The organism is Arthrobacter sp. ISL-28, assembly GCF_018613875.1.
In the GTDB taxonomy this organism is placed as follows: domain Bacteria; phylum Actinomycetota; class Actinomycetes; order Actinomycetales; family Micrococcaceae; genus Arthrobacter.
On the sequence record NZ_JAGGPJ010000019.1, the window covers coordinates 1 to 90,226 of the forward strand.

Annotated in this window: 77 protein-coding genes, 2 tRNA genes and 2 pseudogenes; 36 read left to right on the plus strand and 45 right to left on the minus strand. The window is 63.8% G+C overall.

Annotation, left to right across the window (positions count from 1 at the left end):
* The first annotated feature begins 266 nt into the window (after positions 1 to 266).
* From J7E80_RS14940 to J7E80_RS14950, 3 genes and pseudogenes are all read left to right on the plus strand, one after another.
* Positions 267 to 1,465 (plus strand): annotated as a pseudogene (locus tag J7E80_RS14940) (aldehyde dehydrogenase family protein).
* A 12-nt stretch (positions 1,466 to 1,477) separates the two neighbouring features.
* The gene (locus J7E80_RS14945) at positions 1,478 to 2,200 is read left to right on the plus strand and encodes a GntR family transcriptional regulator (RefSeq protein WP_251036924.1); all 723 of its coding nucleotides are present in this window, start codon (positions 1,478 to 1,480) and stop codon (positions 2,198 to 2,200) included.
* Positions 2,201 to 2,298: 98 nt separating this feature from the next.
* A complete protein-coding gene (locus J7E80_RS14950) occupies positions 2,299 to 2,949 on the plus strand; it encodes a GntR family transcriptional regulator (RefSeq protein ID WP_215052879.1) in 651 nt (216 codons plus the stop codon).
* Positions 2,950 to 3,073: 124 nt separating this feature from the next.
* Here J7E80_RS14950 and J7E80_RS14955 read toward each other — a convergent pair whose 3' ends face one another.
* The gene (locus tag J7E80_RS14955; RefSeq protein WP_215052896.1) at positions 3,074 to 3,274 is read right to left on the minus strand and encodes a hypothetical protein; all 201 of its coding nucleotides are present in this window, start codon (positions 3,272 to 3,274) and stop codon (positions 3,074 to 3,076) included.
* Between the two features lie 165 nt (positions 3,275 to 3,439).
* Between J7E80_RS14955 and J7E80_RS14960 the strand changes: the two genes are divergently transcribed.
* The 4 genes from J7E80_RS14960 (at position 3,440) to J7E80_RS14975 (ending at position 7,243) form a co-directional block, all read left to right on the plus strand.
* A complete protein-coding gene (locus tag J7E80_RS14960; protein WP_215052898.1) occupies positions 3,440 to 3,949 on the plus strand; it encodes a universal stress protein in 510 nt (169 codons plus the stop codon).
* A gap of 276 nt (positions 3,950 to 4,225) precedes the next feature.
* On the plus strand, positions 4,226 to 4,570 hold the full coding sequence (locus tag J7E80_RS14965; protein ID WP_215052900.1) for a metal-sensitive transcriptional regulator: 345 nt from the start codon (positions 4,226 to 4,228) through the stop codon (positions 4,568 to 4,570).
* A 60-nt stretch (positions 4,571 to 4,630) separates the two neighbouring features.
* Positions 4,631 to 4,861: a heavy-metal-associated domain-containing protein gene (locus tag J7E80_RS14970; RefSeq protein WP_215052902.1), complete on the plus strand. Its 231-nt coding sequence runs from the start codon at positions 4,631 to 4,633 to the stop codon at positions 4,859 to 4,861.
* A gap of 42 nt (positions 4,862 to 4,903) precedes the next feature.
* The gene (locus tag J7E80_RS14975) at positions 4,904 to 7,243 is read left to right on the plus strand and encodes a cation-translocating P-type ATPase (protein ID WP_215052904.1); all 2,340 of its coding nucleotides are present in this window, start codon (positions 4,904 to 4,906) and stop codon (positions 7,241 to 7,243) included.
* A gap of 14 nt (positions 7,244 to 7,257) precedes the next feature.
* Here J7E80_RS14975 and J7E80_RS14980 read toward each other — a convergent pair whose 3' ends face one another.
* Positions 7,258 to 7,530 (minus strand): DUF2277 domain-containing protein, encoded by a 273-nt coding sequence (locus tag J7E80_RS14980; RefSeq protein WP_215052905.1) that lies wholly within the window; start codon positions 7,528 to 7,530, stop codon positions 7,258 to 7,260.
* Between the two features lie 212 nt (positions 7,531 to 7,742).
* On the opposite strand from J7E80_RS14980, the gene J7E80_RS14985 reads away from it, so the two are divergent.
* Positions 7,743 to 8,006 (plus strand): hypothetical protein, encoded by a 264-nt coding sequence (locus J7E80_RS14985; protein ID WP_215052907.1) that lies wholly within the window; start codon positions 7,743 to 7,745, stop codon positions 8,004 to 8,006.
* Between the two features lie 139 nt (positions 8,007 to 8,145).
* On the opposite strand, the gene J7E80_RS14990 is transcribed toward J7E80_RS14985, so the two are convergent.
* Positions 8,146 to 9,207: a DMT family transporter gene (locus J7E80_RS14990; RefSeq protein WP_215053030.1), complete on the minus strand. Its 1,062-nt coding sequence runs from the start codon at positions 9,205 to 9,207 to the stop codon at positions 8,146 to 8,148.
* A 97-nt stretch (positions 9,208 to 9,304) separates the two neighbouring features.
* Between J7E80_RS14990 and J7E80_RS14995 the strand changes: the two genes are divergently transcribed.
* Positions 9,305 to 9,850 (plus strand): ABATE domain-containing protein, encoded by a 546-nt coding sequence (locus J7E80_RS14995; protein WP_215052909.1) that lies wholly within the window; start codon positions 9,305 to 9,307, stop codon positions 9,848 to 9,850.
* Positions 9,851 to 9,868: 18 nt separating this feature from the next.
* Here J7E80_RS14995 and J7E80_RS15000 read toward each other — a convergent pair whose 3' ends face one another.
* The 3 genes from J7E80_RS15000 to J7E80_RS15010 all read right to left on the minus strand — a co-directional run bounded on the left by J7E80_RS15000 (position 9,869) and on the right by J7E80_RS15010 (position 12,366).
* Positions 9,869 to 10,255, minus strand: a complete 387-nt coding sequence (locus J7E80_RS15000) for a hypothetical protein (protein ID WP_311380848.1) — start codon at positions 10,253 to 10,255, stop codon at positions 9,869 to 9,871.
* An 81-nt stretch (positions 10,256 to 10,336) separates the two neighbouring features.
* Positions 10,337 to 10,933, minus strand: a complete 597-nt coding sequence (locus J7E80_RS15005) for a hypothetical protein (RefSeq protein WP_215052914.1) — start codon at positions 10,931 to 10,933, stop codon at positions 10,337 to 10,339.
* An 80-nt stretch (positions 10,934 to 11,013) separates the two neighbouring features.
* Positions 11,014 to 12,366 (minus strand): MATE family efflux transporter, encoded by a 1,353-nt coding sequence (locus J7E80_RS15010; protein ID WP_215052916.1) that lies wholly within the window; start codon positions 12,364 to 12,366, stop codon positions 11,014 to 11,016.
* A gap of 65 nt (positions 12,367 to 12,431) precedes the next feature.
* Between J7E80_RS15010 and J7E80_RS15015 the strand changes: the two are divergent.
* The 3 genes and pseudogenes from J7E80_RS15015 to J7E80_RS15025 all read left to right on the plus strand — a co-directional run bounded on the left by J7E80_RS15015 (position 12,432) and on the right by J7E80_RS15025 (position 14,703).
* A pseudogene (locus J7E80_RS15015) lies at positions 12,432 to 13,015 on the plus strand (antibiotic biosynthesis monooxygenase).
* 135 nt (positions 13,016 to 13,150) lie between these two features.
* Positions 13,151 to 13,585 (plus strand): DoxX family protein, encoded by a 435-nt coding sequence (locus J7E80_RS15020; RefSeq protein ID WP_215052918.1) that lies wholly within the window; start codon positions 13,151 to 13,153, stop codon positions 13,583 to 13,585.
* Positions 13,586 to 13,731: 146 nt separating this feature from the next.
* Positions 13,732 to 14,703 (plus strand): acyl-CoA thioesterase, encoded by a 972-nt coding sequence (locus J7E80_RS15025; protein ID WP_215052920.1) that lies wholly within the window; start codon positions 13,732 to 13,734, stop codon positions 14,701 to 14,703.
* Positions 14,704 to 14,718: 15 nt separating this feature from the next.
* On the opposite strand, the gene dnaB is transcribed toward J7E80_RS15025, so the two are convergent.
* Entirely contained in the window at positions 14,719 to 16,098 is a 1,380-nt protein-coding gene (dnaB, locus tag J7E80_RS15030) for a replicative DNA helicase (protein WP_215052922.1), read from the minus strand.
* A 711-nt stretch (positions 16,099 to 16,809) separates the two neighbouring features.
* Here dnaB and J7E80_RS15035 point away from each other — a divergent pair.
* A complete protein-coding gene (locus tag J7E80_RS15035; RefSeq protein ID WP_215052924.1) occupies positions 16,810 to 17,277 on the plus strand; it encodes a hypothetical protein in 468 nt (155 codons plus the stop codon).
* A gap of 4 nt (positions 17,278 to 17,281) precedes the next feature.
* On the plus strand, positions 17,282 to 17,857 hold the full coding sequence (locus tag J7E80_RS15040) for a hypothetical protein (protein WP_215052926.1): 576 nt from the start codon (positions 17,282 to 17,284) through the stop codon (positions 17,855 to 17,857).
* Between the two features lie 25 nt (positions 17,858 to 17,882).
* Here the strand turns inward: J7E80_RS15040 and J7E80_RS15045 are convergent, their stop codons facing one another.
* The 17 genes from J7E80_RS15045 to J7E80_RS15125 form a co-directional block, all read right to left on the minus strand.
* Positions 17,883 to 18,233 (minus strand): zf-TFIIB domain-containing protein, encoded by a 351-nt coding sequence (locus tag J7E80_RS15045; protein ID WP_311380849.1) that lies wholly within the window; start codon positions 18,231 to 18,233, stop codon positions 17,883 to 17,885.
* 60 nt (positions 18,234 to 18,293) lie between these two features.
* Entirely contained in the window at positions 18,294 to 18,920 is a 627-nt protein-coding gene (locus tag J7E80_RS15050; RefSeq protein ID WP_215052930.1) for an FMN reductase, read from the minus strand.
* An 87-nt stretch (positions 18,921 to 19,007) separates the two neighbouring features.
* Positions 19,008 to 19,868, minus strand: coding sequence for a PhzF family phenazine biosynthesis protein (locus tag J7E80_RS15055; RefSeq protein ID WP_215052932.1), 861 nt, complete (start codon positions 19,866 to 19,868; stop codon positions 19,008 to 19,010).
* Between the two features lie 131 nt (positions 19,869 to 19,999).
* Positions 20,000 to 20,452, minus strand: coding sequence for a 50S ribosomal protein L9 (gene rplI / locus J7E80_RS15060; protein WP_215052934.1), 453 nt, complete (start codon positions 20,450 to 20,452; stop codon positions 20,000 to 20,002).
* 17 nt (positions 20,453 to 20,469) lie between these two features.
* Positions 20,470 to 20,709, minus strand: a complete 240-nt coding sequence (gene rpsR / locus J7E80_RS15065; protein WP_003800144.1) for a 30S ribosomal protein S18 — start codon at positions 20,707 to 20,709, stop codon at positions 20,470 to 20,472.
* A gap of 128 nt (positions 20,710 to 20,837) precedes the next feature.
* Entirely contained in the window at positions 20,838 to 21,410 is a 573-nt protein-coding gene (locus tag J7E80_RS15070; protein WP_215052936.1) for a single-stranded DNA-binding protein, read from the minus strand.
* A gap of 55 nt (positions 21,411 to 21,465) precedes the next feature.
* Positions 21,466 to 21,771 carry a 30S ribosomal protein S6 gene (gene rpsF, locus J7E80_RS15075; RefSeq protein WP_205654719.1) on the minus strand — a complete coding sequence of 102 codons (306 nt, stop codon included), beginning with the start codon at positions 21,769 to 21,771 and terminating at the stop codon, positions 21,466 to 21,468.
* Positions 21,772 to 22,054: 283 nt separating this feature from the next.
* On the minus strand, positions 22,055 to 24,547 hold the full coding sequence (locus tag J7E80_RS15080; RefSeq protein ID WP_215052938.1) for a hypothetical protein: 2,493 nt from the start codon (positions 24,545 to 24,547) through the stop codon (positions 22,055 to 22,057).
* A gap of 243 nt (positions 24,548 to 24,790) precedes the next feature.
* Entirely contained in the window at positions 24,791 to 26,212 is a 1,422-nt protein-coding gene (locus J7E80_RS15085; RefSeq protein WP_215052940.1) for an amino acid permease, read from the minus strand.
* A 245-nt stretch (positions 26,213 to 26,457) separates the two neighbouring features.
* Positions 26,458 to 27,822 (minus strand): M18 family aminopeptidase, encoded by a 1,365-nt coding sequence (locus tag J7E80_RS15090; RefSeq protein WP_215052942.1) that lies wholly within the window; start codon positions 27,820 to 27,822, stop codon positions 26,458 to 26,460.
* Positions 27,823 to 27,843: 21 nt separating this feature from the next.
* Positions 27,844 to 28,767 carry an intradiol ring-cleavage dioxygenase gene (locus tag J7E80_RS15095; RefSeq protein ID WP_215052944.1) on the minus strand — a complete coding sequence of 308 codons (924 nt, stop codon included), beginning with the start codon at positions 28,765 to 28,767 and terminating at the stop codon, positions 27,844 to 27,846.
* A gap of 118 nt (positions 28,768 to 28,885) precedes the next feature.
* Complete coding sequence (locus tag J7E80_RS15100; protein ID WP_215052946.1) at positions 28,886 to 29,590, minus strand: response regulator transcription factor; 705 nt, start codon at positions 29,588 to 29,590, stop codon at positions 28,886 to 28,888.
* Positions 29,587 to 30,930, minus strand: a complete 1,344-nt coding sequence (locus J7E80_RS15105; RefSeq protein ID WP_215052949.1) for a sensor histidine kinase — start codon at positions 30,928 to 30,930, stop codon at positions 29,587 to 29,589. The genes J7E80_RS15100 and J7E80_RS15105 overlap by 4 nt, the downstream gene beginning before the upstream one ends.
* 19 nt (positions 30,931 to 30,949) lie before the next feature.
* Entirely contained in the window at positions 30,950 to 31,807 is an 858-nt protein-coding gene (locus tag J7E80_RS15110) for an ABC transporter permease (RefSeq protein ID WP_215052951.1), read from the minus strand.
* 4 nt (positions 31,808 to 31,811) lie between these two features.
* Positions 31,812 to 32,756 (minus strand): ABC transporter ATP-binding protein, encoded by a 945-nt coding sequence (locus J7E80_RS15115; protein ID WP_215052953.1) that lies wholly within the window; start codon positions 32,754 to 32,756, stop codon positions 31,812 to 31,814.
* Positions 32,757 to 32,897: 141 nt separating this feature from the next.
* Entirely contained in the window at positions 32,898 to 34,400 is a 1,503-nt protein-coding gene (locus J7E80_RS15120) for a bifunctional phosphatase PAP2/diacylglycerol kinase family protein (protein WP_215052955.1), read from the minus strand.
* Between the two features lie 35 nt (positions 34,401 to 34,435).
* Positions 34,436 to 35,632: an MFS transporter gene (locus tag J7E80_RS15125; protein WP_215052956.1), complete on the minus strand. Its 1,197-nt coding sequence runs from the start codon at positions 35,630 to 35,632 to the stop codon at positions 34,436 to 34,438.
* Between the two features lie 114 nt (positions 35,633 to 35,746).
* On the opposite strand from J7E80_RS15125, the gene J7E80_RS15130 reads away from it, so the two are divergent.
* Positions 35,747 to 36,091 (plus strand): toxin-antitoxin system YwqK family antitoxin, encoded by a 345-nt coding sequence (locus J7E80_RS15130; protein WP_215052958.1) that lies wholly within the window; start codon positions 35,747 to 35,749, stop codon positions 36,089 to 36,091.
* A gap of 135 nt (positions 36,092 to 36,226) precedes the next feature.
* On the opposite strand, the gene J7E80_RS15135 is transcribed toward J7E80_RS15130, so the two are convergent.
* The 11 genes from J7E80_RS15135 to J7E80_RS15180 form a co-directional block, all read right to left on the minus strand.
* Positions 36,227 to 37,909: an ABC-F family ATP-binding cassette domain-containing protein gene (locus J7E80_RS15135; protein ID WP_215052965.1), complete on the minus strand. Its 1,683-nt coding sequence runs from the start codon at positions 37,907 to 37,909 to the stop codon at positions 36,227 to 36,229.
* Positions 37,910 to 38,139: 230 nt separating this feature from the next.
* On the minus strand, positions 38,140 to 39,579 hold the full coding sequence (locus J7E80_RS15140) for an amidase (RefSeq protein ID WP_215052967.1): 1,440 nt from the start codon (positions 39,577 to 39,579) through the stop codon (positions 38,140 to 38,142).
* On the minus strand, positions 39,576 to 40,850 hold the full coding sequence (locus tag J7E80_RS15145) for a M20 family metallo-hydrolase (RefSeq protein ID WP_215052969.1): 1,275 nt from the start codon (positions 40,848 to 40,850) through the stop codon (positions 39,576 to 39,578). Before J7E80_RS15145 ends, J7E80_RS15140 begins: the two co-directional genes overlap by 4 nt.
* Positions 40,851 to 40,895: 45 nt before the next feature.
* Complete coding sequence (locus tag J7E80_RS15150; RefSeq protein WP_251036926.1) at positions 40,896 to 42,275, minus strand: MFS transporter; 1,380 nt, start codon at positions 42,273 to 42,275, stop codon at positions 40,896 to 40,898.
* A gap of 337 nt (positions 42,276 to 42,612) precedes the next feature.
* The gene (locus J7E80_RS15155; RefSeq protein ID WP_215052971.1) at positions 42,613 to 43,533 is read right to left on the minus strand and encodes a LysR family transcriptional regulator; all 921 of its coding nucleotides are present in this window, start codon (positions 43,531 to 43,533) and stop codon (positions 42,613 to 42,615) included.
* A 138-nt stretch (positions 43,534 to 43,671) separates the two neighbouring features.
* Complete coding sequence (locus tag J7E80_RS15160) at positions 43,672 to 45,675, minus strand: penicillin-binding transpeptidase domain-containing protein (protein ID WP_215052973.1); 2,004 nt, start codon at positions 45,673 to 45,675, stop codon at positions 43,672 to 43,674.
* Positions 45,676 to 45,818: 143 nt separating this feature from the next.
* Positions 45,819 to 47,258, minus strand: a complete 1,440-nt coding sequence (locus J7E80_RS15165; protein ID WP_215053034.1) for an NAD(P)/FAD-dependent oxidoreductase — start codon at positions 47,256 to 47,258, stop codon at positions 45,819 to 45,821.
* On the minus strand, positions 47,251 to 48,720 hold the full coding sequence (locus tag J7E80_RS15170; protein ID WP_215052975.1) for a glycosyltransferase family 87 protein: 1,470 nt from the start codon (positions 48,718 to 48,720) through the stop codon (positions 47,251 to 47,253). The genes J7E80_RS15165 and J7E80_RS15170 overlap by 8 nt, the downstream gene beginning before the upstream one ends.
* A gap of 10 nt (positions 48,721 to 48,730) precedes the next feature.
* Positions 48,731 to 48,865, minus strand: coding sequence for a hypothetical protein (locus J7E80_RS24325; RefSeq protein ID WP_285291858.1), 135 nt, complete (start codon positions 48,863 to 48,865; stop codon positions 48,731 to 48,733).
* Between the two features lie 602 nt (positions 48,866 to 49,467).
* A complete protein-coding gene (locus J7E80_RS15175; RefSeq protein ID WP_215052977.1) occupies positions 49,468 to 50,049 on the minus strand; it encodes a histidine phosphatase family protein in 582 nt (193 codons plus the stop codon).
* Positions 50,050 to 51,570, minus strand: a complete 1,521-nt coding sequence (locus tag J7E80_RS15180; protein ID WP_215052979.1) for a CCA tRNA nucleotidyltransferase — start codon at positions 51,568 to 51,570, stop codon at positions 50,050 to 50,052.
* Positions 51,571 to 51,766: 196 nt separating this feature from the next.
* Here J7E80_RS15180 and J7E80_RS15185 point away from each other — a divergent pair, with 196 nt between their 5' ends.
* From J7E80_RS15185 to J7E80_RS15210, 6 genes are all read left to right on the plus strand, one after another.
* Positions 51,767 to 52,267: an NUDIX hydrolase gene (locus J7E80_RS15185; protein ID WP_215053035.1), complete on the plus strand. Its 501-nt coding sequence runs from the start codon at positions 51,767 to 51,769 to the stop codon at positions 52,265 to 52,267.
* 72 nt (positions 52,268 to 52,339) lie between these two features.
* Positions 52,340 to 54,454, plus strand: a complete 2,115-nt coding sequence (gene murJ / locus J7E80_RS15190; protein WP_215052981.1) for a murein biosynthesis integral membrane protein MurJ — start codon at positions 52,340 to 52,342, stop codon at positions 54,452 to 54,454.
* 173 nt (positions 54,455 to 54,627) lie between these two features.
* Positions 54,628 to 56,292 carry an ABC transporter substrate-binding protein gene (locus J7E80_RS15195; protein WP_215052983.1) on the plus strand — a complete coding sequence of 555 codons (1,665 nt, stop codon included), beginning with the start codon at positions 54,628 to 54,630 and terminating at the stop codon, positions 56,290 to 56,292.
* 310 nt (positions 56,293 to 56,602) lie between these two features.
* Positions 56,603 to 57,559, plus strand: coding sequence for a thioredoxin-disulfide reductase (gene trxB / locus J7E80_RS15200; protein ID WP_215052985.1), 957 nt, complete (start codon positions 56,603 to 56,605; stop codon positions 57,557 to 57,559).
* A 38-nt stretch (positions 57,560 to 57,597) separates the two neighbouring features.
* The gene (trxA, locus tag J7E80_RS15205) at positions 57,598 to 57,924 is read left to right on the plus strand and encodes a thioredoxin (RefSeq protein WP_003800194.1); all 327 of its coding nucleotides are present in this window, start codon (positions 57,598 to 57,600) and stop codon (positions 57,922 to 57,924) included.
* A 4,182-nt stretch (positions 57,925 to 62,106) separates the two neighbouring features.
* A complete protein-coding gene (locus J7E80_RS15210; protein ID WP_215052987.1) occupies positions 62,107 to 62,259 on the plus strand; it encodes a hypothetical protein in 153 nt (50 codons plus the stop codon).
* A 3,077-nt stretch (positions 62,260 to 65,336) separates the two neighbouring features.
* On the opposite strand, the gene J7E80_RS15215 is transcribed toward J7E80_RS15210, so the two are convergent.
* The 8 genes from J7E80_RS15215 to rpmH form a co-directional block, all read right to left on the minus strand.
* Positions 65,337 to 66,593: a ParB/RepB/Spo0J family partition protein gene (locus tag J7E80_RS15215; protein ID WP_215052989.1), complete on the minus strand. Its 1,257-nt coding sequence runs from the start codon at positions 66,591 to 66,593 to the stop codon at positions 65,337 to 65,339.
* Between the two features lie 67 nt (positions 66,594 to 66,660).
* Positions 66,661 to 67,716, minus strand: a complete 1,056-nt coding sequence (locus J7E80_RS15220; protein ID WP_311380850.1) for a ParA family protein — start codon at positions 67,714 to 67,716, stop codon at positions 66,661 to 66,663.
* Positions 67,717 to 67,802: 86 nt separating this feature from the next.
* Complete coding sequence (gene rsmG, locus J7E80_RS15225; RefSeq protein WP_215052991.1) at positions 67,803 to 68,453, minus strand: 16S rRNA (guanine(527)-N(7))-methyltransferase RsmG; 651 nt, start codon at positions 68,451 to 68,453, stop codon at positions 67,803 to 67,805.
* A gap of 19 nt (positions 68,454 to 68,472) precedes the next feature.
* Positions 68,473 to 69,039 (minus strand): R3H domain-containing nucleic acid-binding protein, encoded by a 567-nt coding sequence (locus J7E80_RS15230; RefSeq protein WP_215052993.1) that lies wholly within the window; start codon positions 69,037 to 69,039, stop codon positions 68,473 to 68,475.
* Positions 69,039 to 70,013: a membrane protein insertase YidC gene (yidC, locus tag J7E80_RS15235; protein ID WP_215052995.1), complete on the minus strand. Its 975-nt coding sequence runs from the start codon at positions 70,011 to 70,013 to the stop codon at positions 69,039 to 69,041. The genes J7E80_RS15230 and yidC overlap by 1 nt, the downstream gene beginning before the upstream one ends.
* A gap of 16 nt (positions 70,014 to 70,029) precedes the next feature.
* Complete coding sequence (yidD, locus tag J7E80_RS15240; RefSeq protein WP_215052997.1) at positions 70,030 to 70,425, minus strand: membrane protein insertion efficiency factor YidD; 396 nt, start codon at positions 70,423 to 70,425, stop codon at positions 70,030 to 70,032.
* The gene (gene rnpA / locus J7E80_RS15245) at positions 70,418 to 70,828 is read right to left on the minus strand and encodes a ribonuclease P protein component (RefSeq protein WP_215052999.1); all 411 of its coding nucleotides are present in this window, start codon (positions 70,826 to 70,828) and stop codon (positions 70,418 to 70,420) included. Before rnpA ends, yidD begins: the two co-directional genes overlap by 8 nt.
* 40 nt (positions 70,829 to 70,868) lie before the next feature.
* The gene (gene rpmH, locus J7E80_RS15250; protein ID WP_011776797.1) at positions 70,869 to 71,006 is read right to left on the minus strand and encodes a 50S ribosomal protein L34; all 138 of its coding nucleotides are present in this window, start codon (positions 71,004 to 71,006) and stop codon (positions 70,869 to 70,871) included.
* A 469-nt stretch (positions 71,007 to 71,475) separates the two neighbouring features.
* On the opposite strand from rpmH, the gene dnaA reads away from it, so the two are divergent.
* From dnaA to J7E80_RS15310, 12 genes are all read left to right on the plus strand, one after another.
* Positions 71,476 to 72,897 (plus strand): chromosomal replication initiator protein DnaA, encoded by a 1,422-nt coding sequence (gene dnaA, locus J7E80_RS15255; protein ID WP_215053001.1) that lies wholly within the window; start codon positions 71,476 to 71,478, stop codon positions 72,895 to 72,897.
* A 528-nt stretch (positions 72,898 to 73,425) separates the two neighbouring features.
* Positions 73,426 to 74,550, plus strand: a complete 1,125-nt coding sequence (gene dnaN, locus J7E80_RS15260; RefSeq protein ID WP_215053003.1) for a DNA polymerase III subunit beta — start codon at positions 73,426 to 73,428, stop codon at positions 74,548 to 74,550.
* Positions 74,551 to 74,598: 48 nt separating this feature from the next.
* Positions 74,599 to 75,483: a phosphogluconate dehydrogenase (NAD(+)-dependent, decarboxylating) gene (gene gnd / locus J7E80_RS15265; RefSeq protein ID WP_215053005.1), complete on the plus strand. Its 885-nt coding sequence runs from the start codon at positions 74,599 to 74,601 to the stop codon at positions 75,481 to 75,483.
* 58 nt (positions 75,484 to 75,541) lie between these two features.
* A complete protein-coding gene (gene recF / locus J7E80_RS15270) occupies positions 75,542 to 76,744 on the plus strand; it encodes a DNA replication/repair protein RecF (RefSeq protein WP_215053007.1) in 1,203 nt (400 codons plus the stop codon).
* Positions 76,731 to 77,291 (plus strand): DUF721 domain-containing protein, encoded by a 561-nt coding sequence (locus tag J7E80_RS15275; RefSeq protein ID WP_215053009.1) that lies wholly within the window; start codon positions 76,731 to 76,733, stop codon positions 77,289 to 77,291. The genes recF and J7E80_RS15275 overlap by 14 nt, the downstream gene beginning before the upstream one ends.
* Before the next feature lie 406 nt (positions 77,292 to 77,697).
* Positions 77,698 to 79,794 (plus strand): DNA topoisomerase (ATP-hydrolyzing) subunit B, encoded by a 2,097-nt coding sequence (gyrB, locus tag J7E80_RS15280; protein ID WP_311380851.1) that lies wholly within the window; start codon positions 77,698 to 77,700, stop codon positions 79,792 to 79,794.
* Between the two features lie 58 nt (positions 79,795 to 79,852).
* Entirely contained in the window at positions 79,853 to 82,531 is a 2,679-nt protein-coding gene (gene gyrA / locus J7E80_RS15285) for a DNA gyrase subunit A (RefSeq protein WP_215053011.1), read from the plus strand.
* Positions 82,528 to 83,157, plus strand: a complete 630-nt coding sequence (locus J7E80_RS15290) for a DUF3566 domain-containing protein (RefSeq protein WP_215053013.1) — start codon at positions 82,528 to 82,530, stop codon at positions 83,155 to 83,157. Before gyrA ends, J7E80_RS15290 begins: the two co-directional genes overlap by 4 nt.
* 99 nt (positions 83,158 to 83,256) lie before the next feature.
* Positions 83,257 to 83,330 (plus strand) — tRNA-Ile (locus tag J7E80_RS15295).
* A 59-nt stretch (positions 83,331 to 83,389) separates the two neighbouring features.
* The gene (locus tag J7E80_RS15300; protein ID WP_215053015.1) at positions 83,390 to 83,506 is read left to right on the plus strand and encodes a DLW-39 family protein; all 117 of its coding nucleotides are present in this window, start codon (positions 83,390 to 83,392) and stop codon (positions 83,504 to 83,506) included.
* Positions 83,507 to 83,578: 72 nt separating this feature from the next.
* A tRNA-Ala gene (locus J7E80_RS15305) sits at positions 83,579 to 83,654 on the plus strand.
* Between the two features lie 120 nt (positions 83,655 to 83,774).
* Positions 83,775 to 84,698 (plus strand): DMT family transporter, encoded by a 924-nt coding sequence (locus J7E80_RS15310; RefSeq protein WP_215053017.1) that lies wholly within the window; start codon positions 83,775 to 83,777, stop codon positions 84,696 to 84,698.
* A 2-nt stretch (positions 84,699 to 84,700) separates the two neighbouring features.
* Here J7E80_RS15310 and J7E80_RS15315 read toward each other — a convergent pair whose 3' ends face one another.
* Both J7E80_RS15315 and J7E80_RS15320 read right to left on the minus strand, forming a co-directional pair.
* The gene (locus J7E80_RS15315; RefSeq protein ID WP_215053018.1) at positions 84,701 to 85,576 is read right to left on the minus strand and encodes a glycosyltransferase family 2 protein; all 876 of its coding nucleotides are present in this window, start codon (positions 85,574 to 85,576) and stop codon (positions 84,701 to 84,703) included.
* A 161-nt stretch (positions 85,577 to 85,737) separates the two neighbouring features.
* Complete coding sequence (locus J7E80_RS15320) at positions 85,738 to 86,670, minus strand: hypothetical protein (protein ID WP_215053020.1); 933 nt, start codon at positions 86,668 to 86,670, stop codon at positions 85,738 to 85,740.
* Positions 86,671 to 86,826: 156 nt separating this feature from the next.
* Between J7E80_RS15320 and J7E80_RS15325 the strand changes: the two genes are divergently transcribed.
* The 3 genes from J7E80_RS15325 to J7E80_RS15335 all read left to right on the plus strand — a co-directional run bounded on the left by J7E80_RS15325 (position 86,827) and on the right by J7E80_RS15335 (position 89,677).
* On the plus strand, positions 86,827 to 87,372 hold the full coding sequence (locus tag J7E80_RS15325; RefSeq protein WP_215053022.1) for a peptidylprolyl isomerase: 546 nt from the start codon (positions 86,827 to 86,829) through the stop codon (positions 87,370 to 87,372).
* Between the two features lie 6 nt (positions 87,373 to 87,378).
* Positions 87,379 to 88,257 carry a rhomboid family intramembrane serine protease gene (locus J7E80_RS15330; RefSeq protein WP_215053024.1) on the plus strand — a complete coding sequence of 293 codons (879 nt, stop codon included), beginning with the start codon at positions 87,379 to 87,381 and terminating at the stop codon, positions 88,255 to 88,257.
* A 952-nt stretch (positions 88,258 to 89,209) separates the two neighbouring features.
* Positions 89,210 to 89,677, plus strand: coding sequence for a carboxymuconolactone decarboxylase family protein (locus J7E80_RS15335; RefSeq protein ID WP_215053026.1), 468 nt, complete (start codon positions 89,210 to 89,212; stop codon positions 89,675 to 89,677).
* The last annotated feature ends 549 nt before the right edge of the window (positions 89,678 to 90,226 follow it).

The following is a 90,226-nucleotide window of genomic DNA, read 5'->3' on the forward strand; positions in this document are numbered from 1 at the left end:
CTCCTTGGCCGGTTCAGCGAAGGCAGCAGGATCTACTGCGCCACCGGCTTCTCCGGCGGCGGCTTCAAAAATGCCACAGGCTACGGTCAGATCGCCGCGCACGAAGCCCTCGGCAAACAGACCATAGAGGGCCTGGACTTCGTACGCCCGGAACGGTTTAAGACGAACTAGATGTCAGAAGAAAGTATGAAGCCATGGCCGCTCAGTCCTCTCCTCAAGCAAGCTACTCCGGCAAAGTTCCCTTCAAACCACTCTGAAAGCGTGCCATGAGTCTCTCATTTGATCCGACCACTCTTCATACTGACTTGTTCATCGACGGTGCCTGGCGGAAGGCCGCCGATGGTGCCACGTTCTCGGTGGAGAACCCGGCCACCCATGAGATCATCGCCCACGTCGCCGACGGCGGGCCCGAAGACGCCGCGCTGGCCATCGAGGCCGCCGGCCGCGCCCAGGCGGAGTGGGGCAAGTCCACACCCGCCAGCGGGCGGACATCCTGCGGCGCGCCTTCGAACTGGTCATCGCCAACACCGACCGGCTCGCCGCCATCATGACCGCCGAGATGGGCAAGCCCCTGGCCGAGGCAAAGGGCGAAGTGGCCTACGGCGCCGAAATGCTCCGCTGGTTCTCCGAAGAGGCCGTCCGCATCGGCGGCGACCACACCACCTCCGTGGACGGCAACACCCGGATCATGATCACCAAGGAACCGGTCGGTCCCTGCGTGCTGGTCACCCCGTGGAACTTCCCGCTGGCCATGGGCGCCCGCAAGATCGCCCCCGCCGTCGCGGCAGGCTGCACCATGGTCTTCAAGCCCGCCGAGCTGACACCGCTGACCTCCCTCGCCCTGGTGCAGATCTTCAGCGAGGCCGGCCTTCCCGACGGCGTCCTGAACGTCGTCACCACCGCCAGCGCCGCGCCCGTGGTGGAGAACTGGACCAGCAGCGGCATCGCCCGGAAAATCAGCTTCACCGGCTCCACCGAGGTCGGCAAGATCCTGCTGCGCCAGGCCGCCGACAACGTCATGCGCTCCTCGATGGAACTGGGCGGAAACGCCCCGTTCATCGTCCTGGCCGACGCCAACATCGAAAAAGCCGTCGATGGCGCCATGAAAGCCAAAATGCGGAACATGGGAGAGGCCTGCACCGCCGCGAACCGCTTCTTCGTGCACCGGTCAGTGGTGCAGGAATTCAGCGAGAAATTCGCCAAAAAGATTTCCGAACTGCAGGTAGGCTACGGCGCACTGGCGGGGATCGACGTCATGGTCGGCTACGTATTCACGGAGAGCATGGACAAAGCCATGCGGGTCTCCGCGGAACTGGAGGTCGGGATGCTCGGGCTGAACACCGGACTGGTTTCCAACCCGGCGGCACCCTTTGGCGGCGTCAAGCAGTCCGGGCTGGGACGCGAAGGCGGCAAGGCAGGCATCGAAGAATTTCTTGAGTACAAGTACACCGCAATAGCAATCTAGAAAATATGCAGCATGCCGAAGCGTGAGATGAGTGCGATGTCAATGGCGGCACCAGAAGGACTCTTTGTACTGGAGGGAAGGCCCACACCTCAGCTGATCGCCGATCACCTGCGGGAACAAATCGCCCAAGGGTCCATCCGGCCCGGGCAACAGATCAACGAATCACTCCTGGCGCGCCAATTCAACACATCCAGAGGTCCTCTTCGGGAAGCACTGCAGCGCTTGTGCCAGGAAGGGATCCTCATCAGCCGGCGCAACTACGGAGTGTTCGTGATGGAGCTTGAAAAACTTGACCTTAAAGAGATCTACGAGGTTCGTGAGTCCTTCGAATCCGCCGCCGCCAGCAGGCTGCTGGACGGCAGCCCGAAGCAGATCAAAGACACCTGCCACATGCTGAAGGAAATTGTGGGCGAAATGGCGAAGCAAGTGGCAGCGTCCGACTGGCAGACCATTGCACGGCTTGATATGCAGTTCCACTCAGCCCTCGTGGCCGGTATGGGAAATTCTCGTTTTATCCGTATCTACAAGACACTGGCCGCCGAATCAAGAATGTGTATCCTCGACCTGGAAGTCTCCTACCCAAGGGTGGACGATCTGGTAGAGGAACACCAAAACATCCTCGATCTGTTGGAAGCAGGCGACAGGAATGGACTCCTCAACGCCATCAAGCGGCACGCGCAAAAAGCCGTGGAGGACCTCACCGCAGCACAGCAGGACAAGCAAATCCGTGCCTGAAGACTTCTCCTAGCCGCAGCCCCAACATGCCAGGAGACCAGGCCCCCGTAACACATCCGGCGCCTGTATAATCGACAATCGACAGAGGAGGCGGCGCTATGGACCGCAAGTTCAAGTGGCAAGAACAGCGGTCGACGACGCCGGACGGCGTCTACCGCGTGCTGCGTACAGCCATCCTGGACGGAACTGTGCCTCCGGGCGGACAGCTGCGCGAGACGCACATTGCTGCGGATCTCGGGATCAGTCGGTCCCCGCTACGTGAGGCGCTGACCAAGCTTGAGGAGGAGGGGCTGGTCGTGAAGATCCCCTTCCGGGGATCGTTCGTTGTGGAGGTGAGTGCTCGCGACATCGCCGAGATCGCAGCGATCCGCGTACTTGTGGAGCCTTACGCTGCTGAGCTCTCGGCCGCAACGTTGCGGGGACCTGAGCGGCTTCGGCTGAAGCAAACCATCGAGGAACTTTACAGGGCCACGGACACCAAAGATATCCCGGCCAGCATTGACGCTCACCTTCGCTTCCACCGGCTCTTCTACGAATTTTCGGGCAACGCCGCCCTGCAAAGTCTTTGGAACGGTTGGGAGAACAAGCTGCGTCTCTACCTCGCGGTTGACCATCCTACTTACAGCGATCTGCATGACATTGCCGTTGAGCACGAGCGATTGGCTGCGCTTGCTTTGGAGGGTGACATCGAAGGTTTCCGCCAGGAGATGGTCAGTCAATTCCAGAATGCGCTCCGAGCCCAACTCTAAATCAGACCTGTGCACGGCCGGTGAGCATGGGCTACGGTCCCCGCACCTAGCCGGGCGATGGACGCATAGTCATGTCCGCCCCTCGGAGGGTCCGGGGAACGTGTTTGCAGGGCGGAGTACGCCGTCAGTCCACGAATTCCGACTGTGTCTCGATAAAATCCCAGTCGGCGTCTGCCAGGACGATTTGCGGGGTGTCCGGATGCGGCCCCCCGGCTTCGGCGATTCCCTGCATGACAAAGAGCGGAAGTTCCTCAGCCCGGAGATTTTCCCGGAGCCACTCCTTGCTCTTCAGGTCCAGATCAAGCCACCACATGTAAATTTGCATGTCCCGCCGCCTCTCTACGACTCAACGCTATGCGTGCAGCACCTCGGATACAAGGGAAAATCACGGCGTTCGTTTCCGGCCCATGAGGCTGGCCAAACTGCCGTCAGCCGGTAAACGCCCAGCTGAAAGGCTGGTCAATGCCCGTACGGGGGTACAGAATGAAGCATGCCTTCAGAGCACTCCAGCGGCCCGGCTCCCCTGCTTGTCGGCGTAGTTCCCGGCCAGCATCCCGAAGTCATGGAGACGGCCGCCACCCTGGCCCAGCAGCTCGCGGTCCCGCTCGTCTGTGCATTCGTTGATGAGGCCAGCTATCTCGTGGAATGGGACCCGGAGCGTTCGGCCCACCGCCTCTCGCTGCATCCGGACAAGGACGATGATGACATCCGGTCCGTGACGGAAGACCTGAAATCCAGCATCGCCGCCGCACTCCGGGCCGGGCCGCCCATTGAGTGGACGCTGCGTACGCTGGCCGGCGACCCTGCCCGGGCACTCGGAAGACTCGCCGCCGAGGTGGACGCCCCCATGATCATCGTGGGGACGCCCGAGCGTGGGTTTACGCACCGGCTTACGGAAATGCTGAACGGGTCCGTTGCCGCCTGGCTCACCCACCACCAGAGCCGCCCCGTGCTGGTGGTGCCATACAGGATGCCTGCCCACCAGGACCAGCCGGACTAGGGCAGGTGCAGCGTGAGAACCCGCCGAATCCGGGCTTCCGAAAGTAAAGCGAAAGTAGTTATTCGAGGTGGTGGCGAACTCCATTACCGGCACGTAAGCTATTTATCGCGGGCTGATCCAGAGCCCGCCCCAAAGACGGCTCCGGAGTGCGTATCCCCCAATAACGCACTCCGGAGCTTTTTTGTGTCCACATGACTTTTCACCGGGCCAGCACGGACCGGTTGCCTGGGAAGACGAGTCGTTGACTGATACCCCCCAGGGGTATATGTTGAATGTATGGACACTCCTGAAGCCCCTCCCCAGGCAGTGAATGACGACTCACCGCCCCAGCACGGCTACACCGCCGACAAAGACGCCTACCTCCGGCGGCTGCGCCGGATTGAGGGCCAGGTGCGGGGAATCGCGCGCATGGTGGAGGAAGACAAGTACTGCATCGACATCCTGACCCAGGTCTCGGCCGTCACCAAGGCCCTGCACGCCGTCAGCCTTGGCCTCGTGGAGGAACACATCGGCCACTGTGTGATCGGAGCAGCCGCCGAGCCGGACCCGGATCTCCGTGCAGAAGCCATCGACATCAAAGTGAAGGAAGCCGCAGACGCCATCGGTCGCCTGCTGCGGTAACGGCACAACCACCAATCACAACAGCTGACCTACCCGTCAGCGAGACAAGAGGAGCCAGCAATGAGCACCATCTCCACCACCGTCCACGTTTCCGGCATGACCTGCGGGCATTGCGTCTCGGCTGTCAGCGAAGAGCTGGAATCGCTCGCCGGCGTCGAGGAGATTGACATCGACCTCAATGCAGGCGGCGTCTCCACGGTCACCATTACCTCCACCCAGGAGCTCTCGCCGTCCGAAATCGGCGAAGCCGTGGCCGAGGCCGGCTACCTGGTCGTCGCCAACGAGGCTTAAGCCCCACTTTTATCACCGACGCACAACCGATCTGGAGCCGAGATGAGCACCGAACAACTGCCCCGCCACTCCGAGAACAGGGTGATCGAACTCGAAATCGAGGGCATGACGTGCGCATCCTGCGTCAACCGGGTGGAAAAGAAGCTCGGCAAGCTCGACGGCGTGCAGGCCTTGGTCAATCTCCCCTTGGAATCTGCCCACGTCACAGTTCCCGCCGGCATCACGGACCAGCAGATTACAGACCAGGTCGCGTCGGCAGGCTACAAGGCCAGAATCAAACCGCCGCAGCATGAGCCAGCCCGGGCCCCGGCTCGGGAAACGGAAGAACACGGCGGATCGGCAGAGCACGCCGATCACGTGGCGCACGGCGGCACCGCCCAGGCACTCAAGCCCCGCCTGATCGTCGCCGCGATGCTGACCCTCCCGGTCTTCCTCATCTCGATGCTCCCGGCCTTCCAGTTCCCGAACTGGGGCTGGGTTGCCGCTGCCGTGGCGTTGCCGGTGGTCAGTTGGGCCGCGTGGCCGTTCCACCGCGCGGCCGCCATCAATGCGCGGCACTTGGCATCCACCATGGACACGCTCGTGTCCCTGGGCGTCATCGCCGCCTATGCCTTCTCCGTCGGCCAACTCCTCGCAGATCCGAGGTTGACTCAACACCCCGGCATGGAGCAGATGGAGGGTTCCGGGGGGCTGTACTTCGAGGTCGCCGCCGTCGTCACGACCTTCCTGTTGCTGGGCCGATTCCTCGAAGCGAACGCCAAGGCCAAGGCCGGGGATGCCCTCAAGGCGCTGCTCAATCTCGGGGCCAAGGACGCTACGGTGCTGGTCAACGGCGCCGAAGTGAAGATCCCGGCCGATCAGCTGGCAGTGGGCGACGTCATCGTGGTGCGCCCCGGCGAGAAAATCGCCACGGACGGCATCGTAACCAGCGGCAGTTCCGCCGTCGACGCCTCCCTGGTGACCGGAGAATCGGTCCCCGTTGAAGTGGGCCCCGGCAGCCCCGTCACCGGCGCCACCATTAATGCCTCCGGGCGGCTGCTGGTCCGTGCCATCCGCGTGGGCGCGGAAACAACGCTGGCCCAGATGGGCCGGCTGGTGGCCCAGGCCCAGACCGGCAAGGCACCGATCGCGCGGCTCGCGGACCGCATCAGCGCAGTTTTCGTGCCCATCGTCCTGGCTGTCGCCGTCCTCACGTTCGCCGCCTGGCTGCTGATTGCCGGCCCGGGCGTCACCGGATCCGAGCTGCGTTCCGCATTCACGGCGGCGGTAGCCGTCCTCGTGATCGCATGCCCCTGCGCCCTGGGACTGGCCACTCCGGTCGGGCTGCTGGCCGGCACGGGCCGCGGCGCCCAGCTGGGCATCCTCATCCGGGGCCCGCAGGTGCTGGAGGACACCCGCACCGTGGACACGATTCTGCTGGACAAAACCGGCACCGTCACGAGCGGGCAGCTCGCTGTCGAGAGCACTGCCGCCTTCCCGCCGTTCAGCGAGGCGGATGTCCTGCGGCTCGCCGGTGCGGTGGAAGCCGCCTCAGAGCACCCGATCGCCCACGCCATCGCCGCTGCCGCCCGGGCGGGGCACCCGGCCATGAGCCCCCGGACGGACGACGGCGGCGGCCTCCCCGCCGTCGTCGACTTCCGGTCCGCACCCGGCGGCGGAGTGGTGGGCACCGTGGAGGGGCGTCCTGTGATCGCCGGCCGGACCAGCTGGCTCGAGGACAACGGCGTTGCCCTGGAACCCGTACACCACAGCGCCCTGCGCTCCGCGGAGGACTCGGGGAGCACGGCCATCTGGGTCGGTGTGGACGGCGAGGCCGCGGGCATCATTTGCCTCCGGGACACGGTCAAGCCAGGCTCTGCGGAAGCGATCAGCCGGCTGAAGCGGCTGGGTTTGCGGCCCATCCTGCTGACCGGTGACAACGGTGCGGTGGCCGCGCAGGTGGCTGCCGCCGTCGGAATCCCCGCGGAGGATGTGTTCGCGGGCGTGCTGCCCGAGGGCAAGGTGGATGCAGTCCGCCGGCTGCAGGCCGGGGGCGGCACGGTGGCCATGGCTGGCGACGGCGTGAACGATGCCCCGGCTCTGGCACAGGCCGATCTGGGCATCGCGATGGGCTCCGGCACAGACGTTGCCATCGAGGCGGCGGACCTGACCGTCATGGGGAACGACCTCGGTCAGGTGGCAACCGCGATCGAGCTGTCCCGCCGCACGCTGGCCACCATCAAGAGCAACCTTTTCTGGGCGTTCTTCTACAATGCCGTGGGCATCCCGGTGGCCGCGCTCGGCCTGCTCAATCCGATGATCGCGGGCGTAGCCATGGCGGCGAGCTCCGTGCTGGTGGTCACCAATTCGCTGAGGCTGCGCGGCTTCGGCAGCTCAAAGTAGTCAGTGCCGGCGAATCAGGCCGTGCCGAAACGGATTGCCGCCCTGGCCTTAGCCTTCGCAGCTTCCTCGGCCCGGTCCTTCGCTGGTCCGTGCGCCACCAGGGAGTCGAGCAGGTGTTGGGTGGCGTGCGCCACCTCGTGCACGGCACGTTCGAAGGCCTCCTCGTTGGCCTTGGAGGGCTTGGTGCTGCCGCTGATCTTGCGCACGTACTGCAGCGCAGCGGCGTGGACCTCCTCCGACGTGGCATGCGGTTCGTAGTTGTGAAGGGTATGGATATTCCGGCACATATCCCCATGCTAGGCTCTGGACCGCCTGGGATCGACCCTCCGGACATGCTTCAGGAGGGGCGCCGCGCCCATGGGGAGGACTGCATGGGGAGCGGTGCCCATCGACACTGTTTTGTGTTCGAGGATAGCTTTGAGGCAATGGATCTTCCGGACGAGCCGGAGGCCGCTGGGGAGCCGACTGGATCGGGTCCGTTGATTGAAGGAGATAAAGAATGGCCATTTGGGGTGCAGACATTGCCCAGCTGAAGAACCTGGGCACCAAGCTTCAGGCGGGTTCGTCTGAAATCGAAAAGCAGAAGTCCATGCTGACCAAGATCCTGCAGGGCACCGACTGGAAGGGTCCGGACGCGGACAAGTTCCGCAGCGAATGGAACGGCCAGCACGCCGCCGCCCTTGCCAAGGTTGCACAGGCGCTCGAAGAGGCAGGCAAGCAGGCTTCCCGCAACGCCACCCAGCAGGAAGAAGCTTCCCGCTAGGGCATGGTTCGTAGAGAGGGCCGGACGCAGTTGCGTCCGGCCCTCTCGGCGTTTAGGGATCCTTTCTAGGAATTCCGGCGTTCAAACAATCCACGCGTGGAGAGTCCCGGCGCGTCCGGCGCCGTGCTTCTCCCGAGCCTTAGGGGACGGGCTCTACGTCGTTAGCGTGGTCGAGCGGTGCGGCCGCCCGGGTCTTCGCTTCCCTCGGCCAGCGGAATCCCCGCAGTTCGTCCAGCCGGACCAGCACCACGCCGCCCACGATGAGCGCCCCGCCGAGCAGCTGGATGAGGCCGGGCAGTTCACCCAGCAGTAGCCACGCCCAGATCACGGCGAACAACACTTCGGTCAGCGACACGAAGGAGGCCACCTTGGAGCCCAGGGCGCGCGCCGCCCTGATGCCCGCAACGTAGGCCAGAACGGTGGCAAGCACCACGAGCCCGCCCAGCGAAACCCACCACGGCGTGGTCCATGGTCCCAGTCTGGTGTCGGCCGTGCTGAAGGCCATGGGCAGGAGTCCCATGGCGGCGGCAAGCCACATTACGGCAGCGCCCACGAGGAGGCCGCCGGAGGCGAGGACCATCGGCGGAAGGGTGTCGTTTTCCTTGGCCGTGATGACGAAGTACGTGGCCAGGCAGACGGCGGCCGCCAGCCCCCAGAGCACGCCCACGAAGTCGATCTTCACGGCACCGGTCAGGTCCAGCACCAGCACGAGGCCGCCGAGCGACAGCAGTGTTCCCGCGACGGTGAGGGGCTGTGGGCGTTTCCTGCTGGCCGCCCAGAGCCACAGCACGATGAGCACCGGGGCGAGGTACTCCAGCAGCAGCGCCACACCCACGGACAGCCGGGAAACGGCGTTGAAGTAGAACAGCTGGCAGGCCGCCACGCCGATCAGGCCGAACAGCACGATGGTCAGCCAGTTCTCCCGCAACTGGTGCCAGCGCCCGCGGAGCGCCGGAAGGGCAGGGACTGCCAGGATCAGTGCGGCAGCAGTCAGCCGGGCAGTGACAGCGGCGCCCGGGGTCCAGCCCGTTTCCAGAAGCGCCTTGGCGAAGGAACCCGAAAGGCCGAAAACAGCGGAGGAAAAGAGTGCGATGCCCAGACCCGAAGCGATGAAGCCACGGGCAGGGGCAGCTGCGTGCGTCGACGCGGACGCGGTGGCGGCTGCCGCCCGGGAAGTGGAGGGCCGCGCCTGGTGGGTCATCTTGGTGCGGTTGCTGGGTGCAGGCACGACTGCCTCCTGTCAGGAGTAAAGTGGGGTATTGGTCATGACACTACGCCCGGGACTGTAAGGAGTCAAGATGGTTTTTGCCCCTGACACGGAGGTCGCGCTGCGCACTGCGGTAAACCTCATCAACAGTGCCGCCAACGGGGAGGAGAAGCTGGCCACTCCAGAGGACCTGGACCGGTTCCTCGAGCAGGAAGGCTTCAGCGGATCACGGACGAGGGACGCCGACGAGCTGGCCAGCGTGCATGCCCTGCGCACGGAGCTTGCCAGGCTATGGACTGCCGATGAGGACGCGGCCGTTGAAGGCGTCAACCGCCTGCTGCGCGAGGCCCAAGCCCTCCCCCAGCTCCTCAAGCATGACCACTGGGACTGGCATCTTCACGCCACCACCCGCGAGGCCCCGCTGGCACATCGAATGGGCACGGAGGCAGCCATGGCGCTGGCAGACGTGATCCGCAGCAAGGAAATGGACCGCATGCTCGTGTGCGCAGCAGACGACTGCGACGCCGTGCTGCTGGATCTCAGCAGAAACCGCTCCAAGAGGTACTGCGACACCGGAAACTGCGCCAACCGCGCGCATGTGGCGGCCTATCGCGCACGCCGTGCTAGCGGGGAGTAGGCCTTACACGGCCGGCTGTTAGGGGGCTTCGCCGTCAGGGTTTGACACGTCGGGGTTTGACCCGTCCACGGAGCCGGGGGCTGTTGGCGGGGTCTGCTCGCTGCGGCCGCCGTGGCCATGCGAAGGCCTCTTGGCTGAGCTGAGGTTGACGCCGGATCCCTTGCCCAGGTGCGCAGCATTGTCCTTGTAGCTCATGGATAACATGGCCGCGACGACGAGCGTGACGATGAAGGCGATGCCTGCAGCGGTAAAGGCGAGGTCAAACCGCGGCGTTCGGGCGCTCCCGCCGGACGCGAAGACCAGAACCGAGAAGAACGCGAGCACGGCCCAGAACGCGGAGAACATCAGCGGTCCCTTAACCGAGGTCCGCAGATTGCGCGGTTCTCCTGGTTTCTGGTTTGCCACGGCGTGTCCTCCCATGCGGGCGGCAACGATCAGCCGACCCGATTTGATGTGATTGTTCTACAAGGAGTAGAACCCTGTCTTCTAGTTTACGGCCTTCGCGGTGGCCGTCTGCGCATCATGCCTGAGCGAGAGGCCGGCGAGGATCCAGAGCACGCCGGAGACGATGGCACCCCCGCCGGCGACCCCGAGCAGGGCATGCGGGCCCAGCGGCACGAAGAAGGGCAGGGCGGCAGCCGTCCCGAGTCCGATGACGCCTGAGGCGAGCCAGTCCCGGGCGAGGACATGGCCGCCCCTGAAACGCAGTCCGAAGTACAGCTCAGCGGCGCCAAGGAGCCCGATTCCGAGCGCGGCAATGACGGCAAACACGAGGCTGCCGTGCAGGACCATCAGGGTGACGCCCGCGCCGGTCAGGATGGATGCTGCAGCAGCCATACTCCTGCCGGGAGATACTTCGCGGCCAAGACCCGCCAGGGGCATGCCCCAGAAAAGCACCGTGCCGGTGGCCAGAAGGTACAGACCGCCGGCAATGCCCATCCCCTCCTCCGACGGAGCCGCCCAGAATACGGTCACGGCGCCGAACACCAGCGCGGCCAGCGCGCGGAGCAGGACAGGTTTCCACAGCTCCGCGTGGGGGGCACTGGCGGACGCCGGTTCGGCAGGGTTCACAGGGGAAGTCACCGCTCCAGTTTAGTGCGGCCGCGCGTGACGGCGAATCCGCCGCCCAAGGGGTCCCTGTCGCGGGCTGACGGGGACCGGGTTCAGGAGCCGAGCACCATCCAGCGGTCCGTCCTTGCCCGGAGGCCGAGGGTTACCGCGCGGGCCAGCATGTAGCCCAGCGAAAAGGCGGCCCAGACCCACACGAGCGCCGCCCCTCCATCGGCGCCGACAAGCGGGACAGCCAGCAGCAACGGCAGGTAGACGGCAAGACAGATGACGCCGGCAATCGCCAGGTATTTCGCGTCGCCGGCGCCGATCAGCACACCGTCCAGGACGAACACGTAACCCGCGATCGGCTGTCCGGCGGCCAGCATCCACAGGGCGAACGTCAGCACAGACTGGACACCGGCGTCGGAGGTGAAGAGCGCTCCGGTATAGGGAGCCGCTGCCGCGAGGAGCACTCCAGTCACGACGCCCAAGCCTGTTCCCCAGCGGATCATGGTGCTGGTCAGAGACCGCGCCTTCGCGGAATTGGAAGCACCCAGTTCCTTGCCGATAAGGGCCTGCGCCGCGATCGCCAAGGCATCCAGCGCGAAGGCGAGGAAAGTGAACATGCTCATTGCCAGCTGGTGGGCCGCAAGGTTTACGGCACCCTGGCCCGTGACCACCAGCACGGTGGCCAGGATGGCGACCCGCAGGCTGAGCGTCCGCAGCATCAGCCACGAGCCAACCCTGGTCATGGCCCGGATACCGGACCAGTCGGGCAGAAGGGAAACGCCGTGCCGCCGGGCGTTGCGCTGCACCATCACCAGGTACACCGCGGCCATGGCCCACTGCGCGATGCTGGTGCCCACTGCAGATCCGGTCACGGACCATCCCAGCCCGTAAACCAGCACAAGGTTCAGCACGATGTTTACCGTGAAGCCGGCGGTCGCCACCACGAGCGGAGTGCGCGTGTCCTGAAGCCCCCGCAACACGCCTGTTCCGGCAAAGATCAGCAGCATGGCCACCAGCCCCGGCATGGACCACCGGAGGTAGTCCACCGCGAACTGCCGGAGGTCGCCGCCGGCGCCCATGAGGCCGACCAGGGGTTCGGCCGCAACAAAGCCAGCCGCGGCCAGCACGATCCCGAGAAGCAGGGCGAGCCACACGCCGTCGCGTCCGGCGGCAAGGGCCCTGGCAAACTGGCCGTCACCCACCGCCCGAGCCACCGCAGGGGTGGTGGAGTAGGCAAGGAAGACCATCAGGCCAACCGCCGTGTGCAGCACCGCGGATGCCAGTCCGACGCCGGCCAGCTGCGCCACGCCGAGGTGTCCCACGATGGCAGAATCCGCCAGCAGGAAGAGCGGCTCGGCGATCAGCGCGCCGAACGCGGGCACGGCGAGGCGCAGGATTTCGCGGGCATGGCCGGCAGGTTTAACGGCCGGAACTGCGGCGGCAGGTGAATCAGGCACGGATTTAGCCTAGCCGCCTCCCGGCCGTGCGGTCCCATACTGGGGCGGGCGGGGCTGCCGGTAGGATTCCTGCAGTGTCCCTGACTGACTCCCTCCCCCAGCCCGTAACCGTCTCCGTTGCCCGCACCGTGCTCCCCGGCCGCACCCGCCAGGCCAGCGCCTGGGCCCACGCCGGCCAGGAACTAGCCCGGGAATGGCCCGGCTACCTCGGATCCGGATGGGTCCGCTCGTCCGCCGATTCGGATGAATGGCACATGCTGTACCGCTTTGCCGATGCCGGCCTCCTCAACGACTGGGAACAGTCCGAGGAGCGGCAGTGGTGGATCGACAGCGCCTCGGGCCTCGTGGAGGTCACGCGGGTAGAGCGCCGCACCGGGATTGAGGGCTGGTTCGCCCAGCCGGGCGATGTCCGCCTCGCGGTCCCGGAAACCGTGGTGCCTCCGCGGTGGAAGCAGATGGTCAGCATCTTCCTGCCGTTTTTCCCCTCAGCCTGCTGGCCAACTTCCTGCTGCACCCGCTCACCCAGGACTGGCCGCTTGTCCTCCAGGTGCTGCTGGCCACCTGCCTCCTGACGCCGCTCATGACGTACATCTTCCTTCCCGCCACCACCCGCTTGCTGGGTCCCTGGCTCAGGAAAAAGCGCGGCTAGGGCCTTCGGAGCGTGCAAACCGTCACAATTAGTTGACTGTTCAACCAAATCGGGAGACAGTGGAAGGGAACCAACAGCGGCGGCCCCGGTCGTCCCGCCCATAAATCCCACGCAACCACGAACGGTGAAATTTCCATGAACCAGTCCGCCCTGACCACCACCGCACTGACCATCCTGCGCGTCATCGTGGGATTCCTCTTCGCAGCCCACGGCTGGCAGAAGTTCAACCAGTTCACCATCGCCGGCACCCAGGCAGCCTTCTCCAAGATGGGTGTTCCTGCCGCCGAGGCCGCGGCGCCCATCGTGGCCACGCTTGAACTGGTGGGTGGCATCGCGCTGATCCTCGGTGTGCTGGCCCGCGTATTCGCAGTCCTTCTCGCCCTCAACATGCTTGGCGCCCTCTTCCTCGTTCACGCCCCCGCCGGCGTCTTCGCCGAAACCGGCGGCTTTGAGCTGGTGCTCCTGCTCGCCGCTGCAGCCCTGGCCGTGGCGCTCACCGGAGCGGGCCGCCTCTCCGTGGACGGTGCCCTCTTCGGCCGCAGCGGCACGAAACTGCGCGTCCTCGCCTAGCCTTCCCGGCAAACACCAGCCCAATGAACGACGGCGGCTGCGCACCTCGGTGCGCAGCCGCCGCATTCGTTGGGCTTATGCCGGACGGGGCAGCATTTGTGTCAGGCCGACCTCCTGGTAGCCCAGCGCATCAGTAAACTCACAGCATGAGCGAGATTGCCGCCAATTCAGTGACCCTCCGCTTCCTCGCGGCCCCCACCGACGTCGGCCACAGCGGCTCCGTAGACGCCGGAACCGTTCTGGAGTGGGTGGACAAGGCCGCCTATGCCGCCGCCGTCGGCTGGGCGAAGTCCTATTGCGTCACGGCTTATGTGGGCAACATCCACTTTGCTGACCCGGTGAACAGCGGGGACATGGTGGAAGTCACGGCCACCATCGTTTACACGGGCCGCTCCTCGATGCACATCCGCACCGTGGTGTCCTCGGGCGATCCCAAGGGTGGTCCTGCCACCATGCGGAGCCAGTGCATGGTGATCTTCGTGGCCGTGGGTGAGGACGGCAGACCTATCCCGGTCCAGCAGTTCGAGCCAGCCACCGCAGAAGAGCTGGAACAGCGCGACCATGCCCTGGCCCGGATCAAGATCCGGGAACAGATTGTGGAAGCCATGAACGCACAGGAATATACAGACGCGGGTACGGCGGAGCGTGTTGTCCTGCGGTTCATGGCCGCGCCCACGGACGTGAACTGGGGCGGGAAAGTCCACGGCGGCATCGTCATGAAGTGGATCGACGAGGCGGCGTACGTCTGTTCCTCGCGGTACTGCGGAAAGGACACAGTGGCCGTATTCTCGGGCGGCGTGCGGTTCTACCGGCCGCTGCTGATCGGCCATGTGGTGGAGGTGGAGGCCAGGCTGGTCTACACCGGCACCAAAGGCATGCACATCGCGGTCCATGTCCGCTCGGGCGACCCCAAGAGCCGCGAGCTTAACCTGACCACCTACTGCCTTACGGTGATGGTGGCCCGGGATGCCGAGGGCAACTCGGTTCCGATTCCCCAATGGGTCCCCGTGTCGGACGAGGACAAACGGCTCCATGCGCATGCCCGCCACCTCTTGGAGATCCGTGCAGCCGCCCCGGGGAACCGGCTGCCGAACCACCTGCTGCGGCAAGGGGCGTAGTCAATACTGCCGGGCTTAGAACCCGCCGCCGGCGTCTGCTGCCATGTTGGCGAAGCGGGAATAGTGGCCCTGAAAGGCAACCACAATGTCCTTGGTGGGGCCGTTACGGTGCTTGGCGATAAGGATGTCCGCCTCCCCGGCACGCGGCGACTCCTTGTCGTAAACGTCCTCGCGGTGCAGCAGGATGACCATGTCGGCGTCCTGCTCGATGGATCCGGATTCACGGAGGTCCGAAACCATGGGGCGCTTGTCCTGGCGCTGCTCGGACCCACGGTTGAGCTGGGACAGGGCAATGACCGGCACCTGGAGCTCCTTGGCCAGTAGCTTGAGGGCACGGGAGAACTCGGAGACTTCCTGCTGGCGCGACTCCACCTTCTTGCCGGAACTCATGAGCTGCAGGTAGTCGAGGATCACGAGCTTGAGGTCATGCTGCTGTTTCAGGCGGCGGCATTTGGCACGGATTTCCATCAGCGACATGTTCGGGCTGTCGTCGATGAACAGCGGGGCATCATTCATCCGGCCCATGGTGGTGGCAATCTTGGACCACTGCTCGTCCTTGATCGTGCCTTTGCGGAGGTCCTGAAGGCCGATCGTGGCCTCGGCTGACAAGAGACGCATGGCGATCTCGTTCCGGCCCATTTCGAGCGAGAACATGACAGTGGCCAGGTTGTTCTTGATGGCGGCGGAGCGGGCGAAGTCGAGGGCAAAGGTGGACTTACCCACGGCGGGGCGCGCGGCAATGACGATCATCTGGCCGGGGTGGAGGCCGTGGGTCAGCTCGTCCAGCTCGTAGAACCCGGTGGGAACGCCCACCATACCTTCACCGCGGTGGCCGGACGCCTCGATCTCGTCGACGGTGGACTCCATGACGTCCTTGAGGACGACGTAATCCTCTGCGGTCCGACGCTCAGCGACGGCGTAGACCTCTGCCTGGGCCTGGTTGACGAGGTCTTCGACTTCGCCGTCCTGGCCGTAGCCCAGCTGGACAATCTTTGTGCCGGCGTTGACCAGCCGCCTCAGGACGGCGCGTTCGGCTACGATTTCGGCGTAGTAGCCCGCGTTGGCCGCCGTGGGGACGGTCTGGATGAGCTCGTGCAGGTAGGCCGGGCCGCCGATCCTGTTGATTTCGCCGCGCTTGGTCAGCTCGTCGGAAACCGTCACCGCATCCGCGGGTTCACCGCGGCCGTAGAGGTCGATGACCGCCTCGTAGATGGTCTCGTGGGCCGGACGGTAGAAGTCCTGGCCCCGAAGGATTTCCACGACGTCCGCGATGGCGTCCTTGGAAAGCATCATGCCGCCCAGGACGGACTGTTCGGCCGGAATGTCCTGCGGAGGTTTGCGGCTGGCTTCGGATCCGCGGGTGCCCTCGATTGAGTCCAGGTGCGTAACTGACAAGGTGCCGTCCTCCATAGTGTCCGCAGGCCCCTGAACGGAGTCTGCGGCAAATCTGCCGTGTGCCGCCCGAGTGTGCATTCCACGGGAACCGTTGCGCCGACTACTGGAACTTCTACCAGCCGGCCCTGACAATTTCCGCCGGATGCCGTAAACCCCGGGGCCGACACTTTATCCACAGCTTTTCCACAGGGCAGCACAGATCAGCCGAAGCCCGGAAATCGTGGGCCCCGACCCGGGTGGCTGTCGTGGATCGCATGTCCTGATTCGGTGTCTCCGCTACGTTAGCGCCCGCCGGGCAACGCACAAAGCCCGACGTTTTGCACCTCTGTGGATAACCTGTGCACAATCCATCCCTGCTTGTGCACAGTCTGTGGGGGAAGGTGTGGATATTAAATTTCTTTCTGCCAGAAGTAGCCTCTGACCTGCGGAAACGCTGATTTATGCCTGTGGACTGAAAATAGTTTTCTTGAACCTTCATCCACAGGCAGAAGTGGGCGACTGGGGATACTGGCCGGTAGCTAACCTGTCAAATGCCCCAAATATGCATGGAATGTGATCAACCTCGCGCGCCAGGCCGCGTGCCGCCGGACGGCTGCTCCGTCTTCTGTGGTGCAGGAGCGGTACAAGGGCCAGCACAGGGACGTTCACGGCGCCCATATGCACAACTTTGCATATGCTGTGGATAACGCGTATCTGGCCTAAGCTCTATTTATGGGCGACGTTCTGATACTCATACTGCCTGTCCTCCTGCTCGCGGCAGTCCTTTGGGCCCTCTCCACGGCACTGAAGCCCCGCAACACCGGCATGTCGGAGGCAGAACGGTACCAAAAGGATCTTGCACGGCGCTCACAGGCCCATTACGCTGCCCAGGTCCAGGCCGCCACCGCTGCACGTGCACGCATTGACGCGGCCACCCGCCCCAGCCAGAACGAACAGCAGCAGACCCAGCAGCAGGACCATGCCCGGGCAGCCCTCCTGGCCCAGCCAGGGTCAGGCCCGCCCGCGGGTCACCACGGCTACCCGGGCGCGGTGTTGCCCGGGGGCCAGCTGGACCCGCAGCTGGCCTTCCAGCTTCAGTCAATGGTGCGCAGCGGGCATAAGATTCAGGCCATCAAGCTCCTGCGCCAGGCAACCCATTCCGACCTTTTGACCGCCAAGCAATATGTAGATCGGCTGTAGAACCATGGAATCGCTCGTGATCCCCCTCCTGATCCTCGTTGCCGTCGCCGTCGCCCTGGCCCTGGCCGCACGCGCCTGGACCCGCCGGCAGCAGGCTCCACGCGGCCCGGCCCAGCCCCCGCCGGAATCCGCGGAACTGGCGAGGGAGGCTGCCGCCAAGCTTTCTGAGGACGAACACCGGAGGCTTTATGCGCTGATCGCGCAGGGCCAGGCAATGGCCGCCATCAAGCTTTACTACGAGGTGTCCGGCCTCGGCCTTCGGGCCTCACGGGACGCAGTGGCCGCTCTGGCTGCCCATCCGCAGCCGTTCCGGTCCCCGCCCGAGGAACCCAGCGAGCCGGACCCCGACGACGAAACCCCGCAGCGGTTCCCCTACCGGTACCGCGCCATAGCGAGCAAGGGCGATGTCACGCGGGAAGTCAGCAGCAACATGCTGAACGACGAGATTTACGGACGTATCCGGACTCTGGCGAAGAGCGGCAACATCGAGGCCGCCGCCACCGCCCTCACCAGGCACTCGGACATCACTATGAAGCAGGCCCGTGAATTCATCGCGCTGCTCGACGACTCGGGCGCCTGAACCCGCACAGAGGCCGGGGTCCCGGTCAGAAGTCGAACAGGTCACCCAGCCAGCCTTCCTTTTTCTTGGGCCGCCGGTTGCGGTCGTAGTCCCGGTCATAGCCCTTGCCGTAGCTGCGGTCGTCATAGCGGGGCCCATCGTAGCCGGGCTGTTCCCTCCGCGGCTGGTGGTTCTGGTACAGGGGCGGCGGGATCATGCCGGGAGCAGGCGGGGCGGGCGGCGGAGGCACTGCGGGTACGGCTCCCCCCAGTGAGTCGGCCACGCGGTCGAGAATCTTATCCAGCTCGCCGCGGTCAAGCCACACACCGCGGCACTGGGGACAGTAGTCAATCTCCACCCCGCTGCGTTCGCTCATGATCAGGTCAACGGAATCCACAGGACATTTCATGTCGGGCACAACGTGCGGGTGCGGCGATTAGTTCGCCGGCCCGTTCCGCTACTGCCCCGCGGAGATCCCGGCCAGCAGCTGTTCGAAGGGCAGGGATTCCAGGGGCGCCTGCTTCGTGCCGGGCTGCACGCCTTCGAGTAGGCGGGCGAATTCGCCCGCTGCCCGGTCGATCCGAGCCGAAAGGGGAGTGCCGCCGTCGTCCGTGTTTCCCCAGTCCTGCGGGCCGGCGAAGACGGCCGTCGGAGCCACGCGGGTCCGCAGGTAACTGAACAGGGGCCGCATGGCGTATTCAAGCACCATCTGGTGGCGGTCGGTTCCGCCGGTGGCACCCAGCAGCGCAGCCTTGCCGTCCAGCGACTTGGGGTCCAGCACGTCAATGAAGGACTTGAAGAGCCCGCTGTACGAGGCGCTGAAGACCGGGGTGACGGCGATGATGCCGTCCGATGCCTCCACGCCGGCGATGACCTCGGCGAGGCGCGGGGCCGCATATCCGGTGACGAAATTGTTGGCGATCTCCACGGCCAGCTCGCGGAGTTCCACCACATCCAGGGTCACGTCGTACCCGGATGCCGCCAGTTGCTGCTGGGCGGCGCTGGCCAGCTGGTCGGCCAGCAGCCGGCTCGACGACGGCACGCCCAGGCCGGCGGACAGAACGGTTATGCGGCGGGTTTCCATGGTGGTCTCCTCAGGGTCGACTGCCTTCGATAGTACATGCGTTTGCATCTACTCCCTCAACCGGGCCGTCCCGGCATTTATTCCAGGTCAGAGGTCCACGTTGCCGCGGATGCCGGTCACGGCGCTTCCGCCCACCCAGACATCGTCACCCTCGGAGTCAATATGGACGCGGCCGTTCCGTCCCAGCACGGTGCCCTGTGAGGCAAGGTACGACGCCGATGCCCGTCCGGTGCGGATCAGCCATTGCGCCGCGCCCGCATTGAAACTTCCCGTAACGGGATCCTCCGCCGCGGCGTCGCCGGGAATGAACGTGCGGACCTCGAAGTCGGCGGCGGCTCCTTCAGGGTACGGTCCTATGACACCCACAGTGAGTCCCGCCATGGCGGCATAGTCGGGCCTGACGGCCAGGACCTGTTCGGCGGACCCCAGCAGCACGCCGATCCACTGGGGGCCGTTGACGAGCCAGGAGGCATCCAGCAGCGCCTCGCGCGGCAGTCCGAGGCCTGCCGCGATCCTCAGCAGATCCGGCTCATCCACCGGCCCTGAGCGCGTCAGGGGCGGAGCAGCGAAAGCCAGCCTGACGCCGTCGTGCTTGACCCGCACCAGGCCGGCACCGCATTCCTGCACGAGCACACCTTCCTGCCGGGGATGGCCGCCCGCCTGCAGCCAGGCGTGGGCGGAACCGAGCGTAGGGTGGCCTGCGAACGGGAGTTCCTCGCTGCCGGTAAAGATGCGGACTCGGTAATCCGCCCCGGGCTGCGTAGGCGGCAGCAGGAACGTGGTTTCCGAAAGGTTGGTCCAGTTAGCGAACCGCTGCATCTGTTCCCCGGTGAGGCCTTCGGCATCGACCACGACGGCGAGCGGATTTCCGCGGTACGGCTCGCGGGTGAAGACATCCACCTGGGTAAAGGGACGGCGGCGGGCTGCTGGAGGGGATTCCTGGGTCACTGCTGCAGGCTACCAGCGCACGACGGCGGCGGTTAACGCGGAAGCCCCCGCTGCCGGGTTCCCGGAGGAATCCGACAGCGGGGGCAGTCAGCAGTTCAGGACTGCGCAGTGATCCGGCAGGCCGGAAACGACTACTTGCCTGCGACTACGTCGAGTTCGATCACAGCGGCAACGTCGTCGTGCAGACGAACGTTGGCCTGGTAGGAACCAACCGACTTGATGTGCGTCGGCAGTTCAACCTTGCGCTTGTCGATGCGGCCAAGGCCAGCGGCCTCAACAGCGTCAGCAACGTCGGACTGCTTGACCGTGCCGAAGAGACGGCCGCTTTCGCCGGCCTTCACGACCAGCTTGACCGGCTTGGCGGACAGAGCGGAGGCCTGCTTCTGAGCATCTTCCAGGGAAGCGTGCTCGCGGGCGACGCGGGCAGCCTTGATGGACTCAACCTGCTTCTCGCCACCCTTGGACCATGCCAGAGCGAAGCCGCGGGGCAGCAGGTAGTTACGTGCGTAACCGTCCTTGACCTCGATGACGTCGCCTGCAGCACCGAGACCGGTTACTTCGTGGGTCAGAATGAGCTTTGCCATGTTAGTTAATCCCTTCCTTAGCCGCGGCCAGCGCCGGAGTAAGGCAGCAGAGCAACTTCGCGGGCGTTCTTGATTGCCTGGGCGATCTTGCGCTGTTCCTGCACCGTGACGCCAGTGACGCGACGGGCGCGGATCTTTCCGCGGTCGGAGATGAACTTGCGCAGCAATGCTACGTCCTTGTAGTCGATGACGGTGATGTCAGCGGCCTTCAAGGGGTTGGACTTTGGTTTGGGCTTACGGAGTTCAGCCTTAGCCATCGTGGAGCTCCTATTCTATGGAGCCCGTGGATATTGATCCACGGGATGGTGGTGGTCCGACGGCGGCGGTCACCTCGGTGCCTGAGGCACCTGGGCGGTTCCGGCGTCGGACCTTTAATGTTGTTGTTTTAGAAGGGAGGTTCGGAATCCGGGCCGTTGCCCCAGCCGCCGGCATTGCTGACCCCGGGCGTTGCCCAAGGATCTTCCTGCGCTGCGGGCTGGTTGCCGCCCCATGTTCCGCCGGTGTTGCCGCCCTGGTTTGCACCCTGGCCGCCACCGAAGCCACCGCCGCTGTTGCCGCCGCCGAAGCCGCCCTGGCCACCCGGGGCGCCGGAGCGCTGGGTGCGGTTGACCTTGGCATTGGCGTAGCGCAGGCTCGGGCCGATTTCATCGACTTCGAGCTCGATAACGGTGCGCTTTTCGCCTTCTTTTGTTTCGTAGGAACGGCTCTTCAGCCGGCCGGAAACGATCACCCGCATGCCCTTCGTCAGGGATTCGGCGACGTTTTCAGCTGCTTCCCGCCACACCGACGCGCGGAGGAACAGGGTTTCCCCGTCCTTCCACTCATTGGACTGGCGGTCAAAAGTGCGGGGCGTAGAAGCGATGGTGAAGTTCGCTACTGCCGAACCTGACGGTGTGAACCTCAGTTCGGGGTCACTGGTGAGATTACCGATGACCGTAATAGTGGTTTCGCCTGCCATCTACTGCCTCCTTGTTCGTTCCTGCGGGGTAAAGAATAAAAGCCGGGAGCTGAAATTACTCAGCAACGACCTTCTGCTCTTCGGGGCGGGTGATCTTGGTGCGCATGATGGTCTCGTTGAGACCCAGCTGGCGGTCAAGTTCCTTGGCGGTTTCCGGCTTGGCGGTGAAGTTCACCACGGCATAGATACCTTCGGACTTCTTCTTGATGTCGTAAGCGAGGCGACGGCGGCCCCAGATGTCAACCTTTTCGATGGTTCCACCATCGTTGGTGATGACATTCAGGAACTTCTGAAGCGACGGCTCTACGGTACGCTCTTCGACCTCGGGGTCGATGATTACCATCAATTCGTAAGGACGCATATGTGAACCCACCTCCTTTGGGCTAAGCGGTTACGGCATTTCCGTAACAGGAGGTTCATTTGCGGTGCCGTGCGTGCCCGGCTCCAAAACGGAGGCAGGGCGCAGCACAGACTTCAATATCCTAGTGCATCGGGGAGGATTTCCGCGATTCGTGCGCTGACTCGAGGCTAGCGCGGTACTGACCCGGGCGGCAGCAGCGGACGCTCCCATGTGGAAAACCGGTCCCGCCGAAGACCGGAGCGCAGGGAACCCGGACGCACAATGGCGGCTGCCGGCCGGGTTGTTAGTACTGGGAGAGCTTTACCTGGACCTTGTCCGAAACCATCGAGACACTGCCCCGGATGTAGAAATCGACCTGGTCGGTCTCCTTCTCCCACTCGGGATTGGCCTTGCTGAAGGATGCATTCCGCTCGAACGTCACCGAAGCTTCACCGGGCGTATCGCCGCTCAGCCGCCAGGCGCCGTCTATGGACCGCTGCATTGTGTAGTCCGGTTGGGAGGTAATGGACCATTTCACGTTCCGGACGTCGCCGAAGGCAAACCGTGAAAACGGGCAGCCCTGCGGATCCATTTCGGTGGATTTCGCGCAGGCGGCCAGTGCGGCGTCCACCTGGCGGGAAGTCTCGGCACGCAGTTGCTCCGACGCCGTCACCGTGAGCTTCGCGTTCTCCGCGGCCTCGGGTGCGGACCCGATGGCTACCAGCACTTCCTGTTGTTCGGCCGCAAGATACTTTTCGTCATCGGGAAGGCTGAAGGAGTAGGAGCCCGGGAAGGCCGGAGCGCTGAAGTAGGTGGCGAAGGCGTTCCCGTCCTCCTGCCCTGTCTGCACGGCCACACCGTTGATCGAGAGGGACGGCACGGGGGCATCGGCGGAAATGGCAACGCGCTGCAGCGGGACGAAGCCGAGCTTCCAGTGGTCATCAAGGAATTCCGGCCGGTTCTTGTGGAGGCTGAACGCCTGCTCGTGCTTTCGCCCGTCCTGCCTGAGTTCGACGTGCACCACCGCTGACTCACCGGAAACCTTGCTGGAAAGCACGGAGAAGCCCTCGATTCGCTTCTCGGCGGCGCCAAAGACCTGGTTGGTCAGCAGGACCCTGTCCCCATTGGGAATGTCGGGATCCAGAATGGCCAGGGCCTTCTCGGCATCGCCGTCCACCAGTGCCTGGACGTATTCCCGCACCAGTTTGTCGGGGCCAGCTTTGACCGCATTGACTGCCACCACCGAACCAACGGCGAGCACAATGACGGCGCCGACCGCCGACAGTGCCACCAGCACGCGCTTCTTCCCTGCGGCCGAGCCGCCAGCCCATCCGTTAAACGGGGGATCCAGTTCCTGGCTGCCACTGGCCGGAGTGCCGTCGTCCCCCGGGGTGCCGGGATACTCCGTGCCTACTGGTGCGGGCCCGGGTGGAAACACGCGGGCGAACCGCTGCAGCCTGTCCGGAACAAAAGGCAGCAGGTAAGGGGCGAGGAAGCGGGCGGATACTTCCACCAGCAGCCCCCAGGCCAGGAAGACCGCCGGCGACCACCACGTCGGGGCAAGAACGTATTGCCCCGCAGCGACTCCCGGGACGTCAAAGCGCGCCTGCACCGTCAGAAGCGGCAGCAGCAGCAGTCCCAGAGCAAGGAAGGCCGCGGGCATAGGAAGCCAGGAGAGGGCGTCGGTGCTGGCCACCCGTCCCCGGCGAATGAGAACAGCAATGCCTGTGATAGGGGTGCAGACCAGGGCCAGCGCCAGGGCGGCCCACGCTGCGCCTACGGCACCGCTTCCGGCGACATTAGCGCCGAATCCGTACACCGTGTAATCCTCGCTCCGGCTTTCCTGTCCGCCGATGAGCCGGGATGTTTCCATGAGTACACGCAGGCCTCCGAGGTGCCCCTCCACAAGGCTGTAACCCACGGCGTTGCCGATCCATAAGGGACCGGACAGCAGGGCAGTCCAGCCCCCGGAGACGGTGGCCGTGATCCATGCGGCGGGAACCGCGACAGCAGCAAACACGGACGCGTGGACCGCGAGGGCGGCAAGGGGCAGGTTCAGTGCCCCAAGAAGGCGCGCCGGACGTGCGGACGGCGGGCGGCGGGCAGAGACGCTGTGCCGGGACACCGCGGACAGCCCGGCGGCGAGGATGAATGCCACTGCAACGGACCACGGATTTTCGGCGGAAATGGGTTCAACGCTGAAGCCGTCGGAGGAGGTGGTGGGATACCGGACCGCGGCTGCTGCCGCCACACCGTTCACCAGCAGGGAATAAACCACACCGGTAACAGCAGACTGGAGCAGGAGCTGTGGCCTGGAGCCGGCGGAAATTCTCTGTTCTGCCAGGCGACTGCCGAAGCAAACAGACAACACGCCAACCAGCAGCACTGTCAGGGGAACCGCATAGGCAAGGCCTTCCCCGCGGATCGTTCCGAAGAAGGGGACCACGCCCTGGACAGCGGTATCGATGGCACCCAAATGCGCCATGGCAACCAGTTGGGCCGTGAGCTGGCCGAGCTGAGACCAGGCATCGGGGGTTTCCTCTGCGGGCAGGGCTCCGTCAAGCGCCGGGACGAAGGTGCCCTGACCGGCGGCAATGCCGGCAAGCGTGAGCAACAGCAGGGCAAGGCTGAAGACCAACACCGCCAGGTAGGACGCCCCGGCGACGACTGCCCCCGCCCACAGCCGGCGGATGTCGAGCGAGGTGGAACGTGGTGCGTGCGGTTCGGGAGTTGTTCCCGGCTGGTGCAGCGGCAGTTCCGGCACGGCGGGCGCGGATACAGGCGGTTGATTCGACATTTTCCCCAATTTTCTGTCGGACTCTACGTGTCGCTGTGAATCTAGAGGGAAAACGGCCACGCTTCCAGTCACATGACGGGCAGTTGTGGATAACTACGCCGGGCATTCATCGGAGGTTCGCTGGCCTGGCGTCCTATCCGGGATGGCGGAGGAAGCGGGAAGCACAAAACCGTCCGCCCGGCGGGCCTATGCGGCCCTCCAGGCGGACGGTTTCACGTTCAGGGTTACACCATTCTGCGCAAATTACGACGTCGACTCGGCCCCCACGCTGGCGGCCTCGGCTTCAGGAGCGGTGGCGATGCTTCGTCCGGCACCGGCGTCGCCCCTGCGGTAGCGCCACACACCGATGCCCACCACGGCAGCAGCCAGGGCGCCGGACAGCATGAGCGACTCCCGCGTGGATTCAAGAATGACCATGCCGATGATGAGTGCGACGATGCTGCCGATCGCCAGCCAGGTCAGGTAGGGGAAGAGCCACATTTTCAGTGCGAGGTCCTTGGCGTCCGCACCCATCCTCTTGCGGAGGATCAGCTGGGAAGCGGAGATGACCAGCCAGACGAACAGGGCGATGGCGCCGGAGGTGTTCACCAGGAACAGAAACACGGTGTCGGGAGCGATGTAGTTCAGTCCGACGGTGATGAAGCCCACCACTGTCGAGGCAAGCACGGCTGCAGCCGGGACGCCGCGTTTGGAGATCTTCGTCCAGGACTTGGGGGCGTCGCCGCGGCGTGAAAGCGAGAACAGCATGCGGCTGGCAGTGTAGAGGCCGGAGTTGAGGCAGGACAGCACGGAGGTGAGAACCACGACGTCCATGATGGTGCCGGCGCCCGGGATCCCGAACAGTTCAATGACGGCCACGTAGGGGCTCTTGGCGACGTTCGCGGAGTTCCAGGGCAGCAGGGTGACCACGATGGCGATGGAGCCGATGTAGAAGACCAGGATGCGCCAGACGGTGGACTTGACGGCCTTCTTGACGGCGTCCACCGGGTTCTCGGATTCGCCGGCCGCGATCGTGGCGATCTCGGCGCCGAAGAAGGCGAAGACCACCACGAGGATGCCGGCGAGCACCGCCCCCGGCCCGTTCGGCAGGAAGCCTCCGTTGTCAACCAGGTTGCTGAGTCCGGGGGCGGGAACGCCGGGGACAAGGCCCAGGATGGCTGCGACGCCGAAGACCAGGAAGAGGACAATGGCGGCGACCTTGATGGAGGCGAACCAGAACTCGAACTCACCGTAGGACTTCACCGATCCGAGGTTGGTGAGCGTGAGCAGCACCATGAGGACCAGGGCCCACACCCACTGGTCAATGCCGGGCACCCAGCGATGCATGATGGCGGCGCCGGCAGTAGCCTCGATTCCCAGAACGATGATCCAGAACCACGCATAAAGCCAGCCGATGCTGAAGCCAGCCCAGCGTCCGAGTGCCTTGTCAGCGTAGGTGGAGAAGGATCCGGTCTCGGGATTGGCCGCGGCCATCTCGCCGAGCATCCGCATGACCAGGATGACCACGATCCCCGCTGCCATATACGCCAGCAGGATTCCGGGGCCTGCCTGCTGGATGGCGGCCCCCGAGCCGACGAACAGTCCTGCTCCGATGACGCCTGCGATGGCGATCATGGACAGGTGCCGGGGTTTCAGGGATTTCGAGAGTTGCTGGTCAGCGTGCATGGATGCGCCGTCCTCTTGTTGATTTCAGTCTTTTGGTGTGGGGCCGGAGCCGGCAGAGGCGTGTGCCGCGTCCCACATGATGCGTTTCACACTAGGTGAGCAGCAGAGCTCCAAGTCTTAGGCAGTCGCACAGTTTACGCAGGCGGAAACCGGGCACCTCCCCAAGATGAAGCACTAGGGAGCAACACCTGTTTTCTAGAATGCACTTTTGTAACGGGGCGGAAATGTGTGCCGGACGGGCCGAGCTACGCCGCGACCCCGTAGAAGCGCTCTGTCACCTTAGCAAGACTGTAGGGATCCTCTACGCCGCACAGTTCCCTGGCGGAGTGCATGGACAGGAGGGGCACGCCCACGTCGACCGTCCTGATGCCCAGCCGGGTGGCCGTCAGCGGCCCGATCGTGGAACCGCACGGCAGCACGTTGTTGGACACAAACTCCTGGTACGGAACGTCGGCATCACCGCACAGCCGCGCCCAGAGCGCAGCACCGGCCGCGTCAGTGGCATAGCGCTGATTGGCGTTGATCTTCAGCAACGGCCCTCCATTGAGGACCGGGCGGTTGACGGGATCGTGCCGCTCCGCGTAGTTCGGGTGGACGGCGTGGCCGGCGTCGGCAGAAACACAGACCGACGCCGCAAACGCCTGCCGCCGCTGGCTCACCGAGGCGCCGAGGCCGTCCGAAATGCGGGCCAGGATGTCCTCAAGGACGGGCCCGGAGGCACCGGAGCGTGAGGCAGACCCGATTTCCTCATGGTCGAAGGCAGCCAGCACGGCGATCGGGGCCTGGCCGCTGGAGTGACCGGTCCTGCTGGTTGGACCTGTCGAAGGCGCCGCGGCCTGGGCAGGCCCACCTGCATCAGCAGCATGCGCGATGAGAGCCACCAGCCCGGCATGCGTCGCCGAAAGGTTATCCAGGCGCCCGGAGGCAAAAAACTCGCTCTTCGCCCCGAAAACCGCAGGTGGCTGCGTGTCCGCAATCACGACGTCGTACCCGCCGATCTGCGCAGGGTCAACAGTGGCGTTGCCGCTGACGCGCTCGGCCAGCAGTCCCAGCAGATCCTCGCCGGCCGGGTCGCCGAGCCCGAAGACCGGGTTCATGTGCTGCTGCTTGTCCAGGGTAAGGCCCTCATTGGCCGTCCGGTCCAGATGGATGGCCAGCTGCGGAAAGCGCAGGAGCGGTCCTGTGGCGGTGAGGTGATGGCTGCCGTCGAGCAGAACGAGGCGCCCGGCAAGCTGCAGTTCACGGTCCAGCCATGAGTTCAGCAGGGGCCCGCCGTAAATTTCCACGCCGGCCTGCAGCCAGCCGAACTTGCCGGTGGTGGGCTTCGGCTTGAGCTTGAATGACGGTGAATCGGTGTGTGTGCCCAGAATGTTGAACCCCGTGGTGGGGCCCGCGCCTTCCGGGGTTACCCACGCGATCAGCGCGCCGTCCCGGATGACGTAGAACTTGCCGGCCGCCTCGTTCCATGGCTCGAGTTCGTCGAGCCCGGTGAAGCCGGCCTCGTCCAGCCTCCGCGCCGCTTCGTGGACCGCGTGAAAGCTCGACGGCGACGCGCTGACATAGTCGCCCAGGTCCCGGATGTGGTCTGCGGCAGAGGAGTGGAGTGGCATGGCTCCGAGTCTATCGCTGCCCTAGACGGTGACGTTCAGTCCCGCGATGTAGCCGCCCGATACTGATCCGGACATGGTGGCAAGCTGGTAGATCCCGCCGTCGTCACCGAAGACGTTGTCCGACTGCAGCGTGGTGTTGGGAAAATTCCGGGCGCTGGTTTCATATCCCTCGGAAGCGTAGACCTCCCGGCAGGCGGCGTCGGTCAGGGCGATCTGCGAGACCGCCAAGACCTGCCCGGCCGCCGTGGCGTTGCTCATGGATTCGAAGACTTCGAAGTGGATGTGCGGCCAGCGCCCGTTGTAGGCACCAGGGTAGATGGTCTTGAAGGTGACCTGCCCGTTGGCGTCTGCTTCCTGGACGCCGCGGAGGTAATTCTCGTTTTCCAGCCCGGAATCGTAGAGGGAGTACCTGCCCTCCCTGTCGCAGTGCCAGGCGTAGACGGCGGCGCCGGCCAGGGGCACACAGTCGTTGGCGTTGTCGAGCAAGGTCAGGGTGACGGTCAGGGGCACGCCGTCGACCTTGGTGCTGGACGTGCCGAAGCTGGACGTGATGTCCTGCCGCACCACACCGGACGCTTCAAGGGCATTCGGCCCATTGGAGCCGTCCCCGGGGAACGGTCCGGCCGTTTCCTGGGGGATCTCCACACCGCACTCGGCGATCGCGCGGGTCACGGTGGGCGACGCGGAGCCGGAGGGGGTCGCGGACGCCGGGGGCGCCGTCGTCGTTGCCGTTGATCCTGCGGGGCCGGGGGACGTCGTGGGGGAAGTCCCGGAGCCTCCGGGGGTGCAGGCCGCAAGGGCTGCAGCCGCCGTTCCGGCACCGAAGAGCATGCCCAGGGAACGGCGGCTCATCAGCGTGGAGAGGTCGAACTCGAGACCGCGGTCATGGTTGGGATGTGGTTCGTGCGGGGGCTGTTGCCCGGCTGCGGTGCCTGATGTGCTCATGGCTCCATGAAACGCCAGGCAGCTATGGCCCGCATAGGGCCATCCTGTGGAGAAGCTGTGGGCCGGCGGAGAAGCTGTGCGCCGGTGGAAGTGGAACCCCCAGGCAGCTCCGAAGTCCTCAGTAGTCCGGATTGCTGGGCGTCACGAGCCCCGTTTCGTAGGCGTAGACCACGGCCTGCACCCGGTCCCGAAGGTGAAGTTTCGTGAGAATCCGCCGAACGTGGGTTTTCACGGTGGCTTCCGAGAGGAAGTACCTGTGCGCGATCTCAGCGTTCGACAGACCCTCGGCCATGGCCTCCAGCATTTCGGTTTCCCGCGGAGTGAGATTCTCCAGCAGCGGATCCCGGTGGGCCGGCGCAGCAGCGGACGCGGCAGCCCCGCCGTCGCCGCCGCGTACGTAGGTCTCCAGGAGCCGCTGGGTGACGCGCGGCGCTACGACGGCGTCGCCGCTGGCCACCACACGTACTGCCTGGACCAGTTCGGCGGGGGCAACGTCCTTGAGCAGGAAGGCTGATGCTCCGGCCTGGAGCCCGGCGAAGGCGTACTCGTCGATGTCAAAGGTGGTGAGGATGATGATCCTGGCGCCCGAGCCGGAGCCGGTGATGGCACGGGTGGCTTCGATGCCGTCCAGGACGGGCATCCGCACGTCCATGAGCACCACGTCCGGCGTGAGTTCGCGCGCCTGCCGAACGGCCTCGGCCCCGTCGGAGGCCTCGCCCACCACGTTGAGATCGTCTTCGCCCTCGAGGATGAGCCGGAAGCCCATCCTCAGCAGCGGCTGGTCATCCACCAGCAGAACCCGGATGCGTCCGGCGTCGTTCATTCTTCCCCCTTGGTGCCGTTCAGCGTGAGGACGGCGCGCACGCGCCAGCCTCCTGCACTGGTCCTCCCGGCCTCCACCGTACCCCCGTAGATCCCGGCACGCTCCTTCATCCCGGTCAGGCCCTGCCCGCTGCCGTGGTTGCCGGAGCCAGCCGCTCCGGAGCCCGGCGTGCCGGAACCGGCGATGCCTGCGCCGGTGACAGAGGCGCCGGAGGTGGCCTTGCCGTCGTCGACTACTTCGATGGTGACCGTGGAATCCTCCCGTAGCACCGCCACATCCACCCGGCTCAGCGCCCGGCCGTAGCGCAGCACATTGGTCAGCGACTCCTGAACAATCCGGTAGACCGTCAGCTGGAGGGCGGCGTCCGCGGGCAGCGCAGGCCCGGTCTGCGAGTAGTGCAGGGGAAGCCCGGCCGTCCGGAAGCCGTCCAGGAGCTTCGCGAGGTTGTCGCCGGCAGCAAGGGGTTCCCGCGGCGCCTGCCCGGCACCGGCTTCGTCGCGCAGAACACCGAGGACACGCCGCATGTCCGCCAGGGCGGTACGCCCGGTCCGCGACATCTCGGCCAGCACCTCCGCCGCGCGCTCCGGGTTTTTCCGGACCACGACGCCGGCCCCATCCGACAGCGTGACCATCACCGTCAGCGAGTGGGCCACGACGTCGTGCATTTCCCGAGCAATCCGGTTGCGTTCGTTGACGGACCCCAGCCGGGCAGCCTGGGCGGCCCATGCGGCGACCTCCTGCTCGTGTTCACGGCGCTGGCGTACGGAGATTCCGATGCCCGTGGCCAGAACGTTGGAAAGCGCGATGCTGGTTCCTGCGGCGATGCTGGAGATCAGCTGGAACTCTTCCGGTGACGCCGCGGAGGCAGGCAGTTCGCGTTCCAGCGGACCCACGGCGGCGAAGAAGTAGAGCAAGGCCAGCGGAGCGGTGGCCAGAGCGAGGGTGATCAGGGCGAAGCGCCTGGTATGGACCACAGCCACCGCGTAGAGGGAGAACCAGAGCCCGGCGGAAACGTTGGACCCCCACGGATGCAGCAGCGTGACGGCCACTTCCACCGCTGCGATGAACGCCACGAGGGCAACTGGATAGCGGCGGCGGAGAAACAAGGACACCGCGACGGCGGCGAGCAGCCCGGCGGCCAGCCAGACTCCCGCACGCACCGCGTCGACCATGGTGGGGGTCACCAGCAGCATGTAGCAGGCGGCCACCAGGGCATCCGTTGTTCGCGGGTGGCTGTGCAGGTAGCGGCGGAAGCGGCCTCGGCGCCTGGCGGCAAGCTCGGCGAAGGACGCGCCGGCCTGGTTGGCCGGCGCGTCCTTCAGGGAAAGAGCTTCAGTCATGGATCGAGCCTGGGAGGATCTAGACGTCCCGCATCTTCAACAGGATCATGGCGAGGACCAGGGGCACCACTACCCAGGCTCCGAGCACGAGACCCGCCTGCCAGGCTTCGAGGGTGTCCGGGACATGCTCCACAGCAGTCAGCGGGTTGATGGTGTTGCCGGGCAGGTATTTGCGTGCCTCCACGAAGAAGTCGCCGGGGATCAGCTGGAAGGCGATGGGTGCCACGAAGAACAGACCCACGAGGCTCATGATGCCTCCGGCCGAGTTCCTCACCATGGTCCCCAAGGCCATGCCGATGGCGGCCACGGACGCCACATAGACACTGTTTACGAGCAGCAGCTTGACGGACTGCGAACTGCCCAGATCAAGGTTGGGTCCGTAGTTATCCAGGATGGGAACCGACACCAGGCCAGCGATGTACGTGGACACGGCGGTCAGGACGAAGGCGCTGACCATCATCACCACGAGTTTCGCGAGGAAGGCTGGGATCCTCTTGGGCACGGCGGCAAAAGTGGAGCGGGCCATTCCCGTGGTGAATTCGGAGCTCATCAGCAGCACGCCGAGTGAGCCGAGGATCAGCTGCGCGAAGGCGATGCCGGACGTGGGAACGGTAACGGCCAGGTCCCCGCCCTGGGCTGCCATGGCTTCCGCCGCCGAGGGGTCGGAGGCGGCCGCATCAGCGAACTGGCCGGTTCCCCACGCGGAGAGGGCGCCAAATCCCACCATGACCACAGCGGTGCAGGCGAGCAGGATCAGCGTGGACAGGAGCGTCCGGAACTTAATGAATTCGGAGTTCAGAACACGGAAGAAGCTGGGCCCGGGTCCCGGGCTGGCGGCGCGGCTGGTGCGGGATCGGGCAGTGGTTGATGTGCTCATGGCTCTAGTTGCCTCCGGGCTGGGCGGGAACAGGGGCTCCCGTGGTGATCATCGAGTGGTATTCGACCTCATCCTTGGTCAGCTCCATGTACGCCTCTTCCAGGCTGGCCTGCAGGGGGGTGAGTTCGTAGATCATGACGCGGCAGTCAAGTGCTGCGCGTGCGATCTGGCGCGGGTCCAGGCCCTTGACCTCGAGCAGCTCATGGTCCTGCACCTCAACGGAGACCCCGTTTCCGGCGAGAACATTCATGAGCTGGTCCGGCTGGTCGGTGCGGACCCTGGTCCGGCTCTGGCCCTTGCCGGTGATGATGTCCTTGATCGGGGCATCGGCGATGATCCTGCCGCGGCCGATCACGATCAGGTGGTCTGCGGTCACGGCCATTTCGCTCATCAGGTGGCTGGAGAGGAACACCGTGCGGCCTTCGGAGGCCAGGAACCTGACGAGGTTGCGGACCCACACCACGCCCTCCGGGTCAAGGCCATTGACGGGCTCGTCCAGGATGATCGTCTGCGGATCGCCCAGGAGCGCGGCCGCGATGCCCAGACGCTGCCCCATGCCCAGGGAGAAACCCTTCACCTTTTTGCGGGCCACGTCCCCCAGGCCTGTCATTTCGATGACTTCGTGAACGCGTTTCTTGGGAATGCTGTGCGTGGCGGCCATGGCGAGGAGGTGGTTGTAGGCCGAGCGGCCCGTGTGCACGGCCTTCGCGTCCAGCAGCGCGCCGATTTCCCGCAGCGGCGCGGAATGCCGGGCAAACGGCTCGCCGTTGACGGTGACCGTTCCCGCCGTCGGCGTGTCCAGTCCCATAATCATGCGCATGGTGGTTGATTTGCCGGCCCCGTTCGGGCCCAGAAAGCCGGTAACCCGTCCGGCGTGGACGGTGAAGTTGACGCCGCCGACGGCGGTTTTGTCGCCGTAGACCTTCGTCAGGCCTTGTGCCTCAATCATGGAAGCGGTCCTTTGCGTAGCTGCGGAGTGCTGATTGGTGTGCACGGTCCACGCTACCGAGCCGGATCGCTGAATTCGCCTGTCTCAGGGATGATTCAGGGGCGAATCAGGGTAAGCCGGAGTAGTCCGGATGGATGAGCCTCAATCCTCTTTGCCCGGAGAATAGTAGGTCAGTGCACCCCGCTTCAAGGTGAATTCCACGGCCCTGACGCCCGGCATAGTTTCGCCATCCACGGCGAGCACCATGGGCCCGGTGCCGGCTTCGACCCGGACACTGGTGGCCTCGGTGAGGTGGGTGATCCTGGACGTGGCCACGGTGCCGGTGAGCACGGACCACAACAGGCGGAGGCGGGCGAATGATTCGTCGGCCGTGATCATCCTGACGTCGAGCACGCCGTCATCGAGCACGGGACGGAGCAGTGGGGCATGGTCCCGCGGATAGTAGCGGCCGCGCCCGAGATACATGATCCATAACCTGTGCCGTACGCCGTCCACTATGAGGGTGGTGGGCTTTTCGATGGCGAAGGTCCGGAACATCGCCACCACACCGGCCAGCGGCTTGCCCAGTGCCGGCTGCAGCTGTTCGCGCCGGCGGACCAGATTTGGGTACAGGCCGATGCTGGCGGTGTTGAGCATGACGAGCTCCACTTTTTCAGGATCGTCAGCGAGTCCCCGTTCGACGGTCACGATGCCGACGTCGGCCCGGGCGGCCTCGCCCTCGCCGGCCGCCGCCACCGCTTCCTTGAGCGAGGGGGTGCCGGCGTCGCGGGCAAAGTGGTTCAGGGTTCCACCGGCGAGTACCAGCAGGGGGAGGTCGTGTTCGACGGCGGCGGCCGCCGCGGTGCCCACGGTTCCGTCCCCTCCCCACACGCCCAAGGCCCGCGTGCCGGGCAAGGTTGCGGCCGCCTCCACTCGTTCAGCGATGTCCTGGTCCGGCTCGATGGTCAGTATATGCGCCAGCGGGAATACTTCGTGCAGCGCCGCAGCGGTTTCCTCGGTAAAGGAACCGCCCAGTGTATTCACCGCAATGCTGAGACCTTGGCCCTGGGGCAGTTTCTCGCCTTTGACCCGGCTCCTGGTGGTGGGTGGAAACGGTGGGCGCACGGGCCACCACTTCCTCGTGATAAGCGCAGCGCTCGCTCCGATGGCGGAGCCGAAGAGAACGTCGGACGGCCAATGTGCCCCCGTATGCACTCTTGAGTATGCGACGCCGGCGGCAACGGGCGCCACTGCCATGCCCAGCACCGGCTGGACGAATCCGGTGCCGAGCGCGAACGCGACTGCCGATGCCGAATGGCCCGACGGCATGGAGGAGCTGGTGGGCTGGGGATGCACGAAGCGGAAGACGGGAAGGTGCTCGGGCAGCGGACGGGTACGGGGCAGCAGGGTCTTGAACACGAGGTTGGTGATGGCCGATGCCACGCCTTGGGCGAGAAGCCCGTGAACGGCGGCGCGCCGGGTGCGGCCGGGAACAAGGGCGGCCGCTGCGGCCACGCCGAACCAGAGCTTGCCTTTGTTCGCCGAAGCGGAGAGCCGGCGGAAGAACGTGTCGTGATGGCCGCCGGGAAAGGCCGAGACCGCCCGCACCAATGCACGGTCCAGACCGGCCACCCAGCCAGGCCCCCTCCGCAGCATTCTTCGCATTTCCCCACCCTACCGCCGTGGGGACGGAGGATGATTCATTCCCGGGAGGATAGTGGCTTCGCGACTCCGGCGAGAACCAGAGCGACCAGGATCGGAGCGCCGATCGCAAGGAGGGCAAGGTGGATTCCGGTGAGATCGCCCAGATAACCGAGCAGCGGAGGCCCGGCGAGGAAGGCAACGTAGCCGATGGTGGAGACCACTGAAACCCGCGCCGCTGCATGCTTGGGATCGTCCGCCGCGGCAGACATTCCCATAGGGAATGCCAGGGCGGCCCCCACCCCCCAGAGAGCTGCTCCCACGGCGGCAAGCCAGACGTTGCCGGCGAACACGAACAGACCAAGGCCGGCGGCGGCTGCTGCCATGCTCGCCCGGAGCACAGCCACACGTCCGTGCCGGTCAATGACACTTCCTCCAAAAAAGCGCGTGGCCGTCATGGCCAGGACAAACAGGGCGAAGAGCAGCGCCCCGGTGGACTCTGTCGTGCCGAGACCGTCCACGGCGGCCTTGGCGATCCAGTCGTTGCCCGCCCCTTCGGTGAGCGTGGCGCCGAGAACCACGACGCCGATCAGCAGCGTGCGCGGGTCACGCCAGGCGGACGGCCCACGGGCAGGTTTGGGTTCACCGGCAGCTGGCTGTTCAGGCGCCACATGCGGAAGAAAGTAGCGCGGCGTGACGAACGTCAAGAGAGCAACGGCGGCAGCGATGACCAGGAGGTGCTGAGGCAGGCCGACTCCCAGACCGGAAAGTCCGGCCCCGATGAGCGCACCCACAAAGGCACCGCCGCTGAAGGCCGCATGGAACTTGGGCATGATCGTCCGGCGGAGGCGATGCTCGACGTCGGCCCCTTCAACGTTCTGGGACACATCCCACAGCCCGATGCCGATGCCGAAAAAGAAGAGGGCCACCGCGGTGCCTGGGACCGACTCCGCTAGAAGCGAGACCGCGATGGCCACGCCCGCCACCGCAGCCAGAAAGCCGCTCGCCCGAACGCTGTTCGCGGTGCCGATCCTGCCGATGACGTGCCCCGCGGTAGGCAGCGCGATCAGTGAGCCGACGGCGGTGCACAGCAGGAGCGTGCCCATCTGGCCGGACGAGATATGCAGGATCTCCGTGACGGCCGGAATGCGGGCCGCCCAGCTGGCGAAAACCAGGCCGTTGGCGCCGAAAATAACGAACGTGGCAACGGCTGCGGCGGAGACCTGCCGCTCGGCAAGCTGCTGGGTGGAAGTCATTCGACAACTCTAGCCAAGGCCTGCGGATTGAGCCCGCCGAAACCCCGCCCCGTCGAGCCCGGTGGTTGAGCCTGTCGAAACCCGGGCCGCTACGGCGCTCGGTAGGCTGGCCCCATGGCTGAAGAACGGTTCAAGGACGGCACACTTTCGGGCACCGGTGAGTATCTCGACGGCGAACGACACGGCCGCTGGGTCTTCTACTACCGGAACGGCCAAGTGAAGGCGGACGCGGGATATTCGCGCGGGCAGCTCGACGGCGACTGCGTCTGGTACCGGGAGAGCGGCGGCCTCCTGCAAAAAGGTTCATTCCGCAATGGCGTCCAGGACGGATTTTGGCAACGCTGGCACAGCACTGGTGAGCTGATGGACGAGGGGAGCTATGACGCCGGCCGGAAAGTCGGCGAATGGGTCGCCTATGCGGCCGACGGCACGGAGACGAAGCGGAAGACGTTCAAGTAGCCTGACCCTCCCGCACACCTCACCGGAAATCCCGCAACGCTCCCTCACATCTCACCGGAAATCCCGCAACCCTCCCGCAGGACGTGCGGGAGCGTCCGGCAAAAGGCGGCAGGAACCGCAGGAGGGTGCCTGCACCTACCGCACGCGCTCCACCCTCTTCTCGTCCCACACGGGCTCCGGGGATTCATAGACCCGGCCGTCCGAGCCGAACACCAGGAAGCGGTCGAAGGTCCGGGCGAACCAGCGGTCGTGTGTCACCGCGAGGACCGTGCCCTCGAAGTGGTCGATGGCCCGCTCGAGCGCTTCGGCTGAGTGCAGGTCCAGGTTGTCCGTGGGCTCGTCGAGCAGCAGCAGCGTCGCGCCGGAGAGCTGCAGGAGCAGAATCTGGAACCGCGCCTGCTGACCGCCCGAGAGCGACTCATATTTCTGCTCGGACTGGCCTGCGAGCCCGTAACCGTCCAGGGCTCCGGCGGCGGCCTCACGGGCGAGCCCGGAGCGGTGTTCGTCGCCGCGGTGCAGGATTTCCAGCAGCGTCTTGCCCAGTAGATCGGGGCGGACATGGGTCTGAGCGAAGAATCCCGGACGGATTCGGGCGCCGAGTTTCACGGTCCCTTCGTGGGGCACTTCGGCGATCTCGACGTCGGACACCGGCAGGTGTTCCCGCTCCGGATCGGTGCCGCCGGTGGCGAGCAGGCGCAGGAAGTGGGACTTGCCGGAACCGTTGGAGCCCAGCACGCCCACACGGTCACCAAACCAGATTTCCGTGGAGAACGGCTTCATGAGGCCGGTCAGCTCGAGCTTTTCGGCGACGACGGCGCGCTTGGCCGTGCGGCCGCCCTTGAGCCGCATCTTCACGTTCTGCTCGATGGGCAGCGCCTCGGGCGGCCCGATCTCCAGGAACTTCGCGAGGCGCGTCTGGGCCGCGTGGTAGCGGTTGGCCATGTCCGAGCGGAACGCGGCCTTGTTCTTGTACATGTTGACAAGTTCCTTGAGCTTGACGTGCTCCTCGTCCCAGCGTTTGCGCAGTTCCTCGAAGCGGGCGTTGCGGTCGGCTCTCGCTTCGACATAGGAGCCGAAGCCGCCGCCGTGCACCCAGGCCCCGGCGCCGTTGATACCCGGTTCCAGGGTTACGATGCGGCCGGCGGCGTTGTTCAGCAGCTCGCGGTCGTGGCTGATGAAGAACACCGTCTTCTTCGACTCATTGAGTTTGCCTTCGAGCCAGCGCTTGCCCGGGACGTCGAGGTAGTTGTCGGGTTCGTCCAGGAGCAGCAGCTCGTCCGGGCCGGCAAACAGCGCCTCCAGCACCAGCCGCTTCTGCTCTCCGCCGGAAAGGCTCGACGCCCGGCGGTGCTGGGCGCGGTCGAACGGGAGTCCCAGCGCGGCCATGCAGACTTCGTCCCAGACGGTCTCGACGTCGTAGCCGCCGGCGTCTCCCCAGTCCACGATGGCCTGGGCGTACCGCATCTGGGTGGGTTCGTCGTCCTGCTCCATCATCACGAGCTCGGCGTCATCCACGGCGCGGGCAGCGGCCGCCAGCGCCGCGGGGGCGGCAGAGACCAGAAGGTCCTTGACGGTGGAATCGTCCCGGACCTGGCCGACGAACTGGCGCATGATGCCCATGTTCCCGGACCGTCCGATCACGCCTTCATCCGGTGTGAGGTCGCCGGCGATGATGCGGAACAGCGTGGTCTTGCCGGTGCCGTTGGGGCCGATCAGTGCCGTCTTGGTGCCGTCCGGGACCTTGAAGGTCACCCCGTTCAGCAGCTGGGTGCCGTCGGAGAGGAAGTAGTCGATGCCGGAAACGTCAATATGGGCCACGCCGTCCATCTTCCCACGGCACGATTCAACGGTCTCCCACATCCCGGTGCCACATGCAGAACGCTCCCTCACATCCTGCCGGTAAATGCCGAACCCTCCCGCAGTGCGAGCGAGAGGGTTCGGGAAAAAGCCGCAGAACCTGCAGGAGCGCCGGGAGAAAACCCGCAGAAGGTGCGAGAGCGCCTGGAAGAAATCCGCAAAACCTGCAGGAGCGTTCCGATCAGCCAGGATCAGGCCAGTGCCAGGATCTCCGGATGCCGCGCCGACCAGGGCTGCACGGCCTCCAAGGCAGCCCCGACTCGGAAAACCGTGGGGTCGTCAAAAGGGTGGCCCACGATCTGTACGCCGGTGGGAATGCCGCAATCGGCCATGCCGCTGGGGACGGCGAGGACCGGGCAACGGTTGGCGATGTTGAACGGGGCCGTCATGTGCCCCTGCCAGTAGTGCTCAAGGTGCTCCGTCCCGGCGTCGATCCCGTCGAGGTACATCCCGTCCGCGTCCAGTGCCGCTACCGCCGAAACCGGGCAGAGTAGGGCATCGAAGCCCACCATGGCGGCGGCAAGCTCGGCCTGGAGGCGGGTCTCCGCCTGGATGCCGTCCAGGTACCGGCTCTGTTCGGCGGCCCGACGGGCGTCAGCCATGAAGCGGCGCGTATACGGGGCCAGAAGATCGGCGGAACCAGCTGTCTCATCCTCCATGGCAGGGCCCAGAAGATGGCCGAAGTGCGTGAAGATGGTGCGGCTGATGGATTCTGTGGTCCAGGGCAGCTCGACTTCTTCCACCACGGCTCCGGCGTCCCGCAAAGCTGCAGCTGCGGCGCGTGTGTTGGCTTCGACGTCCGGCGCCACGGAGTAGTTGCCAAGGCGGATGCAGAGGGCGATCCTCATCCCCGCAACGGAGGCCCCGGAATGTGTGCTTTCGGACAACACGGCCCCCGGGATATCCGCGAGGGAGGTATGGTCTCCCGGGTGCCGGCCCGCCATGACCTCCGCCAGCAAGGCCGTGTCCGCTACGGTCCGCGCCATCGGTCCGTCACCCCGGTAGTGGTCGGCGGACAGCGGTGCCAGTCCGGGGATCCTCCCGTAGGGCGCCTTGAAACCGACGGTTCCCGTGAAGGATGCCGGCAGCCGGGTTGAACCGGCGATATCGGAGGCGGTGGCGAGCGGCGCCAGCCCGGCTGCCAATGCCGCCCCGGAACCGCCGGAGGAGCCACCCGGCGAGAATTTCGGGTTCCAGGGGTTCCGTGTGACTCCCCAGAGCGGGCTGTGCGTTACCGTCGCACAGCTGAATTCCGGGGTGGTGGTGCGGGCGTGGACGATGCCCCCCGCCCCCAGGATCCGGTCAATCACGGGATGGTTCGCCGGTGCCACCTCATCCTTCTGGGCTACGAGCCCTTGGGACAGCGTGCGCCCCTTGAGGCCATGCTTTTCCTTGGCAGCCACCGGTAAACCGAGCAGCGGGGTGAGGTCCCTGCCCCGGGCGTACTTAGCGGCAGCCTGCCGGGCGGCGGACCGTGCCTCGTCAAAGAGGGTCTCCGTCAGAGCGTTGATCCCACCGTTAACAGCCTCGGTTCGGGCAATGACGGCATCCATGAGTTCCACGGGCGAGAGCTCCCGGGTCCGGAACAGCCTCAGCGCGGTGACGGCATTAAGGTAGTGCAGCTCTGTCATGCCAGGGCCGCCCTGGCAGGGGTGGGGATCTCGGCCATATCGGCCAGGGCCCCGCCAACTAGCTCCCGCGCCACGCCGGTGAGCATGTCCACACCGGCAATCATGTCGGCGTCGGTAGTGAATTCGCGTTCGCAGTGCGAAACGCCGTCCACGCTGGGGATGAACAGCATGACCGAGGGGGCCATCGTGTTCATTGCCACGGAGTCGTGCCCGGCCATGGTCTGGATCCTCCGGGCCGAGAGCCCGAGGTTGGCGGCCACCTTATCGGCCAGCTCAAGGCCAGCCTCGGGGAAGCGGCGGATAGGACGGATATCGAAGTCCCGGACGTTGACCTTGATATCGTGCTCACGCGCCAGCTCATCGATCTGGTGCAGCAGCGTCGCCCGGGCCGCCTTGACGATTTCCGGATCACCGGAGCGAAGGTCCGCCACCAGGTGCACCCTGCGTGCCACGACGATCGGGGAGTTCGGCTCCAGGGTCAGCTGGCCGACGGACGAGACAAGGGCCTCGTCCTGAAAGTCCCCCGTGACGTCGTGCACCATGAGGATGATCTTGGAGGCGGCCACCAGGGCGTCGTGCCGGTCCGCCATGGCAGTGGCACCAGTGTGGGACTGTTCGCCCAACACCTCGATATCGAGCTTTTGCGTGTACCAGCTGCTGTCCACGAGGCCGATGTTGATGCCCTCCCGCTCAAGGATCCGGCCCTGCTCGATGTGGATTTCGGCGTAGCCGGCCACGTCCGGCCCCTCGGCAGTGCCGAGGTAACCGATGCCGTCCAGCGCTTCACGGACGGAGATCCCCTGAAGATCGCGGACCCCGAGCATGTCCTCCCGCTGCAGGAGCCCGGCGAAGACCGAACTTCCCATGATGCTCGGGGCGAACCGCCCGCCCTCCTCGTTGAACCAGTTCACCACCGCGAGGTTGAACCGGGGCACGCCGCCGCCCCCGGCAATCTCAGCGTCCAGCCTGCGTGCCGCATGCAGCGCCGCAATCACGCCATAAGCTCCGTCGAAGCGACCGCCGAGGGGCTGGCTGTCAAGATGGGAGCCGATCAGCACATACGGCGCCCCGGGCGCCCACTCCAGCAGCCCGAACATGTTGCCGATGCCGTCCACCCGAAGTTCCCACCCGGCGTCGTTCACCCACGCGGCGAACCAGTCGCGTGTGCGTGCGTCCTCGGCCGTGGCCGCCTGGCGGTCCACGCCGTTGTTCGAGGTTGCGCCGATAGTGGCTACATGATGGAAGTCGGAAAGGAAAGCTGCTGAATTCATGGGAAGTCCTTTGTGTATTGCGGTAAAGAGTGTCGGGCGGCGGGTTCAGCCCATGCGGCCGCGGGTCTCGGGCACCCTGGTGAACAGCACCAGGAGAAGCACGACGGCGGCAGCGGCGGCCATGTAGAAGCCCGGCGCATGCGGCACTCCGGTCCCGCCCACGAGGGCGGTGCCGATGAACGGTGCCGTGCCGCCGAAGAGGGCGTAGGCGCCGTTGTAGCTGATCGCCGCGGAGGTAAACCGGGTCCGGGTGGTGAAGATCTCGACGAAGAACGTGTAGCAGCCGCCACCGTAGATGCACAGCGCCACCACGAACAGGGATTGTCCCAGCAGGGCCAGGGGAAGACTGCCACTGGTGACGAGCATGAAGCTCGGCGCGGACAGCAGCGCCAGGGCGAGGGAACCGGCGATGAGCATCGGCTTTCGGCCGAAGCGGTCACCAAGGCGGCCTCCAACCGGAAGGAGGACCGCATACAGCGCCAGGGCGGCGGCGTTGACCAGCAGTGACTGCTCACGGCTGAGGTGGCCCGATGTCTGGACGTAGGAGACGAAATACGCGGACAGGAAGTAGAAACCCATGGCGGTGAGGCCCATGACGAAGATGACCTGCACCATGCGCAGACGGTTCTCACGGAAGGCCTCACGGACGGGGCTGAACTCCTTGGTGCGGCCCGCCTTGGCCTCGTTGAACGCGTCGCTTTCGACGGTACGGCTGCGGATCCAGACGCCGAAGAGAGCCAACGGCAGCGCCAGCAGGAACGGCAGGCGCCATCCCCACGCCATGAAGGCTTCGTTGGGCATCGATTGGCTGAGGATCAGGATCAGGGAACCGGCCACCACCGATGGCAGGGCGGTGGCGGCGATGGTGATGTTCAGCCAGAACCCGCGCCTGCTGACCGGGGCGTGTTCAAAGACGAACGACGGCGCACCGACGGATTCACCGCCGGCCGAGAAGCCCTGGATGAGGCGGCAGAGCACCAGCAGGGCCGGTGCCCAGGCGCCGATCTGGCCGTAGGTGGGGAGCAGCCCCATAAGGGCAGTCGCGCCGCCGATCGCGACCAGGGTGATGGTCAGGACGCGGCGGCGGCCGATCCGGTCGCCGAGGGCACCGAAGAACAGTCCGCCGACGGGGCGGACTACGAAGGCAACGCCGAACGTGGCGAAGGTTGCCAGCATGGCGGCGACCGGGTTGCTGCCGGGGAAGAAGAGCTGCGAGAAGATCACCGCGGTAAGGCCGTAGAGGGTGAAGTCGTAGAACTCGATGAACTGGCCGATGCTTCCACCGGCGAGGACCCGCTTCTGCATCTTGGTGATGCCCGGGCGCCCGGAGCGGGACGTTTCGGTTTCCAAGATTGGAGGCGTCCCTGTGTTCAGGCCTGTCCCCGCTGTCTGCTGTGTCTGGGCATTAATGTCGTTGATGGTCATGAAAGCCACGCTAAGGATGCCGTGTTTCCAGCTGCCGATGCCGCGTTACGGCCTGGGGAAGAAATTTTTGCGGACATTGCCGCAGCATTTCTGCGCTGCGGCTGTCCGGACATGCTCCGGACATATTGTGCGTGAATCTGAACCACTGAATCTCCTTTGATCAACATGGTTAACTCGCTTTAGTCGTCGAGCTGGGCCATCGGCTCTTGCCACTCGCGGAATCCAACACCACCCGCGCTGCATCAACTGTCTGTGATTGCTGCCACATCCGTCCAATTGATTGTTTTGGACGAATCGATCGATTTCATCAATGCCGAATCGGGCGGTCAATGCACCGTCAGTTCCTGCCGGCGGCTCCATAAAGACGGATGCAGGTTTCTTCGAAGGCGAGAGCTCGGCGCGTAGGCTGCACGCCCTCCGGGCGGACCAGCATGACTTCGATCGGCGGGAAGCTATCCGTCAGGGTCAACGCCACCACCTTGCCTCCGGAATAAGTCATGTCACTGTGCAGACGCTGGTTGAGCATCGCGTAGCCATGGCCCTTCGCGACAAACGACCGGACTGTCTCATACCCCGCGAAGCGGTGCCGGACGTTGGGCACCACACCCGCCAACGCATAGAGCTGCTCGTAGTACTCCCGGCTGTGCGGCAGATCCAGCACCACGGCGGGTTCACCCTCGAGGTCCTTGAGCGCAATGCTCCGGTCCGGACGGGCTGCCGCGGGATGGTCAGCGGCGACCAGCACGTGAGGAGGAACGCGCTCCAGCACCTTGTAGGTGAAACCACGCCCCAGGCCGAGTCCGTACATGAGCGCAACGTCGCATTGCCCGTCCAGCAGGGCGGTCTGAAGACTGGCCAGATCAGCCTCCAGGAAGGACACCTCGACCCCGGGGTGCTGCACCTCGAAGGTCTGAAGGATCGCCGGAAGCCTGAACGGGGCCAGGGGTGCAAACACGCCCACTTTCAGCTCGCCCACGAGGCTGGCGGCAAGGCCGCGGGCGGATTCATACAGTGAATCGGCGTGCTCCAGCAAGACTTTGATGTCCTGGGCAAGCTGCCTTCCGGAAGACGTCAGCCGCAGCCCGCGGGTTCTGAGACGCACGAACAGCTGGGTGGACAGGCTGGCCTCCAACTGGCCCATTGCGGTGGACAGCGTGGACTGCGTCACAAGCAGCCGTTCGGCAGCCGCCGTCATGTTCTCGAGTTCCGCAACCACAGCGAAATACCGCAGCTGGGTCAGGGTAAATGGCTTGGCCATCGGTCAATGTTCACATTCTGCGGCGCGCGCCGCCTCGGAAGAGTCGTCCTCCAATAGTCCTCCGGAATAGAGAAAGCGGCTTCCTCACTGCCTGGGGAGCCGCTTTCTCATGCTGATGCTGCTGCAGGAGCGTTCCAGCTAGCCGGCAGCCACCAGGAACTTCTTCAGGAGCGGCCCGGACGTGGTGGCACCCAGCCCGCCCTCCTCAACAAAGACCGCCACGGCCAGATCACCGTGGGCAGCGATGATCCAGGCGTGGGTCTTGGGCGGGTTCTCATCACCGAACTCGGCCGTGCCGGTCTTGGCCCCCACGGGTTCGCCCGGCACGTCGGCAAGGAACCCTGCATGCCCGGACGTCACCACAGCGCGCATCATGTCGGCGAGGGAGGCTGCTTCAGCCTTTGTCACCGGCTTTTCGGCTGTTTGGGCGGGGGCTTCGGCGGTAACGGTCGACGACGGCGCGGCACCTTCGGCGGGCTGCGTGCCCGCCGCTTCGCTGGCGCCGGGTGACGCAGCCTGGGCGGCGTCCGGGTTGAGGACCAGCACCGGCGACACCGGCGCACCCTTCGCCACGGAAGCGGCCATGATGGCGGCGGACAGCGGCGACATCAGCACCGTGCCCTGGCCGATCATGGCCGCGGCGTGCTCGGTGCCTTTGGCTTCGCCAGGAACGGAACCAAGAAAAGCGTCTGCCCCCAGCTTCGGGGCCTCCACTGCCACACCCAGCGACGTGGCCGCTGACTCAAGCTGAGCCTGCGACACCTTGTCCCGCACCGAAATGAAGGCCGTGTTGCAGGAATGGGCGAAGGCGTCGCGCAGCGTGACCGAACCCAGCGATTCTTCGGGGTAGCCTTCGGCGTTCTTGAACTTGCGCCCGTCCACGGTGAGCGTAGGGGTGCATTCCACCTTCGAATCAGGCGTGAATCCGCTGCGCAGCATGGCCAGCGAGTCCACCACTTTGAAGGTGGAACCAGGCGCGTACTGACCCAGCATGGCAGTGTTGTAGCCGTTGCTACCGGGACCTGATGCCGCGGCGAGGACGGCTCCCGTGGAAGGCCGGAGGGCCACGATGGCGGAGGCAGGCTTGACGCCGACGAGGGTGTCCTCGGCGAGCTGCTGCAGCTTGGGGTCGAGGGTGGTCTTCAGTGGGGTGCCCGGCGCGGCAGGGATCTCGAACACCGTGCGCCGTGGATCAGTCGGGGCTGCCTGGATTTCCTCCCTCGTCAGGTCCGCGCGCTGGACGCGGATCACGGTGCCCGCTGTGCCGCGGAGCTGCGCGTCATACTGCTGCTGCAATCCGCCGGTTCCGATGACATCGCCGGCGGTCAGGGCGCCGTCGGACTTTTCGATCTGTTCCGCACTGGCCTCACCCACGGTTCCCAGTACAGCGCGGGCAAAGCTGCGCGTGGGGGCCAGGGGCAGCTTGTCGGCGATGGCGCGGCCGCCCGGGATGGCTTCGATCTGGGCATCGGTGACAGAGCGGCTGCTGGTGTCACGAAGCGTGATTGCGGGAACGAAGGCTTCCGGACCCGACGCCTTTACCTGCTGGACGTAGGCCGCGGGGTCGATGCCCACCAGTTTTGCCAGCTTGGTCGCTGCATCAGCGGGATCCGCACCGCCCAGCTGCGGCTTGTCGATGCCCACGTTGACCACAGGCCGGTAGGTGACGAGCTGGACATCCTGGGCGCCGAGGATGTCTGCGCGCTGAGGGGTTTGCGTGGATTTGCTGAGAATTTCCCCTTCGGCGAGGTCGGGCACGAGCAATCCGGGAGACCAGACCGTCAGCCACTTGTCACCGGATTTCCGGAGCTCAGCGGAAACGGTGTACTTCCATTCCGCGGAGTCAATCTTCCAGCTGTAGTTCAGCGGGAAGCGGGCCGTGTCCGCCTCGAGCTTGAGATCACCCGCTTCAACGGACGGCTTGACCGGGTCCAGTGCCTTAAAAACCTGGTTCAGCTGATCGTTGGCAACGTCGGAGGCCCGGCCGTCAAACGCGACGGGGCGTAGATCCAGGCCCGCCACTGCCGACGCCAGCTGCTTGGCGGCTGCCTGGGCACCGCTGCGGCCGTCATCGCAGGCCACCAGAGATGTACCAAGAATGAGTCCAATGAGAGCAAGTGCAATTTTTTTAGAGTTCCCCACCGCGCTATTATGCCCTTTTTGCCAGGCGGTCGTGTGCCAGGCCGAGTCCGGGTACCTCGGCCATTTTGGAAGCGACACGCCACTCGGCGGGGATCTCAAATGTCCGTGGCCGGGAACCGGGAGCCAGGGAGCTTACGGCCGGCTCAAATACCAAGCGCCGGAACGTCGAGACCGAATATGTCCTTGAGTGCATACTTGGCCGCATGAAAGCCGGGCATCCCTGTAACGCCGGGGCCCGGGGGCGTGGAGGAGGAACACAGGTAGACGCCGCGGGCAGGGGTCCGCCACGGAACCGGGGACACTACCGGGCGCTGCAGCAGGCCCCTGACATCCAGCAGTCCCGCGCTGAAATCGCCGCCGACATAGTTCTCGTTGTAGGCGGCCAGCTCGGTGGCCGTGGTGACCTTGTATTTGAGAAGCACGTCCTGGAATCCCGGGGCGAAGCGTTCCAGCTGAGCGATGACGGTCTCGCCCATGTCCACCGTGGACCCTGCAGGTACATGGCAATAGCTCCACAGGATGTGCCGGCCGCTGGGAGCACGGCTGGGATCAAACGGGGACGGCTGCGACACGAGGACGTAGGGCCGCTCGGGGTGCCTCCCGGCGCTGACATCGTTTTCGGCCTGGGCCATCTCGGCCCTGGTGCCACCAACGTGCACGGTGCCGGCATCCGCCAATCCGGGGCCTGCCCACGGCACCGGACCGGACAGTATGAAGTCCACCTTGCAGGCGCCATTGCCGAAGCGGAACGCCTCCAACGCACGGCGGTAGGAGGCGGGGAGCCGGTTTCCAGCAATCCGGGAAAGCGCGGGCGGCGCCACATCCAGCAGGACGGCCCTGGCTGGCTCAAGCTCCGCCAGCGACGACACCGCGTATCCCGCCTGGATAACGCCTCCGTGCGCCTCAATATCTTTAACCATGGCGGTGGCAATCGCCGAAGATCCGCCCACCGGAATGGGCCAGCCGTCCACGTGCGCCAGCGTATTCAGCAGCAGGCCCGCCCCCGCGGCGGCAGGGGACGGGAGGCGCGACACCGCATGGGCCGCGACCCCGCTGACCAGGGCAGGTCCCCGATCCCCCCTGAACCGGAGGTTCCACAGCGGCGATCCCTGTTCCAGCGTTCGAAGACCCAGGATCGCGGCGGAAATCGGATGCGCCGGGATACGCAGCAGCTGATCGGACGTCGTCTCCAGAATGCCGCCGAGGCGCCGGACGAGCGGAGCCATGAGCCTCCGGTAGGCGTGGCCGTCACGTCCAAGTTCATCGGCAGTGCGGTCCAGGGAGCGGTAGGCCAGCGCAACTCGCCCACGATCCAGCGGCGAACCAAACTGGACCTTCGGCAGGACCAGGTCGATGCGTGCGGCAAGCTCGAACGCCCTGAAAAACGGCGACGCAAGCGCCATGGGATGCACGGCCGAACAGACATCGTGCCAGTGATCCTCCTCGATGACCTGCAAGGTCCGGGTGCCGCCGCCGATCTCTTCCGCCGCCTCGTACACATGCACTTTCAGGCCAGCACGGGCCATGACCACGGCCGCTGCGAGCCCGTTTGGTCCGGAGCCGACGACGGCGACATCAGGCATCGCGGGCAGCCGTCCGCCAAGGAAGGACTGACGCTGAGGGACGCAGGGGATTGAGCCGAAGCCAGTCAGCGGAGCCATCGAAGGGCCCGCCTTGGGGGTCATCCAGAAAATGCCGGCGAACCGGGTCATAGTGCGGATCCCAGATGTCGAAAACGATCCGGCCCATAAGATATGTCGTTGCGAGCATATGTGCTGTCACTGCCAGCACGTAGTAGGGCATATCAATGTTGTGCTGTGAAACGCCGCCACTGGTCACTTGGCCAAGATACATCCAGATGGCAGCCCAGTGCAGTCCTTCGATTCCCTGCCAGACCAGGAAATCCCGCCACCGCGGACGCGCCAGTGCCAGCAGGGGAATCAGCCAGATCACGAACTGGGGGGAGTAGACCTTGTTGGTCAAAATGAAGGCTGCAACGATCAGGAACGCCAGCTGGGCGAGACGCGGCCGCCGCGGTGCTGTCAGCGCCAGCACCGCAATGAGGACGCAGGCCACCAGGAAGACGTACAGCGCAAGGGTGTTGATGGCCTCGGGCGTGAGGATGATCCAGCCGATCCGCTCTGCCACCAGGTTGTAGGCGAACCAAGGCGAACTGAAGCCGGCCGGGCGGTCCTGGGTGAACTCGAAGAAATATTTCCAGCCGGCCAGGTCCTTGGCTGCAAAGGGCACGTTGACCAGCAACCATGCCGCTGCGGCAGCACTGGCAGGGACCACGAAGGCCTGGATCTTGCCGGTGCGCAGGGCCAGCAGGAGGATCGCACCGAAGATCAGGACGGGGTAGAGCTTCGTGGCAGTTCCCAGCCCTATCAGGACCCCGGCCATGACCAGCCGCTCCTTCGAAAAAAAGTACATGCCAAGCGCCAGCAGGGCCACGGCCCACATATCCCAGTTGATCATGCCGGCCAGGACGATCCCCGGGGCCAGCGCCACCATGGCGGCATCCCAAGGGCGTCGCCGGGCCATCCGGGCCGTCGCGAGCACGGTGACGATCCAGACAGCAGCGACCAGCGTTGCGTTGACGTCGAAGTAACCCAGGACCCGCGAATCCGTAACGCCTCTCCCTGGGACGAGCAGCGCCGTTACTCCCGCGATGAGGCCCATCAGGACGGGGTACTCGAACAGCACGCCCTCCGTGAAGAAGGGGAAGGCGCCATTACCCAGTCCGCGGTTGCGGAACAGCTCCGGAAAATCTGAATAGCAGGTGGAGTAAAACTGGGACGGCGTTTGCCAGCCGTTGACACGGCAGTAGTTCTTGATGAGAATTCCGGCCAGCGCTGCGATCACAGTGAGGATAATCAGGACACGCTCCACTGTGAAGAACCCGGGGGAGACGATCCCCGGGGCCGAGCGCCGGCCCAAGGGGCCGCCTACCAGTTCCGTAAAGTTGCTCAGAAGCCGGTCGCTGCGGCTAGGCACCACCAAGCTTGCACGCTTTCGGTGGGGCGGCGGCTGTATCTCCTGCATGGCTCCGAGCTTACCGGGGCATCTGCTGGCGCATCAGGACATCGACGTCTTCCCGGTTCCGGTCGAGCAGCCGGCCGTCGAACTGCGGCTGCCGGTCCACCTCAGGTTTACGGCTGGAAAGAAGCTCTTTAAGCTTGCGAAGCATGGCATTCACCTCCTTAGGAGTAATTACGGGAACGGGCAACATCAGGCAGGCAAGATGCAATTCCGGGCATGACAAATAAGCCCAGGTGAATTCATCAAGGAGCGGCACAAATAGACAGGGAAATGCGCGGCGCGAATAAGGAAACATCGCATTCGCGATGAAAGGCCTGAACCGACAGCGCTGCAGACCCCAACAGGAAGCGGGTTCTGAATTATGGGGGTGCTGCGCAACCGCGTGATTCCGCAAGGTCAGACCGCCGTGGTCAGGAAATCCTCGAAAGAGGCAGGATTATTGTCCTGCTATCCCTGCCCCGGTAGAAGCACCGGGAGCAGCAGAGTCAGGAGCCGGCGAGTCCGGAATGAGGGCGCGGGACAGCTGCGAAGGCCGGGAACGCGGTGATGATCAACGTCCATCTGCTAGTCAAAGTAATCATTTTCCCAACCTCCTTTTCCGCTCTGCCGTTGCATCGGCTGACTGGCCGGCCAACGTGCGCCATGACCCCGGCAAATCGCTCTGGGGTCAGAAATAAAAGTACACCAGGAATGATGCGGCTGACTACTTAATTCTCAAACAAGTTTTGGGAGTCGCTAATAAGAACATTCTTAGAGTCCCCAGCGGACAATGGCGGGAGTCCTTTTATCCCAGCCCAGGGTGCAGACTTTTGCAGTACCCAGGATGAAATGCCGGCCTTCTTCCGGAGCGAGTTCCAGCCACCGGGCTGTGAGGATCCGGGAGAAATGTCCGTGCGCCACGATCAGGACGTTGTCCAGGCCGGACTCCAGGACTCGGGCGACGATCTTATCCGCGCGGGCCGCGACATCCTGCAGCGTCTCACCGTTGGGAACCCCGTGGGTCCAGATCAGGTAATCCGGGTTGTCCTTGCGGATCAGGTCCGAGCTGACGCCTTCGTAGTCACCGTAATCCCATTCGATCGCGAGCGGCTCGTGGACGGCGTCCGGAAATCCGGCGAGTTCGGCGGTCCGGCGGGCGCGGCGGAGCGGTGAGGTGAGTACGAGGTCAAAATCCACGCCGTCCAGGACCTTGCGGGCCTCCACAGCCTGCTGCTCGCCTTCCACCGTCAGCGGCAGGTCGGTCAGCCCCGTGTACTGGCCGCTCTTGGACCACTCGGTCTCACCGTGCCGCAGGATCCAGAGCTGGGGACGGGCGATGTTGGCGGGGTGCACTTAGGGCTCCTCAGTAGGGGAAGGTTCAACGTCGGCGGGGGTCTTTACGGAGGCGGATGCCGTGGGCTGCGGTGCTTCAGACGAGGATTCGGGCTGCTGCGCCCACCAGGCGCGCAGCTTTGCCTCGGCGTCGGACGTCTCAAGCGGGCCGTTTTCCATCCGTTCCTCCAGCAGGAACTTGTACGCCCTGCCCACCACGGGCCCTGGCCTGAGCCCGAGCAGGGCCATGATCTGGGCCCCGTTGAGGTCCGGGCGCACGGCGTCCAGGGATTCCTGCTCGCGGAGGGCGGCGATTCTGTCCTCGAGGTCGTCGTAGGCGAACGCGAGCCGCTCGGCCTTGCGCTGGTTGCGGGTAGTGACGTCTGAGCGGGTGAGGCGGTGGAGGCGCTCGAGCAGCGGGCCGGCGTCGGTGATGTAGCGCCGGACGGCGGAGTCGGTCCACCCCGCGTCGCCGTAACCGTAGAAGCGCATGTGGAGCTCCACGAGGCGGGCCACGGCTTTGATGGTGTCGTTGTCGAAGCGGAGCGTCTTCATCCGCTTCGCGGTGAGTTTGGCGCCCACCATGTCATGGTGGCGGAAGCTGACCCCGCCGCCCGGTTCGAAGCGGCGCGTAGCCGGCTTCCCGACGTCGTGCATCAGCGCCGCGAACCGCAGGACGAAATCGGGTCCCGGCACCGGGCCATCGCCGTCGGTCTCAAGGCTGGCAGCCTGCTCCAGGACCTGGAGCGAGTGCTGGTACACGTCCTTATGGCGGTGGTGTTCATCGGCTTCAAGGCGGAGGGCGGACACTTCGGGCAGCACGAATTCGGCCAGGCCGGTGTCCACCAGCAGGTCAATGCCGACGCGCGAGTGCCGGCCGCAGATGAGCTTGACCAGTTCATCGCGCACGCGCTCGGAAGAGATGATGGTGATCCGCTCGGCCATCTGGGTCATCGCGAGCCGGACGTCGTCACGGACGGACACGCCCAGCTGGGACGCAAAGCGGGCCGCACGCATCATGCGCAGCGGATCGTCCGAAAAGGACGCCTCGGGGGCGCCCGGGGTGGCCAGAACCGAGGCGTGGAGGTCCCGGACGCCGCCGAACGGGTCGATCAGCTCCATCGACGGCAGCCGGAGCGCCATCGCGTTAATGGTGAAGTCCCGCCGGAGCAGGTCATCCGTGAGCGACGATCCGAACGCCACCACCGGCTTGCGGGATTCCGGATCGTAGGCCTCGGCGCGGTACGTGGTGATCTCGATCTGGAAGCCGGCCTTGCGCATGCCGATCGTTCCGAAGGCGCGCCCGATCTCCCAGAAGTTGTCAGCCCACTTCTTAATCAGCGTCACGGTCTGGTCGGGCGTGGCGTCGGTGGTGAAGTCGAGGTCGGGGGACGTTCGGCCAAGAAACAGGTCCCGGACCGGCCCGCCCACAAGGGACAGCTCGTGACCGGCGTCCACGAAGCGCTGGCCGAGCTCCAGGACCACCGGGTCCACCTGGAAGTCGACGGTGTGGAGATCAGTCTTTTGATGTGCGTGCGCCATAGTTACTTAAGCTTGTCAGAAAACCATCCCCGACCGCACCAAATCACGGTCTTTGCGGGGATAGGGCTGGAAAGAGCGTCATATGCAGTCCATCTTCAAGCCATGTTCCGGTCATCACCACAGGGCAAGAGTCGTTAGAGTGGAGTGCATGGCCCATCCCGTACCGAGCGCCCCCGGCAGGAGGACGAACCCACCGTTGCCGTCGGCAATCGGTGCCCATGTCGCGCCTGCCCCGCACTCGGCTCCGGCCTCCCTCCCCACGGTCGAGGAAATCTCCGCCGGCGGCGTCGTGGTGGACACCTCCGACGACGAACTGAAGGTCGCGATCATCGCCCGCCTTAACAGGGGCGGACGTCTGGAATGGTGCCTGCCGAAGGGCCATCCGGAAGGTCGGGAAAACAACGAGGAAGCCGCCGTCCGTGAGATCGCCGAGGAGACCGGCATCGACGGCAAAATCCTGGCCCCGCTGGGCAGCATCGATTACTGGTTCACGGTCAGCGGGCACCGGGTGCACAAAACGGTTCACCACTACCTCCTCCGGGCTACCGGCGGCGAGCTGACGATCGAAAACGATCCCGACAAGGAAGCAGTGGATGTTGCCTGGGTACCGATCCATGAGCTTGCCCGGAAACTCTCCTTTCCCAACGAACGCCGCATTGCGGACCTGGCCCGCGAAGTCCTGCCAGAGCACCTCTAGCGCACCCCGGTCCCATTCCCTGTCTCCCTGGGTTACCGCTTTAATGCACGCGCGGGTGAGACGATGAAGACAATGTCAGCAGCCAATCCACCATCCGAACAGCCCGGCGAGACACCCCCGGGTGCGGTGCCGGCCGGCGACGCTGCGTCCAGCGCCGCCCAGCCCGGCGAGGCACGCTCCAGCGCCATCATGGCCGCAGGGACGCTGGTTTCCCGCATCCTGGGCTTCGGCAAGACCTGGATGCTGGGCGCCGCCCTCGGGCTGGGTTCCACGGTCACCGACACGTTCATCAACGCCAACAACCTGCCAAACCTGATCTTCCTGCTCGTGGCCGGCGGCGTCTTCAACGCTGTGCTCGTGCCGCAGATCATCAAAGCAAGCAAGGGCCCGGACAGGGGAGCGGACTACATCAGCCGCCTCCTCACGCTGGCGGTGCTGGTACTGCTGTCCCTGACCCTGCTGGTGACGCTGCTGGCGCCCGCTGTCATCGAGCTGACCACCCAGGGGTACTCGCCGCAGCAGAAGTCCCTGGCCGTCTCCTTCGCATTCTGGTGCCTGCCGCAGATCTTCTTCTATGGCCTGTATGCCCTCCTGACCCAGGTCCTTAATGCCAACGGCGCCTTTGGTCCGGCCATGTGGGCGCCCATCCTGAACAACATCGTGGCCATCGCCGGCCTGGGCATGTTCATCTTGATTTTCGGTGCCAACGCGGCCAACCCGCATTCCCTCGACAACTGGGGACCCACCCAGACGTTCTTTGTCGCCGGGTTCTCCACGATCGGCGTCACCTCCCAAACCGCCATCCTGCTCATCCCCGTGTTCCGGCTGAAGCTGGGCCTCCGTCCGCGCTTCGGCTGGCGTGGAGTGGGACTCGGCCAGGCAGCAAAGCTGAGCGTCTGGACGCTCCTGACTGCCGCCGTCGGGCAGCTCGCCTTCCTGTACGTGATGCGCATCGCGACCATCCCGGGTGCCGAGCGGCTCCGCCTGGAGAAGGCAGGGAACCCGGCCGCCGCGATGCTCCCCGGCAACGCCGTTCTGGAGGTGGCCAGCCAGCTGTATCTGCTGCCCCACTCCATCATTGCCCTCTCGCTGGCCACGGTGCTCTTCAACCGGATGACCCACGCCTCCCAGGAGGGGAACCGCGACGAACTGCGCAACGCCCTCTCCCAGGGCCTGCGCACGATGGCTGTGGCGACCGTCTTCGGAGCCCTGGCCCTCTTCGCCCTGGCCGGCCCGCTGGGCATGTTCTTCTCGGGCGGGCTCCGCACGGACGGGGTCATGCTGGCACAGACCCTCACGATCCTGGCTCTCAGCACGCCGTTCATGAGTGCGAACTTCATGATGTCCCGCGTTTTCTACGCCAATGAGGACGCCCGGACCCCGTTCTACATCCAGCTGGTCCTGGCGCTGGTCAATGTCGTCGCGGCGTTCTTCATCCAGTTCCTCCCGTTCGACCAGATCATCTTTGCCATCGCCATTCTTTACACCGGCGGGAACATCCTCTCCGTGATCGTGAGCGCGTTCTTCCTGCGCCGGCTTCTGGGGCATCTGGACGGGCCGCGGATCGCCAACTCCTACATCCGCATGGGCTACGCCGCCCTCGGTTCGGCCGTCGCCGGGGTGGGCGCGCTCTGGCTGCTGGGCAGCTACAGTCCGGTGGGCTTCGCCTGGAGCAGCCGCCTGGCCGCACTGGTGACCATCATCGTCGTCGGGCCTGTCATGCTGGCGGTCTATCTGCTCCTGCTGAAGCTGTTCCGCGTCTCTGAGTTGCGCGACCTGCTGCGTCCGCTGCTGGGGCGGCTTGGCCGCGGCCCTGCTGCCCCGGCCGGACCACCCACCGAAGGCGCTGCCGGAACAGCCGCCGGCACCGCTTCAGCGGCCGGCGCCTCCGGTGCTTCCGCCGCCCCGGGACGGCCGACGGCGGAACGCGCCACGATCTCGGTGGACACCGGACTGATTCCACGGATCTCGGGCGAATTCGACTCCGCCTCCTTCCGCGTCGGACCGGCGCCCATGCCGGAACAGGACGCCCACCGCACCTCCGGCTACCTCCCCGGGGAAGACGTGCCCAGCACGGCCCGCGGCAACAGGCTGCGCGCCGAGATCCCCATCCCGGGCCGCAGAGCGTTCCAGGGAAAACCCGGCCAGAACCCCTATTTCAAGTCCCGGCGCAAGAAGAAAAAATGACCGTCTGTCCGTAGTGTCCAGGCCCGTGTCACACGGCCGTTGCACCGCATCGGCTAGGATCGAAAAAGAACAAGGGTAGTTGCAGGTCAGGGTCAGCCGGCTTGCGGGAGGTCTTCCCGCGGTGACGAAATCACCATGGCCCGCGCAATTCCCGGACAGCCTAGGAGGAACACGTGTCCCACCCGATCGATGTCGGATCAGTACTTGGCGGCCGCTATAAGGTCACGGCCACAGTACTGAGTTCGCATGACCAGGATCTGGTGCTCGACGGTGTTGACCAGGTGCTCAACCGTCCGGTCAGCATCCTGGTGGCCGGTCCGCACAACGCGGACCAGGTGGCTCAGAGTGCCCGTGAAGTGGCCACCGGGGAGCGCCCGGGCAACGTGCAGATCCTCGATCTTGGCGTCAGCGACTCCACCACATACCTGATCACCAACCACACAACCGCCGTTGACCTGCTGGACCTTGTGGTTGCCTCCAACCCCCCCTATGTCGAACCGTTCTTTACGGACACGCTGGGCAGTGAGATCTTCGGCCAGGCACGCTCCCTTGAACCGGAAATTTACGACGACGAGGAAGAGGTTGACGCCGGCTACATTAGTTACGCCGATGCCCACCCGCGGCAGGCAGACTCGTATCCCGCGTCCATGCAGGGCCGCAACTCCGGTGAGCACGGCTCCCGTCCAAGCGCGTCGCAGCAGCCTGCCGGCGCCAACTCACCGGGCGTCCCTGGGCGCAAGGCTCCCATTGTTCCGCCCCTTCCGCCTGGCCGCCCCGGCTCTGTTCCGCCGGGCGCCGGCGCGGCAGCCGGTGCCGCTGCCGGGGGCGCGGCCGCCACCCGTGGCCGCCAGCAGACGGAAGCTCCCGAGACGACTGCACCCCAGCCGGTCCAGCGTGAGAACGTGGAGCAAGCTCTGCTCCAGCGCGAAGGCAACCGTTCCGCCAATCCGTCAGTCGGCTCGCAAGAGAGCGCCCCTGCCGGTGCTGGCGTCGACGACGACCAGCCCAGGGTGTCGCTATGGTCCGAGGACGACTACGACTATCCAGTTGCGGACGAGTACGCCGACGACCAAAACGCCCAGCACGAAAACAGCGGGCACTCGGACCGGAGGGCCGGCAACTTCCCTGCGGTCGCCAGGACCACCAGTCCGGCTGCAGCAGGCGACTACCACGACGAAGATCACAACCCCCAGAGTGAACCGCGCTCCATGCGGTGGCTGGTTGGCGGCCTGCTGGCGGCCGTCCTCATTGTCGGGCTCATCTTCGCTGTCACCAACCTCGGGAGCCTGTTCAAGACCACGCCCCAGGCACAGTCGACACCACCGGCATCGTCAGCTGCTCCGCAGACGGCCACTCCTTCGCCCACCCAAAGCACGGCCCCGGCGGTGGGCCCGCCCGCGGTGGAGAGTGTCACGCGTCAGGGCACCTTTGATTTCGCCTCCACCTACGACAACGATCTCAGCAAGACGTTCGACGGCAACGCTGCCAGCTACTGGTCCGACATGGAGTTCGCAACGGACAACTGGGGTGGTCTGGCTCCCGACGGCGTTCCCCTTGTGGTCAAGCTGAAGGGCCCGTCCAAGGTCTCCTCGATCACCCTCAACCAGCTGGGCGGGTCGGGTGGAAGCATCAGCGTCTTCACCAACGACCGACCGTCGATGGACGGGGCCAAGCAGGTGGGCACCAACAGCTTCACCTCGCCTGACCTCACCATGCCGCTCGCTGAGCCGGTGACGGCCCAGTACGTGATCGTGTCCATCAAGAACCTGCCCAAGCTCGCTGCCCCGAAGACCCGCTACGGCTTCGGCCTCCGCCTTGCGGAGATCCGCATCCAGTAGCGAGTCCAGTCCTGAAGGAGACGGGTGCCTGGCCCTGCCCTGTTCGTCAGTTCTTCAGGCATTGGTGCCTGCGTTTGGGCACGCAGCCCGGCTGGTGCCTGATAAGGCGTACCACAAGGTAACGCGCGCGCCCTGAGACAGGTCAAGACGGTAACCTTGGGGAGCGTCTTGTGATGATCTGTCCGTGCAGGCCCCGAAGCGGCTGCGTCCAGCGTCCAACACGTCTGGAATATTCGGCATCACCAAACAGTTGTGCCATGTGGCCGGCCGCGAGGCTGGCCCGTCGATTAAGGAAGAGGTTCACCGTTCAGTGAGCAACGCAGAAAACAGCGCGTCAGAAGTACGTGATGTCATTATCGTCGGCTCCGGTCCGGCAGGTTACACAGCGGCTGTCTACACGGCGCGTGCCAACCTAAAGCCACTGCTTCTTGCGGGTTCCGTCACTGCCGGCGGTGAACTGATGAACACCACGGACGTCGAGAACTACCCTGGATTCCCAGAAGGCATTATGGGTCCGGACCTGATGGAGAACTTCGAAAAGCAGGCCGTCCGCTTCGGAACTGAAATCCAGTTTGAGGACGTTACCGCGCTGGGGCTCGACGGCGACATCAAGACCGTGACCATCGCAACAGGGGAGACCTTCCGCGCCCGGTCCATCATTCTTTCCACCGGCTCCGCCTACCGCGAGCTCGGCCTCGCGAACGAGAAGCGTCTTTCGGGTCACGGTGTCAGCTGGTGTGCAACCTGCGATGGTTTCTTTTTCAAGGACCAGGACATTGCCGTCATTGGCGGTGGCGACTCCGCCATGGAAGAGGCGCTCTTCCTGACCAAGTTCGCGCGCTCCGTCACTGTGGTTCACCGCCGCGATAGCTTGAAGGCCTCGAAGATCATGGGCGACCGGGCGCAGGCACACGAGAAGATCAGCTTCATCTGGAACACTGCCGTGGACGACGTACTCGGGGACGACAAAGTCACCGGCCTCAAGCTCAAGAATCTGCTGGACGGAACTGAGTCCGAGCTGGCGGTAACCGGCGTCTTCGTCGCGATCGGCAACGATCCCCGGACCGAACTGGTCAAGGACACGCTGGAGATGACAGCCGCCGGAACCATCGCTGTGGAGGGCCGCAGCTCGCGGACCAGCATTAGCGGAGTCTTCGCGGCCGGCGACGTCGTGGATCCCACGTACCGCCAGGCCATCACGGCGTCCGGTTCCGGCTGTGTCGCCGCGCTTGACGTCGAGCACTACCTCGCTGACCTTCACGCCTGACCGGCGCTGAGCATCATTCGAAGAGAGAGACAAGGGTTATGAGCAACGCAAAAGATGTAACAGACGCAAGCTTCAGCACGGACGTACTCGCTGCTGACAAGCCGGTGATCGTGGATTTCTGGGCCGAATGGTGCGGCCCCTGCCGGAAGCTCGGCCCCATCCTGGACGAGATCTCGGTGGAGTACGGTGAGAAGGTGAACGTCGTCAAGGTAAACGTCGACGACAACCCCGCCATCGCGGCCGAGTACGGCATCACCTCCATCCCGGCCGTCTACTTGTTCCAGGGCGGCGAAGTGAAAAGCACTGTCATCGGGGCCAAGCCCAAGCAGTTCTTCGAGAAGGAATTTGCGGACGTTCTGTCCTAACAAGAGCGCGTCACCTGCCGCCGTATGGCGGCAGGCTCGTGGCTACCACTCCAGGGGAGTGGTAGCCACTCTTGTTTTCCGGTGGTCTTCGCCGCCGACTAGCTGAGCGGGCTACCCGAGCTGGCTGCCTCGATGGGCTGCTGTCGGGCATTGGTCGGGGGGATTGAAGAGGAGAGCTTCTGTTGGCTCTGCACCTCAAGCGTTGGTTTCAAGGTCTGCGGGAGCGTGATATCAACCAACACGCGGCTCATTCGGATGTGTCTTTCGCCCAGATGCCCTGCTCTCCAGCGGCGAGTCCGAGGGGGAGTCAGGCCAAATCTGCTTATGAGTTTTCCACGCCGCTCCCGATGCGGCGACCCGCTGCAGAAATATCCTGGGACGGGCCAGGCGGAGCGGGCTCGGTGTCCCTTGCAGAATTAACAGGCCCGCTCCCAGATTAACGGGCCTGCTCCCAGACAGGGCCTGCCGACGACTGTCCAAGACGTGGTCGGCGAATGCTTGAGGTGGCCCGCACCGATTGCCCTCATGCAAGGTGTTTCACGTGAAACATCCCTTCCTTCTGTTTGACCATTTCCCTCTAAACCGACCGCTAATCCGTGGATTCGCCGTGGTTGACTCTGTGGCGCCACTGTCCCATCCTGGCTTCGTGAAAGCTTGGAACCCATCTGGGTTCACCGAGGGTCCGGAAGAGCAAGGGCGGTTCTCCAAAGCCGCCAGTCACCGGCATTGGAAAACTTCGAGTAGCCACAAAGTGGCCATAGTCCCACTCGGCGGCAGTCGGGGCCAGTCAACGCATCACGCGACGACGCCTCGGGTCCGACATGCAGAGCCTTGCCCTCGCCGAATCAGCGTACCCGAGCTCAACCGGCATAACGAGATGTCGACCGCCCACCACTGAAAAATCGTGGACCGACGATCGTTTAGCAGGTCCACCCAACACAACGACCAGGCAATCTGCCAAGCCAACGTCGGGTTTTAGCGTCAGGAGAGGCTCTGCCTCAATCAAGATTCCAGATGGCGCTGGCAGCGTTGCCGGTCATGTTTCACGTGAAACAACGCGCCTAGCTCGTTTAGCAGGTGGCGGCACACCCGCCACTTCAGCAAGAAACTCTGCCCTCGACCAAGACAAATCCATGAGGATAGGAGCGTTGGATCCGCTCCCTCGCCGAGATGGGCGAGTTTGACGTGAGCATCCTCAACCAGATCCCGGAACTATTCGGGGTGCCAGGCCACTCAGCCAAACGAATCCCTTCAAATGCAGAATTTGAGAAGATGCCCAGGAAAAATGGTGACAACCCATGTCCTGTGATAGGTGTTGGACCTGTTTTAGTGCCAATGATGACGGCAACGGCAATTCCCAAACCGTATTCATAACCGATATCAGTTTCTTAAATACACTCCAGCCCGCAGCTCCAGGACGTGGTTACGCCGAGCACGGCGGAATCGGCATACTGGATCTGCGAGTGGATAGAGCGTCAGTTATCCGCACAAGGCCACAGTGCGCCTTCGGTCGCGTGATGGTGACCAGAGGAGTCTGAGTTAGCTGTGCCAACAGAGCGAAACGGGTCCTCTCCGACCCCCAGCCCAGTTTCCTGCAGACGGGTTCCTGCAGACGGGTTCCTGCAGACGGGCTCCTGCAGACGGGCAAGAATCGAATCCTCGGCCATAAACGCATCCGAAATGTCCGCCAACATTCCTGTTCCGGCAAGTCCACCAATGTTCCATTCCGGCAAATTCTGCATTCCGGGCAGTCACTCGCGCGTGAATAGGCAGAGGAGCAGCCTAGAACAACTGGCATAGAGTAAGCGGGGAGCGGAGGAGTAAAGGAAGGCAGAACCGCCCTGCCTCGGTGGCCACTGAGCCTGTTTCACCTAAATCGTAGGCGTCCTGCTTCCGAACACCTTTTGTACCCTTCATGCGGAAAACCATTACGTGGCAAAGAGCGGCCAGGACTAAGAGCCCTTCGTACCGGGCTCCTCAATGCGCCTGTGCTCCGCAGCGTGGTGGCTACATGCCCACCTCCACTTGAATTGCGTGCGGGTCATTCACATACTCGTGATGCCTGACTGACTGAACATGATGACTCCTGGGCCCACACGAACAGGCGCCGCATGCCGCGTGCGATGATGCCGTTTGTCGGAGCAGCGGAAAGAGCCCGGTCGTTTCACGTGAAACACACATCCATCGACATCGTCGATAGAGGAAACGTTCGCCGTTGCTACCCAATGACGTGCGGCGTATGCGTGCCTATTTGTTCTAAACGGGCATACATCTGTCATCGGTGGACGCAGGCATCTTGCCGGATATTGCCGCACACGAATCCTCGAGGGGCGACCCAGGTGAGAAAGTACGGGGGGTCGTTTCACGTGAAACAAATGATCTACGTCAAAGCTAGCCGGACGCACCAATCTTTCCCACCGTGCGAGCTGGTCATAACGGCGTCATCACCACGGGGACGCCGCCGTCTCGCCCGCGCTGCTGACCACGCAACTGTTTCACGTGAAACACTCCAGCGAACTACCACGCCCACAGGCTGACAGGGGAAGCCGGCCCACGGTCTTGTCTGTGATGGGGTGTCATCTGGCCACACCGCCCGAGTTTGGGGGCCATCGGGTTATTGGAAGCATGCTGACCTCTGTTGTCCGACTGAGTCTGCGATACCAAAATGAAGGTATGCTGGGGCGCCTGTACCGAGCAGCGCTCCATCAGGCTCCGCAGCCGGGCGCGGACGACAATAGCCACGAATACGTCCAGACGATCCTTCATACCCTGCAACAGCCGCACATATTGTGGGGGAGCTGCCTAATCGAGGGCTTTCTGCTGCATCAGGCCACCGCTGTCTAATCGCTTGGCCTGAATAGGTCGCGGCTATCGGCGGGCCATCAGGTGGCCCATGTCATCAGGCAGTCCCATAAATCCCGTCCCTCTAAATCGCCCTTTCGAGGATGGCGTCAGTTACCGCCAACATCATTCACAGAATGAGGCTCAAGGGCTATCGATTTGCTGTTTGGCCGAACTCGGGCGTGGAGGGCTGGCGGCCTGATGAAGACAAGATCTTACACACTCGGGCCCATCACCCCCGAGCGGTGCAAGAGGCTCTTCCAGCGAAACGCCCTTCTGGGAGACACTCAGGGAAATGTAGCTGGGGCCCGGGGTCCCGAAGAACCTACCTCCAAGGCAGATGGTCCGAGGTCGTTCGTGGAATCCATGGGATTCCACAACGCGGGTGGCAGTGCGCTGGAGACATCCAGTTGATCACCGCCGGCGTCCACCGACGCTAACAGGACCACGGGCAACTCCTGAGCTAGGACAGTTGGAAGAATCTGGGTGTAGCAGTCAATCACCAGCCCAGGTCGAGATCAGGCCAAACATCAGGTCGGCGGCTGCACACAGACGGCGCAGAGTCATGGAGCCCAGCCAGCTCGGGATGCAGTTCCATCCCCTACGAGGGGGTGACTCGACCTGAGACGCAGCATCGAAACAGCGAAACGGAAAGACGGAACCCGCGGAACGCATCGCTAGAGACGGAAAGAATGGGGCCGAGGTGGGGGTTCGAGGCGATTGCCAAACCCACAAGCATGAGATTATTCACATGGTTATCCACAGCACAAGCCACAGGCTTTTCCACAGTCTTTTCCACAGACCAGATGTGATAGGGTGCGTCTTCGACAGGGCGTCTACCGAAGCTTGTAGGGTCCATCTGAAGTGGGTGTCGCTATCGGACCAACCGAGGCCCAGATTCCGGGCAGGCGCGTGTCCTCGAATGTGGGCGTGTTTCAAGCAGAAATTAAACCCTTTCCGCTCAACCTACGGCTGCCCGTCGATGTTTTTCTCCCCATTTTCGAGATGAGATGCTCGTCACAATCGTTTCACGTGAAACGAACGCGTCGTTGGTCCGGCTCGCGGTTCAAATGGGGAGTCGCCCAGGGATCAACATGCAACCGGATCCCACCCCGATTGATGCCGGTTGAGCCGGTTGTCCCCACACTTATCCCCAAACTTATCCACAGGATTTTCCACCGCGTTATCCACGCCTATATCCACAATCGGTCGCTGCCTTCCACATGCACTCGTTGCCCGAGACACGTGCATCCAGCGCAGACCAAGCTCGAATGCACGGTCGAAGGGAAGCAAGAAGTAGAACCCTTCTCCATGGAGAGCCCTCGGAAAAGTGACCCAGCCATGGAAGATATCTGCCAGGTCCTTGCCGTTCCGGTGGTTGGGGAGCGTCCCAGGATCTGGGGCAGCTCGGCTGTCTTGATGGCATCAGCCTTGCTCCGCCACGGTGCTTTCAACAGCTCGATCGTCAACGAGTGGTGGGCCACCACTGCGTGAGGTGTGAGCCATAAGGCATTCAACACCAGGTCCGTAGTATGAACGCTCACCACCAAGTGCCTGCAATCCCCTGAGGAGCCGATTCTCACAGGCCGCGGGTACGTAGGGCGCACTCAGCCACACAAATAGGGCGCAGTATCCTGGTCTTCAGATCGGACAGACGCCATGAATAAGGAAGACATTCCCCTGCCCTCGATCGTCCAGCTCTGGGGCAACCAGCAGAACTCCCGTTGCGTCAGAACGGGCATCGCATCACAACGCCCCTTCGGAGTGAGCGCTACTCCCGTTGCCGTGATAGACAGCTATCACGACGTCCGGCAGGGAAGACCCGATGTCGCGGTAACCAGCCCAGACAGTACCTAAGCGCCGTGAACGATCACGCCGTTCGGAAGATCAGCTCCGCCACACGCCGGCGCCGCTCCCCTCCGCATTCTCGGGAGGCTACCTCGTTCTGGGGAGGCTGCTGCGCTCTGGGGAAGCTTCTTCCCTCCTACTACGGGAGGGCACCGAATCTCCTCCTCCTTCAATAGCGCAGACTATTCATCTCACCATCCCACATCCTGTTTCACGTGAAACAGACCACGACTTGGTTTCACGTGAAACGGCAATGCAGCCAAGGTTGTGGTCGTCGGCAGCCCCTGAGCAGCGATTAGAAAGGTCCTGCAGACATAGTGTTCATCGGTCCTAAAGTTCACGGGTCGGATAGTTCAAGCGACTCCGCAGGCACCCACCCTCGGACGTAGCATACGGCCGAGCTACAAGTGGGCCCACACTATTTTCTCTATAACTCGTGACATTTATGCGCCACACCTACCTTCTGCGCCACACCAGGCCGTACCAGGCTTCAGCGGCCGCACTCTCCTCGAATGCTTTCTGCCCACCCACGTTCCCTGTTCCAAGATTCTCAATGCGGTCGGGGGAGCAAGAAGAACGGGAAGAAGCGAGGGAAGTCACGGCAGCCTCAACCTCGGATCTGTCGGCGGAAGATGTTGCGGATCGCACTCGGGTAGCTAGGTCCTACGCTTGAGAGTTTGGAATTTGAGGGTTTCCATTTGAGCCCCTGCGTGACGGCGGCCCGAGATCATTTGGTGGACATACGACGCCAGCGCACTAGCTGCGTCCGCATCGGCGCACGGTGATTACACCCCTGCTGCTGCTAGGCGTGAGGCCTATCCTACCCAATGCCAATTAAGCAGCGTCGTTACATATGAACGACCCATTCCCCAAGCGATGAACGTTCAGAATTGCCAGAACGCAGACGCAGAGTGAACACGCTCAAGACTTCAGAAAACGTACCAACCGCGCACGTTTCACGTGAAACACCCTCCCACGGGGTTCCGGTGCATTACCCCTCAGAGATTTCAGCAGTTGCGGTGCCTAAGCTTGGCTGGCGCTTCAGTGGTTCAGCGCTCCTTAAAATGCCAGCGTCAGAAACTTTGCAAACGCCCCGAGGAGCAGTCCACCATCGTGAGCAGTCCACCATCGTGTCCGGGAGCTTTGGCGGACATGGATAACGGTGCACTCTGCGTGGCGGCGTGGGGACTTGTCCGGTCGGACCTTGCCGCACGCCCCAGCGGAGGCCGGGGATAAGGGCGTCAAGGGGACAGGTGATCCTTTCACATCACAAAGCACTTCAGACAGCGCCAGGACTGATCTCTTCCGTCAAATCGCTCGAGTTTGATCCGTGGCGCGACGAGAATATTGCAGTGGCCCGGCGAGAAGCAACAACATGATAGTCCCGGCCGAGAACAACAACTTGCCATGATAAACGGGCAATCCACACTACCTGCAGCCATCTTGGCCGGTTTCACGTGAAACCATGCACCTGCGCGAGGATTTGAAACCTATCTCCAGGACAAAGCACCAACGAATCGAGCGCAGATCGGGCACTGCGAAGGAATGGTTTGCACGATTAGATCGCTCGCATCTGGGTCGACGAGCAGAGACAGCACGATAGTCCAGACCGAGAACTCCACACTTGCACTCAGAAGCGGGCGAGCAACACCACCTGCGGGGGACTCTGCCCTGTTTCACGTGAAACCGTGCCCCTGCATGAGGATCCGAAACCTACCTCCAGGACAAAAGACCCTGCGCAGGAGTGTTTGGACCCCTGAAAAGCCGTGGTTTCCGCTCACAAAGGGGGTTTCAATCAGCGACCACGCCGTTAGCGCAAGAACTTGTTACGGGGAACCACATGTCCCTTTGCTGCAAAAGGACGTAAGCCTACATTCACGCCCACCTCTTAGCCTGAAACCTGTGGAAAGCACCGATCTGGACCTAGAATGAGCGGGCAGGCTTGCCCAGATCAGAGAGCGCGCCTACACGTCCATGCAGCTGCCTTGAGCGCTACTTCACTCTCTTCTGTCTGTTAGAGGCCGAGAAGGCCCACTCAGAGCTGCAGAAGAACGATTAACGCAGCATCCCTGGAGTACCTGCTAGCGCCGGATGGCTGCCAGGGAGGAGTTGGAATATCTACATAGCGATGCATTTCGCTCAAAAAGACCAGCGAACAACTACGATAAAAGGCCATCGCGTCACTAGAAGGCCATCACGGAACTGAATTCGAACCAAATGGGCATTACATGGTGCCCATCGCTATAGGCCGCTACACCCGCATTCTAGTGCCCGGAACATCGCCTGTTTCAGTTGTCGCGCTGCAAGCTGACCCGATCCGCACATACCGAGGGAGTCCAGAGCAGACGTGAAAAATCGTCCACGCACATCCAGCGCGGGCGGATCTCCCTTGTCTTCCATGCCGGCTGGGGCCCCTCCTTCATGCCGTCTAGCTTTTGGAAATCCACCTATTCAGCTCCCATGCCTCGCTTCTTACCGCAGAAACAACCCAAGTAGCAGAAACCCAGCGATCCAGCACCAGCTCCCGAACCCGAGAAGATCAACCCCTAGGGAACCGGCAGTCCACGCCAGGAACTCCACCTACCGAGCCAACACGGCGCGAATCACGCCACACAGAACCGATCACAGGGTAGAACGCCGCATAAGCCGGCGCACAAAAAAGGGGTCCGTTTCACATGAAACGAACCCCTCCATTGTTCAGCGTCTAACTTTCGGATCAGCGTCTAACTTTCGGATCCAGGCGCCAAAACATCCATAATCCGGTTGAGGTCTTCGACGCTCGCGAACTCGATGCTGACGCGGCCCTTACGCGCTCCCAGCGAAATCTTCACGTTGGTGTCCAGACGATCCGAAAGGGATGAGGCCAAGTAGTCCAGGCGCTCATGCCGCGCGCCGGGACGCGGGATGTTGTTTTTAGCGGGGGTTGCCGGATCCCGGTGAAGTGTGACTGCTTCCTCGGTGGCGCGCACCGACATACCCTCGGCCACAATGCGCTGGGCGAGACGTTCCATGGCCGCGGCATCCGGCAGGGAAAGAAGTGCTCGGGCATGGCCGGCGGAAAGAACGTTGGCAGCCACCCGACGCTGAACTAGAGGAGGAAGCTTGAGCAGGCGAAGTGTATTCGACACCTGCGGGCGGGAGCGTCCGATGCGGTCCGCCAGCTGTTCATGGGTGGTGCCGAAATCCTCGAGCAGCTGCTGGTAGGCTGCGGCCTCTTCCAGCGGATTCAGCTGACTACGGTGCAGGTTCTCCAACAGCGCATCGCGCAGAAGATCATCATCCGTGGTGTCCCGAACGATTGCCGGGATAGTAGCCAGTCCGGCAGCCTGAACTGCCCTCCAACGACGCTCGCCCATGACGAGCTCGTAGGGTTCTCCACCTTTTTCGGTTGAAGTGCGGACCACAATTGGCTGGAGGACGCCTATTTCCCGAACGGAGTGAACAAGCTCCGCCATGTCGTCTTCGTCGAAGACGGTACGGGGCTGTTTTCGGTTCGGATGGATGTCCGTGACCGGAATTTCTGCGAACCGGACTCCGGGTACTTCAACGAGCTCGACGTCGTCACGAGATGCTGACGCGGAGCCGTTGCGAGAAGCGACCTCCGGCGTGTTGGCTTCAACATCAGCCTGTCCTTCGGCGGCACCGGAAGACTGTGGCTTCCCGCTCGAATCGGAATCCGCTTCCTTGTCAGCCACGTTGGTGGGCGTCGCTCCCGATTTCGTACTGGCGGACCGAGTATTGGCTGACGGCGACTCATCGGCCTTGCCAGCTACAGCCGGCTTGGGTTCGTCAACAGCGGCAGCTGCTTCAGAGTCGATGGCCTCTGTGGCCGGCACGGCAGCGCGCTCAGTCTTGCGTGCTTCCGGAAAGAACAGATCCACTGGGCGTGACGGCGCTGCCCCGTCAACGGAAGCGCTGGCGGCGGAACTTGGAATGAGTGCGCCAAGTCCGCGACCGAGCCCGCGTCGCTTATCGCTCATGGATAAATCCCTCCATCGGAAGAGCCCGGCTAGGCCAGGCTCCGGCTGTTGCAGTGTTTGGAAAATTCTAACGCTCAGCGATTTCCGCTGCGGCTTCCAGATACGAAAGGGCACCGCTGGAGGATGGATCGTAAGTCATGACGGTCTGCTGGTAGCTCGGTGCTTCGGAGATCCGCACGGAGCGGGGGACAACTGCTCCCAGCACCTGGTTCGGGAAATGCTGGCGAACCTCAGCGGCCACCTGTGCTGCCAGGTTGGTGCGGCCGTCATACATGGTGAGCAGGATGGTGGATACGACCAGATCAGCGTTCAGATGCTTCTGGATCATTTCGATGTTCTTCAGGAGCTGGCTTAGCCCCTCAAGGGCGTAGTACTCGCACTGAATGGGAATCAGGACTTCGCCGGCAGCGCAGAAGGCGTTGACGGTCAGCAGTCCAAGGCTCGGCGGGCAGTCGATGAAAATGTAGTCCAGCCGCGGCTCGCCCTTTTTCTCGCGAACCTTCGCATACACGTCGATTGCACGGCGGAGACGCTGTTCCCTGGCCACGAGGGAGACAAGCTCGATCTCGGCTCCGGCAAGATGGATCGTGGCCGGGGCGCAGATGAGGTTGCTGATATCGGGGCACTGCGCAATGACATCCTCAAGAGCAACATCATTGATCAGGACGTCGTAAATGCTGTCCACGTCCGCGTGGTGCTCAATGCCCAGGGCTGTGGAGGCATTGCCCTGTGGGTCGATGTCAATGACCAGAACGTTGAGTCCAGCCGCGGCCAAGGCCGCAGCGATGTTGACGGTCGTGGTGGTCTTACCCACGCCACCCTTTTGATTTGAAACCGTGAAGACGCGGGTCTTCTCGGGCTTCGGAAGCTCGCGGCCCAGCAGCCTTTCGCGGCGTCTGTTCTCGTGCGCCAGCTCCCGGGCAATGGGGCTCGAGTCGTCCAACGTATCCAGAACGTTGGATTCGTCCAGCGTTTCACGTGGAACCTTGGCGAGATTTGTCTTTTCTGCAACCGGATTCAGGTGATTCAAGGCCGCAGCGATGGTGGGTCCAGCAACGGCGCGTGCCGACCCCAAAGACACAAACGGGGGGATCCGTTGTGTGAAGGTTTCGCTACTGGTCACTGGGACACACTCACTCTCGTTCGGCTTTTGCTGCCGCTCTCTAGCCTAACCGCTTCATCATCAAGACCTGCGGCACCGGGCCTGGACTAGGCGATCTTTTGGGACTTCTTCACTACGATACGCACCACGGTGGTGGGCTCTTCCAGCAGATTCTGGCCAACGGTGACGACCGAGGTCTCTACCCCACCCAGCTTACGAATGACCTTCGCGGCCTTCTGGATTTCCTCTGCCGCACTGCGTCCCTTGATGGCAACGACTTCGCCTTCCCCGTCAAGAAGCGGAATGGTGAGCCCGGCCAAGTTGCTCAGGGCTGACACCGCGCGGGCTGTGACGACATCGGCCTTGACCATACCTACGGCAAGCTCGGCCCGGGTGCGCATGATGGTGACATTGCTCAGTCCGAGGTCGTCAACGACTTCCTGGAGCCAGATCACCCGGCGTTCCAACGGTTCGATGAGCGTAAGCTCCAGATCCGGACGGGCGATGGCAAGGCAGAGGCCGGGCAACCCGGCGCCGCTGCCGACGTCGGCAACGTGGCTTCCCTGCGCGATTTCACTCTCGATGACAGCACAGTTCAGGACGTGCCGTCCCCACAGCCGGGGTATTTCCCGCGGGCCAATGAGGCCGCGTTCAGTACCCGACGTTGCGAGGTGCTCGACGTACCGTTCCGCCAAGCCCAGGCGGTCGCCGAAGATCTTCTCCGCCGCCTGGCGCTCAGCTGCCGTAATTTCAACCATCAGTCAGTCAGCCGGCGCTTCAGTCAGCAGAGACGACGATATGGCGGCCAGCACCTTCGCCTTCGGACTCGCTCACGAATCCCAGATCAGCAACGACGTCGTGGACGATCTTGCGCTCGTAGGCACTCATCGGCTCCAGAGCGACGGTTTCACCGGTTTCCTTGACGGTGGCCACGGCATCCTCGGCAATTTTCTGCAGGTGGCCGGCGCGTTCCTTGCGGTATCCGTTGATGTCGAGCACGAGGCGGGAGCGGTTTTCTGTCGCAGAAAGAACGCACAGGCGCGTCAGTTCCTGAAGAGCCTCGAGAACTTCACCGTCACGGCCCACGAGGCTTTCCAGCCTCGCCGATTCCTCCTCGGTAACGATGGAGATGTAGGTGCGTCCATTGCGGACCTCGATGTCGATATCGCCGTCGATGTCGGCAATGTCGAGCAGCTCCTCAAGGTAGTCAGCCGCGACGTCGCCTTCTTCTTCCAGACGGCTCACGGCTGTGCCCTTATCGGCCGCAGTCCCGGCCTCGGCTGCGTTGTCCTGGTCTTCGCTGATTTCAGCGGAAAGTGCGTGCTCTGAGCTTTCAACAGACATTACTTCTTCTTCCTGTTCTTACGTTGTGGCTGGATGCGCTGGCTCTTGGCCTGCGCTACTGCAGCTGCAGCGGCGGCCTCTGCCTCGACGTCGACCTTCTTGCTTCCCAGGATGGGGAGGGCCGGAAGGCCCTTGGCGGCGCGGCGCTCGGCGAGAGCCTTGGCGGCGGGGGAACCCGGCGTCGGCATACGGCGGATCACGAAGAACTGCTGACCCATGGTCCACAGGTTTGTGGTGGTCCAGTAGATGAGGACACCGATGGGGAAGTTGATGCCGCCCACGCCGAAGACGACGGGCAGGATGTAGAGCATCATTTTCTGCTGGCGCATGAACGGGCTCGCCATGGCCTCTTCGGACATGTTCTTGGCCATGATCTGCTTCTGCGTGATGAACTGCGAGGCCGTCATGGCCAGGATCATCACGATGGTCAGGACCGTAACCGCGACAGGGTTGCCTTCGGGGTTATGAAGCAGCGTTGCCGACAGCGGGGCACCGAAGATGGTGGACTCATCGAACTGTGCCACCTGATCGTGGCTCATGGCACCGATGCCGAGACCCTTGTCACGGGCGCCGCTGATGCCCGACAGCACCTGGAACAAGGCAAAGAAGAACGGCATCTGGATAAGCATGGGCAAACAGGCGGAGAACGGGTTGGTGCCGTGCTTCTTGTACAGGGTCATCTGTTCCTGGGCCATGGCCTGGCGGGACAGCTGGTCAGTCTTCCCCTTGTACTTTTCCTGCAGTTTCTTCAGGTCAGGCTGCAGGAGCTGCATGCCGCGCTGTGCCTTGATCTGCTTGACGAAGACGGGGATGAGGGCGGCACGGATCACCAGCACCAGCCCGATGATGGACAGCGTCCAGGTCCAGCCGCTGGCCTCGGGCAGCCCGATGCTGCTCAGGCCCTCATGGAAGCCCACCATGATGATGGACACAAGCCATTTGAACGGAAACATGATTGTTTCAAAGAAGTCCATACGATATCCCTATTCGTCAGGCCGCAGTGCGGCCTTCTTCATCAGTCCGAGCAGCCAGGTACTTGTCCGGGTTGTTCAGCACAACAATTGTGGGGGTCTGGTTTTCAGGCCATTCCCGGTGGCCGGCGGGGACATGGTCCACGCCGCCGGCATTCCATGGATGGCAGCGCACCAGACGCTTCGCCGCGAGCCAGCTTCCCTTGACGGCACCGTGAACGGTGATGGCCTCAAGCGCATATGCCGAGCACGAAGGAAAAAAGCGGCAGACCTGGCCGTACAAGGGTGAAATCACCTTGCGGTAGGCCAGGAGCAGAAGAATGAGGATATTGCGCGGCAGGTTCCAGATGAATCTGCCGGCAGCCGCTGCTGCGGACTTTGAAGAACGGACGACGGCGGCAGTCAGGTCAAGCACGCTGTGTCCCTTCCCGTGTTGTTCCGTTCGAACCAGTTCCCGTCGACCGTTCATGGCGGCCTTTCAGCCGCTTCATGGTGGTTTCCAAGGCAGCGTTGTAATCCGTCAGCAGTTCCTGCCAGCTGGCGGTCGCCGATGCAGGCAACGCACGCACCACAATAGCGAACCCGGTACCGTACTCGCGCAGCGAGGCGGCGCCGGCTTCCCTAAGTCTCCTCTTAACGAGGTTCCTGGCAACAGCGTTCCCGACACCCTTGGAAACAATGAACCCGATCCGGCTTGGTTCATCGGCCCCGATAGTTGCCGTATATAACACTACGTTCCGGCGTCCATTGCGGACGCCGGAACGTACAGTTGTTGAAAAATCGGTTGAGGTCCTAAGACGATTCCTGGTGGCCAGCACCGTTAAACCCGCAAAGGAAGGATCACCGACGAGTCAGTATTTAGGCCGACAGTTCGACGCGGCCCTTGCCGCGGCGGGCAGCCAAGATGGCGCGGCCGGCGCGGGTACGCATACGAAGGCGGAAGCCGTGCTTCTTGGCTCGACGGCGGTTATTCGGCTGAAAAGTCCGCTTGCTCACGTTAGTTACTCCAGTGGATCAAAGGTGCGCCCACCCGATCAAAGGGGAAGAACTGGCCGACGCTAAGTTTTTTGTATGTGTCTGCTTCCCCCGGTTTTCCGCGACGCTGGGCGTTTGGAAGGTCCAAAATGGGGTCAGAAAGCAGGCACAAAGGACTCCACAACGTTAGGCCAGGCCGCACCTTGGAGTCAAACCGGAGGGGCCGCTGCCAGCTTTCCCCAGCTGTGGCTAACTAGCGGTCCAAACCTGTGGATGAAGTGGGTCACTGGCCCTGTTTTCGAACCACAGCCGTGTAATTATCCACAAGCTACTTCCCAGCTATCTTCTAGGCTTTTCATCCCCTAGAGTGTCCCAGTAGCCGATTATCCACGGACTGTGCATAACCCTGTGGATTAAGCCGGGCCAGCATCCTGGATCCGGGCTTGTGGCTGCATGTAATGCAGGTAAGCAAGCTTGAGGAACCCGATTGATGACAGTAGACGAAGCAAACCACGCCAATACTGTCGGAAGTTCCTGGCGCCGCGTGGTGAATCTTCTCGAGCAGGACGACCGCGTATCTCCGCGGCAGCGCGGTTTTGTCATCCTCGCCCAAGCCCAGGGCCTCATCGGTTCCACGCTCCTGGTCGCCGTCCCCAACGAACTCACCCGCGAAGTACTCCAGACCCAGGTAAAGGACGCACTCGACGACGCGCTGCACAACGTCTTTTCGGACGATATCCGCTGCGCCATCGACGTGGACACAGATCTGGTGCCCCTCCACGAAGAGCCCGAATCCGCCGTCGAGCTTTCCCTCGTAGCTGACCAGTCGGTCGAGCTGAAGCCGCAGCCCATGCTGCCGAGCACCTCCCACGAATTCGGTCGGCTGAACCCCAAATACGTTTTCGATACATTCGTGATTGGATCTTCCAACCGCTTCGCCCACGCAGCCGCGGTGGCCGTGGCTGAAGCGCCGGCGAAGGCCTACAACCCGCTGTTTATCTATGGTGACTCGGGACTGGGAAAGACACACCTGCTGCACGCGATCGGCCACTACGCCCGCCGTCTCTACAGCGGCATCCGGGTGCGCTACGTGAACTCCGAGGAATTCACGAACGACTTCATCAACTCGATCCGTGACGACGAAGGCGCCAGCTTCAAGACCACCTACCGGAACGTTGACGTCCTGCTGATCGATGACATCCAGTTCCTCGCCGGCAAGGACCGGACGCTGGAGGAGTTCTTCCATACCTTCAACTCGCTGCACAACAACAACAAGCAGGTTGTGATCACCTCCGACCAGCCGCCCAAACTGCTGGCAGGCTTCGAAGACCGCATGAAGTCCCGCTTCGAGTGGGGCCTGCTCACGGACATCCAGCCGCCGGAACTGGAGACCCGCATCGCTATCCTCCGGAAGAAGGCCCTCAGCGAAGGCCTCTCCGCGCCGGATGATGCCCTGGAATACATCGCTTCCAAGATTTCCAGCAATATCCGGGAACTCGAGGGCGCCCTCATCCGGGTCACTGCCTTCGCCAGCCTGAACCGGCAGCCGGTCGACGTCGCTTTGGCCGAAATGGTCCTCAAGGACCTCATCACCGACGACGGCGCCCAGGAAATCACGTCCAGCCAGATCCTCACGCAGACCGCGGAGTACTTCAAGCTCAGCATGGAAGAGCTGTGCAGCAAGTCGCGGACCCGCACCCTGGTGACGGCCCGGCAGATCGCCATGTACCTCTGCCGGGAACTGACCGACATGTCACTGCCCAAAATCGGCCAGGAACTCGGCGGCCGCGACCACACCACGGTGATCCACGCTGACCGCAAGATCCGCGAACTCATGGCCGAGCGCCGTGTGATCTACAACCAGGTGACCGAGCTGACCAACCGGATCAAGCAGCAGCAGCGGGACTCCTGAGCCGCGCATCCATACCTTATTAACAGGCACGTGTGGATAACCCTGTGGACAGTTAAGGGGACAACCGCGGTTAATGGGCTTAAAACCCTTAAGGTGTCTGTGGATCGTCGGAACGGCCAAAAATGTTATCCCCATCCACAGCCTGTTTAAAACCTGCTCCGCCCACAATCCGTGAACAGGGCTTAACCCCGGATTCCTGCCGTGAAACCGAGTTATCCACAGTTTCCACAGCAGTTATTAACACTACTGATCCCAAAAAATTGAAATCCCTCAAACAACAATCTCGTTTCCCCACCCACACGGCCCTCCGACGACCATGGCACCGAAGGGTCGGTTGCCCTGCCGGGGATGGGGAAATCCCCAATGTTCCGGCTAAGCTGTCAGCAGCGCTCCCATCCCTGGGTCTGTCTGTGGTCCAGCAAGTGCGGACCATGCAGGTTCGGGTGTCCGGGCGCAAAGGTTTTGTGAACTCCCTGCGGGAGTTCCCGTTCAGAAAATGGCAGCAGCAATGAAAGGCGGCACCCTTCCGTGAAGTTCAGAGTCGAACGGGATGTCCTGGCAGAAGCCGTCACCTGGACAGCCCGGTCGTTGTCTCCGCGGCCGCCCGTCCCGGTCCTGTCGGGCCTGCTGCTCAAGGCTGAAGCCGGCACCGTCAGCCTGTCGAGCTTCGACTACGAAACCTCGGCAAGACTTGAAATCCCTGCAGACATCACGGTTGAGGGCACCATCCTGGTCTCGGGCCGATTGCTCGCCGACATCTGCCGCAGCCTTCCGTCGGCTCCGGTGGACATCGAAACCGAAGGCAGCAAAGTGACTCTCACCTGCCGCCGAAGCAGTTTCCACCTGGCCACGATGCCGGAGGCCGAATACCCGCCGCTGCCGGCACTGCCCACCATCAGCGGCACCGTGGCAGGTGACTCCTTCGCCCAAGCCGTATCCCAGGTGATCATCGCGGCGAGCAAGGACGACACCCTTCCCATCCTCACCGGCGTGCGGATGGAGATTGAGGACGACCTCATCACCCTCCTGGCCACCGACCGCTACCGTCTCGCCATGCGGGAAGTCCCCTGGAAGCCGGTCACCCCGGGCATCTCGACGAGCGCCCTCGTCAAGGCGAAGACCCTCAACGAGGTCGCAAAAACACTCGGCGGCAGCGGCGATATCAATCTGGCGATTGCCGATGATGAGAGCAGGCTTATCGGGTTTGAAAGCGGCGGACGTACCACCACGTCACTTCTTGTCGACGGCGAGTACCCCAAGATCCGCTCCTTGTTCCCGGATTCCACGCCGATCCACGCCACTGTGCAGACGCAGGAACTCGTGGAAGCCGTCCGCCGCGTCTCGCTCGTCGCTGAGCGCAACACTCCCGTGCGCCTTGCCTTCACCCAGGGCCAGCTCCACCTCGACGCCGGCACCGGCGAAGACGCCCAGGCCTCCGAAGAGCTCGAAGCCCAGCTCTCCGGCGACGACATCACGGTTGCGTTCAATCCGCACTACCTCGTGGAGGGCCTGAGCGTGATCGAGACCAAGTTCGTCCGCTTCTCCTTCACCACGGCGCCGAAACCAGCCATGATCACGGCCCAGACCGATGCGGACGGCGAAGACCAGGATGACTACCGCTACCTCGTGATGCCGGTTCGCCTCCCCAACTAAGCCACCCTCCCGGCCCCGCCACACCAGAGCAGAAAAGAGTTCACACCCGTGCACATCGGACTTATCGGCCTTGGCAAAATGGGTTACAACATGCGCGAACGGCTGCGCAAGGGCGGCGTGGAGGTCACCGGTTTTGACCGCAATCCAGACGTGACGGATGTGACCTCCATGGATGAGCTTCTCTCCGCCGTGCCCGCGCCCCGCCTGATCTGGGTGATGGTCCCGGCCGGCGAGATCACGGATGCAGTGATTCTCGAACTTGGCGACAAGCTCCAGCCGGGTGACATGGTGATCGACGGCGGCAACTCACGCTTCACTGAGGACCAGAAACACGGGGCGGCCCTGGCCGAAAAGGGCATCCGCTTCGCCGACTGCGGTGTGTCGGGCGGGGTCTGGGGCCTGCAGAACGGCTACGGGCTTATGGCCGGCGGAGATGCCGAGGACATCGAACGTGCATTGCCAGTCTTTGACGCGCTTCGTCCCGACGGCGAGCGGGCGGACAGCTTCGTCCATGTGGGCGGCGTCGGGGCCGGCCACTACGCCAAGATGGTCCACAACGGCATCGAGTACGGCCTGATGCAGGCCTACGCGGAGGGCTATGAACTGCTCGCCGCAAAGGAAATTGTCACCGATCTTCCCGGCACTTTCCGCGCCTGGCAGAAGGGAACGGTTGTCCGGTCCTGGCTGCTGGATCTCATGGTCAAGGCACTGGACGAGGATCCGGGTCTGGCCTCGATCGATGACTACGTCGAGGACTCCGGTGAAGGGCGCTGGACCGTGGAAGAGGCCATCGCAAACGCGGTTCCGGCTCCCGCCATTACCGCCGCGCTGTTTGCCCGCTTCGCCTCCCGCGAAGACAACTCGCCGGCCATGAAGATGGTGTCCGCCCTGCGCCACCAGTTCGGCGGTCATGCCACCCGTCCGGCAAAGTAGCACCCGTTCCGGGCCCCTCCGGCACCGGAACTAGGGTCCCGAGAAACCTGAAGAGCGCGTGTACCTAAAGCACCTGTCCCTGACCGACTTCCGCAGCTACGCCCAGGTCGATCTCAGCCTGGAACCCGGCGTGACCGTCCTGGTCGGGTCCAATGGAATCGGCAAGACCAACCTGATGGAAGCCATCGGATACCTGGCAACGTTGAGCTCCCATCGCGTCACCGCCGACGGGCCGCTCCTGCGCTTCGGCACCGACCGGGCCCTGATCCGGGCAAAACTCGTGCGCGGCGAGCAGTCCACGGTACTGGAACTGGAGATCAACGGCGGCCGGGCCAACCGCGGGCGCATCAACCGCAGCAACCCTGTCCGGGCGCGAGACCTGCTGGGCATCTGCCACACCGTCCTGTTCGCTCCCGAGGACCTGGCCCTGGTCAAGGGCGATCCATCCAGCCGACGGCGTTTCCTCGATGAGCTGCTGGTGAGCCTCGTGCCGCGGCACGCCGCCACCCGAAGCGATTACGATCGTGTCCTGAAGCAGCGCAACGCCCTGTTGAAATCAGCGCGGGCGGGCAAATTCACCGCCGGCCATGAAGCCACGCTGGATGTCTGGGACCAGCACATGGCCCGCGCCGGAGCCGAGTTGCTGCATGCCCGGCTGGAGCTCGTGGAGCGGCTCCGCCCTCATCTCAACAGTGCCTACGCCCAGTTGACGGACGGATCCAAGGCTGCTGACGCCGTATACCGCTCCACCCTCCAGACCACGATCGACGACGACGGCGCGCCAGCCCGCGCGGGCGGGGAACCTTCGCCGGACGGAGACCCAGTGGAGGACCTGCGGCTGCTGTCCGTCGACGAACTCACCGAGCGTTACGTGAAGGCCTTCGCGGCGTCCCGCCGCAAGGAACTCGAACGCGGCATCTCGCTCGTCGGTCCCCATCGCGATGAGCTGGAGCTTGTCCTGGGTCAGGCACCAGCGAAGGGATACGCCTCGCACGGCGAAACCTGGTCGATGTGCCTGTCCCTGCGCCTCGCCTCCTACTACGTCATGCTCGACGACGCGCGTACTGGAGGCTCGGCACCCATCCTGATTCTGGACGACGTTTTTGCCGAGCTTGATGTGCAGCGGCGGCGTAAACTGGCCGCAATAGTCGCCGGCGCCGAACAGGTCCTGGTGACAGCCGCCGTCGAAGCCGATATTCCTGAGGAACTGGCCGGGCGGCGGGTGAAGGTTGTCCCGGGAGGAATCGATGAACAGGGATAAGGACGGCGGCCTCCAACCGGGCCGCGACCCCGATGAAATCGATGCCGCACAGGCGGCGCTGAACCGGATGCGTGATGCCGCGGCCGCACGCGGTGAGGTCCGGCGCGCCGCGCCGCGCGCTGGCAGCACCGCGCAAAAACAACGAACTGCTGCGCGGGGCACCCGCGGCTTCAGCCAGTTCCACGCCACGGGACGTGATCCCCTCGGGCTGGGCAAAGTCGTGGGCCGGCTGGTTGCCGAGCGCGGCTGGACCTCGCCTGTGGCGGTCGGCTCCGTCATGGCGCAGTGGGCCACGCTCGTCGGTCCCGAAATCGCCGCGCACTGCACGCCCGAAAGTTTCACCGACACCACGCTGCACGTGAGGTGCGATTCCACGGCCTGGGCCACGCAGCTGCGCCTGCTGAGCATCAGCCTGCTGGAAAAGTTCCGCACCGAGCTCGGCGACGGCGTCGTGACGAGCATCCATGTGCTGGGACCCGCCGCGCCGAGCTGGCGCAAGGGTGGCCGCACTGTGAACGGCCGCGGACCGCGGGATACCTACGGATAGATCCGGCAGCGGGCGCGCAGCGTCTTGCCCGCTGCCGGATCTATTGAAAAATGCGGAAACGGCGTGTAGGCCGCTCAAACCGCCGTAACCCGTATAGGAACCTGAAGACGGTACCGCTGGGGCCTTGCAGGCGGAGCCAATGGCCAGCGAGGGGCACATTGACCGCCGTCGGCAGCCCTGGAATGCGGGGATCGGCCCAGTTTCACGATAGAATCTCTGTAGATAACTGGGCGCCGGTGAAACGTTGACTGAGTCCGTTTTCCGACGCTTTCCAGCGGGCGGAGGACGGTTCCGCCAGTCAACCGATGTGCCGGCGCTATCAGTGACGTGCCTGTTGGCGGAAGCCTTTCCCTCGGGAGACGGCATCGGCCGGCCATTATCAATTACAGAGGAGTCGAGAGCGCCTGTGGCTAACGACAATGCAGAGGCAGTGGAAACCATCACGGAGGATGCCCGGACGCCTGACACACCGGCGGATGCGGCGACCCCTGAAGCGGTGACCCCGCGGGAATACGGTGCCAGCGATATCACCGTACTGGAGGGCCTTGAGGCCGTACGCAAACGGCCCGGCATGTACATCGGCTCCACCGGCCTCCGCGGCCTGCACCACTTGGTGTACGAAGTGGTGGACAACTCTGTTGATGAGGCCCTGGCCGGATACTGCACGCACATCGAGATCGTGCTGCAGGCCGACGGCGGCGTCAAAGTGGTGGACGACGGCCGCGGCATCCCCGTGGACATCCACCCCAGCGAGGGCAAGCCCACTGTTGAAGTGGTGATGACCATCCTGCACGCCGGCGGAAAGTTCGGCGGCGGCGGATACGCGGTGTCTGGCGGCCTCCACGGCGTGGGCATTTCAGTGGTCAACGCGCTCTCCAGCAGGGTGGAAACCGAGGTGCGCCGGCAGGGCCACGTCTGGCGCATGTCCTTTGCCGACGGCGGCAAGCCCCAGGGCGGCCTGGTCAAGGGCGAGGAAACCGACACCACCGGAACCACGCAGACGTTCTACCCCGACGCCAGCATTTTTGAGTCCACCGAATTCGATTTCGAGACGCTGCGCGCCCGCTTCCAGCAGATGGCCTTCCTCAACAAGGGCCTGCGCATCACGCTCACGGATGAGCGCGTCACCGTTACGGCAGACGAGAACGGCGACCTTGACCTGGACGCCGTCGCCACCGAGGGCGAAGTCACCGCGGAACACCGCACGGTGGTCTACCAGTACAACGACGGACTGCTGGACTACGTCAAGCACCTGAACTCCGGCAAGAAGGTGGATGTGGTCCATGAGGACGTCATCGCTTTCGAAACCGAGGACAAGGAACGCCGCATCGCCGTGGAAATGGCCATGCAATGGACCAGCGCCTACTCGGAGAGCGTCCACACGTACGCGAACACCATCAACACCCACGAGGGCGGCACCCATGAAGAGGGGTTCCGGGCCGCGATGACCTCACTCATCAACCGCTACGCGCGGGAGAAGAGCATCATCAAGGAAAAGGAAGAAAACCTCACGGGTGATGACATTCGTGAAGGCCTCACCGCCGTGATTTCCGTGAAGCTCGCCGAGCCGCAGTTTGAAGGCCAGACCAAGACCAAACTCGGCAACTCCGAGGTCAAGGGATTCGTCCAGCGCGTGGTCACCGACCAGTTGGGCGACTGGCTGGAACGCAACCCCGGGCCCGCCAGGGACGTCATCCGCAAGGCCATTTCCGCCGCCCAGGCACGCATGGCGGCACGCAAAGCACGGGACAACGCCCGCCGCAAGAGTCCGCTGGAATCCTTCGGCATGCCGGGCAAGCTTTCCGACTGCTCCTCGAAGGACCCTTCGAAGTGCGAGGTCTACATTGTGGAGGGTGACTCCGCCGGCGGTTCGGCCAAGCGCGGGCGCAACCCCGAGACACAGGCCATCCTCCCGCTCCGCGGCAAGATCCTGAACGTGGAAAGGGCCCGGCTGGACAAGGCCCTCGGCAACAACGAGGTCCAGTCCATGATCACTGCCTTCGGCACAGGCATTGGCGAGGACTTCGACCTCAGCAAGCTGCGGTACCACAAGATCGTCCTCATGGCCGACGCCGACGTCGACGGCCAGCACATCACCACGCTCCTTATGACGCTGCTGTTCCGCTACATGCGGCCGCTGATCGAAAACGGCTACGTCTACCTGGCACAGCCTCCCTTGTACCGGATCAAGTGGTCCAACGCGCCGCACGACTACGTCTACAGCGACCGTGAACGCGACGCTCGGCTGGTTTCCGGGCAGGCTGCCGGCCGCCGCATCCCCAAGGACAACGGCATCCAGCGCTACAAGGGTCTTGGCGAAATGGACTACACGGAGCTGTGGGACACCACCATGGATCCGGACAACCGCACACTTCTCCAGGTCACCATGGAGGATGCCGCCGCCGCTGACCAGATCTTCACAGTGCTGATGGGCGAGGACGTCGAATCGCGCCGAAACTTCATCCAGCAGAACGCCAAGGACGTCAGATTCCTTGATATCTAGACGTTTTCCGTCTTGATATTCCTGAGCTGACATATACCTGAAACGGAAAATACAGACTATGAGTGACGAAACCCCTGAGGTTCCCGCAGTGTCCGGAGACCTCCCGGAGCCGGTGTTGGAGGGCGATCTGCTGATTGACCGCGTGGAGCAGGTCGACCTCCAGACGGAGATGCAGCGGTCCTACCTCGACTACGCCATGGCCGTAATCGTAGGCCGTGCTCTGCCCGACGTCCGCGACGGACTGAAACCCGTGCACCGCCGCGTGCTCTACGCGATGTTCGACGGCGGCTACCGCCCCGACCGCTCGTTCAACAAGTGTGCCCGCGTCGTGGGCGAAGTCATGGGCCAGTATCACCCCCACGGTGACACCGCCATCTACGATGCGCTGGTCCGGCTGATCCAGGACTGGACCATGCGGTACCCGCTGGCGCTCGGCCAGGGAAACTTCGGTTCCCCGGGCAATGACGGCGCTGCGGCGCCGCGGTACACCGAAACCAAGATGGCGCCGCTGGCCATGGAGATGGTGCGGGACATCGACGAGGAAACCGTCGATTTCCAGGACAACTACGACGGCAAGAACCAGGAACCCACCATTCTGCCGGCACGGTTCCCGAACCTGCTGGTGAACGGCTCCTCGGGCATCGCCGTCGGCATGGCGACGAACATTCCGCCGCACAACCTCCGCGAGGTTGCCGAGGGCGTCCAGTGGTACCTGGCCAACCCCACCGCCAGCCGAGAGCAGCTGCTGGAAGAGCTGCTGCTTCGCATCAAGGGACCGGATTTCCCCACCGGCGCCACAATCCTTGGCCACAAGGGCATTGAGGACGCGTACCGTACGGGCCGCGGGTCCATCACCATGCGCGCCGTGGTCAACGTTGAGGAACTCCAGGGACGCACGTGCCTCGTGGTCACCGAGCTGCCGTACCAGGCAAATCCGGACAACCTCGCGATCAAGATTGCCGAACTGGTCAAGGACGGCAAGGTCCAGGGCATCGCCGACCTCCGTGACGAGACCTCGGGACGCACCGGCCAGCGCCTAGTGATTGTCCTCAAGCGCGACGCCGTGGCGAAGGTGGTGCTGAACAACCTCTACAAGCACACGCAGCTGCAGGAAAACTTCGGCGCCAACATGCTGGCGATTGTGGACGGCGTGCCGCGTACCCTCAGCCTGGATGCCTTCATCCGGCACTGGGTCACGCACCAATTGGACGTCATCGCGCGGCGCACCCGCTACCGTCTCCGCAAGGCCGAGGAGGAAGCGCACATCCTGCGCGCCCTCCTGAAGGCACTGGACATGCTGGACGAGGTCATCGCCCTGATCCGCGCCTCCAGCACCACCGAGGCCGCCCGCGACGGCCTGATGGAGCTGCTGGATATCGACGAGCTTCAGGCCAGGGCCATCCTGGACATGCAGCTGCGCCGCCTGGCTGCCTTGGAACGCCAGAAGATCCAGGACCGCCACGCCGAACTCGAAGCCCTGATCGCCGAGTACAACGCGATCCTTGCTTCGGAGGAACGTCAGCGCGCCATCATCAGCGAGGAGCTCGGTGAGATCGTTGCCAAGCACGGTGATGACCGCCGCACCAAGATCCTCATGGGCTACGACGGCGACATGTCCATGGAGGACCTGATCCCCGAAGAGGAAATGGTGGTCACCATTACCCGGGGAGGCTACGTCAAGCGGACCAGGAGCGACAACTACCGGTCCCAGCAGCGAGGCGGCAAGGGCATCAAGGGTGCTCAGCTGCGCGGCGACGACGTCGTGGAACACTTCTTTGTCACCACCACGCACCATTGGCTGCTCTTCTTCACCAACCTGGGACGGGTCTACCGGGCGAAGGCCTATGAACTGGCCGAAGCCGGCCGTGACGCCAAGGGACAGCACGTGGCCAACCTGCTGGCCTTTCAGCCGGACGAGCACATCGCCCAGGTGCTCGACCTCAGGGACTACCAGCACTCGCCGTACCTTGTGCTGGCCACCAAGCGGGGGCTCGTCAAGAAGACGCGGCTGGAAGATTACGACACCAACCGGTCCGCGGGTGTCATCGCCATCAACCTGCGGGACGGGGATGAACTCGTCTCTGCCCAGCTGGTTTCCGAGACGGACGATCTCTTGCTGGTATCCCGCAAGGGCCAGTCCATCCGCTTCACCGCGACGGATGATGCGCTGCGCCCCATGGGTCGTGCCACGTCAGGGGTGACGGGCATGAAGTTCCGTGAGGAAGACGAGCTCCTCGCCGCGAACGTGGTCACCGATGGCTCCTACGTCTTCATCGTCACCGAAGGCGGCTACGCCAAGCGCACCGCCGTCGAGGAGTACCGCCTCCAGGGACGCGGCGGGCTGGGCATCAAGGTGGCCAAGCTTGCCGAGGAACGCGGCGACCTCGTGGGCGCCCTGATTGTCCAGGAGGAGGACGAAGTCCTGGTGGTCATGGAAGGCGGCAAGGTGGTGCGTTCATCCGTGGCCGGTGTCCCTGCCAAGGGTCGCGACACCATGGGCGTCATCTTCGCGAAACCTGACAAGAACGACCGCATCATCGAGGTGGCGCGGAACAGTGAACGCGGCCTTGAGGGAGAGGAATCTGCGGAGGATGACGTAACGTTGGCTGAAGATACAGGATCAGCAGACGGGTCCGCAGAGCCAGAAACAGCAGAGGCAGAGTCGGCACTGTCAGCATCCGAGGATGAGGGCAGCGACGCCGAGCTGAACGAAGACAACACCGGAGGTAACGAGTGAGTAATTCCGACTCATTTCCCAAGCCGAGCAGCAATGGTCCCGGCGGGATGCGGCAGCCGGCAGCCGCTCCACGAGTCAATGCTCCGGTGCGTCCGCCGCAGAGCCCCGCAGCGGCTGGAGCGCCGAGCGCGCCGGGACAGACTGCCCAGCGTCCGCCCGCGCCGGGCCAGCGCCCCCAGATGCCCGGCCAGAGGCCTGCTACCCCGGGACCACGCCCCGGCCAGGGCGCTCCCGGGCTGGTCAAGCCTGCTCCGAAGGCCAAGGTCCGCCGTGCGCGTCTCCTGGTCAGCAAGGTTGACCCCTGGTCCGTCCTGAAGATGGCGTTCCTGCTCTCGGTGGCTCTTGGCATCGTCACCGTGGTCGCCGCAATCGTGCTGTGGACGGTCCTGGACCTGACCGGCATCTTCGACCAGGTCGACAGCCTGCTGGGCACGCTGGCCGGCTCTGAAGGCGGCGGCTTCGAACTGAAGAAGGTTGCTTCCCTCGGCCAGGTGGCATCCTTTGCCACCATCATCGCCGTGGTCAACGTTGTGCTGCTGACAGCCCTGTCCATGCTGTCCGCCGTTCTGTACAACATCTCCGCCACCCTCGTGGGCGGCATCGGCGTCACCCTCACGGACGACTAAAAAACCCGTGATTCCGCGGCAACAGCGCCGCGGAATGCCTCGATTTGAGATCGGGCCGGGATGTGCTGTAAAGTCATGTTTCGGCCCGATGAGGCATCGGGGCGTATAGCTCAGGCGGTTAGAGCGCTTCGCTGATAACGAAGAGGTCCCAGGTTCAAGTCCTGGTACGCCCACGGAACCTGCACAGGTTCAAGTAAAGGATCAGGTAAAAACTGACCGGAACGGGGTGCGTGTGAAGAAGTTGCTGGCAATTGCAGCTGCGGTCGCAGGCGTTCTGCTCTACAGGAAAGTGCAGGAGTCCGAAGCCCGGAAAACGGTCTGGAGCAAGTCAACCGATACGGTTGAATAGCCCGGATCCCCGGTACGGAGGCTGGTCAGACAGCCTCTGGAACTAGGGTATGATTGACGGGTTGCTTCTTATGGGGGCATGGCGCAATTGGTAGCGCACCTGCTTTGCAAGCAGGGGGTTCGGGGTTCGAGTCCCCGTGCCTCCACCATAAGAAAAGTCCCGGCCAGCGATGGCCGGGACTTTTTAGTTTATCCGGGCGTTATCAGGCTCAGCCAGCGTACGTTTTCGACAGGACCAACCGCGGCTGCGGCACATTACTGTTGGAACCGTGAACTTCTTCCTCGCGGCCCTGGGCGTCCTTGGCGTGGCTTCGTCCGGACCCCTCATTGCTGCGACGCTCGGTGCCACTACGGTAAGCGCCCTGGCTATCGCCTTCTGGCGGAACGCGATAGGGGCTGCGGCCATGTCCGCACCCACCCTCATCAGGGAGCCCGCACAGTTCGGGCGCATCACCGGTCGGGAATTCCGCTGGTCCCTCGTAGCGGCCCTGGCCCTGGCGCTGCACTTCGCGTGCTTCATCACCTCCCTGCAGCTGACCTCCGTTGCCGCGGCCACCGCCCTGGTCTGTCTCCAGTCGGGATGGATCGCCGTCATCCAGCTGTTCCGGGGCGTGAAGCACCGGTGGCAGGTGCTCGTGGGACTCGGTGTCGCCTTCGGCGGCGTTGTGGCCATCACGGGGTTCGACATGGGCGCGTCGCCCGAGGCGTTGCTTGGCGACCTCTTGGCGATGGCTGGCGGCCTCCTGGCGGGAATCTACACGCTGGCCGGGGGCCGGGCCCGGCAGAGCATGACCACCGGAACCTATACAACGCTGTGCTACGGCATATGCGCCGCCGTAGTGGCGCTGCTGGCGCTCTTCACCAACCAGCCGCTCGTGGGGTTCGACGCCGCCGGCTGGATGGGGATCACCGCCATCACTGTGTGCGCGCAACTGGTGGGGCACACGGCCTTCAATCACCTGCTGGCCACGATGAGTCCGCTTCTGGTCTCAATGATCATCCTGCTGGAGATTCCCGGGGCAGCTCTGCTGGCGGCCATTTTCCTGAACGAGACCCTGCCAGCCGGGACGTATGCTGGCCTGGCGCTGATCCTGGTGGGGCTCGCCGTCGTCGTCACCGGCCAGCGCAACGGCAAGGCCGGGCGCGGCAAAACACCGGCGGAACGGCCGCTGGCGGAGCTGGGGACGGACTGAGGCTACTGCCCGCCGCGGCGGGCAGGCTGGCTGCTGTTGACCGTGTGGATGGCGCGCAGCAGCTTGGCTGGGAAGTAGACGGAGAAGAACACCACCATGGGGGCCTTGAGGGCCATTTTCTTCACGTTGTGGGCCTTGTACGTGCGGTCAAAGCGCGTGACGTAGTAGCGGTAGTCGCGGGGTGAGTCTTCAAGCCTACGTGCCGACATGCCGGAAACCATCTGCGGCCAGTACTGGATTTTCAGGTCATGATCCGCGAGGTGCAGGGAGAGGTCGATGTCCTCATGCATCTCGTCCTTCTCGTCGAGGCAGGCCTCGCCCCGGATGATTTCCCAGGCCGAGCGGCGTAGCGCCATGTTGGAGCCGAACAGGAAGTGGTACTGGTGCTTGGCAAGCTTCAGCATCAGCTGGCGCATTTTGTCATCGGCTTTAAGGCCAAAACGGCGCATGGGCATGTCGTAGTAGACCACCGGTCCCGTCGCCGCCTGGGTGGACCGGTCGGCAAATGCCTTCTGGACCTGCTCTACCCAGTCGGGTTCGACGACCGAATCCGCGTCAATCCGGCCGATGATGTCGCCGGAGGCATGGTCGAGACCGAAGTTGCGGGTGGGAATAAGGCCCTGCTCCTTGTCCTGGCGAAGCAGGATGATGGGGCTTTCGGGGTATTCCTGCTGCATCTGCCGGACAATGTCCGCCGTACGATCCTTGGACAAGTTGTCCACCACGATGATCTCGTGCGCCGGAACGGACTGGTAGACGGCGGCGATGAGGCATTGCCGGATGACGCTTTCCTCGTTGTACGCCGGGATGACGATTGATACGTCCGGCTGCTGCGGAGCGTCATGCAAGGCATCCTCGGAGGATCTATCGGGTGACATCCCCTCAAATTTAGCACCGATCGATTTCTTTCCCGCGGGCCGTGCAATTGCGTCGGATCACGTGCCAGCTGCCGTGCAACTGCACCTTAAAAAGACCGGAGGGGCCCCGCGCCAGGCGGAACCCCTCCAATAACACGCCGGACAGGCGCGGAATGTGCTGTTTACTTGTCTGCCGGCTTGTCCGCATCGCTTTCGATGTTGGCAGCCATGTCCTTGACAGCGGTCTTCGCATCAGTGGCGACGGCGCCGGCGTCTTCATCTTCCGCAACGTGCTTGGCCTTGTCCGCTGAGGTGTCCTCGGCAGGGGCCAAGGGCGAGGTCTCGGAACCAGCCGCCGACTCGCTGACGGCGGTGGCCGGCACCGGTGACGGCGTCACGGCTTCCGGGCTGGCGTCGGCAGAGGGAGCCGGAGTAACGGGGGCCGGCGTCTTCCACGGATCCTCGACCGGCTTGGAGGCCTTCCAGGCTGCGATGCCGGCCGCCACGGCAGCGGCGATCACCCCGACAATCAGGAGTCCGCGCTTCTTGGGCTTCTCAGGCTGGATCAGCGGCTTGCCGGTCACTGCCCGGCTTGCCTCCGAGGCCGCCGACTTCAACTGGGTACCGGCCACGTGTGCCTGCTCCTGGAGGGAGTGGATGATGCCGACGTCGCCGAGCTTCTGTGCCACTGCGTCCACGCGGGCCGGAGCGTTTTCCAGCGTCCGGTGGACCACTTCCGATGCCGTGCCGATCTGGTCGGACAGCCGGGGCAGGTATTCGACCACCACGCGGTCACGGGCCTGTGTGATGACGGGGGTGGCCTTGTCCAGGGCCTCGTGCAGCCGGGGCGTGGCGCCCTCAACGGCGTCATGAATCTTCGGTGCCAGGTGCGCCAGTCCGTCCTGGATCCGCGGCGTCACGACGGCAACGCCGTCAGCCAGGTTGTAGGCGGCAGACTTGAGCCCTTCCTGGATTTTGGGGGAAGCGGTGTCGATGCCATGCTGCAGCCGGGGAACAGCCCAGTCCACTGCGGCTTCCACCCGGTCTTTTGCGTTCTCTACTGCGGAACTGACCGACAACTCCAGTTCATGGGCAATACGATCCGTTTTTTTCACAACTACCTCCCGATTAATGTGACGGTTCTGTCGCTAGCCTACGTTGAGGATGACCCGCCCTGCTATCGTTCCCGCGGATTCCCAGCGGATTTCACCGAACGCGGAACTGCCTTTCCGGCCCCGTCCCGCGTTGACCCGCCGTGAAAGAATGACCGTATGACTGCCATAGCAACTGCAAAAGCAACCATCCACACCAGCCTCGGCGACATCGTCGTGAACCTTTTCGGGAACCACGCGCCGAAGACTGTCAAGAACTTTATCGGACTGGCGACGGGCGAACAGGCGTGGACGCACCCGGAGACCGGCGAAGACAAGACCGGCACGCCGCTGTACAACGGCACCATCTTCCACCGCATCATCAAGGACTTCATGATCCAGGCCGGCGACCCCCTGGGCCGCGGCACCGGCGGACCGGGCTACCGCTTCGACGACGAGATCCACCCGGAGCTCACCTTTAACGCCCCCTACAAGCTGGCTATGGCCAACGCCGGCATCCAGATGGGCAAGGGAACCAACGGCTCGCAGTTCTTCATCACCACCATTCCCACCGACTGGCTGCAGGGCAAGCACAGTATCTTCGGTGAGGTCGCTGACGAGGAATCCCGCAAGGTTGTCGACGCCATCGAGGGCGTCCGCACCGGCATGGGTGACCGCCCGGTGGAAGACGTGAAGATCAACAGCATCGACATCGAGCAGCTCTAACCCACCATGAGCTACGGAATTCCGTCGGCCGAGCCGTCCGCGCAGGTTCCCGTGTGCCCCCGGCACCCGGACAGGCCCTCCTATGTGAGCTGCCAGCGCTGCGGGCGTCCTGCATGCCCCGAGTGCCAGCGGGCGGCCGCCGTCGGATTCCAATGCGTTGACTGCGTCAACGAGGCAAAACGTACGACGCCGGCAGTCCGGACCGTGTACGGCGGTGCCGTCGCAACCGGCACGCCCGTGGTGACGTTCGGGATTATCGCGCTGTGTGCAGTGCTCTATGTGCTGCAATGGGTTATTCCGGGCAGTGCCGTATTCCGGAACCTGGCGTACGCCTCGGTCTTTGTCGCACCCGAGTACGGTGTGTTCCAGCCGTGGCGCATGGTCACGGCGGCCTTTCTGCACTCGCAGGGCTTTCTGCTCCACATCCTGCTGAACATGTACATGCTGTGGATCTTCGGCCAGGCGCTGGAACCGTTGCTCGGCCGGATCCGCTTCCTGGCGGTCTACCTGATCTCCGCCGTGGGCGGATCGGTGGGGTATCTTCTCCTCACTCCTATCCTTCCTGAGGGCGGACCCGTGCCGGTCGTCGGTGCCTCGGGAGCAATTTTTGGGCTCTTTGGCGCCATGCTGGTGGTCCAGCGGCACCGTCGCGCTGAGACCAAACAGCTCTGGGTGCTCATCGCCATCAACGGCGTCATCGGCTTCGTGGTGCCCCAGATCGCCTGGCAGGCCCACCTTGGCGGCCTGATAGCAGGAGCCCTGTGCGCGGCGGTTATCGCCTACGCCCCCCGCGGACCCCGGCAGCACCTCGTGCAGTTTGCCGGGCTGGCGGCAGTCCTGGTCCTGCTGGCGGCGGTCTCCTGGTACCGCGTCATCACCGGCTGACGGCCTGCTCAGCGCCTTTCTTCTCCCTCGCCGGCTAACAGCCTGCTCAGCGCCTTTCTTCTCTTCCCCTCGCTGGACCCTCCGTGCCTGCACTTTCCATACTGCGCTTGCTGTCGCGCGCCTTCCTTTACGTTGCCCAACTGTGTAGCAGCTCATGCCGTTTTCAGGGCTGAGAACGACGCTTTCCCCTGCCGGGGCGACTACGCGGGACCATCCTTATCCTGCCAGCTTTCACTCCGCCTGCTTTGTTGTCCTGCACTTTGCTGTGCTGCAGCGCCATGGCCCCCGCATGCCGCCGGCACGCAGGGGCATGAACTTCGAAGCCAGGACCAGTTATCCACAGGGGTTATCCACATTGTTGGTAACTTACACCGGTGTAGTTCAAGCTGATCTCTTCGGGAATCCGCGCCGACTGGCGGATTGCGGGGTCTCGCGGCTGAGTACGTCCACAATTGTGGATAACTGCGATCACATTCCCTGTGGTTAAGTGGACAACTTCCGCTTCGTTCCACAGCCCACTCACCGCTGTAGCGGTATATGTACTGGTCGGTAAGCAGTGACGAGCAGAGGGCACGCGTGGCATCTTGGAGAGGATGGCCGAGGTGATCGGAATTTTCAACAGGGTTGTTCACATTGTTAATAACTTACGGCTGTGTAGCTTGGATGTCCGACTACCGTCCTGACCCCTACAACCCGGTGAATTTTGTAGTTTTCCCCCACAGGTTATCCCCACCTGTGGATAACCTGTGGGTAGCCGCCTGTTGGTAAGTGGATAACACTGCATTGGATAATCGCCGCACGGCGGGAAGGTCTGGCCGGCTTTCGACCCCTTGACCCGATGCTCAGCGGCAGCAATGGCCCTGCGTGCGCGTGTAGTCTCGGACTAATCGCCAGCCCGCTTGAGAGTCCGTCGGCCGCCGCCGGCAGGCCAGTTTTCTCCGAGGAGTACACCGTGAGCACTACCGAACACATCTTCCTGGACAAGTACCACCCGGGGTCCTGGCGGGCGCTGAATGGCTTGGGTCTGAAAGTCCGGGAAGCGGCTCTTGAGTCCGGGCTGGATCGCAAGGTTATTGAACTGTTGAACGTCCGCACATCGCAGATCAATGGCTGCGCGTACTGCCTCGACATGCATGTTGCTGATGCCCTGAAGGGCGGCGAATCCGCTCAGAGGCTCGCGGTTCTGCCCGCCTGGCGCGATACTGCCCTGTTTGACGGCGTAGAGCGCGCGGCACTGGCCCTTGCCGAAAGCATTACGAACCTGCCTGACGCGCGGACGCGCGAATTGGAGGACGCTTACGCGCGCGATCACCTGACGGACGAGCAATACTCGGCGGTCAGCTGGCTGGCCATCACGATGAATGCCTTCAACCGGGTGTCCATCACCAGCCAGCACCCCGTCCGACCGAAAACGGACTAGGCGGCAGGGTTATCCACAGACTTTCCCACAATTGTTAATAACTCGGGCTTCATTCCCGGTGATGCAATCCGCCAAAGCGGGCCTATCTGCGTCTGCCGGCCGCGAACTTATCAACACTGTGGATATCTTTACCAACACGTGTGGAGGGCGGGGATGCCCGAGCCCGGCCATATATTGCGGTGGGCAGGCGCCGCGGACCCATCCGCCAAATGGCTGGGCGAACCGTAGCTCGACGCCGCTGAGACTCCCCGGCGTGGGGTCGCCTTATGAGGAGTTCTTTCGAACGCCCGCCAAACTATGCGAGAAAAGGCCATCTTGGAGCCATGGCCCTTCACTGTTTTCAGATTGCCGGGGATGTTCTGGCTACGGGTTGCCGGGTTAGCTGGTTTTGAATCGTTGGGGCCGCACGAAGTCCAGGCCCTCTATGGTCTGTTTGCCGAGGGCTTCGTGCGCGGCGATCTGGCCGTAGCCTGTGGCATTTTTGAAGCCGCCGCCGGAGAAGTCGGTGGCGCAGTAGATCCTGCTGGCTTCGCTGAACCGGCCAAGGAG

Coding starts and splice junctions, on each gene's coding strand:
- J7E80_RS14945 (WP_251036924.1), top strand. CDS start 1,478: ATGCCGAAGCGTGAGATGAGTGCGATGTCAATGGCGGCACCAGAAGGA.
- J7E80_RS14950 (WP_215052879.1), top strand. CDS start 2,299: ATGGACCGCAAGTTCAAGTGGCAAGAACAGCGGTCGACGACGCCGGAC.
- J7E80_RS14955 (WP_215052896.1), bottom strand. CDS start 3,274: ATGCAAATTTACATGTGGTGGCTTGATCTGGACCTGAAGAGCAAGGAG.
- J7E80_RS14960 (WP_215052898.1), top strand. CDS start 3,440: ATGCCTTCAGAGCACTCCAGCGGCCCGGCTCCCCTGCTTGTCGGCGTA.
- J7E80_RS14965 (WP_215052900.1), top strand. CDS start 4,226: ATGGACACTCCTGAAGCCCCTCCCCAGGCAGTGAATGACGACTCACCG.
- J7E80_RS14970 (WP_215052902.1), top strand. CDS start 4,631: ATGAGCACCATCTCCACCACCGTCCACGTTTCCGGCATGACCTGCGGG.
- J7E80_RS14975 (WP_215052904.1), top strand. CDS start 4,904: ATGAGCACCGAACAACTGCCCCGCCACTCCGAGAACAGGGTGATCGAA.
- J7E80_RS14980 (WP_215052905.1), bottom strand. CDS start 7,530: ATGTGCCGGAATATCCATACCCTTCACAACTACGAACCGCATGCCACG.
- J7E80_RS14985 (WP_215052907.1), top strand. CDS start 7,743: ATGGCCATTTGGGGTGCAGACATTGCCCAGCTGAAGAACCTGGGCACC.
- J7E80_RS14990 (WP_215053030.1), bottom strand. CDS start 9,207: ATGACCCACCAGGCGCGGCCCTCCACTTCCCGGGCGGCAGCCGCCACC.
- J7E80_RS14995 (WP_215052909.1), top strand. CDS start 9,305: ATGGTTTTTGCCCCTGACACGGAGGTCGCGCTGCGCACTGCGGTAAAC.
- J7E80_RS15020 (WP_215052918.1), top strand. CDS start 13,151: ATGAACCAGTCCGCCCTGACCACCACCGCACTGACCATCCTGCGCGTC.
- J7E80_RS15025 (WP_215052920.1), top strand. CDS start 13,732: ATGAGCGAGATTGCCGCCAATTCAGTGACCCTCCGCTTCCTCGCGGCC.
- J7E80_RS15035 (WP_215052924.1), top strand. CDS start 16,810: ATGGGCGACGTTCTGATACTCATACTGCCTGTCCTCCTGCTCGCGGCA.
- J7E80_RS15040 (WP_215052926.1), top strand. CDS start 17,282: ATGGAATCGCTCGTGATCCCCCTCCTGATCCTCGTTGCCGTCGCCGTC.
- J7E80_RS15050 (WP_215052930.1), bottom strand. CDS start 18,920: ATGGAAACCCGCCGCATAACCGTTCTGTCCGCCGGCCTGGGCGTGCCG.
- rplI (WP_215052934.1), bottom strand. CDS start 20,452: ATGGCAAAGCTCATTCTGACCCACGAAGTAACCGGTCTCGGTGCTGCA.
- rpsR (WP_003800144.1), bottom strand. CDS start 20,709: ATGGCTAAGGCTGAACTCCGTAAGCCCAAACCAAAGTCCAACCCCTTG.
- J7E80_RS15070 (WP_215052936.1), bottom strand. CDS start 21,410: ATGGCAGGCGAAACCACTATTACGGTCATCGGTAATCTCACCAGTGAC.
- rpsF (WP_205654719.1), bottom strand. CDS start 21,771: ATGCGTCCTTACGAATTGATGGTAATCATCGACCCCGAGGTCGAAGAG.
- J7E80_RS15080 (WP_215052938.1), bottom strand. CDS start 24,547: ATGTCGAATCAACCGCCTGTATCCGCGCCCGCCGTGCCGGAACTGCCG.
- J7E80_RS15085 (WP_215052940.1), bottom strand. CDS start 26,212: ATGCACGCTGACCAGCAACTCTCGAAATCCCTGAAACCCCGGCACCTG.
- J7E80_RS15090 (WP_215052942.1), bottom strand. CDS start 27,822: ATGCCACTCCACTCCTCTGCCGCAGACCACATCCGGGACCTGGGCGAC.
- J7E80_RS15095 (WP_215052944.1), bottom strand. CDS start 28,767: ATGAGCACATCAGGCACCGCAGCCGGGCAACAGCCCCCGCACGAACCA.
- J7E80_RS15100 (WP_215052946.1), bottom strand. CDS start 29,590: ATGAACGACGCCGGACGCATCCGGGTTCTGCTGGTGGATGACCAGCCG.
- J7E80_RS15105 (WP_215052949.1), bottom strand. CDS start 30,930: ATGACTGAAGCTCTTTCCCTGAAGGACGCGCCGGCCAACCAGGCCGGC.
- J7E80_RS15110 (WP_215052951.1), bottom strand. CDS start 31,807: ATGAGCACATCAACCACTGCCCGATCCCGCACCAGCCGCGCCGCCAGC.
- J7E80_RS15115 (WP_215052953.1), bottom strand. CDS start 32,756: ATGATTGAGGCACAAGGCCTGACGAAGGTCTACGGCGACAAAACCGCC.
- J7E80_RS15120 (WP_215052955.1), bottom strand. CDS start 34,400: ATGCGAAGAATGCTGCGGAGGGGGCCTGGCTGGGTGGCCGGTCTGGAC.
- J7E80_RS15125 (WP_215052956.1), bottom strand. CDS start 35,632: ATGACTTCCACCCAGCAGCTTGCCGAGCGGCAGGTCTCCGCCGCAGCC.
- J7E80_RS15130 (WP_215052958.1), top strand. CDS start 35,747: ATGGCTGAAGAACGGTTCAAGGACGGCACACTTTCGGGCACCGGTGAG.
- J7E80_RS15140 (WP_215052967.1), bottom strand. CDS start 39,579: ATGACAGAGCTGCACTACCTTAATGCCGTCACCGCGCTGAGGCTGTTC.
- J7E80_RS15145 (WP_215052969.1), bottom strand. CDS start 40,850: ATGAATTCAGCAGCTTTCCTTTCCGACTTCCATCATGTAGCCACTATC.
- J7E80_RS15150 (WP_251036926.1), bottom strand. CDS start 42,275: ATGACCATCAACGACATTAATGCCCAGACACAGCAGACAGCGGGGACA.
- J7E80_RS15155 (WP_215052971.1), bottom strand. CDS start 43,533: ATGGCCAAGCCATTTACCCTGACCCAGCTGCGGTATTTCGCTGTGGTT.
- J7E80_RS15165 (WP_215053034.1), bottom strand. CDS start 47,258: ATGCCTGATGTCGCCGTCGTCGGCTCCGGACCAAACGGGCTCGCAGCG.
- J7E80_RS15170 (WP_215052975.1), bottom strand. CDS start 48,720: ATGCAGGAGATACAGCCGCCGCCCCACCGAAAGCGTGCAAGCTTGGTG.
- J7E80_RS24325 (WP_285291858.1), bottom strand. CDS start 48,865: ATGCTTCGCAAGCTTAAAGAGCTTCTTTCCAGCCGTAAACCTGAGGTG.
- J7E80_RS15180 (WP_215052979.1), bottom strand. CDS start 51,570: ATGGCGCACGCACATCAAAAGACTGATCTCCACACCGTCGACTTCCAG.
- murJ (WP_215052981.1), top strand. CDS start 52,340: ATGTCAGCAGCCAATCCACCATCCGAACAGCCCGGCGAGACACCCCCG.
- trxA (WP_003800194.1), top strand. CDS start 57,598: ATGAGCAACGCAAAAGATGTAACAGACGCAAGCTTCAGCACGGACGTA.
- J7E80_RS15210 (WP_215052987.1), top strand. CDS start 62,107: ATGGAAGATATCTGCCAGGTCCTTGCCGTTCCGGTGGTTGGGGAGCGT.
- J7E80_RS15215 (WP_215052989.1), bottom strand. CDS start 66,593: ATGAGCGATAAGCGACGCGGGCTCGGTCGCGGACTTGGCGCACTCATT.
- rsmG (WP_215052991.1), bottom strand. CDS start 68,453: ATGGTTGAAATTACGGCAGCTGAGCGCCAGGCGGCGGAGAAGATCTTC.
- J7E80_RS15230 (WP_215052993.1), bottom strand. CDS start 69,039: ATGTCTGTTGAAAGCTCAGAGCACGCACTTTCCGCTGAAATCAGCGAA.
- yidC (WP_215052995.1), bottom strand. CDS start 70,013: ATGGACTTCTTTGAAACAATCATGTTTCCGTTCAAATGGCTTGTGTCC.
- dnaA (WP_215053001.1), top strand. CDS start 71,476: ATGACAGTAGACGAAGCAAACCACGCCAATACTGTCGGAAGTTCCTGG.
- J7E80_RS15275 (WP_215053009.1), top strand. CDS start 76,731: ATGAACAGGGATAAGGACGGCGGCCTCCAACCGGGCCGCGACCCCGAT.
- gyrA (WP_215053011.1), top strand. CDS start 79,853: ATGAGTGACGAAACCCCTGAGGTTCCCGCAGTGTCCGGAGACCTCCCG.
- J7E80_RS15315 (WP_215053018.1), bottom strand. CDS start 85,576: ATGTCACCCGATAGATCCTCCGAGGATGCCTTGCATGACGCTCCGCAG.
- J7E80_RS15325 (WP_215053022.1), top strand. CDS start 86,827: ATGACTGCCATAGCAACTGCAAAAGCAACCATCCACACCAGCCTCGGC.
- J7E80_RS15330 (WP_215053024.1), top strand. CDS start 87,379: ATGAGCTACGGAATTCCGTCGGCCGAGCCGTCCGCGCAGGTTCCCGTG.